Below are 115,343 nucleotides of genomic sequence, written 5' to 3'. Positions count from 1 at the left end.
CCATTAGATGATGGTTGTGGAGATTGTACGAAATGTTTGGATGCTTGTCCAACAGGAGCGCTTGTTGAACCAGGAAGATTGAATGCTCAACAATGTCTCGCATTTTTAACTCAAACCAAAGGATTTATGCCGGACGAACACCGAGATAAATTAGGGAATTTAATATACGGATTTGAAACATGCCAGGTTGTCTGTCCTTACAATAAGGGAGTTGACTTGCATTACCACAAGGAATTTGAACCAGATCCGGATTTAGTTAAACCGCGTCTTGTTGATTTATTGAAAATAACTAATCGCGAATTTAAAGAGAAATTTGGGAAGATGAGTGGTTCTTGGCGTGGGAAAAAACCACTTCAGAGAAATGCTATTTTAGCACTTGCTCATTATAAAGAAACAAGTGCACTTGGGGAACTGATTCGATTAATGGAAGAAGACCCTAGACCTGTAATTCGGGGAACAGCAGCATGGGCGATAGGGAAAATAGGGATAGAAGAAGGCTTCGAAAAAATAAAAGAAGCAATGGTTAAGGAAAATGATAAAGAAGTAATAGAAGAAATGAAAAAAGGATTAGCATTCCAAAAATAGGAGCTGAACAAAATGGACAAGCTTTATTATACGGAGATGGTTTCACCAATCGGTATGTTAACACTTGTTGGTGACCATGATACAATTCTTGCAATGGAGTTTGGAGAGTTTGAAAAGAATCAAGAGAAGTTGTTAAAATGGTGCAAAAAATACAACCTTCCTACATTGTTAGAGTATGATAGTAATATCTTAAAAGATGTTCAGCATCAACTAAGCGAGTATTTTCGAGGTGATCGCAGTCAGTTCTCTATAAAATATAAGTTGTTTGGCACAGAATTTCAAAAGAAAGTTTGGAATGCATTAATATCGGTACCTTATGGTGAAACATGGTCATATAAACAACTAGCAGAGAAAATAGATTCACCTAAAGCGCTGAGAGCAGTTGGTGGTGCAAATAATAAGAATCCTGTTTCTATTATTATTCCATGTCATCGGGTAATTGGTGCAAACGGCAGGCTTGTTGGTTACGGGGGCGGCATAGAGAAAAAAACATATTTATTAGAGTTAGAGAAAGGAAAGGGGTTAGGATTCAGGTAAATCCTAACCCTTTTATAATTAATTCATTATTCAGCAGATTCTTCAGTATTTGTCTCTGCTTGATCTTCAGTTTGATCTTCAGTTTGATTTTCTGCTTCCCCATCATCTCCTGAACAAGCTGTAAGTAAACTTGCTGAAAAGATTGCTGCGGCGAAAATGGATAACCATTTTTTCTTCATTGTCCACCCCTCCCTTCTATCAATCTATAATACCTTATAATAATAGAAAAAATTATCATTTTATCATTTTTTAACAAAATTAACCTTATATTTACAATTGAAAAGGGTAAGCAATAAATGCTTACCCTGCCATTCCTTATTGACTTTCTTCTGTTTCACTCATATCAGTGTCTTCTTCCAGTTCTGCTCCATCAGTATTTCCATCTTCCGGTGTACCTAAAGAGTTTTCTTCATCCGTAGCTGGATCCTCAGTAGCAGGAGTTTCCTCGCCAGTAGCCGGTTCTTCAGGAGTTTCATCTCCTATCGCTGGAGCATCAGTTGCTGGTGCTTCCTCTACTGGATCTTCCTCAGCGTCTCCGCAGGCAGCTAATATTCCTAGGGATAAAACAGATACACCAAGCATTGAAGTCATTTTTTTCGTTAATTTCATTTTAGAATTCCTCCTCATTTATTTTCCTCACAATACTTCTACCCAAAGAGAAGTAATCATAATCATAAAAATAACGTTTTTAATCATTCTATAATAAATTTTAAATACTAGTCTTCGTTTTGTAATATTATTGTAATCTTCCATTAGTTTATATCTAATTCTTTTCCTTGCTATTATTGAATAAGTATTAAAAAGGGGAGATGATTATGAACAAATTGGTAAGACTAAAAATGCTCTGGCAAGAAAGATTTAATGATAAAACTACAAACCATCCCATTTATCGAAAAAAGCAATTACATAATAGTAATAATAAAAAAATTGAATGGATAGTAGTGAAAGGAATAAAACGAAAAAACTGCACAGTGGGGAATGATGGAAATTATTATTACTCCTTACATATTAAATGTATGATAAAAGATGATTATTCTTTTTATCATGAAGAAGAGGTATTAGACAGGTATGCAATATTTATTGACAGTAAGCTGCTAGAGGAAGGTGCATATACTAAAGCAAGCGGGGATGAACGATATACGGAACAACCGATAGCAATGGAAGATATAGAGCAACGTTTTTCCTATGATAGAAGAGCGGCAGTTCAGTATGCTGAACGCTGGTGGAATGATGTAAATCCTGCTTATAACTATTTTGAAGATAATGACTGTACTAATTACATTTCACAATGCCTGCGAGCAGGAGGGGCTCCTATGACTGGAGCACCTGACCGATCGAAAGGTTGGTGGTATAGTGGAAGCAGTTGGAGTTATAGTTGGTCTGTTGCACACTCTTTCCGCTGGTACATGAGCAGCAGAGGAAATACGTTTCAAGCTAAATTGATTGACAGCCCAACTGAACTACTACCTGGTGACATAATATGTTACGATTTCCAGGGTGATGGCAGGTGGGATCATAACACAATCGTAGTCGCCAAGGATAGTGAAAATATGCCATTAGTTAATGCTCATACAAATAACAGTCGCCATCGCTATTGGACTTATCAAGATTCTGCTGCTTGGACACCACAATGTCAATATCGTTTCTTTCGAATTGGTGGAAATTGAAGTCTTTAGCGTAAAGTTAGAAATATCCAGAATGGATGAAGAATATGATATAATGGCTTAGGCAATTACTTAATAGAGGTGAATAAATTGGCAGTACATGTAGTTTTATTTCAACCAGAGATTCCTGCAAATACGGGAAACATCGCAAGAACTTGTCTTGCAACAAACGTTCAACTGCACCTGATTAGACCATTAGGTTTCTCGACAGATGACAAAATGTTACGACGTGCAGGACTTGATTATTGGCATGATGTAAGGATTCATTACTATGATTCGTTAGATGAATTATATACAGTGTATCCTAAAGCAGAATTTTATTATATTGAAAATTTCGGAAGCAAATATTATTCTGATTTTGATTTTAGTGATAAGGAGAAGGATTTGTTCTTTGTTTTTGGGAGAGAAACAAATGGAATCCCAAAAGAATTATTAGTTGGAAAAGAAGATCAGTGCTTACGTATCCATATGACAGATAAAGTTCGTTCATTAAACCTATCCAATACTGCTGCAATCATAATATATGATGTAATGAAGCAACAAGGATTTCCTGGACTGGTATAACCACAGCAGAATGCTGTGGTTAGTTTTATTTTCATCTACCTTACCTATCTGATCAAAGCACTCTCAGTCAATTAAACTCAAAAATACAACAATACTAGTTATTTTTTTATCTGCACGTTTACTATAGAATCAAATGTATAGAAGGTTTTTGAACTTGATTGGAGTGACACTTTTATTGTTTAGCAAACTAATTTATTGTTTTAGGAGAACAAATGAGTAAAGGAAAATGGATTTTACTGAAAGGTTTTTTATAGTAATCATTAAAGAAAACCCTTACAATAGAAAGTGTGAAATTGGAAAGGAGAGGTAGAATGAGCAATAAAGATGGAATGTATTATGCTCCAAAGGGAAAGCCAAACCCAGTGGTACAGCCGGGAGAATTTGTTTTTGCAGCGATCGCTCTAGATCATGGTCATATTTTTGGACAATGTAATGGACTAATAGAAGCTGGTGGAACATTGAAATGGGTTTATGATCCTGATCAGCAGAAGGTTAATAACTTCCTGAATAAATTTCCGCAAGCTAAACAAGCCGATTCAATTGAACAAATTTTAGCAGATGAAGATGTTAAATTAGTAGCTGCCGCCGCAATACCCTCCGAAAGAAGTGCACTGGGGAATCGTGTTATGAGAGCAGGTAAAGACTATTTTACTGATAAAACACCTTTTACAACATTAGCTCAATTAGAAGAAACAAAAAAAGTAGTTGCAGAAACCGGTAAAAAGTATATGGTTTACTATAGTGAAAGAATTCATGTAGAAAGTGCTGTTTATGCTGGACAACTTGTTCAAGAAGGTGCAATTGGGAAAGTAATTCAAGTAACAGGTTTCGGTCCCCATCGGTTAAACGCACCAAGCAGACCTGACTGGTTTTTTAAGAAAGATAAATACGGTGGTATTCTATGTGACATCGGCAGTCACCAAATAGAACAATTTCTATTTTACGCAGGGTGTAAGGATGCGGAGGTATTACATAGTAAAATTGGCAACTATGATCACCCTCAATATCCTGAATTGGATGACTATGGTGATGCAACATTAAAAGGAGATAATGGAGCAACACAATTTTTCCGGGTTGACTGGTTTACTTCTGATGGTCTAAGTACATGGGGAGATGGACGAACATTTATTGTCGGTACAGAAGGGACAATTGAAGTACGTAAATATGTAGAATTGGCAAGAGGAACTGGTGGCAATCATGTCTACTTAGTAAATAAGGTTGGAGAACAGCATTTTGATGTGAATGGGAAGGTTGGCTATCCGTTCTTTGGGGAACTGATTAAGGATTGTATTAACCGAACCGAAAATGCAATGACCCAAGAGCATGCATTTAAGGCAGCGGAACTCTGCATACTTGCACAAGAGAAAGCAATCGATGTAACAAAATAATGATTAAAGAATGTTTTTCACTAATTAATGATGAAAGTTACTTTATTGATACACAATTAAATGATTTACTAACTTTTATTACACTAGTATTCATAGCCTTTAACATTGATCTCTCTTTTTCAATCAGTGAAAAAGATTGTGAAGCTTAGAAGCATTCATTAAAAGTGGAGATTATATTGAGGAAAAAGCCTGAAGCTTCAAAATTAGCGACAGGCTGTTCCTCTATTCTATTTGTTGGACAGTTTATCCACAATACTCGCATTTCTGATAATAAGCCAAATTCCAATCGCTAGTATACTGTAAGGAATCAGAAAAGCCAATGCAGTATACTGCTCTTCCGTTATGATCAGATAACGTAATAAATCAATGATTTCCTCTGCATACGATCGGATAAAGAAAGGTATGCCAATGATCACAATAAAGATTGCGCTGATTTTATAGCCATATCTGAAAAATAAGCTGGAAATAATCAGCCAAAAAAGAAATATCAATATATACAACAGCCCTTCATACACAAAGATATCCGATTTACTAACAGTACCTTCAAAGCTTGTATCAAGTCCATAAAATTGAAAGTTGGTAATTTTAAAAAAATCTGAAAACCAATTGATAAACATTATTAAAATATTGCTAATAATAGTCATGACTGTCGCATACAAGACTATATAAACAATCATTGATACAAGATAGCTGAATCTGGTTGTGCCATATTTAATAATCGACGGAAAAGTTTCCTTAAAAAATAATGAGGCAAACACTGCGGTGAAAATCAGGCTTGGTAATGTATTAAAACCAATAATTTCAATGCTGGATGACTGAAAGGAGATAGCGAGTAAGAACATAAAAGCAATGAATCCAGTATAAATTCCCCAAAAGATCAATACAGTCGCCCATGAAGATTTTAACAAATAATAAAGATTAAATTTCATTTGTTCGAACATATTTATTCACCTCTTCTTTTGTTAAATAAACAAATAACTCCTGTAAACTAGCTTTGCTAACCTTTAGACTGCCTGCCTCCGTTATATTTTCATCGTACAACACAACAGTTTTTTGTCCCATCATGGTCGAATCATGAATAATATTTCTTCCGGAAGTAATTTGGTCAATCTCTTCTTTACTGCCTGTTAAAATAATGTGTTTTTGTTCTAAGTTGTCAGCAGTATCATGCAGCATCAATGTACCTTCATGCAAAATAACTACTTCTTCAAATAATTTGCTCACTTCATCAATTAAATGAGTGGACAAGATAATTAATCGCGGGTTATTTTGGTATGTTTCTAGTAACAGGTCATAGAATGTAGAACGAAAAGCTGCATCTAATCCGATATAAGGTTCGTCAAATATAGTTATGGGAGCATTACTCGCTAAACCGACAATGATACCGAGTGCAGAATACATCCCTTTGGACAGTGTTTTTGCTTTCTGGTTCTTATTTAAACGGAAAACATTTACTAAGTGATTTGCATATTCTCGATCCCAGTTAGGATAAAAATTAGCAGATATATTTAAAATATCTTTAACTCGAAATTTGTCATGAAAGTTGTTGCTCTCCATAATTAAACAAACGTTTTTCATGGCAGCATAATTATTAAAAGGTGCTTCATTATTTATTGTTAACTCTCCACCGGATTTTAAGAAGTGCCCTGCTAACAAGCGCATTAATGTTGTCTTGCCAGCTCCATTTTTACCAAGTAACCCAATGATTTTATTACCTTCCAATGTAAGGTTTAAATCATTTAATGCAACATTCTTATGATATTGTTTTCTTACATTTTTCGCTTTAATTATCATTATTTTTCCTCCTTAATCAAAGAAATTAATTGCTCCTTACTCATTTCTATTCGCTCTGCTTCTGCTAGCATTGGTTTTACATACTGGTCAAAAAAGTGTGATTTTCTTTTCTTTAAAACAATGTTCTTTGCATTTTCAGTTACAAACATTCCCACACCTCGCTTTTTATATATAATCTCCTGATCGACAAGTATGTTAATCCCTTTAGCAGCGGTGGCTGGATTAATTTGGTAGTGCTTGGCAAACTCATTGGTAGAAGGTATCTTATCATTGGCTTTTAACTCACCTTCAGCAATGTTTGTTTCAATTAGATCAGCAATCTGCTGGAATATCGGCCGATCTTCATTTAATCTTTCAGACAATTTTCTCTCACCACCTGTTCGGTTAGTTACTCATGTAACTAACTATATAACTATAAAAATGTTATTGCAAGCCTTTTTTGAAAAATAAAAAAAGCAACGTGGTAATTCGCTGCTTTTAGTTACTACCTGTTCGGATGATCTGTTGCATCATCTCTTTATTAGGATAGTTATTCGCTTCATATTGTTTACACACTTGTTCGATATCATAAGGTACTCTAATATGGCTTGTTATAAATGACTGGTCATTTATCTCCACAATAGCATAGGAGGCTTGATTAAGACCATCAAATGGTAAGCCGACACTCCCTGAATTAATAATTGTCTTACCATTAACGACTCTCATGTATGCTCTATGAATATGTCCATAGATATATAAATCTGCATCCCTATTTGCTGTAAGTTTCATTAAAAGCTCTTCGTTTGTCTGCTCAGGAAGAACGATATCAAATAAACTATGCGGAGTGGCATGGAAAGCGTGTATGGACATATTTCCGTAAGTTAATGACAACTCACTAGGCAATTGTTCTAAATATTGCACATCTGCATCACTCAGTTTTTGACGGATCCATGCTTGTTCCATTTTCATTAGTTCTAGTGCTTTATCAGGCACTTCTCCCTGATTTACACCTCTAATTACCCATTCATCTGCATTTCCTTTTATCACTTTTGCATTTAAGGCCCGAATCAAGTCCAGTGCTTGTTTTGGTTCTGGTCCTCTGTAGCAAAGGTCTCCTAAAACAATAATTTGATCCACGTTCCGTGTTTCTATATCTGCTAATACTGCTTCTAATGCCACACTGTTTCCATGTATATCAGATATCAAAGCTAGTTTCATGTTAGACACCTCCTTTATTTATGATAAGCTATTAATCTGTATTGATTCAAGGTAAAGCATAGATTTTGACTGGACCGAAGGGTTTACATTATAATAGTTATAAATAGAAATGTTTTCACATGTTATATAAGAGGGTATATCCTATATAAAAGGAGGGTATAAAGTGTTTTCCTTTATGACAACTGAAATACCGTTATTTATAAAAAAAGAGTTAGAGAACCTATTTGCAAAGATTGGACCCTTAATGAAGAAAAATACAAAATATATGATGTTCGCTACACCATTAATTGCTATATCGTTTTTTAATTTAATATTTTTCTTGTTTTTTGGAGGCTTTCAAAATGATATGCTTGCAGCCTTATTCATTTATGCTTTAATGGCATCTGTAGGTCTTGCTCTATTTAAAGAGAGTAAACGCATTAAGAAACAAATTAAAGAACTTGAAATGGAGCATATTGTTAATCGAATAGAAAAAAGTGACTTTATTAACGATTATAAGAAGAAAGACTACATTTCATTAATTAAAAATCAACCAAGAATGGGTATTCAGACATTTATGAATTTCTTAACTGAAGAGAACGAGCGGAAGCGTATGACTCAAGAGTAAACCACTAGGGAACTAGTGGTTTTTTTGTATGCATAAACAACGGAGTTCATCTCCAAGAACGTTTAATCGTTTTAATGAAAAAAGTTGACACTATATAGCATTCATGAGAGTATATTATTGTGTTCTTTATAAAGGATAACTTGTTCTTTATACTAAAAAGGAGGATTTATATGGAAAGTGCATTGAGAATATTACATATTGTAGATTGCATGAATCATAGCGGTGTTCCTACGTTATTAATGAATATGTATCGGAACATTAACCGGAAGAAAATACAATTTGATTTTTTGACAACGAAGGAAGGTGCTTTTGATGAGGAAATACAAAAAATGGGTGGCCATTTATACCAAATTCCTTCCATTAATGAAGCGGGATATTTAGTATATAAGCGTTCGTTAAAAAGTTTTTTTAAACGCCATGCTTCATATATTATTGTTCATAGTCATATTGATCAATTAAGTGCTATTGCACTTAGAGAAGCAAGAAGAGTACGTATCCCTGTTCGTATTGCGCATAGTTATAACACAGCAATAGAAGGGAGTTTTGTGACAAAATTATGGAAATCTGCAATAGGATTATTTGTACCCATTCATGCTACTGATTATTTTGCGTGTTCTACAGAATCAGCTGATTGGTTATTCAAATGGAAATCGAAACAGTCAGAGTTCTTTCAACATGCATTGGACCTTGAAAAATTTCTTTATTCTACATCTGTAAGAGAAGTATACCGACAGAAACTTCACTTAAACGAAGATAACTTTTTAATTGGTCATGTTGGCGGCTACACCACTCAGAAAAACCATCTATTTCTACTTGATATTTTTAGAGCATTAAGAAGGAAAATTCCCCAAGCAAAGCTTGTATTAATTGGGGATGGCCCACTTAAAAAGCAGATGGAAGAAACTGTTGTTCAATATAGGTTACAGGATCATGTGTTTATGCTGGGGGAAAAAGAAGATGTGGAAAAATGGATGCAATCATTTGATCTATTTGTTTTTCCATCACTTCATGAAGGTTTTCCTGTTAGTGTAATTGAGGCTCAATGTGCGGGATTACCAGCATTAGTATCTGATTCAATAACGAAAGAAATTGACCTAGGTTCAGGTAACGTTCAATTTTTATCACTCGATAAGAAAAATGAATGGGTTCGTGAAATGGAAGAATTATTTAAATCAAAACCTAGAGTGCCGATACAGAGAGACATTTTATTCGAGAAAGGGTTTGATGTAAATAAAATTACGAAATATACAGAAGAGAAATACTTGTATTTAAGAGATGAAGGGATTTAGTTACATTCTATCAGACGGTAAGATAAAAATTTTGATTAGAGGTTGTAATGAATGATAGGTACAAATATAAGTAAAATCAGAAAGCAAAAGGGATTGACATTATCAGAACTTGCTGTGAAGTCCAAAATATCGAAGTCCTATCTTAGTAATTTAGAAAGGAATTTGAATGATAATCCATCTATACAAGTTGTGGAAAAACTAGCAGAAGTTTTAAATGTTGATTTGGCTACACTGCTTCAGAATGAAGGAGATGTATTAGTTAGTGACAGAGAATGGTTGGACTTTGTTAACGAATTAAAATCATTAGGTTTAGAAAGATATAGTCTTGATGAATATAAAATAATATTTGAATTTATTCGTTGGAAAAATAATAGAGAAGAAAAGCCGCAAAAGGTGGAAGAAAATGAATAGGAAAACAATTTTATGGGTTATTGATCCTTTTGATCCAATCATTTCTCATAATCAAATAGTTAGTTTAAGTCAATCCCATTATAAAGAAAACAATCAGATTTATATACAATTATTAGAATATCACTCTCTCGTTTACAGGCAACTGAGTAATATAGGTAAAATGCTACCACCTTTCTCGTGGAACAATGAAGTTAAACAAGGACGGAAAAAGGGATTCTATCAATTTTTGTCATATTCTATTCCGAAAAATATTCGTCTAGCAACCTATAATTATCCTGCACTTGTCAAGATATATTGGCAGCATATGAAAAGCAGGATTATTAAAGATGATCGCTTTTATGATGAAGTGGTTATTTTTTCTCAAGGGCTGCCCCAGTATTATGTGAAAGAAAGGATTGCTGCAAAGAAAATAATCGTCTACCATCATTTATTTCAACCAGAAAGTGTAGAGTTTTTAAAACAGAAAGTCATCTTAATTTAACAAACTCTTCAACGGTTCACTTTCATTTTCATAAAAAAGGCTTACCAGTTAAGTATGTTAGAGACAACTTTTCAGAACCTAACCAAGAATTAGCCAGTAAAATTGGACAAGGTTTTATGGATAAATATCATGGAATCAGGGTTTTAATCCCTAATGCTTGGCAACACACTGAGCATATCGATAATTTTATTTCTGTTTGTAAATTAGCTAAAGAGAAGCATATATCGGTAAGATGGTACCTTTTTGGTGAAAGTAATTATAATAAATACTTAAGCGAATGGATTCTTCAGTACAGGATGTATAAAGATATAGAGATAATCGCTAATATAAATAATCTATATCGTTATGTAAAAGAGGCTGATATCTATATTGAATGGGATGATACTTGTTCTTTATTAAAGGAAGCGGTTCGCTTAAACAAGCCTGTTTATTCCTCTAAATACAGTGACCATTGTAATACTTATTTAGATCATAAGATATGGAGTAAAGACATATCCGAATTATTAAAATTAATAAGAGAAACAGAAAAGAAATAAATAAAATAGGGAAATTAAACTAAAATGTTCTTTTAAAAGAACGAAATATACGTTATAATAAAAAAAGAGTTGGAAAGATCGTCATTTAGACATCTCCATTATTTATAAAACATCATGTAAAAGATGAATATTTCCAAATAAATTATTACTATTGAATGACTGGTTATAAAAAAAGCGGGGGAATTAGTTATGACAAAACATACAGTTGTGGTAGCAGAGGCTCAGACATTATTTCGTGATATGATTACAAATTTTGTGGAAGATATGAGCGAATTTAGAGTTATTGGCAAGTTAAAAAATGGCCAGGAAGTAATTGATTTTATTAAACAGAAGGAAGTTCGTCCATTTCTATGTTTGTTGGATATCCATATGCCTATAATGGATGGAATGGAATGTGCCAGAAAACTAAAAGAAATTTATCCGAATATTAAAGTTGTTTTATTGTCGGCATATGATGATGAGAAATCTATTGAGAGAGTATTAACTGTATGTGCTGACGGGTATATTTTAAAAAGTTCAGGACTGGACGAATTCAAAGCAACGCTCAGATTTATTGTTGATGGTAAGTTTGTAGCACCCCAAAAGATGGTTCACTACTTTTCCAAAAGACTTAACCATCTATTGAAATTAGAACGTGAAAGCTCACTACATTATATAAAAGAGCACTTTAACCATCGTCAAGATTTCAATAAGCGGGAATGGCAGATTATCCAGCTAATGAAAAAAGGTTGGACGAACCGAATGATTGCTGACAACCTTGGGATAAGCGAGGGTACAGTGAAAAACTACCTATCCATTATATATAAGAAATTAAATATTAAAAACCGCGTAGAATTATTGCAAATGCTTTCGGAAATGACAGGCTAAGCATCATTACATTTTCTCACGATAATTGCCCGGTGAGATTTGATATTTTCTTTTAAAGACTCGGTGAAAATATGAATAAGAACCAAAGCCGCAATTCTGGGCAATATTCTCTAAAGTCATTGTTGTATATTTCATTTGATTGATCGCCGTTGATAACCTTATATTTTGTGCATATTCGATAATCGTAATTCCGACATGCTCTTTGAATAAATGTACACAACGAGATACACTTAGATTACATTGTTCAGCAACATCATGGACTTGAAACCCTTGTTTAGTAGCATTCTCTTCAATATACCGCATCATTCTGGTAACAATATAAGGCCTTTGAATTTCATTACTTTTTCGGTCTAATATCCTTTCTAAAGAAATGCACAGTGCGCTTAATAAGTAATGTGTAAGTTCACTGTTTCTTTCTTTTAAAGGTCTTCGTTCTTCAATAATTAAATGGTGCCATAAGTCTATTAATGTATCATCCACTTGTATTTTTGATAAGGTTGGTGCATGGTTAAATCGTTGACCAATCCAGTCTCCTTCACAATATAAATGAAAATCCCCACTATTCTGCTCTTCTGATACAAATAGTTCATAATTTTCATTTGGCTTGACTATTAATAAGTGTCCTTTCTCAATATCATGTGTTAAGTCATTAACTTTCACTTTTGCTACCCCATCTATTTGTAACCGAAAAAGGTAAGAACCGAAACGAGATTTGTGTGATGTATGGAATTTCTGTTCGTGATAAGAATACCCGCAAAACTCTATTTTCATTAATAACACCAGCTTTCTATAAATATACTGTTTATGCCGGACGATATGGCATTTATTATATAATGAAAAGTTTGCTTACTTATGTACTAAATTTGATAATGCTATAAATTTTTTTCACCCCTATGTAATTAATAGCAAAATAGTTCATGTTTTGATTATATCATTTATGTTCAGAAGAGAAAGGTTATATTAATATAAATTTATAAAGAGATGGGAGGGTATCTGGTGAAAGTACTTGTATGGAATGAAAATAGACATGAACAGAAAAATGAAGAGGTTGCAATGATTTATCCAGAAGGCATTCACGGTGCTATAAGGGGATTTTTAACAGAAGATAAAATCGAAGTAGATACAGCAACTTTAGATGAACCAAATCATGGAATAACAGATGAAAAGTTAGCAGAAACGGATGTGTTAATTTGGTGGGGTCACTTGGCGCACCATGAAGTAGAGGATGAAATAGTTAACAAAATTCATCAACGCATATTAGAAGGAATGGGGTTAATAGTGCTGCATTCCGGACATTTTTCAAAAATATTCAAGAAACTGATGGGAACAAGTTGTGATCTGAAATGGCGTGAAGCAGATGATAAAGAACGGCTTTGGGTAGTTGATCCATCCCACCCAATTGTAGATGGTATTGGAGAATATATTGAAATTGATAAAGAAGAGATGTATGGAGAACATTTTGATATTCCTGCCCCAGATGAATTAGTGTTAGTAAGCTGGTTCGAAGGTGGCGAAGTTTTCCGCTCGGGATGCACCTATAGAAGAGGGCATGGCCGCATTTTCTATTTCCGGCCAGGGCATGAAACTTATCCCACCTACTTTCATAAGGATGTTCAACGAGTGATCAAAAATGCAGTAAAATGGGCAAGTCCAGTTAAACGTAATTACTCTTCATATGGGAATGCTAAACCTTTGGAAACCATCCAATCTAAATAAAGAGGAGAGATTCATGTGAGTAAATTAAAAGTAGCCGTTATAGGCTGTGGCAGTATTGCCATTCATCGACATTTACCTGAGTATCATTACAATGGAAGCGTTGACATCGTTGCAGTATGCGATGTTGTTGAAGAAAGAGCTCAAAACTCAGCAGAGAAATATGGAGCAAAAGCATACACCGATTATAAGCAAGCAATTACAGAGAGCGATGCAGATGTTGTCAGCGTGTGTTTACCAAATTACTTACATGCACCTGTATCAATTTTTGCAGCAGAAAACGGTAAGCATGTACTCTGTGAAAAACCAATGGCAACATCAGATGAAGAAGCACAGCAAATGATTGCAGCTAGTGAAAAAGCTGGAAAAAAACTAATGATTGGGCATAATCAGCGTTTTGTCGCAAGCCATCAGATAGCACGCGAAATTATTGCAAGGGGAGAACTAGGGAAGATTTACAGCTTTCGAACAACATTCGGCCATGGCGGACCAGAAGGCTGGAGTATTGATGGTGCGGATAGCTGGTTCTTTCGTAAAAAAGAAGCTTTCATTGGTGCACTTGGTGATTTAGGTGTACATAAAGCGGACGTAATACGGTATGTACTAGGTACTGAGTTTGTTGAGGTTTCCTCAATGATTGAATCATCTGCAAAGGAAAATAGTAATGTAGATGATCAAGCAGTAACTATTTTACGTAGTGATGACGGTATTATTGGAACATTAACAGCAAGTTGGGCTTATAAAAGAGGAGAAGATAACTCTACAGTAATTTATGGAGAAAAAGGGAATCTCCGTTTAGAGGATGATCCTAAATATAGTCTTATTGCAACTTTCACAGATGGATCAGAAGTGAACTATGAGCTTGGCAAAATCCAAACAAATGATAATGATGGTCAAACATCTTCAGGTGTTATCGATCATTTTGTCGATTGTGTCTTAAATGATAAAAAGCCACTAATTGATGGAGAAGAAGGCTATAAATCTTTGAAAATAATTTTAGCTGCATTAGAATCGAATGAAACGAAAAAGAATGTTTCAATATAAGGAGGAGATAAAATGAAGTTAGGAGTGTTCACAGTACTTTTTGCTGATAAAAACTTTGAAGAAATGTTAGATCATGTCAAAGATAGTGGTTTAGATGCTGTGGAAATTGGTACTGGAGGCTATCCAGGTGACGCTCATTGTAAAATTGATGAACTGTTGAAGGATCAAAACAAGAGAGAAACATATGTAAATGCTGTTAAAGATCGCGGTTTGGTGATTAGTGCATTTAGTTGCCACGGAAATCCTCTGACACCTGATAAAGCATTTGCTGAAGAATGTGATACAGTTTTACGTAAATCCATCGAACTTGCAGGGTTAATGGATGTCCCTGTTGTAAATACATTTTCGGGAACTCCTGGAGACCATGAATACGCCAAGGCACCGAACTGGCCAGTTGCACCATGGCCACCTGAATTTGCTGATGTTTTGGATTGGCAATGGAAAGAAAAACTGATTCCTTACTGGAAAGAAATTGGTGCACTTGCAGAAAAGCATAATGTCAAAATTGGCCTGGAGTTACACGCAGGCTTCTTGGTCCATACTCCTTATACGATGCTGAAATTACGTGAAGAAACAAGTCCGGCAATCGGTGCGAATCTCGATCCAAGTCACTTATGGTGGCAAGGAATTGACCCAGTTGCAGCAATTAAGATACTGGGAAAGGAAAATGCAATCCACCATTTTCATGCAAAGGACACATATATTGATCAGGATAATGTGAACATGTACGGTTTAACTGATATGCAGCCATATGGAAATATTCAGACAAGAGCATGGAATTTCCGTTCTGTAGGATGTGGTCATAGTCTGCAGGATTGGTCTAATATGATCAGTGCATTAAGAATGTTTGGCTACGATTATGTAATAAGCATTGAACATGAAGATCCTATAATGTCCATTGATGAAGGTTTTCAAAGAGCTGTAGATAACCTGAAATCAGTTAATATTAAAGAAAGCCCGACAGATATGTGGTGGGCTTGAGGGAGGATTGAAGATATGGCAAAGTTACGTGTAGGTTTAATTGGGGCAGGTGGTATTGCGACAGCTGTTCACCTGCCTGCATATAAAAAACTTCAGGACCAAGCAGAAGTGGTCGCAGTGGCAGATGTAGCATATACACGAGCAAAGGAAGTAGCTAAAAAAGAAGATATCCCCCACGTTTTTGACCAATATGAAAAAATGCTAAAAGAGGTGGAATTAGATGCTGTAAGTGTTTGTGTTCCAAATAAGTTTCACCGGGATGCCGCAATTGCTGCGCTCGAATCAGGATGTCACGTTCTTTGTGAAAAACCACCAGCAATGAACTATCGTGAAGCAAAAGAAATGGAGGACGCTCAAGCAGCATCAGGAAAGCTATTAATGTATGGGTTCCATTATCGCTTTCAGGCAGAAGCGCAGACTGCTAAGAGATTCATAGACGCTGGTGAGTTTGGCGAAATCTATGCAGGGCGCGTTCAGGCAATCAGACGTCGTGGTATTCCAGGTTGGGGTGTTTTTACAAATAAAGAACTACAAGGTGGCGGACCGCTAATTGACATTGGTGTTCACATGTTAGATACTGCACTATATCTCATGGGATATCCGGAACCTGCAGTAGTCTTGGGACAAACCCACCAACACCTTGGTACAAAAAAAGGTGTAGGCCTGTTGGGTGCCTGGGATTACGAGAACTATACCGTCGAAGATATGGCTGTTGGAATGATAACATTCCAAAACGGCGCCTCAATCGTTTTAGAGTCAGCGTTTGCAGCAAATGTTGAAAAAAATGATTTCATGCAAGTATCATTAATGGGCAGCCAAGGGGGGGCAGATATTTTCCCATTAAAAATGTATCAGGAAAAGCATGATACTCTGCTCGATATCACGCCAGCCTATTTACCTAGTGTTAATGCTCATGAAACAGAGATCCATACATTTGTAGCGGACTGTATCGCGGGAAATGTCACAGACCTTTATGCTAAGCAAGGGACGAAAATTCAAAAAATTATTGATGCACTTTATCAATCAGCGGAAACAGGAAAAGCAATCAATCTATAAAAAGAAGTGAGGTTTTATAATGGGTAAAATTGCCATTCAATTATATTCAGTTCGTGAACATACGGCAAATGATTTTCTAGGTACATTAAGGAAACTAGGGGAAATGGGATATGAAGCAGTTCAGTTTGCAGGGTTTTTTGATGCACCAGCAAACGAATTAAAAAAAGTGATGGATGAAGCTGGCTTAGTTGCTGCGGGTAGTCATATGCCATTTGAAACATTAATTGGTGATCAACTAGAAGCATCACTAGAATATAACCGGACGATCGGTAATGATCTCATTATTTGTCCAATATTACCTGAAGAATATCGTACTGACGAAGGTGCGTATTATCGGGCAGCAGAAGAACTAAATGAAATTGGCCACAGGTGCAAGGAGGCAGGATTTACTTTCGCCTACCACAATCATAATATGGAATTTTTGGATATAGGTAATGGGAAACGGGGATTTGATATTATTTTTGAAGAAACAGACCAGGAGAATGTAAAAGTAGAGCTTGATTGCTATTGGGCTACACATGCTGAGAATGATCCACTCCAAGTTATCCAGGCATATAATAACCAAGTGATATCCCTTCATATAAAAGATATGACAATAGAAAATGGTGAAAAACGAAGTATTGAAATTGGAAAAGGTACACTTGATATTGGATCATTATGGGAGGCAGGAGAGAAAGCTGGAGTTGCCTGGTATGTGATTGAGCAGGAGAAATTCGATGGCGACCCATTAGATAGTGCAAGAGTAAATGTAGAAAATTTGAAAGAGGTTATTGAAAACACTCGATCTTAACAATCGAGTGTTTCTTTACGATTAATAGATGACAAACAAGGGTATAACAGGTGTAGTAATGTAAACGTATATGGAGGGATAAACATGTTTAAGAAACTATTCAAGAAGAAGGACAGCAGTGTGGACCTTATCTCCCCTTTAACAGGGAATGTAGTTCCACTTGAGGATGTCCCTGACCAAGTATTCTCGCAAAAGATGATGGGTGATGGTATTGCAGTACAACCGACAGCAAATTTAGTGGTATCTCCAATTGATGGGGAGGTTGTTGACGTGTTTAAAACAAAGCATGCCATAAGTCTAAGAGGAGATAATGGTGCTGAGATATTGATGCATATGGGACTGGAAACAGTTGAACTCAATGGAGAAGGTTTTGATATAAAAGTGAAAAATGGAGATAAAATTAAACAAGGTGATAGTTTAGCGGAAATAGACGTTGATGGTATCTCTAACAAAGGCTATAAAACAATAACACCGATAATATTAGTGAATGGTGACGATTATGAGTTAACAAATGTTAGCACTGAAAAAGAAGTAAAGGCAGGCAGTGATATCTTATTTCATTTGGAAGGAAAATAGAATGTTTTAGAATGGAAGAACATATAATTAGCATCACTGTAAAAGGTAAGAATAGAGTTAGAATCTATGCATCACCTGGGTTGATCTTTAAGGAATTAACTACTAGACTGGTCAAAGCAAACATTACAAATTAAATGAAGGATTACTAGATTGGTATTTATAGAAGGTTATATGTTTTCTACATATAACCTTTTTTTTTAATCAATTTTTGCCAAGTAAATGGTTTATAAAAGTCAATTTTAGTATGTAACAAGTAAAAAAAGTGATATAGATATCTGATGTAAACACTTAAAATAATAATATAGAGAGAGGAGGATAAAACAACATGCATTTTCAAACATCGAGTGGTTTATTTAAACTGTGTGAATGGATTTATCGCTTAGCTTATCTTCAGTTACTTGCAATAACTGGTGCATTAGCTGGTGGCTTTATGTTTGGAATATTCCCCTCAATATTAGCTATGTTTGCAATAAATAACAGGTGGCTAAATGGTGAGAGCGATTTCTCGGTAAGTAAACAATTCTGGAGAATGTATAAACAATATTTTATAAAAGCTAATAAATTAGGAGGTCTCATTTTACTTACATTAATAGCACTTTGGATAGATTATGCGTTGTTACAGAACTTCCAAGGAACGATATATTATTTAATATTAAGCAGTAGTACAACTGTATTAATCATCACCATTTCGGTATTATTTTATATTTTCTATTTAATGATTATCTCTGAGCAGACAATAACTCAATCTATTAAGACAGCCATACAAATAGCCACATTGTTCCCATTACAAACATTTTGGATGTTACTTTCTATTCTAAGCTTTTTATTTATTTGCTGGGTTATCCCAGGTATCACTATTTTCTATTTATGCAGTGGTGTAACTTATCTTGCAACATTCTTCTCGAGATATGCCTTAACACGCTTAGCAAAAAAGAATGAGGATAAACATTTTCTGATCGAAAGAGGTGTATTAAATGCCAAGAGAACAACAAGTTGAAACAGAGCTCATATCAACAACCAGACACAAGAAAAAGAATAAAATTGAGAAAAATGAAAATTTAGCGGGATTTTTATTTATTTCTCCAATGCTGTTAGGTGTTTCTATCATTGTCTTATTCCCTATAATTGCAACTTTCATTTTAGCATTCGCTGATTGGAAATTTGTCGTAAGTATTGACCAGTTAAAATGGATAGGTTTCGCTAATTTCTCCGCATTACTCCAAGATGAGAAATTTATCATGTCCATGATTAATAATGCTCTTTTCATTTTGACTGTTCCAATTACAATGATCTTATCATTAATCCTTGCAGTTATTATAAATAAAAATGTTTATTTAAAAAGCTATTTTAAAGTGGCTTTCTTCATGCCTTATATATCAAGTGTTGTAGCGATAGCAGTTGTATGGCAAGTATTATTTCATCCTTCAGCAGGTCCAATCAACCAAGTTTTAATGTCATTGGGTATGGTAAATCCCCCTACATGGATTTCAGACCCTGACTTCGCCTTAATATCTGTTGCTATTATTCATATTTGGATATCGATTGGTTTTAATCTAATCGTATATATTGCAGGGCTCCAATCCATTCCGAAAGAATTATATGAGGCTGCCGAGATTGATGGAGCGAATTCCTGGTATAAGTTCCGAAACATAACCTTTCCGTTAATTTCACCAACCTCATTTTTCTTATTGATTACTGGAATAATTGCAACATTTAAAGTATTTGATTTAATTGCTGTTTTAACACAAGGGGGGCCATTAAATCGAACGACAATGCTAGTGTGGCATTTGTACGAAATGGCATTTTTGAACTTAGAGATTGGTTATGCTTCTGCTATAGCTGTTGTATTATTCCTGTTTGTTTTCGTAATAACCATTCTGCAATGGTTTGGACAGAAGAAGTGGGTAAATTATTAAAAAGGAGGGAAATAGAATGAAGTTGGATTTTAAAAAAATTGCTAGCACAATTATATTATTGTTTTGCAGCATTGCTTTTTTATTGCCATTCATATGGATGCTCTCTACCTCCTTTAAGATAGAAGCAGATGTTTTTACATATCCGATTGAATGGATTCCATCAAGGTGGAATGCTCTAGAAAATTATAAAGAAGTTTGGTTTGGAGAGCAGCCATTTTATATGTATTATTGGAACTCTATTAAAGTGGCAGTCCTTACAACGCTATTATCTGTTGTTGTATCCTCATTTGCTGCATATGGTTTCTCAAAAGTACGGTTTTCAGCAGGTGGATGGTTATTTCTCATTGTTTTAGCAACATATATGGTACCACCACAAGCAAGTCTAGTTCCACAATTTATTTTATATCGTCAAATTGGTTTATTTGACAGTCATTTAGGTTTAATATTACTAGGCAGTTTCAGTGTGTTAGGCACATTTATGTTACGACAGTTTTTTATGGGGATCCATAATGATTTTATTGATGCAGCCAAAATTGACGGTGCGGGGCATTGGCGAATATTTTGGCGAATTGCTTTACCAATTGTTAAACCTGCTGTCGCCACATATGCAATTCTAAGGTTTATTTGGACATGGAATGATTATCAAAATCCCTTAATCTTTTTAAGAACTGACGCTTTATATACGATACAACTTGCCATGCAAAAGTTTACTACCATTAATGGCGAATTCTATTCATTAATCATGGCAGCAGCAGTTTCGGCAATTCTTCCATTGCTAATTGTTTTTATACTTGGACAAAAACATGTGATAGATGGTATCGCATTAGGTGGTGTAAAAGGATAAAGTCAAAATAGTGCTGATAAAAGTAAAGGAAACATCATTAGTTTAGATATTCATTTGGTAGTATTTATTTGTAATTGATTACATTTTACAATTTTATAGGAGGTTGTTTGGATGAAGAAAAGGTTATTATTTACTCTACTAAGCTTGTTTTTTCTCATTGGACTTCTTGCAGCATGTAATTCTGGTGGATCAGAGGAAACGAATACAGGTACGGAAAACTCTCCTGATTTAAATGAAAATTCAGAGGAGACAGCTGGAGAACCAACTGATTCAGAAGAGGAAGTAACAATAAAATTTCATACACATGGTAATGAAGCAAGTTACAATTGGTCCGAAACTCTTGCGGCTTTTGAAGAGGAATATCCAAATATTAAGGTAGATTTGGTCATTTTGAGTGAGAAAGGAGATACAAACGAAGCTTTACAGAAATTAGATTTAGCAGCATCCTCTGGTGAGCAATTAGATGTATTGATGTTCAGCGATCCTGCTTCCTATGCGGAGCGGGTTGATTTAGGAATGGTAGCACCTATTGATGAATTCATTGAAGCGGAAGGTTATGATGTAAGCGAAGAATATAAAGTAAATACAATATTAAATGATCAATATTATGCATTGCCAGGAAAATTTAATCCATGGTATGTATTAGTAAATAAAGATCATTTGGATGAAGCCGGATTAGAGATGCCGGCAGATTGGACTTGGGATGACTTTGCAGATTATGCAAAACAATTAACAACAGATGAACATTATGGTACATTTTTCCATGGTCCGCAAAATGGTGGCTGGATGGAATATATGAAGTTAGCACTTGCTAGTGAGGCTGAGGATACAGAGTTTATTAAAGAGGATGGTACTTCTAATTTTGAGCATGAATTATTCCAGAAAACACTTGAGTTACGCTGGCAAATGGAAAAAGAAGACCAATCAGCTACACCATATACGGATATTATGTCTCAAAAATTACATTATCGAAATCAATTTTTTAATCAGGATGCTAGTCTTGTATTAATAGGCAGCTGGATGAATACAGAACTTGGCGGGACGGAAGAATTCCCGTTAGAGTTTAATGTAGGCATCGCACCATATCCTAAAAATGATACAAATGACGAAGGCGGCTATACTCCGGTAACGACAGATTATATGGCAGTTGCTGCAAACTCACATAACAAAGATGCGGCATACACATTTATTCGTTGGTATACAACAGAAGGCCAAGTCGCCCAGGGGAAGAATATCCCTTCATGGAACGGAGTAGGTGAGGACGAATTAGAAAAAATTGTGGATACGATCCTTTCAGATACAGTTAGCCCAGATAAAGTGGATAAAGAAGCATTAATTACTGTTTTGAAGAATGCGAAGTCATCTAAACTAATTCCGCCAGTCTCTTATCAGACCGAGATTTATCAAGTAGTTAATGATGAATACGAAAAATTAATTTATGAAGAGCAAACAATTGATGAAACAATTGAAGCAATTCACACACAAACTGAAGAAATAATTGCAAATAATCAGTAATAATTTGATCTGGAATTCCAAAATGAAAAGGTTTACAATAATAGTAAGGGGCGTTATTTCCCGAAAAAATCCCATAACCCGTCTGTAAGCAGGAGGATAATGATATGTGGAATAATTATCGGAGATTATCGTCTCCTTCTTTTCGTACAAAAGTATTTTTATCATCATTTATTTGTATTGGAATTCCGGTTATCCTGTCACTGTCTTTATATACGTATTTAACCAGAGATGCTGTTGAAGAACAAGCATTGTTGAATGCTCAGAAAGAGTTAAGTCTTGTCGAGGAAAATGTCTCTAGAATTTTAGAAGACTTAATGAATGTGTCCAATTTTGTCCAAATAGATTCCGAATTAAATACCATTCTAAAAAGCAAATCTAAAGATGGGGCAAATGACTTTTCTAATCAAACCTATGAAGAGTATATGGAGGATAGTCTGGTTAGAAAAACGATTGAGAATATTACACTCCTTGGAGAAAAATCGTATGTGACGATATTATTGGAGAATGGGAAATATTACACCAATTATGCCATATCAGATTATGATCCGCAGCAAATCTTCCAAGAAGACTGGTTTAATCAATTGCAGCAATTGAGTGGATATCAATCACTTTGGATTGGTGTAGAGCCAACTAATTTCAGTTCCGATCTTCATAAACATCCGTATCAGTTATCTGTAGCGAGAACATTACGTGATACTAACCAACGTATCTACGGTTATGTTGTGGTAACACTTCTGGAAACAAAGATACGCCAAATATTAAAAAATCAAAATGAAACAGAAAAATTATATTTAATCGATCATGAGAATAAAATCTTATCAACGAAAACAAGTGAAGAAATCAACGAATTATTGCCATTTTCCTCACTTGTAATGAACCAGGATGAAGCAAAAATTATTAATTGGCAAGATCTAGATTACCTTATATCAACGAAAACCTTATCATTTAATGGATGGGGTTTAGTTTCAATCATTCCATATAAAAATGCTACTTCAAATATCACTTCCATTTTTTCATCAGTATTTTTACTGTTATCATTGTCATTTTTGCTTTTTTTTCTTATATTAGCCTATTTAATGAATAGAATTACTAAGCCATTAATCCATCTAGACAGAGTGGTTAAACAAGTACAAAAGGGTGATCTGACTGTTCGAGCGAATGTTACAAGTAATGATGAAATTGGGAAATTTTCAATTTCTCTTAATGAAATGATTGAACGTGTGAATCGGATGATTGATGCAGTGAAATATACTCAAGTGAGAAAACGCCAAGCTGAATTAGCTATGCTTCAAGCACAAATTAACCCTCATTTTTTATTTAATGTTTTAAATTCTATTCGGATGAAGATATTAAAGTTTGGTGATAAAGATAGTGCGAATATGATTCAATCATTATCGACATTATTAAGGTGGACTATTGATACGAGGAAAGATGTTATCCCCTTTCAGGAGGAATTAAACTTAGTAAAAGATTATGTGAACTTAATGAACATGCGCCAAAAGAATAAAGTGCAATTAATCATTGATACAAATGAATCAACTCATACTATACTTGTACCCAGATTTATTCTGCAACCACTTATTGAAAATTCTATTATTCATGGTCTAAGTCAAAATGAGGGGATAATTACATTAGAAGCTAAGATGAATAAAGATAAATTTTATATTAGTGTCAAAGACAATGGTAGTGGTATGAGTCCATCAGAACTAGCATTATTGAAACAATCACTTAATCAACCAACAAATCAAAAACGGGCAAAAAAAGGATTTTCGAGTATAGGTATCTCAAATGTTTTTGAAAGATTGCAATTATATTATCAAAACAGACTATCCTTACACATTGATAGTATTGAAGGAGAAGGAACGATAACTACAATAGAAGTGACTTTGGAGGGTGATGCTGATGTACAAAGTGATGCTAGTTGATGATGATTTTCCAATGATCGAATATTTGTCAGAGGCAATTGATTGGAAAACGCTTGGTTTAAAACTGATGAGTACACATGAGAATGGTTTAGCAGCATTTGAATCTGCAATGGAAGAACTTCCAGACATATTAATCACAGATATTGGGATGCCGAGAATGGATGGGATTGAATTAATTGAGAAGCTAAAGCAGCTAAATGATGATATCCAAATTGCGATCATTTCCTGTCATAATGAATTCTCCTATGCCCAGAAAGCGTTGAAGCTGAATGTACAAGACTATCTATTAAAAGAGTCCCTGGATATAAATGACGTAGAGGAAATTCTGATAAAATGCAAAGCACGGTTAGACACGGAGAATAAGCAGATAAAAGAAAGGGAACATTTGCAATACCAAATAAAACAATCCAATGATATGCAGTTACAGAAACTATTTAAACAATTTGTAAAAGGGGTTTCCAAGCAATTAATTAATAATAATCTAAACCAAAGCAAGTCATATATCCCCATTCTCTTTCTCATTAATCAATTTTATCAAGCACAAAATAAATATATAACTGAGGATACATTACACTATGCCATTCGTAATGTTACAGAGGAAATGATAAGTCAAATGAAAGAAGTATGTATTTATGTACATTATGAAGCGAATAAATGTTTTTTACTTTATGAAAATGACCATTCAATTAAAATTGATTATTACAAGGTTGTTCACCAATTATTGAAGAAAATACAAACAGAAATTAACCGATTACTTAATATCAACATCACCTTTATAATAGGTGATAATAGTAATGTAAATAAATTAAATAAGTCTGTTAATCAACTTTTATCAAGAGAAAAAGTATTCTATTTAAATAAAAACACGATTTCCACCATAAGTGGGAGGGAACTTCGTGGAGCAATGGTTCAAAGCAATATTGAGCAAGACTTAAGAAATATTATTAGTCAACTTAAACAGGCTGTCTTTCATAAAGATATAGAAACGATAGAGCGTGAATTACTCCAGTTTAGGACATATTGCGTACATCATCAAATAAATTCTGGTTATGTGAAAGAAACGATGATTCGAATACTTCTGGAAGTAAAAGAAGAAATGAAAGCGGCACCTATCGCGTCTGCCTATTATAAAGAATCGATTCAGAACGATATTTTATTTTTTGATTTGGTGGACGAAGTAATCGAATATGTAAAAAAATATATTTATAAGTTGCTGCAACAATCTAATTCGTTTTGCAGCAGAGCTAATCATAAGGATGTTTTGAATGCTTGTTATTATGTTTCTCGAAATATTGAATCAAAATTTTCACTCGAAGAAGTAGCTGATCATTTATTTTTAAATGCCAGTTACTTCAGTCGGTTGTTTAAGAAAGAAATGAATATTACTTTTATCGAATATGTGAAACAAGCAAAAGTAGAGCGAGCAAAGGAATTATTAAAGCTATCCAATGCGACAATTGGGGCAATAAGTGAAAGGCTTGGCTATGACAACCAAAGCTATTTTATAAAAATATTTAAAAAATATACAGGCTATACTCCATATGAGTTTCGGCAAAATTATTTAAAGGGAGTTATCTAGTAATGAGCAAACGCATTTCTTGGCCAAGACCCAACATGGATAGGGTGGATGTAGAAGTACTTGAGCAGTTAAAAGAGGATGCTGACAGGTATCGAAAAAATCCGTTTATAGAGATGACATTTGAAACTTATCGGCAATTTAATAAAACAGGTGAGAGAAAAGGATACGAAAAAGGTTATTTTGAAAGAAGAAAAAGATTAACGACATTTGGTTTACTTGCTTATATTTTTCCGGAAAATGCTGATTATCTATCTTTATTAGAAAATGAATTATGGCAAGTCTGCCAGGAGTTTACATGGTGTTTACCTGCACATATTGATCTGAGATTTGAAGAACAAAGTTATAAAGAATACCAAGATAATGGGAAACTAAGATACACGATAGACCTTTTTGCTGCAGAAACAGCATTTACTTTAGCAGAATTACTTTACATATTCTCAAATAAACTCGATCACTTTCTTGTTGAGCGAGTAAAGATAGAAGTAGACCGTCGTGTGTTGCAAAATTTTATTAATACTGAATCATTTCCTTGGGAACAAGCTACACATAATTGGGCAGCTGTATGTGCAGGGGCAATCGGGTCAGCGGCCATTTATTTACTGGAAGATGATACAAAGCTCCAGAAGGTCCTGGAACGTGTGAATCATACACTAAATTATTTTCTAAAAGGATATAATGCAGATGGTGCTTGTACAGAAGGATATCTTTATTGGCAATATGGGTTCGGTTATTTTGTATATTTCCTGGATTTATTGGAACAGTTAACAGGAAAGGCTAGCGATTTTTGGTATCAACAGAAAGTAAGAGAGATCGCATTGTTTCAGCAAAAGATATTTTTGTCAAAAAAATATGTGGTGAACTTTTCTGATGCTCCCCGGATTGCTAAACCAATGTTAGGATTTACTCATTACTTAAACACTAAAATTTCAGATGTGCATATACCTTCCAGAAGGATCGGGCAAAAAGCAATTATCGATCATTGTGGGAGATGGGCACCTGCTTTTCGAGAACTAGTATGGTTTAATCCTAACTTCGAAGGTATGGATTGGCCGGAAGGTGACTACCAATTAATGGATTCATCTATGACAATTTCACGTCAAAAATATAATAATAGAACTTATGCTTTCGCGGCAAAAGGTGGTCATAATGATGAACCGCACAATCATAATGATATTGGTCATTTTATTTTGTTCGCAAACGGTCAGTACTTTTTGAAAGATTTAGGATCAGGTCAATATAATAAGGCTTACTTTGGTAAGGGAAGGTATAATTTTATCTGTAACAGTTCCCAAGGACATTCCGTTCCCGTGATTAATGGTTATATACAGCTAGAAGGTTTAAACTATCAAGCTAAAATAAGAAATGCAATAGTGAATGAAGATGTAAATCAATTTTCCCTAAAGATGGAAAAAGCATATTCCGATCCGACATTAACCAGTTTTCATCGGACATTTATCTGGGAAAAACAGAAACCACGGTTAATATTAAATGACTATCTTTTGTTCAATGAAATGCCAAAATCTCTTGAAGAAGTATTTATAATGGAGGATATGGATTATCAGATATTTGATCACTGTGTGCTGCTTTGTACAGAGGAGCAATCATTGAGACTATCATTTAATAACAATGTAGAAAGACCTAGCATAAAAAGAAAAAGTTTTATGAACCACTATGGTGAGAAAGAATATTTTTTACAATTCTGTGTAGCTGTAAAGCATTTGCATTTAGATAATCAAATAAATTTTTCATTCGAATGGGAGAACAATATATGACCATCGATTCTAGATGGATCAACCAGTTTCTTAGAAATGGAAAGAATCCCGGAGTTAAACCTTCGGGATTGTGCGTAAAAATTTATTAGAGTGAGACATTTCTTCTCATGATTTCTTTTGTGTGGCTTCACCCGCAACCTTAGGATATACAGTTTATCAATGAGAAAGGCATCTAACTAGATTGATTGAAATATTTATTCTTCATATGTGCCAATAATCTCAATGGCTTCTTCCACTAAGGACATGTCAATAATCTGATCAAAATCAAGTTCTGTTTGGATTGCTCCATTTTCTTTGTAAAACTCATATTGCTTTTCAACATCTTCTTCAAATATATAACCATTTGGGTTAAGTCCTGTAACACCAACTTGTTTCCACAGTTCTTCATCTTTTAATGCTGTGTTTTTTGCCATGATTGCGATAATTTCTTCTTCCTCATCGTCATTACCTTTCACAAAAACATCATGATAATCTCTCACTGCTTCTAAATAGGCTGCCATGAATCTTACTGCAACATCTCTTCTTTCTGTAAGGAAATTGGGTGAACCTAACACCATTGCTATTTGTGCTTCAGGAGCAAAATCTGTAGTATCACCGAAACGTTGATGGATATTTTGGTTCTCCCCTTGTGTTATTAATGGTTCAATTTGTAATGCTAAGTCAATCTGTTGATTACCCATTGCTGACATCATATTGCCAAAATCACTCATTAAAACAAATTCTACATCCTCTGGAGATACACCAGCATGTTTCAGCATTTCGTTATAAATATAATCATCAACCGCATTTTGTGTTGAGACAGCAATTTTTTTCCCTTTTATATCACTATAATCTTTGATTTCATCTTGTAAATCTTCCCTAACGACGAAAGAGAAATAAGAACTTCCTTCATTGTTATGCCCCTTATCTGCAATAAAACGGACATCGATGCCTTGAGCGATGGAATTAAAGAATGAAGCAGAGGAGATTCCACCCGCAACATCTACCTCACCTGAAGCTACTGCTGGGAGCATCTCATCACTATTACCAAATGTAGCAAATTCCACTTCAATATTATATTTTTCATAATAACCTTTATCTTTAGCAATATAAAATCCTGCACCAGAAGCAGACCCGTCCTCTGCTATAACCACTTTAGCTGTCTCCTCTAATGGAGGCAACTCACCGTCATTAGACGGAGGGGGAGTGGAATGGTTGTCAGTATTTTGACATGATACCAAACCAATTAATCCAATAAGCAATACAATTAACCAAGCTAACTTTTTCATTATATTTCCTCCATTACAATTTAAATTAACCTAGTTTGTTTTACCTCTCGTTGCAAGTGCTCCCAAATTTCTAAAAATATTTCTGTAATTTCACTTACTGAACGAACCTGCTCAATTGAACGTGGCCGCGGGATATTAAGTTTGATATCTTTTACAATTTGCCCTGGTTGTGCGCTCATTAACAAAATACGGTCACTTAATAATAAGGCTTCGTCAATACTGTGGGTAATAAATAATACTGTTTTTTCTGTTTCTTGCCAAATTGTCAGGAGTTCTTCTTGAAGTATGAATTTATTCTGTTCATCTAATGCTGCAAATGGTTCATCCATTAATAATATTTCCGGATCATTTGCAAAAGCACGGGCTATACTTACTCTTTGTTTCATTCCGCCTGATAATTCTTTTGGATATAGCTTACGAAAATTAGATAAACCAACTTTGTTAATATAATAATCTGTTTGTTTTTGCGTAAATTCTTCCGGAGTATGGCGCATCTTTAACCCAAATGCAACATTCTCTTCCACAGTAAGCCATGGAATTACTCCATTCTCTTGAAATACCATGGACTGTGTTGGTGTTTGTTTCTTGTTTTGCGAATGAATTTTCACATAACCATTACTAGGTTTCTCCAGATTAGCGAGGATGCGTAGTAATGTAGTCTTTCCACAACCGCTGGGGCCTAATAAACAAACAAATTCACCTTCATTAATAACTAAATCGATGTTACTTAATGCATCAATATATTTATTTCCTTTACTGAATCTTTTATCTAATTTGCTTATTTCTATTTTTGTCATCAAACCACCCTTTTTTAATTAGTTTACTAAGAGCAGCTAAGCGGGGGATATCTTATTTCCAAGGCAATAATTTACGTTCAAGACCGCGAAGTAATAAGGAAAATAAATATCCAAAAAAGGAAATAAGTATTAGGCCAACATACATTTCTGGTAGTAGGAATGCTTTGTAATTCATCCAGATTAAGTAACCAATGCCGGATGTTGCACCTATCATTTCTGCAGCTACGATTGTTAGCAACGCGATTGCCTGCCCCATTTGGATCCCTTCTAACATAACCGGGAGAGATCCAGGTAAAGCAATTTTAAAGAAGAAATCTTTCGCATTAGCTTGATAATTTTTCGCCACATCCAAATATATCCGATCAATATTGGCAACACCTGCAGCTGTATTAATTACAACAGGGAAAAAAACACTGATAGCTATTGTAATCATTTTAGAAAATTCACCAATACCGAAAAGGATGAGAATAATTGGCAGCATAGCTAATGTAGGAATAGGCATAAATATCATAACAATTGGTGAGAAGAAATGCCGAAAATATTTATACATTCCCATTAATAGCCCAATGCAAATGGCAGGAATTAAACCTAGCAAGAAACCCAGTGATATTCTCGATAAACTTATGGATATATGTGAAAATAATTCTCCCGATTCCCCAAGTTTAAGCATTGTTTCGATAATAAGAGTTGGTGGCGGAAAGAAACGAGCATCTAATAGTCCAGTATTTGAACATATTTCCCATAATAGTAGTAAAATTATTGGGGAGGAGATTGTGATGAGTTGTTGGATTCTGACTTTTTTTATTAGTTGAAAAATTTGCATAATATCTCTTCCTCTCTTATAAGGCTATATTATGTTACAGCCTAAAAAATGTGCTCATTCACAATAAGGCAGGATGTATTTAATTGAATGGTAGTCTCTGGATGTGTAAGAAGAAGTGCACTTTTTTTCATAGGGCTATATGGTTTTATTTATACATAGAATTTGAAAAAAAATATATAAAAACACCAAATTCACAAAGAATTTGATGTTTTCCCCGACATTTTTGATTATTTGTATAATGAACTTACCGATTGGTGTTCATACAATCTTATGATTGCTTCTGCCACTATTGGTGCTACAGTAAGCTGAGTAATTTTATCCGAATGTTTGTTCTTTGGTAATAAGATTGTGTTGGTGACAATAAGCTCTATAACATTTGATTCATTAATCTTTTCTACTGCAAGACCTGACAACACCGGGTGGGTCGTACAAGCAAACACTTCCTTTGCACCATGTGCTTCTAAAGCATGAGAACTTGTTGAAATTCTTCGTCCTGTATCGATTATATCATCGATAATGATTGCTGTTCTACCTTCTACTTCACCAACAATATTGATCTCAGACGCATTCTCCCGCGGTCCTCTTCTGTCAACAATTGCAATAGGTGCCTTCAGTTGATCTGCAAGTTGTCTGGCACGAGAGACACTGCTGTGATCTGGTGCTACAACTACAATATCTTCTAATTGTTTATTTTGTATGTAACTACCGATGATTGGTACAGCTGTAATTGGATCAACTGGTAAATCAAAGAATCCTTGAGCCTGAGGTGCATGTAAATCAATTGATATTACTCGGTTAGCACCAGCTTTTTGGATGATGTCTGCAATTAGCTTTGCAGTGATTGGTTCACGTGCCCGGGACTTACGATCTTGGCGCGCATAACCATAGTATGGGATAACCAAGTTTATCGACCTTGCCGAAGCTCTTTTTAAGGCATCGGTCATGATTAATAGTTCCATAAGGTTATCTTCCACCGGATCACAAGTGGATTGGATTACATACACATCACACCCCCGGATACTTTCTTCAATGTTTATTTGAATTTCCCCATCACTAAATCTCTTAACAGATGATTGTCCTAGTTCAATGCCGATATGTTGAACGATTTCTTCTGCTAGTGGAGTATTGGAACTTAACGAAAATACTTTAAGCTTGGAATTGGAGTACGTGTCGTTCAAGAAAAAGCCCTCCTATAGTTTGTCCTCGATGACAATTTTTGTCATTTTCTGCGATAAGATTTCCTACATAATTATCGCAAATATAGGAGAAGGAAACAAGTTATCCCTATTGAAAATGTTGAATTAATGTACGGATTTGTTTTGTTTGTGCATATAATAGTTCTTTACTGTTATCCATACATTCTTGGAGTGATAATGGTTTATTAACAATAGAGAAGCAACCTGCAAATTTCTCCCGGAGTGGATCAATATTCTCCCCTAAACCTCCTGAAAGTAAAATGGTAGGAACCTGGTATTGTTTCGCTATATCTGCCACAAAGGAGGGAGCCTTTCCATACAATGTTTGTTCATCACTCTGACCTTCCCCTGTTATGACGAGATCTGCATCCTTTATCGCTTCATCTAGCTTGGTTGCTCTCGCAATTAATTTAGCACCAGATTCTAGTTGACCGCCTAATACTAAAAGAGCAAAGCCTAGTCCACCCGCAGCACCTGCACCTGGCATTTCTTTTAATTGCATATTAAGACACTTCTCGATTAAATCAGCATATTTTAGTAATGCTAAATCATATGTGTTGATTTGTATGTTTGTTGCCCCTTTTTGCGGTCCATAGACAAAAGACGCTCCATGTTGTCCACATAAGGGGTTATCAACATCACATGCAATACTGAAGTCAATCGATTTTAATTTAGGGAGTAGACCGGATAAATCAATTGTTTCAACCATTAATAAGTCTTTCCCGAATGGCCCCAATTCATTTTTATTTTTATCATATGCCTTCATCCCAAGGGCTTGGAGCATACCTAATCCGCCATCATTGGTTGCGCTTCCACCTAATCCGACAATAATCTTATTGCATCCCTTGTCAATTGCATCGTTAATTGCTTCACCAATTCCGTAAGTAGTTGTAATATCAGGATTACGGTCTTTTTCAGGTACTTGGGTAATACCAGCATGGAGTGCTGTTTCAATAATTGCAGTTTTTTGGTCGATAATCGCATAATATGTATCGATTTGTTTTCCTGCAGGTCCAGTTGTTTGGAGGCTAACTTTTTTTCCATAAGTTGAGGAGAGAATTGCTTCAATTGAGCCTTCACCACCATCTGCCATCGGCTTTATTGTTAATTGATCATTCGCAACTTCTTTAAGAGCTTCTTTAATTGTAATAGCTACTTCTGTAGCGGTCATACTACCTTTATATGAATCTGGGGCAATTACAATATTCATTTTGGTACCTCCTAACCTTTTGTCTTATGTATAAATTATACTTTAGCAAACGCGTACAAACAACAAGAGGGAGTAAATATGTTGAAGTGTGGAAAACTTCGTTGTTAGAATGTAAATCATTTACTAAAAAATGAAAAGGAAGATGATTAGTCACCTTCCTTTTCTCTACTATATGCAATTCACAGCTAACTATCTTAATAATTTTGCTGGACAAATCTTTGACGAAATTTCATGGATTTTCTTAATTCCATTAATATAATTGTAAATGCAATGTGTCCATATATTAAATTAGCAATAAACAAAATCCATAGATAACTTTCATTTGGCGCTATACCAACCATCATATGTTTAATAAAGGTAAACCAAGCACCGGCAACAAACGGAATTTGTAATAATGCTGTTTTTCTCCATTTATCACCCCATAAAAGGAATGGTGTAAAACTAAAAATAAGTAAGAAAATTAATAATATATCCATTATTATCACCTCTTAGTATCATTTTTGTAAGTGGTTACATTTATTATATCATATTGTTCAAAAATTTGTAACAATTAATTCAAAAAATAGACACATTATTAATTTAGGTTTTTGAAGAAAGAAAATAAAAAATCCTTTGGGTATATGTATACCCAAAGGATTGGAATATTAATCATCCAGTATTACGTAAACCTGCTGCTACTCCATTTATCGTTAGCAATGCTTCCATCAGCAGTTCTTCATATTTATCACTGCCTTCTTCTTCGTTTCGAAGTTGTGAAACGAGCAAGACTTGCAGTTGATTTAATGGATCCACTAGTGGGTTACGTAATCTTACGGATTCTTTAATATTTGGTTTATGATCAAGTAAATCATCTAATCCAGTAATTTGAAGAACAATTTCTTTCGTCAGGTTATATTCTTCTTCAAGTTGACTGAATATTCGCTGGCTAATTTCCTTATCCTGCATCATATTCGCATATTCACTCGCTGTTTTTAAATCAGCTTTTATTAATGCCATTTGCAAGTTGTTGATTGTTGCTTCAAAGAATGGCCAATGTTTGTACATGTTTTTAAAGATTTCTAAATTGTTTGTATCCTCTAAATATTTCTTAATACCTGTACCTGCAGCATACCATGCTGGTAATAACTGACGGGATTGAGTCCAGGCAAATACCCAAGGGATCGCACGTAAATCTTCGAAGCGATCACTTCCTTTACGTTTCATTGGGCGTGAACCTATGTTTAAATCACCAAGTTCATGTAAAGGTGTTGCTTGATTAAAGTATTTAATAAACCCTGGATCATCAAACACTAATGATTGGTACTTTTTCAATGCATACTCAGAAATAATGGACATTACTTCTTCTTCCTCTTTTGTTGGCTGAGGATCTAATGATGTTTGATCATTTATTCCAACAATTGAGGTCATTAAAGTAGAAGTAGCCTGTTCTAAACTTCGGTATGCTATCTCTTCTAATAAATAGCGTGATGAAAGAACTTCACCTTGTTCGGTAATTTTAACTCCATCACCCAAGGTAACTGGCGGCTGTGAAAGGATGCTTGAATAAAGTGCACCACCACCGCGACCTAATGAACCGCCGCGTCCGTGGAAATATTTCAGCTTAACTCCATAGCTTGATGCAATGTCATGAATTTCTTGTTGGGCTTTATATAACTCCCAATTTGCAGTAATATTTCCACCATCTTTACTGCTGTCGGAATATCCTAACATTACTTCCTGTAAATCACCGCGAGCTTCTAAGTGTTTCCTGTAAAGCGGAATATCAAATAATTGCTTAATCATACTAGGGCCATTTTTTAAATCATCGATAGTCTCAAGTAATGGCGCTACATGAATTCTGCTTACAACTTTACCATCAGGATAAACGCGGTATAACCCTGCTTCCTTGGCCAGTACAAGTACTTCCAGTAAGTCACTTACTGCACTTGTCATACTTATTAGATACACTTCAATTGCTCGAAGTCCAAAGGTATCTTGTGCACGTTTGATCATGCGGAATGTATCAATTACTTCTAAAGTTTCTGGCGTGAATTCATCATAAATAGAAATCATCGGACGAGGGTTTTCTAATACTTGAATCAGTGTTTTTACTTTATCCTCTTCATTTAGTGCTGAGTAATCATCAGTAATATTTACTTTACCTAATACTTCCTTCAGAGCTGATTCATGTTCGCCACTATGATTGCGAATATCCAGTGAAGCTAAATGAAATCCAAATAGATCAACTTGACGAATGACTTTTCTTAATAACTTGATTGGATTACTATTTGGATGGTGTAACATCATACTATTACGAATCATATTCAGATCAGCCAAAAGCTCTTCAGACTTTTGATATCCGCGTTCATCATCTTGAGCAGTGTATTCTAATTTCTTTAGCATTAAGGAAAGTTTTACACGGTATACCTCATCTTCCTTATGCCAGCCATTTTCATTAAGTGCTTTTCGATCTTCAGCGATAGATTTGTGGATTTCATCACTTACTTTCACAATCGAATCTGAATGACTTAAACGGTCTTTTAATGTATCGATAGCTTCATTATATTTTTTCAATACCAATTCCCGGTGGCACTTCAGTGTCTCAAATGTTGTGGTTGCTTTAACATTTGGGTTACCATCACGGTCTCCGCCAATCCATGAACCAAATCGTAAAAAGGAAGGAATATTCCATCTTTGGTTATATTTTTCGTATAGTAGATCTTCTAAATCGTCATGAATACGAGGTAAGACATCGAATAATACTCGATCAAAATAGTATAGACCATTGGATACTTCTTTCATTACAGAAGGTTTATTTTGTCTGATTTCTTGAGTTTGCCACAGGATTGTTATCTCATTTGCAATTCTTTCTTTAATCATTTTCTTGGAGTAGCGAGTTACTGCATAATCCCAAGAAGTGAGTAGATTTGCAATTCTTTTGTGAATTTGTAAAATTGTTCTTCTAGTCGCCTCAGTTGGATGGGCGGTCATGATTAATTCCAATGATAATTTTTCCAATAGTTCCGTAATTTGTTCAGGAGTTACATTGTTATCAACTAGTTTTTTTACTCCAAATTCCAAGGAACCTGGTTGAATTATATCAGCATCCTGAGCTTGATACTCACGACGTCGACGCGTACGATAGTTTTGCTCTGCAATATTTAGTAAATGCAAATGAATAGCAAAAGCGCGAATTACATTTTTTCTTAGATCAGGATCAAGCTCCTGTATTGTTTGTTTGATTTCCTTTTGTGTTGCATCATCTTCTGTTTCCCTTACCTTCTTAGAAAGATTACGAATTTTTTCGACAATTTCAAGTAAAGGTTCGCCACCTTCATGATATAAAACGTCATCTAGGATTTTTGTTAAGTAATTTACATCTTGCAGTAAGGAAACTTTTGATTTTTCGTCAGAAATTGCTCCCATTTATCCCACTTCCTTTCGAAAATATTAGTTCTTGTTGATATGGATTCATCCATAAATTAAGTATTGTCAAGCTAATAGAAGTCTTGCATATGATATTGGCTGGAGTTGGGTAGAGGATATGCCTGGAATGAAATCACATCATAGTCATAAAAATAGGCACATATAATATAATATCATGAAATTGTCGAAAAGAATAACATTTTTACTTGAGTTGTCCGAATTGTCAGAATTCCCGGTATGTGTGATAGAGTATACAGGTAAGGAAAAATAACCCCATAATATATTTTATGCGATTGCTATTAGATCTGCAAATATAAAAAAAGTTATAGGAATTAGGTGAATAAATGATGCAACTTTATGGAGTACTACCAGCTATCAGAAATATGAAAGATTTCGAGAGAGTACTAGAAAGTGAGATGCCAATTATCATTTTGTTGGAAACAAGAATTGCTCAATTAAACCAACTAGTAAAATTGATTAGGAAAAAGAATAAGAAGATTCTTGTGCATGGTGATTTGATCAATGGTTTAAAGGTTGACCAGTATGGAATGGAATTTTTAATTAGAGATGTAAAAATAGATGGAGTTATCTCTACAAGGGCAAATGTTATCTCTATGGCAAAGAAAAATAACATTGTTGCAATTCAGAGGTTGTTTGCAATTGATAGTTCAGCTATTGAAAAAAATCTGGAGTTAGTGATGAAAACACAACCAGATTATATTGAGGTCTTACCAGGTATAGTTCCATCTATTATTCAGGAAATTATAGATAAAACAGGGATTCCGGTTATTGCTGGTGGATTAATAAAAACAGAAGAAGATGTGGATCATGCTCTCAATAGTGGAGCAAAGGCGATTACAACTTCACGTGCTGAACTATGGAAGATTAAATAAATGCTGGGTGCTGCTTACACTAAGAGAGGTAATTTGTTTAGTGATCAAATTATATTCCTCAAACATATTGACAGCGTTTTAAAAATAATATATTGTGTATTTCATACAAGTTAATAAAAGCGAAATATGGAGATATGGAGATCCGGCTATTTTAAGGTTATGAGGTTATTAATAATGCCCTTTTACCTTTTAGTCTGGATTTTTTTCTTTTTTTGGGTATGCCCATTGTGGGAATTAATTAGTTTGTTGAGTAAATGATATTTTTGAAAGCGATGTTAAATTGATTCATTCGTAATCATTGGGGGGGAAATAAACATGAAAAAGCTGGTTATCGGTATTATATTACTATTGTTACTTACTGCATGTAGTAACGATGAAGCTGTTAATGCAGAATTTCAGAATGAGGGAAGAAAAGTGGTGAAATTAGCACACAATATGAGTGAAGATCATTCCATCCATCAAGCATTAACAACTTTTGCTGATGAAATTGAAGAACGGACAAATGGAAGCGTTACTTTTGAGATTTATCCTAATGGTATTTTAGGTAATGAGACTGAAATTCTAGAGCAAATTCAAAATGGTACTGTTCACATGACAAAGGTCAGCGCAGGAGCATTGGAATCATTTTCTAAAGAGTTTTCTATTTTTTCATTACCTTATATTTTTACTAGTAATGAGCACTATCGAAAGGTAATGGAATCAGATATTGCTGAGGAGATTTATCAATCAACGAGTGATATTGGATTTGTTGGGCTCTCTTACTTTGATTCAGGTGCCCGCAGTTTCTATACGACAAATAAACCAATTCACACGCCAGAAGATTTAAAAGGATTAAAGATTCGGGTAATGAATAGTAATACAGCAATTAACATGGTTAAACTATTAGGCGGTACAGCGACACCGCTATCCTATAGTGAAATATATACAGCTTTACAACAAGGGGTAATTGACGGAGCGGAAAGTAATCCAACCGCTTTAACAACGGGCCAACATGGTGAAGTAGCTAAATATTTCTCCTATTCAGAACATACGAACATTCCTGATATAGTTGTTGTAAGCGATGACATGTGGAATAGTCTTACAAATGAGGAAAAAGCAATCTTCAAAGAAGCTGCAAAAGAAACCAGGGAAAAGCATACCGAATTGTGGAATCAAGCAATAGAGGAAGCGGTTAAAAAAGCAAAAGAAATGGGTGTTACTTTTAACGAAGTTGATAAAGAGCCATTTATTGAAAAAGTACAACCATTACACGAAGAATTTAAGGAAGATGACTATCTAGAAAAATTAATAGATCGGATTAATGAGCTAGATCAGTAACTTGGAATATTACTAATATTGAGAGAAAGGAGAAATTACTCCATGGCAATTATAGATAAAATAAAAGTTATATTAGACCGCACTATTTTGTTTGTAGCTTCTATGTTGCTAGTTATCCTGGTTTTAGGTGCAATTTGGCAAGTGTTCTCACGTTATGTCTTACAAAGTCCGAGTACATTTACGAACGAATTACTAGGCTTTTTATTAATTTGGACATCTTTGTTAGGGGCTAGTTATGCTTTTGGTTCAAATCAACACCTAGCCTTAACGTTTGTGACAAACAAGTTAAATAAAAGAGGAGAATTGGCAACTACTATATTAGTAGATATTATTATTGTGTTATTTGCATTGCTCTTCCTGGTAAGCGGGGGAATGGATGCGGTTAATATAACAAAAGTTCAAACAACACCAATAATAGGAATTTCAAAAGGGCTGGTTTATTCTATAATTCCAATTAGCGGGCTTATTATCATCATTTATAAACTCTTAGGAATTAAAAAATATAAATATATTGTTCAGAAAGAAGGTGAATAATAATGGATGCAACAGTAGTAACAACTATTGTATTATTCGGTACGTTTTTTATTCTGTTGATATTAGGTGTTCCTATTTCAGTAGGTATCGGTGTATCCTCCATATTAGCTGGGCTAACTTTAGTTCCGATAGAAATGATAACATTTACAGCGGCCCAGAAATTATTTAGTGGTATTAATAGCTTTACATTACTTGCTATTATCTTCTTTATGTTGTCTGGCAGTATTATGAATAATGGTGGAATTGCCATACGGTTAATTAATCTAGCCAAGCTTGTTGTTGGTAGACTGCCTGGTTCGTTGGCACATACCAACGTAGTAGGGAATATGCTGTTCGGTTCGATTTCCGGATCAGCGGTTGCATCAGCTGCAGCGATAGGTACTGTAATGAATCCATTGCAAAAAAAGGAGAAGTATAATCCAGCATTTTCAGCAGCGGTAAACATTGCTTCATCACCGGCAGGCTTACTAATACCGCCTACTACAGCGTTTATCGTTTACTCATTAGTAAGTGGCGGGACATCGATCTCTGCATTGTTTATGGCTGGTTATTTGCCGGGAATTTTGATGGGGCTTTCCATTATGATTGTGGCTTATTTTATAGCGAAAAAAGAAAAGTATCCAATTGCGGATAAGGTTTCTTTAAAACAAGGCCTTAGTGTTGTAATAGATGCATTACCAAGTCTGTCATTAATCGTTGTTGTCATCGGCGGGATTGTAGCAGGTATTTTTACTGCGACTGAAGCAGCGGCAGTAGCTGTAGTATATTCTATTATTCTAGCAGCAATTTATCGGGAAATTAAACTGTCTCATATTCCGGAGATATTTAAAGAAACAATTGTGATGACAGGTATAGTACTGTTTCTTGTGGGGACATCCTCTATTATGTCTTGGGTTATGGCATATGCGGGGATACCGCAATTTCTTACAGATTTTTTGCTATCCATATCGGATAATCCAATTATTATCTTATTACTAATGAATGTTATTCTTTTAGTCATTGGTACATTTATGGATATTACGCCTGCAATCCTGATTTTCACACCAATATTTCTTCCAATAGTGACAACTATTGGGGTTGATCCAGTACATTTTGGTGTCATTTTAGTATTTAACTTATGTATCGGTATAACAACACCGCCAGTAGGAAGTGCACTATTTGTCGGAAGCAGTGTTGCAAATGTTTCATTGGAGAAAATAATTAAACCATTATTTATATTGTACATTCCATTAGTCATTACATTATTATTAGTAACTTATTTTGAATGGATAAGTCTGTTTGTTCCAAGATTATTAGGTTTATTATAAAAAAGTGAGGTCATATTATGATAAAAGACATCTATTTCAGACTCGATTCAGTAGAGAATAATAGAGTAACATTAAATGCAGATAATAACGTTGCTCATGTATATATACTTGAAGAAGATATTATTCGTGTATATATGCCGGAAGACCATCATCCATTATTAGAAAAAACATGGTCAATAACACCAGAAATGGAGGATATACCTAAAGAAGGACGGGATAAATCTGACTTGTCACCATTCAGTTTACCTGAATTTGAGCTAAACCAATCCGATGAGTCAATTGAAATACGTACAAATAAAATAAAAGTTAACATTGAATTAAACGGATTGAAATTTCATTGGTTTGCTAGAGTAAATGATGAGTGGATTAACATTGCAAATGATCGAAAAACACAAAGCTACAATTTTAATAAAAGCCTAGGGAATGGAGTATACCATTATCTTGAAAGAACAAGAGATGAATACTATTATGGATTAGGTGAAAAAGGAGGACCATTAAATAAGGCTGGGAAACGATATCGTATGCAAACAATTGATGCGATGGGCTATGATGCAGAAAATACCGATCCATTGTATAAGCATATCCCATACTATATCACTTACAACAGCAAAAAAGGAATCTCCTACGGATTGTATTATGATAATTATAGTGATTCTGTCTTTGATTTAGGCAACGAATTAGATAATTACCATGGGTGGTATAAATATTATCATGCAAATAAAGGGAACTTAGATTATTACTTTATTTTAGGACCGCACATTAGTAATATAGTTCAAACATTTTCACGGTTAACTGGTAAAACAATTATGCCACCGAAATGGAGCTTAGGTTATTCGGGCTCAACAATGACTTATACTGATGAACCAGATGCACAAGAACAATTGAAAAAGTTTGTTGAATCATGCAAAGCATTTGATATTCCATGTGATTCCTTCCAGCTATCATCAGGGTATACAAGTATTGGGGATAAGCGTTATGTATTTAACTGGGATTATACCAAGATACCTTCACCAGATGAAATGGTTGAGAATTTCCATAGTAACGGTATAAAACTTTGTGCAAATATAAAACCTGCACTATTGCAAGATCATCCACTGTATGAAGAGTTAGCTGAGAAGAATTATTTTATTCTTTCAAAAGATACGAGTGAACCAGAAATTTCCCAGTTTTGGGATGACACAGGATCATATTTAGACTTCACGAATGAGGGTACTTTTGAATGGTGGAAGAGTAAAGTTAAAGAACAACTATTGTCATACGGCATTGATTCTACATGGAATGATAATAATGAATATGAAATTTGGGACGAAGACGCAGTTGCAAACGGCTTTGGTGACCAAATACCTGTAAGTTACATTAAGCCGATCCAAACAATGCTTATGATGAAAGCTTCTTATGAAGCACAGCGAGAATATTTTCCTAATATCCGTCCATATTTAATCTCAAGATCTGGTGCTGCAGGTCTTCAAAAATATGTACAAACATGGTCAGGGGATAATTTTACGGAATGGAAAACCATCCGTTATAACATTAAAATGGGACTGAGTTTAAGCATGAGCGGTGTATATAATTTTGGTCACGATGTCGGGGGTTTCTCAGGTTTAGCACCAGAGCCGGAATTATTTGTTCGTTGGATTCAGAACGGAATTTTCCATCCGCGATTTACGATCCATTCTTGGAATGATGATAAAACTGTTAATGTACCTTGGATGTATCCTGAATATTTAGATGTAATCAGAGGGTTAATGAAGGAACGGGTAAAATGGATCCCATTTTTATATCAGGCATTATATAAAGCGCATGATCAGTATAAACCTATTTTAACACCAACATTGTATCAATTTGAACATGATCCAAATACTTTTGTGGAAAATGACGATTTTATCGTTGGTGATTACTTAATGATATGTAATGTTGTCGAAAAAGGTGCTCGCCATAGAGAAGTATACTTACCGGATAACATTCATGGCTGGTATGATGTTAATACAGAGGAGTACTATCAAGGCGGACTGGATATAACCGTTGATGCTCCACTAAATACAATACCAATGTTTGCACAAGCTGGATCTATTATTCCGATTAGGGATGGCGAAATTAGCTTCTCTAGTACAGAAGAAGAACGGGGAGTATTACTTTTCCCATATGCAGGAACAGGAGTTTCAGAAGAATGGATCTATGAAGATGATGGTAATACATTAAATTATAAAGAAGGTATCTATACCTTTATTAAAGTCAAAATGGAATGTAATGAGGATCTAATCGAAATACACACAGAAATTGAAGGAGAATACAAGCTTCCATTTCATCGCTTAACATTGTATCTTCCGGAAAATGAAGAACGTGGAATTAAAGTGAATGGTCAACTACATGCCAATAATCAGAATCTTATCGTAGAAATTTAATAAAACTATTATATTCATGGTTAAATAATGTAATTAAATTATAAAGGTTAATATTGTCTTGACGAAGGGGTGATGATTATGTCGGAATTTATGGCAGAACTAATTGGAACAATGATCCTGGTCATCTTAGGTGGAGGAGTTGTAGGCGGGGTTGTTTTAAAGAAAACGAAAGCGGAAGGTGCAGGCTGGGTAGTTATCACAATCGGTTGGGGTTTAGCAGTTGCGATGGCAGTTTATGCTATAGGAAATATATCTGATGCTCATGTGAATCCTGCAGTTACGTTAGGATTTGCATCCATTGGGGAATTCCCTTGGAGTAAAGTCCCGACATATATTATAGCCCAATTAATAGGTGGATTTATTGGAGGCGTAATCGTATTTCTTCAATATTTACCCCATTGGGCAGTGACGGAAGATAAAAGGGCCAAGTTGGCAGTCTTTTCTACAGATCCGGCCATAAAAAGTACACCTTCTAACTTATTGAGTGAAATAATCGGCACATTTGTTTTAGTTATGGGTTTATTATTTATTGGCGCCAATGAATTTACAGAAGGGTTAAATCCAACTATCGTCGGGCTATTAATTATAGCCATCGGGATGTCACTTGGTGGCACAACAGGCTATGCGATTAATCCAGCGAGAGATTTAGGACCACGAATCGCCCATACACTTTTACCGATTATCGGAAAAGGGGATTCAGATTGGGGTTATGCGGCTATACCTATTATAGGGCCAATTATTGGTGGAGTCTATGGAGCTGTTTTTTATAATATGTTTTTCATGGGTGAAGCTACTGTTTTATTTTGGATAATGTCAGTTATCGTAATAGTTATTGCCCTCACTGCCGTAATAAATGAATTAAATAGCCATTCAACAGCAACCAACAAGCAAGCAAATGAAAAGAGGAAGAGGAAGGATTAAGTGATTTAGGAGGAATTATTTATGGAAAAGTATATTTTATCAATTGATCAAGGTACGACAAGCTCTAGAGCAATCATTTTTAATCACGAAGGTACGATAGTCGAAGTAGCACAAAAAGAATTTGAACAGTTTTTCCCTAAGTCTGGCTGGGTAGAACAGGATGCTAATGAGATATGGACATCCGTTTTATCATGTATTGCCGAAGTGCTCCGTAAAGCAGATATTGCACCAACTCAAATTGCTGGTATTGGTATTACCAATCAAAGGGAAACAGCTGTTGTTTGGGATAAGTTAACAGGTAAGCCCATATATAAAGCAATTGTATGGCAGTCGAGACAAACAGAAGGAATATGTCGTGACTTAAGAGAAGCAGGGCATACGGATACTTTCCGAAATAAGACAGGACTATTAATTGATGCATACTTTTCTGGTACAAAAGTGAAATGGATATTGGACAATGTAGATGGGGCTAGAGAAAGAGCAGAGAGTGGGGATTTATTATTTGGCACTATTGATACATGGTTAATCTACAAATTAACTGGTGGAAAAGTTCATGTTACAGACTATTCCAATGCGTCCAGAACATTAATGTATAACATCTATGACTTAAAATGGGATGAGGAATTATTAGAGATTCTTGGTGTTCCTGACTCTATGTTACCAGAGGTTCGATCATCATCTGAAGTATATGGTGAAACAGTAGACTATCACTTCTTTGGACAAAACGTACCCATAGCAGGTGTTGCAGGTGACCAGCAAGCAGCATTGTTTGGTCAAGCATGTTTCGAGAAAGGAATGGTAAAAAACACGTATGGAACAGGTTGCTTTATGTTAATGCATACGGGTGAACAACCAGTTCGATCAGATCATGGCTTGCTAACAACGCTTGCTTGCGGTATTGATGGAAAAGTGGAATATGCGTTAGAAGGGAGTATCTTTGTAGCAGGTTCAGCAGTTCAATGGTTACGCGATGGACTTCGTATGTTTAAAGATGCAAAACAAACGGAAAGCTATGCAACGAGAGTAGAATCTGCTGATGGTGTTTATTTAGTGCCAGCATTTGTTGGACTTGGTACCCCGTACTGGGACAGTGATGCAAGAGGTGCCATGTTTGGATTAACAAGAGGAACAACAAAAGAGCATTTTATAAGAGCAACGTTAGAATCCATCGCATATCAAACGAAAGATGTATTAGGAGCAATGATTGAAGACTCAGCTATTGATGTGAAATCATTGCGTGTTGATGGTGGGGCAGTTGCCAACAATTTTTTAATGCAGTTCCAGTGTGATATTTTAGATGTGCCAGTGGAACGACCAGAGGTAATTGAGACAACAGCACTTGGTGCAGCTTATTTAGCAGGTCTTGCGGTTGGTTATTGGGACAGCCGCGATGAAATTACAAACCGATGGAAAGTTGATAAGCAATTCAATAGTGAAATGAGCAATGAAATAAGAGATGAGTTATATAGTGGCTGGAAAAAAGCAGTTGAAGCAACACGCGTGTTTAAGTAAATAGATAGATTATTATTGTAACCAAAAAAAGATTGAAGGGACGAAATCTATGTCATTCTCAAGTTTAACTCGACAAAAGACGTATCAACAAATGAAAAATACTACTCTCGATATAGTTATTATTGGTGGAGGAATTACTGGAGCTGGAATTGCCCTTGAGGCTGTACTAAGGGGGTTAAATGTTGGCCTTGTCGAAATGCAGGATTTCGCTGCAGGGACATCAAGTAGATCGACGAAGTTAGTTCACGGCGGCTTGCGTTATTTGAAGCAATTTGAGGTGAAAATGGTAGCAGAAGTTGGGAAGGAAAGAGAGATTGTTTATGAAAATGGCCCGCATGTGACTACACCCGAATGGATGATGTTACCTTTCTATAAAGGTGGGGCGTTTGGACCATTTTCCACAAATATTGGTTTGCGAGTGTATGATTTTCTTGCAGGTGTAAAGAGGTCAGAGCGCAGACAAATGTTTGGCAGTGATGAAGCATTGAAGCGGGAGCCCTTGCTAAAAAGAGATGGACTAAAAGGTGCTGGATATTATGTCGAGTATAAAACAGATGATGCACGTCTAACAATGGAAGTAATGAAAAAAGCGGTAGAAAAAGGGGCATTGGCCTTGAATTATGCTAAGGCAGATAACCTTTTATACGATGACGATAAAGTAATCGGTGTGAGAGTTGAAGATCAGTTAACTGGCGATTTCCATGATATCAAAGCAAAATATGTAATTAATGCTGCAGGACCTTGGGTCGATACCATTCGAGAAATAGATAACTCTAAAAAAGGTAAAACATTGCAATTAACAAAAGGGATTCACTTAGTATTTGATCAGTCAACATTCCCGCTTAAGCAAGCCATTTACTTTGATACACCTGACGGAAGAATGGTTTTTGCTATTCCAAGAGAGGGTAAGACATATGTAGGTACTACTGACACGGTATATAAAGGGAATATCGCACACCCAACAATGACAGTGGAAGATCGTGATTATGTGATTGATTCCATTCATTATATGTTTCCGGATTTGCATATAACGGCTGATGATGTAGAATCTAGCTGGGCAGGTTTACGTCCATTAATTCATGAGGAAGGGAAAGACCCTTCTGAAATTTCTCGTAAAGATGAGATATTCGAATCAAATTCTGGCTTAATTTCCATTGCTGGTGGTAAATTGACCGGTTATCGGAAAATGGCGGAAGATGTTGTCGATTTTCTTGCAGATAAAATGATTAAGACAGAGAGGAAAGTCTTCTACCCTAGTGATACGAAACATCTACCGATTTCCGGTGGAGATGTTGGTGGATCAAAAGGTTTTAAACAATTTATGAAGGAGCAAGTGACAAAGGGAATAGAGTTTGGGCTGACAGAGACAGAAGCAAAAAATCTGATTCAAAGGTATGGATCTAATGTAGAGAAAGTATTTGAATTATATAAGGAAGGCAAAAATTCTGGTAGCAGTTTGTCTGCCTTAACAAATGCGATGCTTCAATACAGCATTAATTACGAGTCTGCTTGTAAACCGGTAGATTTCTTTATAAGAAGAACCGGAGCATTATTTTTCAATATTGGTTGGGTAAGAAAAGAAAAAGATGCTGTGATTGAGGAGATGCAGAAAATATTTAATTGGACAGAAGATAAAAAACAAGCATATACGGATGAGCTTGAGCAACTATTATATGAGGCAGTTCATCCAACAGCAGAATGAAAAAAGAAATCGTGAAGTCTCCAGCTTCGCGATTTTTGATAGTCAAAAATAGACCTCCTTTTTGTTTCTAGGAGTTGATGCTGGTTTTCATTAATATTCCCTTGCTATTTAGTAAGTGTGTGAACATATAAAGTTTGAGAAGTGAAGATTGGTTATAAGTGGAAATTCAATTTGTTCTAGGTTATATTAGAACAAATAATAAATTGAGGTGAGCCAAAATGAAAAAAGTTGTTAATGATGTAAACCAAATCGTCGATGAAATGATTGATGGGTTGACGTCTGCACACTCGCATTATTTGAAACGGCTGCCAAACACAACAGTTATAACAAGAAAAGATGTCCCTGTCCAAGGGAAGGTTGGCATTGTAAGTGGTGGGGGAAGCGGCCATGAACCTGCCCACGCTGGATATGTAGGAAAAGGCATGCTCGATGCAGCAGTTGTTGGGGAAGTATTTACATCGCCAACACCAGACCAAGTGATAGAAGCAATAAAAGCAGTAGACAGTGGAGCTGGTGTTTTATTAATTATTAAAAACTATACTGGTGATGTAATGAATTTTGAAATGGCTAAGGAAATGGCTGAAATGGAAGGAATACAAGTAGATCAAGTGATTGTCAATGATGATGTGGCAGTTGAAGACAGTACCTTTACAACAGGAAGAAGGGGAATCGCGGGAACTGTTTTTGTTCATAAAATTGCTGGAGCAATGGCAGAGTCCGGTGCCTCACTTGCAGAAGTAAAAGAAGTTGCTGAAAAAACGATTGCGAATGTTCGTTCGATGGGTGTTGCATTATCCTCTTGTGCAGTACCAGCTGCTGGAAAACCAAGCTTCCATTTAGGTGATACCGAAATGGAAATAGGGATAGGTATCCACGGGGAACCAGGCATAAAACGTGTCCCATTGCAAGAAGCTGACCAAATTGCATCAGCCCTGTTAAATAACATCTTATTAGACAAGGATTACACTCATAGTGATATAGCAGTAATGGTCAATGGACTTGGAGCTACACCTGAAATGGAATTATACATTGTTAGTCGTAAAGTTACACAATTATTGAAAGAAAAACAGATGAATATACACCGAACATGGGTGGGAGAATATATGACATCATTGGAAATGGCAGGTTTTTCAATTACCTTACTAAAATTAGATGACCAGCTAAAAGATTTATTAGATAGAGATTGTAAAACGCTATCATTTTGTAACTAAAGGAGAATATAATGATTATTTTAACTGTGGAAAAAACAAAAAAGTGGATGAACGAAATTCAAAAACGAATGGAAGAAAACAAAGAGCAATTAACTGCCTTAGATCAAGCCATTGGTGATGGTGATCATGGTATCAATATGGAGCGAGGCTTCCGGGAAGTATTGGCAAAGATTTCAGATACACATTATGAATCTGTTGCTGATGTTTTAAAAAGTGTTGCAATGACATTAACTGCTAAAGTTGGCGGTGCATCAGGTCCATTGTATGGTACTGCTTTTCTGAAAATGTCGATGGCTATGCATGGAAAAGAAGTAGATGAAATAGTTTTTAAAGCTGCAATAAGAGAAGCTGTTGAAGGGATTAAAATGCGTGGAAAAGCTGGAATGGGTGAGAAAACTTTATATGATGTTTGGAATCAAGTAGCGAATTTTCTAGAAGAAGAACCTGTGGAGGACTGGAATGCACTATTAGAAGTATGTCAGGCAACAATTGAAGATACAAGAGAAATGGCTGCATCCAAAGGCCGCGCATCCTATTTAAAAGATCGTTCAAAAGGGCATGTAGATCCAGGTTCCATGTCCTCCTATTATATTTTTGAAGCATTAATGACAGTATTAGAAACGGGGGAATAACCTTGAATAGGAAAGTAGCAATCATTATTGTTTCCCATAGTGTTAATATAGGGCAGGGTATTAAGGACTTGATCAGTCAAGTAATCACCAATGTCCCAATACTAATGGCATGCGGGATAGATAATAATGAAATTGGTACAAGTATTGAAAAGATCCAAGCAGTATTTGAAACAATGGACTCTGAAGCAGAGGGCATCATTTTTTATGACTTAGGGAGTGCGAAAATGAATGCAGAGATGGCGATAGAAATGTTCGGGGTTAAGAATCTCCAAATAGCTGAGGATGTGCCAATTGTAGAAGGAGCTTATATTGCAGCAGTAGAATCAAATATGGGGAAATCTAAGGATGAAATATTAAACAGTTTAGCAAAATTAAAAGTGAAAGAGTTTTGAAAAACTCACACAAGTATGTGTGAGTTTTTCAAAACTAAAATTTTACAATAGATCCAGGTTTGCTCCACTCCGTTCCTAAGTCACTAGGTAAACAAAATTGTTTATAGCATTGGGTTAATGTTTCTTCTAATCCTTGTACGATCGTTAACTTTTTGTCCTCTATCACTGTTATCCAGTTTGTTGGAAATGCAGGGATATCTTTAACTGATTGATGCATCCCATAAATGGCGTCAACATGTCCGCTTGCTGCTTCTGGACCGCAAAAAATCTTATTATGGCCTTCAAGAATTGCACCTATCATTACCCCGAATTTTGCTAAATGATTTTTCTCTGGGTCTTTGTAGATTTTTTCTGTTCCATCTTTAAATTTTGCGATAATGTTAGAACTCTCGGCAGCAGGATTATATGTAATGGTTGCATTTTCGAATTCTAACGTATATTGTGGTCTATGTTCATTCGCTACTGCATGTGATGCGAGATAAACCATTTCCACATTATTTTTGGTTAATAGATGCACAGCGCAAGTATCAAATGTTTCAATTGGATTTGCCCGATACAATTCTGCTGACAATTGATCGATTTCCGCACATTGTTCCATTGAATCGCCTGTTAAATATAATAAATGGTGCAAAAAGTGTGCAGTTGCATTATTTGCAACACTGTCAAAAATCATCTCACCATCAGAACTGTATCTTTTCCCCGCCCAATTGGAACGGTTAAAATAGTCTGCATTACGTGGCCATAAGACAAGACTTTTCATTTGGATGGGCTGACCGAATAATCCAGAGAGAATGTCTTGTTTTAATTGCTGTACAGATTCAGTAAAGGACCAGTTAAAGCCTATTGCTAGTAATTTGTTTGTTCGATTTCTTGTATCAATCATTTCTTGTAAATGTTCCCGATTGGCTGTAGCAGGCTTCTCACATAAAACATGGCTTCCATTTTCCATTGCCAAGCATGCTTGATGTTTATGTAATTGAATTGGTGTAGAAATAATTGCTAAATCTGCTGCTTGTTCTTTGTAGAAATCTTCTAAGCTAGAATAAATCGGAATCTTGTAGTCAACAATTTCTTGATAAAATCTAGATTTTTCAGGATATGGATCAACAACACCTTTCAAGTATGCGTTTTCATTTCTGGTGGCAAAAAACTCTTTTGCATAGATGTTTCCATACCCTCCAATACCTACTAAAACTACTGATACCTTTTTCTCCATTGTCTTAAAACTCCTCACTATTTATAGTCTGTTCTTCACTATGTTTTTTCTTTTCTATTCTATACAGTATAATAGAAATATATCATAACTTCCTTATTTTCTCACTAATAGGATAGGAAAATCAAATAATTTTAGATCAAAGCTGATAATTGGAGGAAGTTCTTATGTTAAAAAAGATAAACCTTGAACCATTCGGAATTAAATTATATGAAAGTAAACATAGTAAGGGAGACAGGGTTGAAAATCATCATCATGAAATTTATCAATTATTATATGCACTGGAAGGTACTGGTGAGATTATTTTAGATGGAAAACATCATCTCTTTGAACAGGATTATATGACGTTTATCAAGCCGTTAACACAACATGCAATCATTTCAGAAAAAAAACTGACAGTACTGGTTTTAGCTTTTGACCAACGGGTAATGGAAAGAGCAATCTATGATAATCTTGCATTAAATGAAACGAAATTTATCGGCCTTAATCCGTTTGACAGTAGTGAAATACGGCAAATTTTACGTACATTATTGTATGAACAAGCGAATCAATCAAATGAACAAGAAATGGCATTGCAAATATTCTTGTCACAGTTACTTCTCCTAATGGTTAGAGGTGAAAAGAAATCATCTGCTGCTGATGCGAATGCTCTAAGGGCTAAGAGGTTGAAAGCATATATCGATACACACTATTATGAATGGATACATGCAGAGGATTTAGCAGCAAGACTTGGGATAAGTACAAGACATATGAATACAATCTTTAAAGCCAACTATCAATTGACACCGATCCAGTACTTAACAGAAGTAAGGATAGGTCTCGCAAAGAAAATGCTTGCAGAGACGGATAAAGATATTGCCTCTATTTGTTTTGAAGTAGGGTTTGAATCAATTTCAACCTTTTATCGTGCTTTTAAAAATATTGCTTCTACATCACCAAATAAATATCGGACTAATCAAAAAGGTTATTATCAGTAATTCATTTCCGAAATTAAGAAATTCGTTCTTAGAATAGTAAGACGGATTTTTTTTATTGCGTTACACTTAATTTATCAAAAGAAAAGGCAGGGATAACTATGGCAGAACACAAAATTGGTATAATTATGAATGGTGTTACAGGACGTATGGGCACGAATCAACATTTAATTCGTTCGATTAAAGCAATTAGAGAGCAAGGTGGCGTGAAATTAAAAAATGATGATACCTTAATGCCTGATCCAATTTTAATAGGGCGTAATGAGAAGAAATTGAAAGCGTTAGCAGAAGCGCATGGGATTGAACGTTATTCTACTGACCTTGAATCTGCACTTGCAGATGAGTATAACGAGATTTATTTTGATTCTCAAACAACAGTAAGACGGGCAGACAGTATTAAACAAGCGATAGCTGCGGGTAAACATATTTATTGTGAAAAACCAACTGCTACAAATTTAGAGGGATCGATTGAGCTGGCAAAATTAGCTAAAGAAGCTGGTGTGAAAAATGGTGTTGTTCAAGATAAATTATTTTTACCAGGCTTATTAAAGTTGAAGAGGTTAATAGATTCAGGATTTTTCGGTGAAATTCTTTCAGTGAGAATGGAATTTGGCTATTGGGTATTTGAAGGGGATTGGCAAGAAGCACAGCGCCCATCATGGAATTACCGCAAAGAAGATGGTGGGGGGATTATCGTCGATATGTTCGCACATTGGCGTTATGTAATTGATAATTTATTCGGTAATGTCAAAGCGGTTTCTTGTATAGGTGCAACACATATACCTGAACGTGTTGATGAGAATGGGGAAACATACAAAGCAACAGCGGATGACGCAGCTTACGGAACATTTGAATTAGAGAATGGTGTGATTGTACAGGCAAATTCTTCATGGGCTGTACGTGTAAACCGTGATGATTTATTAACAATCCAAGTCGACGGTAAAGAGGGTAGTGCAGTTGCCGGGCTAAGAGATTGTAAGGTTCAGCACCGTGTTAATACACCAAAACCGACATGGAATCCAGATATCGAAAATCCATTTGATTTCCAGGCACAGTGGCAGGAAGTACCGACAAATGATGTTTTTGATAATGGCTTTAAAGTACAGTGGGAGCTTTTCTTGAAACATGTTTTTGCAGATGAAGCATTTCCTTGGGACTTACTAGAAGGAGCAAAAGGTACACAACTATCAGATCTTGGCTTGAAATCATGGGAAGAAAGACGTTGGGTAGACGTGCCGGAAATCAAACTATAAGGAGGACTTCAGATGGCAAAGTTGTTATTACCGAGTAAAGATCGCAAACTCTACTCCTACGAACCAAAAAAATATCAAGCATTTGATATACCTGAGAACAAACCATTTGAAAAAAGAATTGCCTTTTCAGCAGCACATGTTGTGGCAGATCCATTATCTAACGCTGATCCGACATTAGACGCTCAAATTGACTGGGACAAAACAATGGAATATCGCCATTATCTATGGTCTCTCGGACTGTCGGTTGCTGAAGCGATGGATACTGCTCAACGCGGAATGGGTCTTAGTTGGGACAGAGCAAAAGAGTTAATATCACGTTCGGTGAAAGAAGCAAAAACAGTTGGTGGAAAAGTCGCAAGTGGGGTAGGAACAGATCATTTAGAACCAACACCAAATGTCAAGTTAGAAGATGTAGAGAGAGCATATGAAGAGCAGGTGTCATTTGTTGAGGGGGAAGGCGGAAAGATTATCCTAATGGCAAGCCGAGCATTAGCAGCATGTGCTAAAGGACCGGAGGATTATCAACGTGTTTACAACAAAATATTGCAAAATGTCAAAGAACCCGTTATCTTGCATTGGCTTGGTGATATGTTCGATCCGGCGCTAAAAGGCTATTGGGGTTTTGAAGACATTGATCAGGCAATGGAAGTATGTTTGCAGATTATTAGGGATAATGAAGCGAAAGTGGATGGGATTAAAATTTCACTTCTTGATGCTCAAAAAGAAATAGATATGCGTCGCCTTTTACCAGAAAGTGTTCGTATGTATACAGGGGATGACTTTAATTATCCTGAATTAATTAAAGGAGATAATCAAGGATATAGTCATGCACTATTAGGAATCTTTGATGCAATCGCTCCAGCGGCAGCGGCAGCTATGCATGCAGTAGATGCAGGGGACTGGACTTCGTATGACGCATTACTCGAGAAAACGGTCCCGCTTTCTAGACATATCTTTGAGGCACCGACTTTTTCCTATAAAACTGGGGTTGTATTCATGGCTTATTTAAACGGTCATCAGGATCATTTTCGAATGATCGGCGGAAAAGAGGGTGCTCGTTCGATTGCACATTTGTCTGACTTGTTTGTCATGGCAGATGAGGCTGGATTGTTACGTGACCCGGAATTAGCTGCAAAAAGAATGAAGTTAGCGTTAGAGTTAGCTGGTATAGAGCAGGAGGGGCGCTAATGGCTGATGAGAAATTAATGAGCCGGTTAAGTCTGAATCAAATCACCATTGATCAATGGAGTCTAAAAGAGGCTGTAGATGGCTGTCTGCGAAATGAGGTACCATGGATTTCTGTATGGAGGCATAAGATAGAAGAGATTGGACTGAAGCAGAGTAAAAAATTGATCCGAGATTCCGGACTCAGAGTTTCCAGTATATGTCGTGGAGGCATGTTTCCCGCATCTACTGCTAAAGAAAGAACTGATCGTATTGATGATAATAAGCATGCGATTGAAGAGGCGGCAGAGCTTGGAACAGATACATTAGTTTTAGTTTGCGGGCCAAGCGCTGATCGGGACATTGATACCGCTAGAGAACAAGTTGCAGAAGGAATTGATAAGTTAGTACCCTTTGCGAAAGATTATGGAGTGAAGCTTGCTATTGAGCCGCTTCATCCGATGTTTGCTGCAGATCGGTCAGTTATTAATACAATGGATCAAGCAACAACGATCGCGGAAAAATACGAACCTGAGGAAGTTGGGGTAATCGTTGATGTCTATCATGTATGGTGGGATCCGAATTTATCCCATGAAATTGAACGGGCAAAAGGAAGGATATTAGGTTTCCATGTTTCCGATTGGAAAGTTCCCATGCCTGATATGTTTGCAGGTCGGGCAATGATGGGGGAAGGCGTGATCGAAATCAATCGCATGAGAAAAGCTGTCGAAGAAGCTGGATATCATGGTCCGATTGAGGTTGAAATCATTAATAAATTATTGTGGGATCGTAATGGGGATGAAGTGTTAGCGGAAGTTAAACAAAGTTTTGTGAAGCATGTATAATTGATCAAAGGCTCCAGGGAAATAGCTATTCAAAAAGTTACTTTGTAACTGTTGGATAGCTATTTTTTTAATTATGAGCTGCTTAACACCCAATAAAAGGGGGAACCGATGAAGGTTGAAGAATAAAGGCTGTTTGAATACCAACCAGCAGAAAAAAGGGTGCAAATAGAAGAATAAAAACCGTGCCTTCAACCAAAGGAATAGCCGATGGGGATAGGAAATCAAGAACGAAAACCCTTAAATTAGATATTTAGATGAACCTATCTACTCATTTTCCTCCGGAATATCACTTAATTGTAATGGTGTGATAGTACCTTGATGGAAATACAATTGCCACCTGCCATCAATTAATTTCCAAATAGAACTTCGAAGTGTATTTCGTTTTCTAGTCTTATCAACAATATAATAAGTTGATAGAACTACTTCTGGGGATAATGGATGTATTTCAAAATTATGTAACGTCATCTCTGATAATACAACACCACCTTCTAGGCAATCTTTTTTGTTATGTATACCACCAGATGAACCGATTTCAAAAAAGTCGTCTGCAAGAAGCTTGTTTAGTTTATCAGGACTTAATCGAACATCTATATTAATATGGGTTTCCTCTAGTTTCCTTAAGTGGTCTTTTAAATCTTCAATCATTATCTCATCTACCTCCATCTAATATGATACGCAAAGTAGTTCAGCCTTAAGTAGAGAGTATATCGCTACTATATGACTGAACTATTTCAAAATAATTAATGCATGTCTGCATGTTGGGGGTGCTTCAAAGATACCATATCCAATTCAGCTGCTTTTGCGTTAGAGATTACCTGTTGTTCATTCTTACAGCCTGGGATAACGGTAGTTACCGCATCGTGTTTTAAACACCATGCTAATGCCCAACTTGCCATATCGTATCCTTCGGGAACTTCGTGATAGGCAATTTCCTCAACTAACTTTAGTTTACGTTCTGTCTCTTTTTGATCATGTCGTGAACGAACATCATTACTAGCGAAGTTAGCTCCTGGTTTATATTTTCCACTTAAATAACCACTGGCAAGAGGCACGCGTGCAAGTACACCGAGATCTTGTTTAATCGCAGAAGGGTAAATTTCTTCTTCAGGTGAGCGGTCCAAACGGTTATAGACAACTTGAATAGCTTCTGCTCCAACCTCAGTCGCTTTGTCTGTTTGGTAGCTTTCCACGTTCCCTGCAAGTGAAATGGCAAGGTGACGGATTTTCCCTGCTTCCTTTTGTTTATCAAGCATTGTCCATAAGTCATCATTTTCAAATTCTTGATCTGTACATGAATGTGCTTGATACAAATCAATATAGTCTGTCTTCAGTGATTGAAGCGAATTGTCTAATTGTTTTAATACTTCGTCTGCAGACCAATGTCTTGTTCGTTCAAAGTTACTGTGAAAATGGTGGCCGAATTTTGTTGCAACAATCCAATTTTCCCTGTTATTACGACTTAAGTAATCACCAATAAATTGCTCAGATAAATGATCACCATAACACTCCGCAGTATCAATAAGGTTAATACCTTGATGTTTAGCTTGATGAAGAATGGCATCAACTTCTTTCTGGTTGAAATCCTTTCCCCATTCCCCTCCAAACTGCCATGTGCCAATCCCAACAACAGAAACATTTATATTTGTTTTCCCAAGACGACGATATTTCATTATATCCACCTCATTTAATTGAATTTATTTTAGTATACTTTTTAGCATTAACTTACAAGAGATGAAAACTTTATATATAGAATAAACAATTTTTATTCTTTTGTCACAAGATTGACAATATATTTTGAAAAACATGTGAAATTATGAACAAAGTTTATTCATAAAAGTTTATATATGTTATTATAAATGTGTAATAAATAAGTCAATTGTCATACCAAATTGTGAAATTATGAACAAAATAAAGGAGATGGATAAAATGTTTGTGGAACTTTTAAGAAGCAATAAAACTTTAGCTTGTGTCCTTGCAATTATTCGAATTTATTTAGGCTATGAATGGATGACAGCAGGTTGGGGGAAAATTACCGGGGGATTTGATGCGGAAGGCTTTATTCAAGGAGCTATTGATAAAGCTGCTGGTGATCAACCGGCAGTTCAAAGCTGGTGGGCAGCATTTTTAGAAAGTATCGCACTTCCTGGGGCCAATGTATTTACCTATCTTGTAATGTGGGGCGAATTTTTAGTAGGCGTTGCACTAATATTAGGAGTTTTAACCAATTTCGCTGCATTAATGGGAATTATCATGAATTTTGCATTTCTGTTTAGCGGAACAGTAAGCACAAATGGTCTGATGATTTTACTCACATTATTCTTATTAGTAGCTGGATATAATGCAGGCAGGTTTGGATTGGATCGTTATGTCATCCCATTCATTAGAAAAATATATACGAATAATACACATTTAAAAGAAGCTCATTAAAAATTATATAAAAAACAAACACGGACCATGATCAAAGAAATAGGAATCATGGTTCTTTTGATTGAAAAAAAAATACACCCATACTCTCGTACGGATGCAAAGGGGGACAATCTATTTTGAATCAAAATACTGTACATGCATTCAATCATCTCAAAGAGAAGAATGAACAGTATATGTACACAACAACCAATTTTGTAACCGTTTACAGTATATAAAATTTAGAAAGGGTTTTCAATAGGTATTTAGGCTCATTTTTTTGTTGTAGAATGCAAATAATAAATTGGATAAGCATTGAATATGCTTAACTATAGGAGTTTTAATCCTTTTTATATAAACTTGGGGTGAGAAAATGCGTTATTATTATAAAAAAAATTCATTATTTCATTTGAAAAATGTTCTGTTCATCTTAATTTTAGTTGGTGTACTTGTCTTAATATATTTGTTTATCAGCAGTTTATTCAATCCGGAAAGAAAAGCAGAACAAGCACTGGAGCTATTTTATAGTTATGAACAAACTGGGGATTTTTCGAATTCCTGGGAATTATTTCATTCCTTTATGAAAGAAAAGTTTGAAAAAAACAACTATATACAAGAACGTGATAATATGTTTAGGGAGAACTTCGGAGTGAATTCATTTGATTATAGCTATACAAAAATAGATAAGTTACCTAAATGGAGAATGAGTGAGGAGCTACCAGAGATTGTAGATGTTTACCATTATACAGTTACACAATCATTCACTAGTAAATATGGGAGATTAGAAATTCGTCAGCCTGTTTATGTAACATTGGAAGGGGATCAGTGGGTTATTCTGTGGTATTATGATTAATGGTTTATAAAAAAATACTTCTTTAGTTGAATTTATAACATTATAATATAAACTACCATACTAGTATAAAATATGAGCATTGTTAACAAATGAGGATGGGTCTCCATCCCTCGAATGCAGAAGATAATTGACCATACCCCAATGCGAAAACTGGGTGCCCCTGAAGATCTTTTAGGTACATTATTATGGTTAGTTGATGAAGTAGCGAGCGGGTTTGTTACTGGGACTTGTATTCCAGTCGATAGTGGATTTATGGCTTATAGTGGGGTGTGATTGGTATAGAAGGGGATAGGGGAAGTAGTGATTGATGAAGGTGTATTGAGGTTAACATTACGGAAAAAAACCGAAAAAGACGTGATATAATGGTATCACGTCTTTCTTTTATTAAAATAACTTCCATTTCAATTTTCTTGCTTCGTTAAAACGTTGGTTCACATTATCCCAATTTACGACATTCCACCAATTATCAATGTAGGCAGCCTTATCATTTTTATGCTGCAAGTAGTATGCATGCTCCCATACATCAAGTACTAGTAACGGGATGGTATCAGGTACCTGGAACAGCTGGTGTTTCTCAAATGACTGAATAGCTAACTTGCCATTTCGCGGTGACCAGTATAAAACAGCCCATCCATCTCCTTCAACAGAGTTTGCAACAGATGTAAAAAGCTTTTTAAACGAATTCCATGAACCAAAATCTTCCTCGAGTTGTTTTAGTATTTCACCAGAAGGTTTCTTCAGACTATTTGGTGTCATATTGTACCAGAAAATTGTATGCAAATAATGCCCAGATCCATGGAAAGCTTGCTCCCTTAGCCAATGTTTTAAGGGTTCTTTTTTCTCCAAGTATAGCGCTCTCTCGGCTTTATTTAGTCCATCTACATAAGATTGATGGTGCTTCGTATGATGCAGACGCATAATTTGCTCACTAATATAAGGCTCTAATGCGTTATATCCATATGGTAATGGTGGCAATTTGTGCTTTCCATAAGGAATACTCTCATTATTTGATTTTCGAAAGTCACTGATTAATTGTTCTCCTTCATTTCGCAAATCAACAAATCTTTGGTGGTTAGATTCATTTTGGTCATCCATTAATAGTGCCTGAATTTTTTCTTGCCATTGTTCCACTTGTAAAATCGCTTGCCACTTTTCGTCATCTTTTAAAGTAGATGTTTGAATCGTGTTTTTCAATTTTTCTCCCCAATGTAATAAGCTATCAAGATAATCCTTATATTCTTTATCCATGTAATCACCCCATGTAGCATATGTGACATATACCTAAGAGGTGATAGTGAGTTCAAGTTAAAAAAGAAGTAATATCGTTCGGGTAATTACTTCTAGATAGCTAATTATTTGAGGTAGCCTCTTTATCAGATGATTGAAAAAAACTTTCAATGTTAAATGCCGCTATTCCCATTACTGTAGAATGGTGTTTCAGTTCAGCTACATTTAATTGAACATCATTTTTATTAAAGCCGATCGCATTTTTTTCAATTCGATTTTCCATAGCTGGCATAATAAATTTTTCTGCTTGTTGAATAGTGTTGCCTACAACCACTTGTTCAGGATTGAAAATATGGATAATATTTGTTATTCCAATCCCTAAATAATCGCCAAGATTTTCTAACAATTTAATTGCTTTTGTTTCTCCATTCTCTGCATCATTCACGAGTTTCTCGACACTTGGATTCACGTAGCCGTTTTTATTTGCCTCTTCTAACAACGCTTTTTCTGAAGCGTAAAGCTCCCAACAACCTTTATTCCCGCAACGGCATTCAGGTCCATTTTTCTCAATTGTCATATGCCCAAGTTCCCCGGAAAACCCCCGCAAGCCTTTATATAACTTCCCGTTAAGTATTAGACCAACACCAATTCCAACACTAATACTCGTAAATATTAACTCACTGGACATTTGGCCAACACCATATACTTTTTCACCGTATGCTCCAGCATTTGCCTCATTCTCTACAATGATGGGTACACGGTAGCGTTCAAATAGAATATTTTTAAGCGGGACTTTTTTCCACCCTAAGTTTGGGGCCAATAGAATTTCACCATCAGATGTAACAACACCTGGTACCCCTACCCCAATTCCGACAATTCCGTATTCCGCTTTTGGTACATCATTTTTTAAAACATCAATTAAGTGATATAAGTGTGTTAACACCTCTTCTAAATTTACATTGTTGAAGTGCACCGTTCTCTCGTTGACAATATTTCCTTCAAGGTCTGTTACAACACCTAGAATATGATTGACACCGAGATCAATTGAAATAGTATACCCGGCCTTTTCATTTAACAGTAACATTACTGGTCTTCTGCCACCACTCGATTCTCCGGTACCGGATTCATTGATTAGTTTTTCATCAAGCAGCTCACTTACTAATGAGGAAACTGTTCCTTTATTTAAGCCAGTAACTTGTGCAATACTGGCTCGAGATATTGGTGCATTTATTTTTATCGTATGAAGTACCAGTGCTTTGTTTTCTTTTTTTACTACGTGTTGATTCCAAGTTTGACTCAATTTATTCACTCACTCTCTCTATCTATCTGCATACTCGAATAAGACTAATTTTATCATACTAATAAAAAAAATACTATAATCTTAGTTTATTCACTGTACAAACTTAGTGAACATTGCTATAATGACAATGAAAAAATAAATCAATCTTATCTTTTGGAGGTATAAATAAATGACATGGTTTGAAAGCGTTAACAAGATTCGGTATGAAGGACCTAAATCTAAGAATCCCCTTGCTTTTAAATTTTACAATCCGGAAGAAAAAATTAATGGCAAATCAATGGAGGAGTTCTTACGATTTGGAATCGCTTATTGGCACACATTTACAGAGGATTTATCTGATCCATTTGGTACTGGAACTGCGATTCGCAATTGGGATAGATATGAGGGAATGGATCGTGCAAAAGCGCGTGTAGAAGCAGCTTTTGAATTTTTTGAGAAAATGGGAGTAAAATATTTTTGTTTTCATGATGTAGACATCGCACCAGAAGGTGGCAGTTTAAAAGAAACATATAAAAATCAAGATACAATTGTTGCTCTTATTAAAGCACATATGAAAGATAGTGACGTGAAATTACTTTGGAATACAGCAAATAACTTCACTAATCCTCGTTTTGTACATGGTGCAGCCTCCTCAAGTAATGCTGATGTATTTGCATATTCTGCTGCAAAAGTGAAGAAGCAATTAGAAATCGGTAAGGAGTTAGGCGGAGAAAATTATGTATTCTGGGGCGGCCGTGAAGGATATGAAACATTGTTAAATACAGATTTAGGTTTAGAACAAGATAATTTAGCACGCTTCTTCCAGATGGCTGTTGATTATGCAAAAGAGATTAACTTCGATGCACAGTTCTTAATTGAGCCCAAACCAAAAGAGCCAACAACACACCAATATGACTTTGATTCGCAATCGACTCATGCATTTTTGTTAAAATATGGCTTGCAGGATCACTTTAAGCTAAACATTGAAGCTAATCACGCAACACTTGCTGGACATACATTTGAACATGAGCTCCGTTATGCTCGTGTTAATGGATTGCTCGGTTCTGTCGATGCAAATCAAGGTGACCCGTTATTAGGCTGGGATACGGATGAATTCCCGGCAGATATTTATTCTACAACATTAGCAATGTATGAAATTATTAAAAATGGTGGACTAGGTTCTGGTGGCTTGAACTTTGATGCTAAAGTTCGACGAGGTTCATTTGAACAGAAAGACTTATTCCATGCACATATTGCTGGAATGGATCATTTTGCTGTTGGATATAAAGTTGCAAGTCAATTAGTGGAAGACAGAGTATTTGAAAACATTATTGATGATCGTTATGCAAGTTATAAAGAGGGTATCGGGAAAGACATTGTAGAAGGTAAAGCAGACTTTAAATCATTAGAAGAATACGCACTAAACTTAAAGGAAATCAAAAATAAATCAGGGCGCTTAGAGGTGATTAAAGCGACTATTAATCAATATTTATTAAATGCATATGCAGGTAATAAATAATTCAATAGAAGACTTAGTTTCTAACTAAGTCTTCTATCATGCTATAGAGAGGTGATCGAATGAGCTATGTAATTGGAGTGGATTTAGGAACGAGTGCTGTAAAATTATTATTAGTGAATAAAAGTGGTGAAGTAGTACAAGAAGTATCTAAAGACTATCCGTTAATCCAGGAGAAAACAGGCTATTCTGAACAAAATCCAGAAGATTGGGTAAAGCAGACAATTGCTGGGTTAAAGCAATTACTGGAAGAATTCAGTGGAGATGCTTCTGAAATAGATGGTTTAAGTTTTTCGGGACAGATGCATGGTCTGGTGTTACTAGATGAGAACAATCAAGTGTTACGTAATGCCATTCTGTGGAACGACACACGAACAACGGCACAATGCCGGGAAATTTATGAAAAAGTAGGGAAAGAACGCTTTATTAAAATAACAAAAAATTTGGCACTAGAAGGATTTACATTACCTAAAATACTTTGGGTAAAGGAGCATGAACCAGACTTATATGCAAAAATCAGTTCGTTTGTATTACCAAAAGATTATGTTCGTTATCGGCTCACAAAAACTCTGCATATGGATTATTCAGACGCCGCAGGAACGAGTTTATTAGATGTTGCCAAAAAAGAGTGGAGTAAAGAGATTTGTGATGCTGTAGGTTTAGAAATATCCATTTGCCCCCAATTAGTTCAGTCTCATAAGAAAGTTGGCAAAATAACAAAAGATGTTGCCAAAGAGACAGGATTGTCAGAGGAAATGGATGTATATGCTGGAGGTGCAGATAACGCCTGTGGAGCGATCGGGTCTGGGATTTTGTCTGAAGGGAAAACTTTTGCAAGTATTGGTACATCTGGGGTAGTGTTGTCTTATGAACCCACAGGGGAGAAAGACTACGGTGGAAAAGTTCACTACTTTAATCATGGTGAAGAAGGTGCGTACTATGCAATGGGCGTAACATTAGCTGCAGGTCATAGTCTTAATTGGTTTAAATCCGTATTTGCAAATGATCGATCATTTGACGAATTACTTGAAGGTGTAGGGGACGTACCAGTGGGGTCAAACGGAATATTATTTACTCCATATTTAGTTGGTGAACGTACACCATATGCCGATTCACAAATTCGAGGAAGTTTTATTGGGATGGACAGTTCTCATACAATTAAAGATTTTACACGTGCTGTTTTAGAAGGTATCACTTTCTCATTAAATGAATCGATTACTATTTTCAGGGAAAATGGGAAAGAGATAGATACTATTTACTCGATTGGTGGTGGATCTAAAAACAAAGATTGGCTCCAAATGCAGGCAGATATTTTTAATTCGAAAGTTGTACGGTTAAAAACTGAGCAGGGTCCTGGCATGGGAGCGGCAATGATAGCTGCATACGGTTCAGGTTGGTTTAATTCATTAAAAGAATGTGCAAATGCATTTTTGGAAAATGCGGAAACGTATACTCCAATTAAAGAAAATGTAGTAAAATATAAGCAGCTATTTCGTCTATACCAAGGTATTTATAGAAAAACCAAAACACTAAATGAACAGCTCAATGTTTTTAGAAAATAATAACTAATGGTTGAAAAAGAAGGGAACCTACTTCCGTTTCTGTATTGTCTTCCAATTTATACTTAATGAAACATCTAAATTGTAATAGTTATAACCAGATAAGGATCACTTTTTATCTGGTTTTTTTCAATAATTGTAAAAAACTAACTCAACAAACAGTCATTGCTTTTTTAAATAAAATTATTTATAATGGTACTTAATCCATCCGATAAACATAGTTACATACCTTAAATTTAAAGCGTTTACAATACCTCCTGCTTTATTCCCTGTAAACGGAAACCGGTTTCTTTAAAATCTCCAGCTTTATTGCGATATAAAGGAATATTATTAAAGGAGTTATTGATATTACATGCAACTGACTAAGGAGGAAAGAATTTTGGCAGATAAAATTCCAAAGAGAGGAATTTGGTCATATGAACCCGCGATAAGATGGGAAGATGCATTAGTCGCGGGTAATGGCAGTCATGGAGTGATGGTACTGGGAGATCCCATTAGAGACACTATAATTGGAAATCATTGCAGACTTTATTTACCACAGGGTAATTCACATAAGATCCCTAATTTAGCACCATATTTGAAAGAAACTAGAAAAATAATTAAACAGGAGGGTTATGATAAGGCGATTCAATTCCAATATGAAAAAGCGAAAGAGCTAGGGTATCAGGGATTAACAATGAGTGACCCTTTTCATCCGGGATTTCATTTATGTGTAGAAACAGAGCATGAAAACTACCAGGACTATCAGCGAAGTATTAATTATCAAACAGGTGAATTACACGTTAGTTATAAGGCGGGGGGGCAAACATTCAATAGAAGAACATTTGTATCTCAAGCAAATAATCGTATATATCACCTGTTAAGTCCAGGAAATTATAAGATATATTTACAGGATTATCAACATGATAAGCTAAAGCAAACGAGTTTTCAAGATCAGAATACTTTACACACTCATTTTGATTATGTCTATAGTAGTGGTGGATATGATGTAATGATCAGAATAGAAAGTGAGCAATGGACACAATTGATGAACAAAACGGGATATCAAATCATGTCCACATCGGACATTTTAATTGAAATGCAAATTACACCATATCATTCCCTCCATTCCAGACAAATTACTAAGAAGCCATTTCATACTATCAATTTTTCCGAACAATTTGAGAAACACCAGTTAATCCATCAGGAAAAGTTCCAAAGAGTTGAATTGAAATTAACAAGTGATGAAGAAAGGCTGCAATCGATAGACGATATCGTTATTCAAGCCAAGAAGCGTCATACTATTTCGCCGGTGCTCTTAGAAAAAATGTATGATGCAGGCAGGTACATGTATATTTGCAGTTCTGGTGAACTTACACCTAATTTGCAAGGTATATGGACAGGAACATTTGAACCGGCATGGAGTGGGGACTTTACATTTGATACCAATGTACAACTGTCCATCGCAGCAGCTTTATCTAGTAATTTATTAGAAGGTTTAGAAGGTTATTTTGGATTAATTAAAGAATTACTTCCTGAGTTTAGGGAAAATGCACAAAAATATTATGGTTGCAGAGGTATCATGGCAGCAATCCATGCAAGTAATACAGGAAAGCACTTTCATTGGAATGAAGAGTGGCCACTTCACTTCTGGACATGTGGAGCGGGTTGGCTTGCACACTGGTTCTATGAATATTACCGTTTTACTGGTGATAAGTTATTTCTAAAACAGGAAGTTATTCCATTGTTAAAAGAAATCGTACTATTCTATGAAGATTTCCTTGTGGAAGATCCAGACGGAATGTATCGGTTTACTCCATCCTATTCTGCTGAAAATGGATGTGCCGATAATGCAACACAAGATATAGCTGTAGCAAAACAAGTATTAACCAATCTAATTCAAGCCTGTCACATTTTAAATATTTCAAGTGATGAGATAAGTCGATGGCAAGACATGCTTAATAGGCTGCCGCCTTACCAAATAAACGAAGATGGTGCACTAAAGGAATGGTTAGATAATAAAGAGGAGAATTATAACCATCGGCACTTTTCGCATCTTTATCCTGTTTTCCAAAGCAGAGAGTTTAATGAAAGGTCTCAACCTGAATGGTGGCAAGCATCACATGTAGCCTTTAAGAAGAGACTAGAAGCATGGCTATTGAATGAAAATGGTGACACTACTTCTACACATGGCAGAATGCATACCGCTTTATGTGCAACACAATTTCATATGCCTGAATTAGTTGAAGAAGTATTTCAGTTACTTGTGAAAAATAATTGCTTTTATACTTCTTTAATGATGTCCCATTATGACCATCAGGAAGTCTTTAATGTTGATGGGAATGGGGCGTTACCACAAGTAATTCATGAAATGTTAGTTGACTGTAGTGATGGACGTTTAATATTACTAGGCGCGCTGCCTGCTTCACTAACCAGTGGAGAGATTAGAGGTGTACGTCTACCGGGGCAAATAATGGTTAATTATCTTCACTGGGATTTAGTGGATGAAGCGATAGAGTTAGAAATTACTAGTGATATAGCGCAAGAGTTAGAAATTTACTTACCATTATTTAAAGAGGCCATGTTACCTAACACATATGTAAAGCTGGAACATAGGAAAAGGGAAAAAATAAAAATTAATTTGCAAGGAAGAGTGAATTAGGAAAGATGTATTTAAAGAGGATCATATTAAAAAATCCCTAAGACAGCTAATTTTCAGTACATGAAAGTTAGTGGAATAAGTAAACAACGGATGTAAATAGAGCGGTTACAGTAATTAAGGAAGGGGGATTGCTGTGGGAAGGTTACCTTTAAAAGTAAGTCATAAGCTGCTTGGTATTTACTTGATTGTTACAGCAATCCCTATTTTACTTGTTGGAGCTTATTTAAACTATAGTACTAGAGAAATTGTATTAACAAATGTACTAAATGAAGTGGAGACAAATGCAGATAAAATGGAAATGCGGTTAAATACAATTTTCAACCGTGTGACAAATACATCTGATTTACTTTATATAAACGATAATTTAAAAACTTTATTATCAAATAAATATGAAACATTATTAGATGTGTACAACGCTTATAATCAATATCCTGTTTTTGATGAATTTATTAAATATTATGATGAGATCGAAAACATCCAATTCTTTATGAATAAGAAAATGATAACAGATTCTTATTTCATTTATGCAGATCGTTCGATCAGAAGTAAAAGCTGGTATAAAGAAGCAGTTAAAAACCGAGGCAAAATATCATGGGAATATATGAAAGAGCATTGGACAAATAAAGATTATTTAACATTAACTCGTTCCGTATTCGGAAATTCAAATGAACAGTTGGGTGTTCTGGTAATCTATATCTCTCCAGATATTTTAGCAACAGTTATTGAAGGGGAACCCTATAACACATTTATTACACTGGATAAAGAGTTGGTTGTTTATCATAAGGATTCATTCTACTTAGGGAAAAAGCCTCTTTTTTTAAAAAGGAACCTGGGACAAAGTGGCAATTATCTAATTGACACTTGGTATCAAGAGCAAGATGTAAAGTTAAGTGTCCATGAAATCATACCAGAGAAGGCGTTAGAAAATACTATTCAAATTTCCACAATTATTCCAATTGAAGAGATTATGGAAGAACCTAATCATATCTTTACCCGTGGTTTTTTAATAACAGCTGGAGCATTACTTGTTTCCATTATCTTAATAGGAATTTTTATCCGGAGTTTTTATCAAAGAATTGAGCAATTGAGAAAAACAATGTTTCAGGTTGCGAAAGGGAATTTTCAAATAACGAAGCCGATGAAAGGCAGTGATGAAATAAGTCAGGTATACAGAGATTTGGTAACAACTACAAAAGGTGTCCGAAAAATTATCGATGAAGTGTATATTCATAAAATTAGAGAAGAAACTTGGAAGCGCAAACAGAAGGAAATGGATTTTAAAATGTTAGCCTCTCAAATTAATCCACACTTTCTATATAACACATTAGACACGATCCGTATGAAAGCACTAATGAATAATGACCCAGAAGTAGCTGGCATTATTAAAATGCTAAGTAAAATGATGCGGTCAGCTCTAGAAAGAACAGACAGACCTGTCCCGATCATGGAAGAGATTCAATTGATTGACCATTATTTGGAGATTCAACAGTTAAGGTTTGGTGACAGATTTACTTACCAAATAAATGTGGAACAGGGTATTTTACCTTATAAAATTTTCCCGTTATTAATACAGCCAATTGTTGAGAACGCTGTTATTCATGGACTTGAAAATAAAGAAGATGCTGGTTTCATCCATGTTTCGATCATGAATGAAGCTCATTATATTAAAATAGAAGTGAAAGATAATGGGGTAGGCATTCGAAAAAATCATTTATATCAGATAAGAGAATTTATGGAGAATGGGGAGTATCAATCTGATGGAAACAGAATTGGTTTACACAATGTGCAACAGAGAATAAAACTTTATTACGGAGAAGCATTTGGCATAGAAATAGAAAGTATTTTCGGACTTGGGACAACAATGGCAATTAAATTACCGAAACGAATAGAGTAAATTAAGGGAGGTTATCATTATGTTAAAAGTTTTGATAATTGATGATGAACCGCTTATTCGAGAAGGGCTTTGTTCGATAATAGATTGGGAGAATTTTGGATACGAAATTGTCGGTACAGCTAAAAATGGTAAGGAGGGCTTAAAGTACATGGAGCTCCTTAAACCTGATGTTGTCTTTGTTGATATCAAAATGCCAGGGTTAAGTGGTATTGAAATGGTAAAGAAAGCGAAAGAAAAAAGGATGATAGCAAAATATATTGTATTATCAGGTTATTCGAACTTTACTTATGCACAAGAATCGATTCAGTTAGGAATGGAAAGTTATCTGTTAAAGCCTGTAGATGAAGAAGAATTAATTCCCTTAATTCAGCAAGTAAAAGCGAAATGTTTTTATGAGAAAAACGTTGTCTCACAGTTAGATCAATATAAAAAAATACAAGAACAGCACGAGTGGAGAGAATGGTTACATGGGAATAGAACGGGTAAACTTTTATCTGCCTATGAGGCAGACTCATTTATAATTGCAAGTCTAGTTTCTCAACAGTTTATTGATTGGGAAACCATAGAAACTAAAGTAGAGAAAGTAATATTGCCAACAACGAAATTAATCTGGATAGATAATCAACTTATCGTTTTATTTCTCAATAATTCAATTGAGAGTGCGTTAGCATCACTTAGAAATTTAAAAGAATTTATTAAGGTAAATTCATCAGCAAAGATCAAAATTCAAGTGATTGATCAGTTAATTAGCTTAAAAGGCTTACCAAAAGCTTATGACCAACTACTTTCCCTTCAAAATTTCAGTTATAATTTTTCTGATAGTGTTATTTTATGTAGTTCAATGATCAATACCAATAGGGGAACATTCCCATTAACAGAACATTTGGCCAATTCAATTTATCGGGCGATGGAATTTGAAAATATTAATCAATTGGAAATCTATTTTGATGAGATAAAAAGCTGCTTCCAAAACAATCTGTATCAGAGAGAAAGAATTCGTGCAGAATGGTTAGAATTCACTAAACTCATCTATCGAAAGATTAAATTTAATGATGCCCACGTAAGTTTAGAGAGTAATGAAAGATTAGTAGAAGGAATCTATCAAGCAGAAGACTTAGAGACATTACTGAAGCAAACGAAGGAAATGTTCATCATGATATCCGGTCATTTAAATGGATTTGGAAGCAGTTCCGAAGATACAATTGAAAAAATTATTCAGTATGTTGAACAATACCATTATAAAGATTTAACATTGAAAGTTATAGCGGAACTATTCAAATATAATCGTTCCTATTTAGGTAAGAAATTCAAAAATTGTACAGGTGACTATTTTCATGTCTATTTAGACAAAGTTAGGTTAGGAAAGGCAAAGCAATTACTTCGGCAGCCTGATATTAAAGTGTATCAAGTTTCTGAGCAGGTTGGATATTCCAATATTGATTATTTCTATCGTAAATTTAAAAAATATATGGGAATTAGCCCGAAGGAATATCAAAAGCAACAATTAAACAAAGAAATTACGCTACATTAATAGGGGGAATTCGAATGTCTCAACCTTGGACAGAACGACCATTATATATTGCGATTCAGTATGTTTATTACTTCTTAATGACAAATATTCATTTTATGATAGCCAATTTAATTTTTATAATTGCATTTATCGTATTTGAACTAACTCTGGCAAATATGATTATCTTTTATATAGCACTCTTACCAGCAGGTCCTGCAATTGCAGCTTTGTGCGCAACAATGGGGAAATTAACACGAGAAAAAGAAATAAATCCTGCGAAGGACTTTTGGAATTATTATAAGAAAAACTTTCTTGTTTCTGTCAAGTACTGGTTGTTAAAATGGTCAATTCTAGCAATGTTACTGATTGATTTACAGTATACAAATGCGCAATTAAAGTGGTTAACACCAATCATCATCACCCTTATCGTGATTTTTTCACTTATCATGTTATATGCTTTCCCTATTCTGATCAGGTTTGAGGTGAAGATTAAGAATTTATGGCTTGTTTCTATTTATTCTAATTTCAAATTTTTCAAAAAGACGTTAATCAATCTCTCAACATTTGTTTCGTTATTTATTATTTACATGTTTGCCCCAGGTATTACTCTCTGGTTTTTTATGAGTATTGCTGCTTTCTTTATTATGCTTAATATGAAGAAACCACTTCAAATAATGGAGAAAGAATTAACCAAATCTTTTCAAACAGATGAGGTGTCACAATGAAACAGAAGAGACTTATATTTCCTTTAATTATCGCTGTTGCCGGCCTGATGGTATTGTTGGTCATTGTTTCTGCTATAGGAGATGATACTGATGCAATAGAAAAGCCAGTGGATTCAGTTACGCTAATAAAGGATTTTGACCAAGTTACATCAATACAAATTAGGGCAGGTCAGAAAATAGAATTAGCTAAGACGGAAGGATCTTGGCTTGTTCAGAATGCAGATAGAGAACAAAATAATAAAAAAGTAAGTGATTTTATTAATACAATGAAAGAATTAAGAGGCGAAGAAGTGGAAGGTGGGAAAAAAGCAACCAACTTTCGTGCTCAAGAGGCAGCTGTAGTTTTTGAGGATACAGATGGAACGGAACAGCAACTTTCTATAGGGAAAATAAATTCAAATGGTGATAAGTATTTTGTTCACCATATAGAGAATGACAAAATATATTTAGTAGAGCGGAAAGATATTGAAATGATCCCAATACAATCAACTATGTTATTAAATAACACCATTTTAACTGCTGTACCCGCAGAAGTTAATGAAATATTCATAGATAACGGGACGGAAAAAATTCATTTAACGAAGGAGTCACCATATAGTAAGCAAGAAGCTTTAGCACATATAAGTGGCTGGTATGTAAAGGAACCCTATCATAGTGTCTATAGTGTAGCATTCTCAAAAATGGAGTCAATATTAGCAGGGATGGAGCAGTTGCAGAAGAATGAAATAATAAATGATGAATCACTTTTAGGTGAAGTGGATTTTCGTATTACTTTTCAAACAGATGGTCATTCAGAGACTCTTCTAATCGGTGATCCTGCTCCAAACCAGCATTATTATGCACAATTGGCTGGGTCAGAAGAAGTATTTACGATACCTGCAAGAGCTTTGGATCCGTATAGCTATCCTTCCTTTGCAATTATAGATCAATTTGTTCATATTGTACCATTAGAAGTTGTTCAATTATTAGAAGTGGACTCTGCTGAATACAAGTGGACAATAACTCGCTTCTCAGATAGTGGAGAAAATGGTGTAAAGAACACATTGTTTTCTGTTAACCAAAAGAAGATAGCAATGGAATCCTTGCAAGAAGCCTACAAAGGATTAGCAGGATTATCGATTAACAAAATGATTGAAGCTGAAAATAACCTGTCAAAGAATAAGGAGCTATCGATTACTTATTACACTGGAACAAAACATGTTATTGATTTTTATTCAGTAGATGAAAACTATTTTGCTTATGAGAAAAATGGAGAGGGATTTGATTTTACGATTGAAAAAGAAAAAGTATATGATGCATTAGAAAAAATGAAAAGTATTTTACCGGAGTAATTTTTTTAAAAAAACAAGCACTTGGGGAGTGCTTGTTTTTCCATATGCATTCTTTACAGGAAGTCATCTTTCTTAATTTTATCAAATACTTCTTCTAATGAGCGATGAAACGATATTGCTTCATCTACCTTGTTTTCTATAGATGCTTTTTGATTGTGATTGGAATTATCTAATTGAACCTTTATATCTGTTAGGTTATTTATTTGTCGATTTAATGATTCCAGCCTACGATTTACATAGGTTTTCATAAATTTTTTGTACAAATCCTCACGTACTTCATACAAATCTTTTCTTATGCCTTTTTGCCATACTCGTTTAACTAGATTTAATTCTAGCAACCTGCGTATAGCATAGCTCATGGCCGTTTTACTCTTTCCTAAACCTTCCTTCATCTCATCAAGTGTCATCGGACCTTCATTTAAGTATAAAGTGATAAGTAATTGTGCTTCCGTCTTATTTAAGGAAAACATTTCTAATGTTTTGGAAAATTCAGAAATGATTTGATTATTTACTTTCTCGAATGGATCATTTGCATTTTGGTCGGTCATTTATTACTGACACCCTCCTTAAATTCTCTTCATTCTACTTTATACACAAAAAAATTTAAAAAGCAAATAATGAGTATATTTCATTTTCTAGATAATACAATGATGGGGGTAAGAAATGATACATTGTGTAAAGTTTAAACTGAATATTAATAATAAACTGTGTATTTCGCTTGAATTTTATGTTGAAAAAGAGTAAAGTGGAAAAGTGGATCTAAATAAATGATGCAAAATGCCCAAAAAAATGAGGTGGTAGTTATTCATGTCAATTATTAAAGTCAGGAATTTATCTAAAATATTTGGTAAAAGAGTGAAAGAAGCAACCTCGTTACTAGATCAAGGATATTCGAAAGAAGAAATATTAGGAAAAACAGGTTGTACGGTCGGGGTAAATCGGGCTAGTTTTGAAGTGGAACAAGGAGAGGTTTTCGTTATAATGGGTCTTTCTGGAAGTGGTAAGTCAACATTAGTCCGTTTATTAAATCGATTAATTGACCCAACAGAAGGCGATGTTGAAGTAAGTGGCGAGAATTTAGCGAAAGTTGGGAAGGAAAAACTACGAAATGTAAGACGAGAGAAATTAAGTATGGTCTTCCAAAAATTCGGCCTCTTTCCATTTCGAACAGTTCTTGAGAATACAGAGTTCGGATTAGAAATTCAAGGTGTTAAGAAAGAGGAACGGTCACAAAAGGCAAAAGAAGCACTAGAGTTAGTTGGATTAGGAAGCTTTATACATCAATATCCTGATCAACTTTCTGGCGGGATGCAGCAACGTGTAGGATTAGCCCGTGCATTAGCAAATGACCCAGAAGTGTTACTAATGGATGAAGCTTTTTCAGCATTGGATCCACTTATCCGGAAAGATATGCAGGATGAATTATTAGATCTTCAGCAGAAAATGCAGAAAACAATCATTTTTATTACACATGATTTAGATGAAGCACTACGAATTGGTGATCGAATTGCATTGATGAAGGATGGATCCATTGTCCAGATCGGAACACCTGAAGAAATATTAGTCAATCCGGCAAACGACTATGTAGAACGATTTGTAGAAGATGTTGATCGATCTAAAGTTTTAACAGCTAACCATATTATGAAGCGTCCTGAAACTGTAGATATTGACAAACACGGTCCAAGGGTAGCCTTAGAGCGAATGCGAGAACAAGGCTTATCAAGTATTTATGTTGTTGATCGCACTAGACAATTAAAAGGCTATGTCACTGCAGATGATGTATCGGAAGCAAGGAAAAAAGAGCAAAAAGACTTGCATGATATTATCCGTACAGATATGCCGACAGCTGAACCGGAAACTTCGATTCATGATATTTTCGAGATCATACATAATGCACCTGTACCGGTTGCTGTAGTTGATAAGGGAAAATTAAAAGGAATAATTGTACGTGGTGCTGTTATTGCGGCATTGGCTAATGGGAATGGGGTGACAGATACTCATGCTTGATTTCTTACCTAAATTACCAGTGGCAGATTGGGTTGATATTTTAGTTGAATGGGTGCAATCAACTTTTAGATTTTTATTCGATCCGATAAAAAATGAATTTGGTGACTTTATTGAAAGTACGGCTGACTGGTTAGCTGAAATACCGCCATTTATTGTCATTATCATTGTCGCATTATTAGCGTTTTTTATATCAGGTAAAAGAATTGGATTATCAATCTTCTCTATAATAGGTTTATTGTTTATCTTGAACCAGGATATATGGGAAGAATTAATGTTCACCTTTACGTTAATTTTATTTGCCAGTCTAATATCTGTTTTAATTGGTGTACCGCTCGGTATTTTAATGTCAAAAAGTAAATGGGCGCAGGTAATTATTACACCAATATTGGATTTTATGCAAACAATGCCAGCGTTTGTTTATTTAATTCCTGCTGTTGTATTTTTCGGTATTGGAATGGTTCCAGGTGTGTTCGCATCAGTCGTATTTGCGACACCTCCTGTCGTTCGATTTACGAATCTGGGAATTCGACAGGTTTCCAATGAGCTGGTAGAAGCTGCAGACGCATTTGGTTCTACCGGACCACAAAAACTGTTTAAAGTGGAACTCCCAATGGCAAGAAAGACAATTATGGCAGGTGTTAACCAAACAGTTATGTTGTCATTATCAATGGTAGTTATTGCATCAATGATTGGTGCACCAGGTTTAGGTGACTTAGTGTTATCTGCCTTGCAAAGATCACAAGGTGGCCAAGGATTTGTTGCAGGTTTAGGGATTGTTATTTTGGCTATCATCATCGATCGTTTGACACAAAACTTGAATAGGGATAAGAATAAATAATTATTGCTGGAACCTCCTTGGTAATGGGAGTGTCTATAGAATAAAATTAAAAGGAGAGAGTATCTATTATGGTAAAGAACAAATGGAGAATCTTAGGTTTTGCAAGTATGTTAGCACTTGTATTAATTTTAGCAGCTTGTGGCGGTTCAGATGATTCAGAGAATTCCAATTCTTCTGATGGTTCGGAGAACGAAGAAACAGCTACAGTTGGCGATGGGAAAGAAATCGAATTAGTTTACGTTAATTGGGATTCTGAAATTGCTTCAACACATGTTGTTGGAAAAGTGTTAGAAGACCTTGGGTATGATGTGAAGCTTACTTCCCTAGATAATGCTGCAATGTGGGAGGCTATTGCAAATGAGGAAGCGGATGGTATGGTAGCAGCATGGTTACCTGTAACACATGGTGATCTTTATGAAGCGAATAAAGATTCATTAGTAGATTTAGGTGAAAACTTAAGTGGTGCAAAAACAGGTTTAGTTGTTCCGTCATATATGGAGGATATTAATACTATCGGTGATCTTCAAGATTACGCAGATGAACTAGGTCAAAAGATTACTGGTATTGATGCAGGTTCAGGTGTGGTCCAATCTGCTGAACAAGCCTTAGAAGATTATAATTTAGAAGGCTGGGAAGTTCAGACATCAACAGGTGGTGCAATGACTACAGCACTTGGTGAAGCAATTAATTCAGAAGAGCCAATCGTTGTAACTGGTTGGACGCCACACTGGAAATTTGCTGATTATGACTTGAAATACTTAGAAGATCCCGAAGAGACTTTTGGTGGGGAAGAATATATCGCTACAATGGTACGTCAGGGACTGGAGGAAGATTTACCTAATGCTTATAAAGTGTTAGACCAGTTTAACTGGACTACTGAAGAAATGGAAACTGTTATGTTAGAGATCAGTAATGGTGCTGATCCAGAAGAAGCAGCTGCTGCTTGGGTTGAAGAAAACCAAGAGTTGGTATCTGAATGGACAGAAGGAATTGAATAATACGAAATTAAAAAACGCTCTAACAGATGATTATATTTGTTAGAGCGTTTTTTAATTATTTTACATTAAATAATCTAGCATGGACATTGATGTTTTAATTCTCGTGCATCCTGATAAATGTGAACCTCTCCATTTTACATGATTTTATGTCTAGATTATACGGTATTTTAAGAAAGCGTTTTCTTATATAATATTTAGTAGGAGAACCGCTTAGATAAAAAGGTTCCCAGGTTAGGAGAGTGGGAAAATGAATCGAGATAATAATGCAGGAAGCACACAAACGAATTTACCTGAAACATCCTCACCTGTTGGAAGACAGATAAGAATCGGAACAGGAATTAATAAAGGTCCACATAGTAAGAGTTTCTGGAAGAGAGCTGGTAACCAAAAAGCTCTATTGTTAATGTCCATTCCTTTTGTTATTTGGTTACTTATCTTTAAATATATTCCTATTGCTGGATGGATAATGGCTTTTCAAGATTACAAACCGCAATTTGGGCTGTTTGATCAAGAGTGGGTTGGTTTGAAACATTTTAAAGATTTGTTTAGTGAGCCAATGTTTTACACTGCTCTGGAAAACACATTAGGTATGGGAGTTTTAGGGCTAGTATTTGGAACTGCTTCAGCAATCATTTTTGCATTGTTACTAAATGAATTAAGATTTCTAACATTAAAAAAATGGACTCAAACGATATCATATTTACCGCACTTTGTATCATGGGTCATTGCAGCAAATATAGTTATTACAATGCTCTCACAGGAAGGTGTAATAAATAATCTATTGGTAGATTTAGGGCTTGTCGACAGTCCTGTTAATTTTATGGCAGAACCGGGTATGTTCTGGGGTATTGTGACAATCGCTGACGTTTGGAAAGAAACAGGGTGGAACGCCATTATTTATTTGGCTGCGATGGCTGGGGTGGATCCGCAGTTATATGAGGCAGCAAAAGTGGATGGTGCTAGTCGAATTAGACAAATGTGGCACATTACATTGCCAAGTATCCGTGCAGTTATCATCGTCCTATTAATATTGAATATTGGGAACTTAATTAATATCGGTTTTGAGAAACAAATGCTCTTAGGAAACAATATTGTTGCAGATAAAGCACTTGTAATCGATTTATATGCTCTCGATTACGGTATAGGAATGTTCCGTTATTCGTTTGGTACGGCAATAGGGATTTTTAAGTCTGTTATCAGTGTCCTTCTTATCTTAATTTGTAATGGAATTGCGAAACGTATCGGAGAAGGGCGAGTATTTTAAATTAAAACCAGATAGAGAGGATGACCCGTAATGAAGAAAAAGTGGACAGTATTTGATGTGGTTTTGACACTTTTTATGGTTTTTGTTGTTGGAATTACACTTTATCCATTTTTAAATATTCTTGCCATATCGTTGAATGATGCTGTAGACACGGCAAGGGGCGGAATCCATATATGGCCGCGGGAGTTTACTTTAGCAAACTATCAAGAAATTTTCGGCAGTAATGATCGTTTACTGCAAGCATTTTCTATGTCCATCTTACGTACCATTGTTGGAACGATCACAGGGATAATTGCTAGTACAATGCTCGCATATACCTTAAGCAGAAAAGATTTTGTCTTACGTGGTTTAGTTGGTCTATTACTAGTACTAACAATGTTCATTAGTGGAGGACTTATCCCAGACTATATGTTAATACGTAATCTTGGCTTGATAAATGAATTTTCTGTTTATATACTGCCAATGCTTTTAACAGCATTTAATGTGATTGTTATTCGTTCATTTATGGATAGTTTACCAATAGCATTAGAGGAGTCAGCAAAAATTGATGGAGCAAATGATTTTGTTATATTTAGTAAAATAATTATCCCGCTCTGTATGCCTGTGATTGCCACAATTGCTTTGTTCCTAGCAGTCGCACAATGGAATAGCTGGTTTGATACCTACTTATATGCAAGAGGAAATGAAGCTTTAACAACATTGCAGTTTGAACTAATGAAGATTCTTGATAATGCGAATCTGTCCAGTACGGATATAAATTCACAGAATGCCGATGTTATTGCAGCACAGACAAACCCGCAATCAATAAAGATGGCAATAACGATTATAGCAACTGTACCTATTTTACTTGTATATCCTTTTTTGCAAAAATATTTCGTTACAGGGCTGACTTTAGGTGCAGTAAAAAGTTAAGGTATTAATTTCTATTAATATAAATATTTTTGAAAAATGGAGGGGTTATTTAATGAAAAGAAAGCTGTCAAATTGGGCAATACTTTTATGTTTATTGTTTAGTGTGTTAATTCTGGCTGCATGCAGTGATGGGGAAACAAGCCAAAATGAGACCGACTCAGAAACTGGAGAAGAGCCTTCAGCAGATAATCCATTAACACTATCTTTCTTCAGTGCAGATGGAACTGAGAAAGAATTTGATGACCCTATAGCTAAAAAGATTACAGAAAAAACAGGGATCAAATTAGAATTAGACTATCCTGTTGGCGGAAATGATGAAGCAATTCCTCTTATGATTGCCAGTGGTGATTATCCAGATTTAATATTTGCTAAGGGGGATATTGGTAAGTTAATTGAAGCAGGCGGCGTTATTAAACTTGATGATTTGATAGAAGAAAAAGGTGAAAACTTAAAGGCAATGTATGGTGATCAGTTGGATCGGTTACGAAATTCAAATGAAGATCCAAGTATTTATACTGTAGGAACATACGGGGTACAAAATGCTTATTGGGAAACAAGTGGAACTTTTCAAATTCAACTAGATGTATTACGAGAATTAGGTTATCCAGAAATTAATACATTAGAAGACTTTGAAGCCGCTTTAACGGAATATTATGAAAAATATCCGGAAATTGATGGACAAAAAACCATTCCATTATCGTTACTCGGTAGTGATTGGCGTTGGTTGATAACAGTGGGTAACCCTGCAGGATTTGCAGCAGGTTTACCGGATGATGGCCAGTGGGCAGTCAATGATGATACTGGTGAAGCAACCTATAAATTTCTTTTACCAGAATTTAAGGAATACTTTAAATGGTTAAATGGAATGAATGCCAAGGGATTACTAGATCCGGAATCATTTACCCAAACATATGATACCTACATTTCTAAACTTTCATCAGGCCGAGTTTTATCAGTAGCTGATCAAAATTGGAATTTTGCTGATGCTGACAAGGCACTGGTTGCTGAAGGAAAGGATTGGAAGACCTACGCACCACTTCCTGTTACACTGGGAGAAGAATATAAGTCACAAGGACTGAAAGATTATGGTTTCGCTGGAGGTTGGGGAATTGCTATTTCTTCAACTAGTGAGCATCAAGAAAAAGCTTTCGAATTTTTAGATTGGATGGCATCGGAAGAAGCACAGATTCTTATCAATTGGGGAATTGAAGGAGAGAATTATGATATTATTGACGGAAAACGAGTAATGCACGAAGATGATCGCGAAAGAATGAATAATGATGCAGATTATGGGAAGGAGACTGGTGTTGGTTATTACATTCACCCATTCCCTCGTTGGGGTAATGGTGCTGTAGATTCTACCGGCCAATCAATAACACCAAATACGGAACAAGATATTATTGATAATTTCAATAGCGCAGAAAAAGAAGTATTAGCTGAATATGGAATAGATAATTGGGTTGATTGGTTCCCGTCAACTGAAGAATTGGGAATTTCCAAACACGGATCAGTATCTAATTATACAATTCCAGCGGGTAGCGATATACAAATAATTCAACAAAAAGCAGATGACCTGACAGAACAACGAATTACCCAAGCTGTGCTTGGTGATCCTGCAGATTTCGATCAAGTATGGGAGGATATGATTGCAGAACTTGAAGCAATGAATATTGAAAAAGCCAACGAAGAAATGTCACAAATGGTAAAAAACACAATGGAACTTTGGGGTACGAACGAATAAGTATTGGGGCCTGAACTCATTCAATTGGATTCAGGCTTCTCTCATATATAGGGTCCTTGAAAAATGACATTATGATACTGTCAAACTAGCCATATTATAGAAATAATTAAAGGAGGTATAAACTTGATCAATGAAAAATTAGCAAAAATTTGGTATGGCGGTGATTACAACCCTGAACAATGGGATGAATCAACATGGTCAGAGGATCAACGAATGTTTAAGCTAGCCGGAATTGATGTAGCTACTATCAATGTGTTTTCATGGGCTCTTAATCAACCTGATGAGACTACGTATGATTTCACATGGCTTGATAATACAATCGAGCGATTATATAAAGATGAGATATTTGTTTGTTTAGCTACAAGTACAGGTGCCCATCCAGCCTGGATGGCAAAACGTTATCCTGATGTGCGCAGAGTAGATTTTGAAGGCAGAAAAAAAGAATTTGGCGGAAGGCATAATTCTTGTCCTAACAGTCCTGCCTATCAAAAGTATGCAGAAAGAATGGCAGATAAACTGGGCGAACGTTATAAGCACCACCCAGCTGTCTTAGTCTGGCATGTTTCCAATGAATATGGGGGCTATTGCTATTGTGAAAATTGCCAAAAAGCGTTCCTGGTATGGTTAAAAAATAAATACCGCACATTAAATGCTGTGAATGCTGCATGGAATACGAGTTTTTGGGGACATACCTTTTATGAGTGGGATGAGATTGTTGTACCAAGCGGTTTGAGTGAGGAATGGCAAGGAGGAACCAATACAAATTTCCAAGGGTTATCATTGGATTATCGCCGATTTCAATCAGATAGTTTACTAGAGGTATTTAAATTGGAACGCAATGCCTTAAAGAAGCACACGCCAGATATTCCTGTAACTACAAATCTAATGGGATTATATCCTGAATTAGATTATTTCAAATGGGGAAAAGAAATGGATGTTATTTCATGGGACAATTATCCATCAATTGATACACCAGTTAGTATGACTGCAATGACCCATGATTTAATGCGGGGACTTCGCAGTGGTCAACCATTTATGTTAATGGAACAAACACCTAGCCAGCAAAATTGGCAAGCATATAATGCCTTAAAACGTCCTGGTGTAATGAGATTATGGAGTTATCAAGCTATTGCCCATGGTGCAGATACCGTTCTTTTTTTTCAATTGCGCAGATCAAGAGGTGCAACGGAAAAGTATCATGGAGCTGTGATTGAACATGTTGGTAACGAACATACAAGGGTGTTCCGGGAATCTGCGCAACTAGGGCAGGAATTGCATCATTTGGGAGATAAAATCATTGGTAGTCGAGTGATTGCAAAAGTAGCCATCATTTTTGACTGGGAGAATCGGTGGGCAATCCAGCTTTCAAGTGGACCGTCTATTGCGCTTGATTATGTAAAGGAAGTGCACAAATATTATGATGCTTTCTATCAAAATAACATACCTGTTGATATGATTTCTGTTGAAGAAGACTTAAACCAATATGATTTAGTAATTGCCCCTGTCTTATATATGGTAAAAACGGGTCATGCCGACCGGTTGAAAGCGTTTGTGAGAAATGGCGGTACATTTGTAACAACTTATTTCAGCGGGATTGTTAATGAAAATGATCTGGTGACATTGGGTGGTTATCCTGGAGAATTAAGAGATTTAGTCGGTATATGGGCAGAAGAAATTGATGCACTTGATCCTGCGCATTATAACCAAATCGTTTTTGAAAATCCATATGGAAGCCTGAATGGTCAATATCAATGCAATATATTATTTGATTTAATCCATGCAGAAGGTGCAGAAGTTCTAGCAACCTACGGGTCAGATTTTTATAAAGGGATGCCAGTACTTACGAAAAATCGTTACGGAAGTGGAGAAGCATATTATATTGCTTCAAGTCCTGATGAATCTTTTGTACAAGATCTTATATCAACAATCTGCAATGAAAAAGGAATGAAAGGAGAAGCTTCTTCTACAGGTGGTGTGGAAGTTACAGCACGTAAAAAAAGTGATAAACAAATTTTATTCGTGTTGAATCACAATGAAGAGAAAGCTACTTTCGATTTGGGTAATAAAACATTCATGGATCAATTGTCTGGAGAAACATATTCCGGGACTTCAGAGATAAATGGACGTGATGTATTGATACTGAAGGAGGAAAATAATAATGAAATTCACTGACGGAAATTGGCTAGTTAGAGAGGGTTTTCAGATATACTTTCCAAAATTGATTCATGAGGTAGTTGAAACAGATGGAAAAGTTACCTTATATGCACCATGCAAATATATAAATCATCGTGGTGATACATTAGATGGCCCATTATTAACGATTAAAATTTCTGCACCGATTAATGATGTGATTCGTGTGCAGACATGGCATTTTAAAGGGGGGAAAGCAAAATATCCCAAATTTGATGTGTTAGATCAAGCAAACGATATTATGTTAGAAGAAACTGATAATTCCATCTCATTTACGAGTGGTGAATTACTCCTGACGATTGATAAAATCAATTTTTCTCTATCATTTAAAAATGATAATGGCACGTTAACAGATGCGGATGGAAAAGGTCTTGCATGGATAAAGGGGCCTGGAAATACCACCTACATGAGAGGGCAGTTACGTTTAGGAGTTGGTGAGCATGTTTACGGTCTTGGTGAACGATTCACCCCATTTGTGAAGAATGGCCAGAGTGTTGATATCTGGAACAGAGATGGTGGAACCAGTTCGGAGCAATCTTATAAGAATATTCCTTTTTACTTAAGCAGTAAAGGATATGGTGTCTTTGTCAATCATCCTGAAGAAGTCAGTTTTGAGTTAGGCTCTGAAACTGTTTCGCGCTCGCAATTTAGTGTGGAAGGGGAGTATTTAGATTATTACTTTATAAATGGTCCGACACCAAAAGAGGTAGTTAGTCGTTACACCGAGCTGACAGGTAAGCCAGCACTGCCTCCGGCATGGTCATTTGGTCTATGGTTATCGACTTCCTTTACAACAGATTATAACGAGAAAACAGTTAATCATTTTGTTGATGGTATGGAAGAACGAGGCATTCCATTGAGTGTTTTCCATTTCGACTGTTTCTGGATGAAGGAATTCGAGTGGAGCAACTTTATCTGGGACCGTCGTAACTTCCCAGATCCAGAAGGCATGTTAAAACGACTGAAAGACAAAGGTTTGAAAATTTGTGTATGGATTAATCCATATATTGCACAGAAATCAATTCTTTTTAATGAAGGAATGGAAAAAGGATATTTACTTAAAAAGCCTAATGGAGACATATGGCAATGGGATCTCTGGCAAGCAGGAATGGGAATTGTCGATTTCACAAATCCAGATGCATGTCGATGGTACCAAGGGAAATTGAAAGCGCTATTGGATATGGGTGTTGACTCATTTAAAACAGACTTTGGCGAACGTATTCCGACAGATGTAATGTATTACGATGGATCAGACCCGCAGAAAATGCATAATTACTATTCTTTCTTGTTCAATAAAGTCGTATTCGGTTTGTTAAAAGAAGAAAAGGGGAAAGACGAAGCGATCGTATTTGCCCGCTCTGCGACAACTGGCGGTCAGCAGTTCCCGGTACACTGGGGTGGTGACTGTGATTCGACCTATGATGCGATGGCAGAAAGTTTACGTGGTGGGTTATCTTTAACGACTTCGGGCTTTGGTTATTGGAGTCATGATATCGGTGGCTTCGAAAACACGGCATCTCCAGATGTATTTAAGCGTTGGACAGCGTTTGGTTTACTATCCAGTCACAGTCGTTTTCACGGCAGTTCCTCATACAGAGTACCTTGGAACTTTGATAACGAAGCGGTTGATGTGGCCCGTCATTTTACAAAATTAAAAAATAGCTTAATGCCATATTTATACGGGCAAGCGGTTGAGAATAGTGAAACAGGGGTTCCTGTAATGCGATCAATGGTATTGGAATTTCCAGAAGATCCGTTATGTGAGACATTGGATCGGCAATATATGTTGGGTGACTCTATTCTAGTTGCTCCAATTTTCAATGAAGAAGGACTTGGCTCCTTTTACTTACCAAAAGGAAGATGGACACATTTATTAACAGGAGAAGTTATGGATGGCGAAAGGTGGATAAAAGAAAAGTATGATTATTTTAGCCTGCCGGTATTTGTACGTTCAAATACTATTATGCCAATAGGAACAAGTGAGGAAACACCAGTCTACGATTATACTGCCAATGTTACATTTAAAATTTTTCAAATAGAAGAAGGAGCATCAGTTAAGAGAAAGTTAGTCGATTACCGCGGGCAACAAGCTGGATTTGTGACAGTTAGTCGAGTTAATGATGAAATAGAAGTGAATGTAGAAGGGATTACCAAGCCATATCATATTGAATACATTGGGAAAGAAAAAATAAGTCCCAAATTAGGAGAAACTAAAACTAAGCTGATACTATAAATTGTTTTGGGATTTTTATGAAGTTATTAAATAGAGGACTATTTTAATCCCTTGAAAATAATACAAGGGATTTTCAAATATTTAATCCATTCTGCCTCTATTTTGAAAGATTATTTATAACAAACTATTTAAAGTAATACTGGTCCGGCATTTATAGATTATAATTTTGTGAATTCATTTCTTCCTTTATGATAAGCATAATATTATAATTACTGTAAGTATTACGAAATCATATAATTGAGTGGAGAGTGGAAGTATGTTATTAAAACAAGGTAGAAAACTACTATTTATTGGGGATTCAGTAACAGACTGTGACCGTGCCAAGCCACATGGTGAAGGATTATTTCAAGCATTGGGAAATGGATACGTTTCCATTATTGATGCTTTTTTACAATCAACTTATCCGGAGTTAGGGATAAGAGTGGTTAATAAAGGAATATCCGGTAACACGGTTCGTGATTTAAAGGAAAGATGGGAAGAAGACGTTATTACACAAAATCCTGATTGGTTAAGTATTATGATCGGTATAAATGATGTATGGCGACAGTTTGACTCACCATTAATGAAGGAGAAACATGTATATATTGAGGAATACAACGAGACATTAACAGAATTAGTCAAGAAAACAAAACCGATAACAGACAAAATTGTCCTCATGACCCCTTTTTACATAGAACCAAATATAGAGGATGCGATGCGTCATACAATGGATCAGTATGGGGCTGTAGTGAAAAATGTTGCAAATGACCATGATTGTATTTTCGTTAATACTCAAGATGCTTTTAATAAAATATTGGAGAGTCTGTATCCAGCTAGTATCGCATGGGATCGGGTACACCCTAACAAGACAGGTCATACAGTTCTAGCAAAATCATTTTTAGACGCAATAAACTTTGATTGGCAAAAATAAGTAATGTGAAAATAACTATATCATAGAAAGATAATCCGAAACAGTGATGAAATCTACCTGCTTAACAGATTAAAATAAATCTGTTAAGCAGGTTTTTTCAATTATTAAAATCTTTCAAACTGACAACAATATAACTAATCGATTAATCATTGTCTGCTAAATAGAAACTCCCCTTGCATAAGAGCGATTTAAGGATAAGCCCAATCACTCAAAATATATCTTATTTTGTTCTCATTGCTATGATGATGGCCACAATGAAAGGAAGGATGGAGGTCTGCATCTCTTAACTAAAAGGAAATTAGGTTGAAAAGATTCAGCTTTAGCCAAATAAAGGGTATAATAATTACAGGTTATGAATGGAGGATATAGATGATTAAAAAAAGACTGAATCCGAATATGGATCATTATGAAGTGGAAGCGGAAAGTGAGTTACTTCCATTTCTGTTACGTGTGTTAGATAACAAGAGTAGAAATTCGGTTAAATCAATATTAACAAGAGGTCAAGTGTTTGTTAATAACAATAATACTACTAAGCATAACTTTCTTTTGAAAGAGGGAGATATTGTTGCCATTCAAAAGAATAAAGCGGCAAAAGCAGCATCATTTATAAATATGGGTATTTTATATGAAGATGAAGAAATTATCGTGATAGAAAAGGGAACGGGACTGTTATCAATAGCTTCTGAAAAAGAGAAGTCACTTACTGCTTATAATCAGTTAATGGATTATGTGAAAAAGATAAATCCAAAGAATCGTGTATTTATTGTTCACAGGTTAGATCAAGATACTTCAGGTGTTATGCTGTTTGCTAAAACGGAAAAAGCTAAATACCAATTACAGAATAATTGGAAAAGCATTGTAAAGGAACGGACATATATTGCTTTAGTTGAAGGGGTATTAAGCCAGCCTAAGGGAATAATCAAAAGTTGGTTGAAAGAAAATAAAGCATTTAAGATGTATTCCAGTTCAAAACAGGATGATGGTAAGTTAGCAATAACACATTATGAAGTAATTAAAAATAATAATGAATTTTCTTTATTGTCTGTTGAGTTAGAAACAGGCAGGAAAAACCAGATTCGTGCACATATGGAAGATATAGGCCACCCGATTGTTGGTGATAAAAGATATGGCTCGCAAGTAAATCCTATTGGAAGACTAGGCTTGCATGCAAATGTATTAGCATTTAGACATCCTGTCACGAAAGAATTCCTAAGGTTTGAATCAAAAGTTCCGAAAGTTTTTTATAAAAAAATCCAAACTTAGTAACTTTAATAAAGATAATCCCCTTTCTTCATTTTAAAAATTGTATATAATAGAAGTACAGAATAAAAACGTTTTCAAAAGACGGAATATGAATGAGGGAGAGTTGAGCAAATGAATAAATTAGATCAATTGTTCGAGCAGTTTTATAACCAGGCACTGGAAGACTCGATTAAGGCGGTAGGGCCAGTAGAAAGGAAATTAACGCTCAAAATGACTCTGCTCAACTTACTAGGGGATTTTTCTAATTTGGAAGAAAATATGGTTTTATCCGAACCTCACATTATCGAGAAAAAAGATTTTGGTGACTACACTAGAGAGCTGCTCATCTTACCAATTACTGATATATTAGAAATTAAGATGTATATTCTGACACCAAATAAGGAAGCACAATCCTATCCATCTGTTCTTGCTTTGCATGGACATGGTTATGGAGTAAAAGAAATAGTTGGATTGAAAGAAAATGGTGAAGAAGATGAAGGGTCGGAAGGTATCCACCAACATTTTGCTGTTAAATTAGTAAAACGCGGATTAAAAGTTTTTGCACCTGAAGTAATCGGTTTTGGTGAAAGAATGTTAACGAGAGATCTTGAAATAGGAAAGCAAAACTCATGTGAGGCAATGGCTACAAATCTATTAATGGAAGGAAAAACTTTAGCTGGTTTGCGAGTATGGGAAGCACGCCAATTATTGAATTATATGGAGAGCAGAACAGATGTAAAAAATATTGGGATGATGGGTTTCTCGGGTGGTGCTTTAGTAACTGCCTATACAGCAGCATTAGATACGCGAGTAAATGCAACCGTTTTAACAGGATTCACCAATACTTTTAAAGGAAGTATTATGTCAATGCGTCATTGCATTGATAACTATGTACCTGGAATCTTGAATTATGCGGAACTGCCTGAATGGATTTCCCTTATCTCACCAAGAGCTTTATTTATTGAAGCAGGTATTAATGATCCGCTTTTTCCAAACCAATATGTGAAAGAGGCAGTAACAGGAATAGAAGAGGCATATGCCAGCCGTCCAGAAAAATTTAGTTATGATATGTTCGAGGGTACTCATGAAATCAGTGGACGAAAAGCTTATGATTGGTTAATCGACCAATTATCATAGGAGGAGGGAACTACTCTTAAAAAAATAAGGAGATTCGTCCGATCCATTTATCAGCACTTAGAACAACCAAGGTAAGAGTGAACAGGAAGTGTAGAGAGATATACCGATGCTCCTAATTAACCAGGAGCCAATCGCTAATATGTAAAGGATATGTTAGGAACCAGGCAGGATTGTCTTGAACAGGAATCATGGTAAGTTTATGAAAAATGAATGCAACTGATTTCGATTTCCCCCATTTATGGTATACTTCTAAATAGAGATAGCTTGAGAACCAGGGGGGAGCTTATTGAGATGAAAAAGTTGTGGGAAACATTGAAAACGATGTCTTTTAAAGAGGCAGTTGACTACATTTGGGAATACTACAAACTGCATATTATCGGTATTATTGCTGGTTTATTTATAATTATCTCCATTGTTTCTAGTATAATAAAAGGTGATGAAGCGCTATATAATGCAATGGTAGTAAGTTCCATACCTTATGAAGAAGTAGGCTCATTCGGTGAACAAATGAATGAAAAACATTTTAATGACTTTCGATTCGCTGTGGATAATATTACTCACAATGGCGGAGAGTTATCCGAACAATCATACGAACAAGTACAGAAGTTAATCGTTCGAATTGCTGCTGGTGAGGTAGATCTGATTATTACAGATGACACCTTTGCAAAAGAGTTAATTGATCAAGAAGGTCTGAAACCGATTGACCAAATAATAGAGCTGGAGATGCTTGAACAAAAAGGGATTGAATTACTGGACTTTGGGACAGGAACAATTTATGGGATAAAATCAACTCAGTTGGATGTATTTAATGATCGTGATATGTTTGAAGATCGCATTCTGATTATTCCAGCTACATCCGAAAAAGATGAAGTTTCAAAAGAAGTGATCGAAACATTAATTAAATCTTAATTGGGTAATCGACAAGTAACTTACTTGTCGATTATTTTACTTTTAGACTAGTATGGGCAATGTGGAAAGCTTTAGGTTGTTTGTCGTTCAATTAACGTTGTATCAATAAAAACTTTCTTCGCAATCGATCTCTCATCACGTAATCTTTCCACCAATAACCCAACAGCTGTTCTTCCCATAAGCTCCTTCTCAATTCGTACGGTAGTAAGTGCAGGGTAAATATATTTTGATACACTAATATCATTAATACCAACAATACTAACTTTACTAGGTATATCAATCTGAGCTTCATTTAATGCCTTTACCGCCCCAATGGCAATTGGGTCGTTTGCTGTAACGAAGCCTACTTTCCCGGATGGATGTTTCGTTAAAAATTGCTTCATCATTTTATAACCACTGTCTACGTGGTAATTTTCTAATAAGATTAATGATTCATCAAGAATACCTTTCGATGTTACATATTCTCTGAAGTAGGTTTCTCGAACATCTGGGAAGGAAGAGTCTATACCTAAACCACCCAGGAAACCTATCTTATCTATTTTTTTGTCTATTAGTAGATTTACAGCTTGTTTTATCACTGAATTGAAGTCTGTAAGGACTGCATCACAACCACGATGTTCTGTGTCTGAATCAATTAGAACAACATGCTCTGTTTTTGCCTGAAATTGTTTGATTGACTTTTGGGTAAATCTCCCGACAGCAATCAATCCGTCAATATCATTCGGTATTTTATCAATTTCAGTTGTTATGAATTTTTGCAGATTAAAGTGATGTTTATCAGCTTCTTCTTCAATCCCATGTCTAACTGCCATGTAATAAAGATCAGACAGCTCTTCTGTTTCTGTCACCCAATGAACAAAAGCAATCCGCCGATAAACCTTTTTCCTTGTAGCATTTTTCCGGTAGGATACTGCTTCTGCAATCTCAAATATTCTTTTTTTAGTGTTCTCACTGACAGATAAAGTCGGATCGTAATTCAGAACCCGTGAAACTGTTGCGATCGATACGCCCGCCTTTTCAGCGATTTCTTTAATTGTTGCCATTTTTCTTTACATCCTTTCATTAGAGCTTTTCATACGGTTATATAAATATGGACAATCATAATCATTACTAGTGGTTAAATGATAAGGTAAATATAAGTAAAATTTAACTTGACTATTTTTACTTGTTATTTTAATCTAGAAACTAACAAATGTCTATCTAAAATTGAATACGATTTCAAATATAAAAGGAGGTATCTGTTTAATGATAATAAATAAAGAGAAATTCAGCTACATTGCGCCTGCAAATGGTTATCCTGAATGGAATAACAACCCCGAAATTTTTCAACTGAACAGAATGCCGCAGCATGCGGAGGCAATTCCATATGAAACAGAGAAAAAAGCACTTGCAAATGATAAGTTCCAATCAACTCGTGTAATGAACTTAAACGGGAAATGGAAATTCCATTTCGTGAAGAATCCTGGATCGAAAATAACAGATTTTTATCAAACAGAGTATGATGTATCAGGATGGGATTCAATAACAGTTCCTGCACATTGGCAATTAGAAGGATATGATTATCCACAGTATTCGAACACTCGCTATCCATGGGTGGATCATGATAAAATTGAACCGCCATTTGCACCAATAAATTACAATCCCGTGGGGCAATATGTAACCGCATTCGAAATTCCCGACAGTTGGGGGGAGCAACCAGTAATCATCAACTTCCAAGGGGTAGAATCTGCATTTTATGTTTGGCTGAATGGCGAGTTAGTTGGATATAGTGAAGATACTTTTACACCAGCGGAATTTAACTTAACACCATATTTAAAAGGTGGGGAAAATAAGTTAGCGGTTGAAGTTTACAGATGGTCTGATGCAAGTTGGCTCGAAGACCAGGATTTCTGGCGTATGAGCGGTATTTTCCGGGATGTCTACTTATATACCTTACCAGCACTTCATTTATATGATCACCGGATTCGTACAACTTTCGATTCGAACTATGAAGATGCAGTTCTAGAAGTGAAAGCTGATGTTATTAACTATTTTACTAAAAAATACTCGAATCCAACATTAGAAATAGAACTTTATGATGAAAATATGCAAGCAATAGTCTGCCAACAAAGCTCCTTAGCAATAAATGAAGTGGAACATACATCTATACAAACAGAGTTAGCTATTCAAAAACCAAAAAAATGGAGTGCAGAGTCTCCTAATCTCTATACATTGGTTTTCCGCTTAAATGATGGTGATGGTGAACGAATAGAAACATATGCAGCTAAAATCGGTTTTCGTCAGTTTGAAATGATAAATAATATTATGCATATAAATGGAGAAAGAATTGTTTTTAAAGGTGTCAATCGGCATGAGTTTACTGCAGACCGTGGTCGTGCAGTAACTACTCAAGATATGGTTGATGATATTATATTAATGAAAAAATATAATATCAATGCAGTCAGAACATCTCATTATCCAAATCATCCGAAATGGTATGAACTTTGTGACGAGTATGGTCTTTATGTAATTGACGAAACAAATTTAGAAACACATGGTTCTTGGTATTATGGACAACAAACATTAGAAAATACTGTTCCGGGAAGCAGACCGGAATGGACGGAGAACGTACTGGATCGTTGTAAATCAATGTATGAACGTGACAAAAATCATCCTTCTATTATTATTTGGTCACTTGGGAATGAATCTTTTGGTGGAGATAACTTTTTGAAAATGCATGATTATCTCAAAAAAATGGATCCAACTAGACTTGTACATTATGAGGGGATTTTCCATTACCGGCCATCTGACAGAGCTTCTGATATGGAAAGTACTATGTATAGAAGCCCTGCACAAATTGAAGAATATGCGAATATACCTGGTGAAAAGAAACCATATATCCTCTGTGAATATAGTCACTCGATGGGTAATTCTACAGGTAACCTGCACAAATATACCGAGTTATTCGATAAATATGAAGTCTTGCAAGGTGGTTTTATTTGGGATTGGAAAGACCAGGCATTACGCCATCAAACAGAGGATGGTACAAGTTTCTTAGCGTATGGCGGGGACTTTGGTGAATCACCACATGATGGTAACTTTGCCGGTGATGGTTTAATTTTTGCAGATGGCAAGATCTCACCAAAACTGGAGGAAGTGAAAGCTTGCTATCAAAATATTGAGATAAGCGCTGTTAATGTACAGGAAGGTTTATTTAAAGTTCTGAATAAATATCTTTTTACTAACTTATCCGTTTTTAAACTTCTCTGGAAGATTGAAGAGGAAGGACAAGAAGTAGCATCAGGTACTGTAACATTAGATGGACAACCAGGTAGAGAATTAGAGGTTAAAATTAATTATGATAAAGATCTTTTCAAAAAAGAGAAAGAACAAGTAGTTACACTTTCCATTATATATAAACAAGCACCTAAATGGGCTGAGGCAGACCAAGAAGTGGCATTTGCACAATTTGTTCAGCCTAAAATGAGTGAGAATACGGGTATTGAAGGAACAATTAGTGTAAATGAAGCAAGTGAAGCATACGAAATTAAGGGTGATAATGTGGTAGTTTCGTTTGCTAAATCTACCGGTCTGCTACAATCATATAGATTTAATGATGTGGAATTTATTCAGAAATCACCAATTCCACATTTCTGGCGGGCAATGACTGATAATGATCGTGGTTGTAAATTGGATGAACGTAGTAACACTTGGCGTCAAGCTAGTTATGATCGACTTCTGACAAATTTATATGTTACCAAGTTGACTAATTCTGTACAAGTTAAAACAGTTTATGAATTGCCAACGGAAACTGTGAGCATAGTGGAGGTTACCTATTCAGTTTATCCTGATGGAACTGTTGAAGTGGAACAATTGTTGCAGCCCGGGGAGGAACTTCCTGAAATACCTGCAGTTGGAATGCAATGGGAAATGGATAAGAACTTTGACCAACTGACATGGTATGGAAAAGGACCGCACGAAACATATTGGGATCGCCAAAAAAGCGGGAAAATTGCTATCCATAAGGGTATTGTTAGTGAACAAATGAAGCCATATTTAAAACCACAAGAAAGTGGAAATAAGTATGGTGTACGATGGATCAAGGTACAAGATGAATCAGGTAAAGGGATAAAAGTTAAAGGGGTTCCAACAATCGAGGCAAATGTACTGTATTACAATGCAAAAGAGTTGGAAGAAGCAAGTCACCATTATAAATTATCAGCACCAGAAAAAGTATCAGTAACGATTAATGGATGGCAAATGGGTGTGGGTGGTGATGATAGTTGGGGTCAGCATACACATCCTGAATACAAGTTATTCGCCAATACAAACTATCGATACCGCTTTTCATTCAAAGGAATTTCTGCACGTTAATGGAAAGTTTAGTTAGAACAATAGATTAAATAGAAGGTCCTCTATTTGACATCAGACAAAAATAGGGGGTCTTTTTTTAAAGTGCCGTATAGTTAACAATTATGTGTGTTACAAAATGGAGAGCTGTATGAGGTAGCTATCATGCAGTAAGATAAAGGACTTATCTCAGAAATAGTAGCCATATTAGAATATATTTCGTATATAAAATTCTCACTGACTCTAGTCTAATAGCATGTATACCTCTTGACTTAATAAATGTATCCGTTTACAATTGTGTTTATATTGATTAACTTAAGTCTGTCGCTTGGATGGAATCTCTAACGCAAAAGATAACAACGTTGTTATCCGTGAAAAGCTAGGCTATTTTATATGGGAGGAGGATTTGTTCTACTCACTTAATTAAATAAAGGAGCATTCCTGTAATGAAGAAAATAGAGGGCTGAACAAAAAAGAGCCATCTTGGTATAGTACAGGGTATCAATGCGCGTTGACAACGAATTAAAAAAACATACCAATGGCGGAGTCAATAGTGAATTATACACAAAATCAAAAAAACTCTCCAATCACAACTTCTACTCCTAATATTGGCATAGACATTGCCAAAGACAAACATGTCCCACGTGCCCAAGATAATCGAGGCAAAGAGTTTGGAAAACTTCTTATCTTTTAATATAAGATGCATAGCTTTGAAAAGTATGCATATGAAGAAAAGTAAGAGCTCGATGATAATTCTCCTGCCAAAAATGATACGAAGGATTCCCATGTTATCAGTCAGTTAGTAAAAGATAGGTGATACTCTGTACCAAATTTCTTAGATGGTGTTTATGCCGAACTGAGCATTCCAAACTTTACCACATAGATACGCAGGACAAAAGAAAGTATGGACACGATCCGGAGACATGGGAGGTTCAAGATTGTGATTTGTGTGGAGATTCCTAAGCGCGGTTATACCTTCATTTTCCAAAACTAATCCAGTTTGAAAGATAGGAAGGTTCCCCCATCTGTAAATATTAAGAAAGATACAATTTATATCCATTGATCTAGGTAGGTTCACTATATGGTGATGATGAATTGTGAGAATAAATGAGTGTTTGGAAGAAAAATAAACTTTATTGAGGGAGGATTTAATTGTGAGAAAACATAAGCGGAATTTCGCAATTTTTGCGATAGCTATTCTATTAATATCTAATTTCCAATTATTAAGTTTAGCAGCAGAGTCTAGTGAAAACCTACCTGATTTCTCAAGAAACTTTACAATTGGAGAAAGGGAAATGGAATTTAATGTATTTGGATCTAATACTTCTATTGAAACTAATCCAGACATTTTAGTCCAATCAGACAATGCAGTTACAATAGAAGCCAATGGCGGAAAAGTATCAAGTAGCGTTGATGGTATTTCATTTTTACATGACTCTATTTCTGCTGATGCAAATTTTGAAATAACTGCAACAGCTAAGGTGGAGTATATAGGTGCGAATAATCAAGTATCTTTTGGTCTAATGCTACGTGATTCAATTGGTGAGCATCAAAATTCTGAAGGTCATGAATCAAACTATGTAGCTGCAGGTGCACTAGATCAAAAAATCAAAGGTTTTTATAAAGAAGGTTCTTTGACAAAATTGGATTCATTTCCAACAAATAAAATACCTATGAAAGATGAAAAATATCACTTATCTATTCGGAAATCTGGTGATACTTATATTGTAACATCTAACGGAGATTCAGAATATTTTACTGTTAAAGAATTATTCTCCGATGAAATACATGTCGGTGTTTATGCTGCAAGAGATGCAAGGGTCACATTCAGCGAGATATCGATTACTGAATCCCGAAATGTAAGCGCTATTAAGGTTAATTCGAACAAATTACAAAAACGTGAATACTTAGTTGGAGAAGAATTGGATCTGAAAGGGCTTGAGGTTTTAGCAGTATATGAAGATGGTGGAACTGAAACACTCACATCAGATGATTACTTTGTTACAGATTTTAATAGTAATGAGATCGGTACAAACACTTTAACAGTACACTATAATGGGCTCTCAAAAACTATCGATGTTGAAATTCTCCCTCTAACAGTGACAAAATTAGAGGTGAAATATTATCCTGCAAAAGTAAGATATTATGTAAATGATATCTTTAAACCAGAAGGATTGTTAGTCGAAGCAACTTATAATGATGGCTATAGTATAAAGGAAGTGTCAGATGATTTCTATAATATAACTATTAATGGAAAGAAAGTTGAGAAAGGCGCTATACTTAATAAGCAAGGAACACAAGAAATTGTCATAACTTCTAAAGAAAAGCCGAAAGTAAAAACAACCTTTGATGTTGAAGTAAGTGATGCAGAAATTAAAGAATTAGAAATACGACAAAAACCAAAGAAACAAACCTATTTCTTAGAGGATGAACTTGACCTTTCCGGTATGACGATCTACGCTGTTTATACAGACGGTGAAGCTGTTAGATTAATGCCAAATGACTTCGATGTTCGAGGATTTGATTCTAAAAAAATTGGTGAAAAGGAGCTGACAGTGCAATATAAAAAGGCAGAAGCCTCTTTACCAATTAAAGTGAAAGAAAGGGAACTACAAAGTATTGAGATAGACAACTACCCTCAAACGACTTTTTTGGTTGGTGAATCCTTTGAAAATGAAGGAATCTCAATAACAAAAGTGTATGATAATGGGGATAGATCGCTTCTTGATGAAGAGGAATTTACGATTGATTCGTCCGGATTTGACAGTGAAGCGCCTGGTGTATATGAAATTATAGTAAAACCTGAAAATAATAAACTATTACCAATATCATACGAGGTAACTGTTCGTGAACATCAAGAACATGAATGGAAGTCAATAAATTTCGGTCAGTCAACATCTCCTGAAAAGAATACTATAGAGGTATCAGATGATGGGGCCATAAAACTAGCTGCTAAAGAAGCAGGTAAAATTACTGGGGACCATGATGGGATTTCTTATTACTATACAGAATTAGATGCGAATGAAGACAACTTTGTCCTATCTGCAGATATCAAAGTATTAGATTATGCCAAAAACCCTCATGACGGTCAAGAATCTTTTGGGATTATGGCAAGAGACGCAATAGGAACTGAAGGTGATTCTGCTGTGTTCGCCTCTAACATAGCGGCTATAGGCGGATTTAGCGGTAGTACAAAAGAACCCAATGGAACACAGCTTTTTGTAAGGACTGGCGTAGAGGCACCTGATGGGACAGGCAGCCAAGGTTTGCAACATACCATGATCGAAGAACAGAAACCAACAGCCGAAACAACAGAGACCAATTATCACCTGACTTTAACAAAAACAAATAGTGGTTTTATTGGGCAACTAAATGATGGCGAAGAGCATATAATTTTTGAACCAGAAATACTGAATGTTCAGAATGACAAAATGTATGTAGGATTCTATACAGCGCGTGTTGCAACAATCGAAGTTAGGGATATAGAATTGGAAGTGAGTTCTACTAAAACAGATGCTCCAAAATTGGAACAGCCAAAAGCCCCTCTGGCAAGTAGTCTTGATATTGAGTCATTAGAAAAAACAGGAGATGAATCTTATTCATTTAAATTTAAGTCGAATGTTAATGGTGTAGCATCCGTTCGAAAAGGATTGGAAGTGGTTGCAGAAGAGGTGGATGTTATTGGAGGCAAGTTAGTTGAGTTAGAAACAACACTAGCAACTAATCAAGATACTAACTTTAGTGTAGTATTTCTGCCAGATGATACACAAAATTTAGAAGATTACAGTCCAATTATACGTAATTTTACCGTATCGATGAAGGTTTTTAATGGTGGGAAGATCTATGTTGCACCAGATGGCTCAGCTAATGGAGATGGTTCTAGAGAACAACCATTAGACTTAGACACTGCCATTGATTATGTACACAAGGGTCAGCAAATCATTGTACAAGAAGGTCATTATATACGTAACCAACCGCTTCTTATAGCAAAATATAATGACGGTACAGAAGACGAGATGAAAGTATTAATGGCAGACCCTGATGCGGGTAACCGACCTGTAATTGACTTTGATAAAAGAACACAGGGTGTAATCCATAGTGGGGATTATTGGCATGTAAAAGGAATTGATTTTAAAAGATCTGCGCCGAACATGAAAGGATACAATATTGGTGGCAGTCACAATATTATTGAGAATGTTGCTATCTATGAAAATGGTGATACCGGCTTGCAGATTAGTAGAACCGACCAATCGAACACGATAGAGGACTGGCCAGCCTATAACCTAGTGCTTAACAGTATTTCATTTGATAACCGAGACCCTTCCGAAAACAATGCAGATGGCTTTGCAGCAAAATTAACAGTAGGAGAAGGCAATGTTTTCCGTGGTTCCGTTTCACATAATAATATTGATGATGGCTGGGATCTTTATACAAAAGTTGGAACAGGAGCAATTGGTGCTGTTACAATAGAAAACAGCATTGCGTATAATAATGGTTATATAACTGGAAGTTCTCAAGGTAAAGGCAGCCAAAATGGGTTTAAACTTGGTGGAGAAGGTGTGCATGTACCCCATGTTATCCGAAACAGTGTAGCATTTGGTAACGGAGCTTCTGGATTCTCAAGTAACAGTAATCCAGGCGTGATTGCAGAGAATAATTATGCTTTTGACAATGCGGGCGGAAATATCACTTTTATTACCTACTCTGGAATTGAAGAAGATTTCTTGATTGATGGATTTGTCTCATTCCATACTAAAGAGGGTAATGCTGCAGATGAATATCCATCAAGACTTCTTAGTGAGAAGAATTTTATGTATGATGGGAAGAAAACTGCTAATCTAGCTGATAATAATGTACCAGAAGATGTTTTATCTGTACTTAAAGAGATAATAGAAATTGAAAGAGATGCAAATGGTCAAATTAATTGGGGAGATACTTGGGATATTTTAAACCAATTTATGGCGCATTACTAAAAAAGTTAGTTGTTGAAGACGAGAGGAGATTATTTCGCAGCACACAAATTGCCTAAAAATACAATAATCTTTTTAATGAAGGTGCTTAACAGTAATTCTCGGAAAACTTTGTATTTATTAAGAAATAAGCGTATAATAGAAGTAGTACCCATGAAAGGGAGTGCCGAATGGCTTATTTCAATAATCAAAAAGAACCGGTGAAAAACGTTGAGACTAATGTCTGGTCATGTGTCAGTGAAGATTGCCAAGGATGGATGCGAGAGAATTATTCTTTTGACAAAAAACCAGTCTGCCCCATATGCCAATCAGAAATGGAAAAAGAAGTTAGAGTGGTACCAGAAATGAAATAACATTTACAGAACTGCTTTCTTTTCAATAGAGAGCAGTTCTTCTTAATTTTATAAAACAACAAATAGAGAACAGGAATACAAAAATAAGTCTTAAGCGAATATATTATGTAAAATGAGTTTATAATGAATCAAACCAGCTTTACTGGTGAACCTTCTCAAGATACTGCCTTGTTTGAACGCTACTTTGCTCTTCCCTAAAAACACCCGAACTTATGGTATAAAAATAAGCAAATTTGCTATCCATTTATTCATCTATTTTCAAAGTTATCGTGTATAATAGTGATACTTAGATTCGTTTTATGGGCGGAGTACATACAGATAATTAGTATAGTAACAGGGAGTTCGATCATTTTTTCATTACTATACGTTCGTTAAGATTTCAGAAAGATCTGGCTTTTTTATTAGAATAAATTATACACCGTTATTGCAGAGGGATATATAAAATGAAGTTAACCATACGAGAAATCGCAAAAATGGCAGGGGTTTCACCAGGCACGGTATCAAAAGTTATTAATCAAACTGGCAGCATTAGCCCTAATACCATCAGAAAAGTAAAAGGAATTATCGAAAAAACTGGTTATCAGCCAAGTTTTTCAGCAAAAGCATTAGCGACAAAAAAATCTAATATGATTGGTTTAATATATGCAGGGGAAGTAAATGTTGAATTTAATCATCCTTTTTTTAATCAAGTAATTAATTCTTTTAAAAATGCTGTTGGCCAGTTAGGCTATGATATTTTAATCTTTTCCAATCAATCGTTTAATATAGGAAAGGAAGATTATGTTGCCAGAGCCAAGCACTACCAGTTGGACGGATGTTTAGTTATTGCCGGGGAACAGATTGAAGATGCTGTTTACCGACTTGACCAAAGTGATATTCCGACAGTAGCAGTCGACTTAGAACTGACTGGGGAGAGATCCAGCTATATAATGACAGATAATCAGAAGATTTCACGTCAAGTTGTTGAATATTTCTATTTGAATGGGCTTCGTAAGCCTGCTTTTATTGGCGGTCCTGGGGATTCTGTCATATCCAATCAACGAAAAGAAGCATTTCTTGAAGGAATGAAAGAATATGGAATGGAATATAGAGATGAATGGATAAAGCATGGGGATTATTTAGAAGAAAGCGGCTATTTCAAAATGAAAGAGATATTACAATCGGGTATAGTGCCAGACGCCGTTTTTGCAGTTTCTGATCTGATGGCACTGGGTGTATTAAGAGCACTGAAAGAAGCTGGGAAATCTGTACCTGATGATATAAAAGTAATTGGATGTGATGATATAGAAGCATGTCGTTATAGCAGCCCATCACTTGCCACAGTCAGGCAAGATCAAGTGAAAATCGGTAAGTTAGCTGCAAATGTATTGTATGATTTAATTAATGATCGGAGGGTGCAGAAATCTGTTTACGTTGATCCTGAATTAATTATAAGAGAGTCTGGTGAAATCAAAAAAATCTTATAAAAAAGGTTTATTTTTTGGGGAAGTGGTTATAATCTTTAAAGATAAATAAAACTAAATGTTGTGGAGTAGGTGATTGGATGTTTACAAGTGATTCCGTGCTATTTCGAACTGTTCATATTGCAGCATGCTTTATCACATTGCAACTATTTTGGTTTTTCTTTTCTTTAGGCATTATTACTGTTATTCCAGCTACTATGTCAATGTATGCGGTTGTGTTAGAGTGGTCTAAGAATGGATTTGAACTAGGAATATGGAAAAGTTTCTTTCATTCATTTAAATACTATTTTCGCAAAACGTTGTATCTTGGATTAAATGCTGGATTTGTTTTAATTTTACTTGCTTATTATGATGCATTCATTTTTTCATTCGTTAGCAGTGATTTCTTTGTAATTAAAGCGATATGGTTGTTTGTGATTGGAATAATTTTTTTCATTGTTCTTTCCATAGTGCCTTTAATTGTAACATCACACCTTAAAGGGATTAATCTTTGGAAGAACGCATCGGTTGCTTCAGTAGCTTTAATGCCGCATATTCTTTTAATTGCAGGGGTTGGTATAGGATTTGGTCTAATATCGGCCTATTTACCCTTAACCATTCCGCTATTTATTAGCTTGTTTTCCTTTATCCACATGCAGGTCTGGCAACATGCTGTAAAGAAACTCCCGACAGACTTTTTAGATCAATGTTTGTTAAAGTATCGGTACAGATAACCATCTCAAAGAATGAGATGGTTTTTTATTTTGTTGGCAGATGGGGAACTGGTTGCTGTTAAGGACCGAATTTTTCCAATACTTGCTGATTACCAAATTATATGAAGAGTTCATTGCTTTACAAGTTTTCGTAATGTCTGAACATACTCCAAAGCTTCAGGTGTATCACCGTGAACACAAATTGTATCAGCTCTTAAGTTTATCTTCGTTCCATTCGTTGCAATAACAGTCTGTTCGTTTAAAATTAACTCGACTTGTTTGAGGGTATCTTCCATACTATGAATAACTGCATTTTTCTCATCACGAGGGGTCAGTGTTCCGTCAGGCTGATATGTTCTGTCAGCAAATACTTCATGTGCTACTTGTAAACCAAGCTCTTCTCCTGCTTCTGTTAAGCAGCTGTTGGCAAGGCCATATAATATTAAGTTACAGTCAAAATCATATACTGCTTGAGCTACAGCTTTAGCTATTGTTTTGTTTTGAGAAGCCATGTTATAAAGTGCTCCATGAGGTTTTACATGATGAATTTGTGTGTCCTGTACTTTAGTAAAAGCAGCTAGTGCTCCAATTTGATATAACACAATTCCATATATTTCTGAGCCATTAAACTCCATTTTCCGCCGACCAAATCCTTGTAAATCTGGAAAGCTAGGGTGTGCACCAATCCGAACTTGATGATCCTTAGCAAGTTGAACGGTAGATTGTATTGTTTGCACATCTCCTGCGTGAAAACCACAAGCGATATTAGCTGCATCGATGAATGGGATGATCGCTAAGTCATTCCCAATTCGGTAACGTCCAAAGCTCTCCCCTAAGTCGCAATTTAATTCCATTTCAGTATTTCCCTCCATTTATATAACAATGTTTGTTTAAGCTGATTTAGAAACTTTTCGTGCAAAGTTAATTGTGCAATTGCTGAATTCATTGAACATTTCTCGAATGTAAATCTTCTCGTTGGTGTCATTTGACTTAAGGCAGGTAAATCTACTTGAATCACTTGGCCAATTTTTGGATAACCACCGGTAGGTTGACCATCAGCCATTAATACAATTGGCTCTCCGCCAGGTGGAACTTGTATTGCACCAAACTGGACTGGTTCCGTTAAAAGCTGGTCATTACGTAATGTTTCTACTTTATTCCCGATTAAACGATATCCCATTCTGTTCGACTTAGGTGAAACTTGCCAAAACGTTTCTGTCAAATGATTTTTATTAAACCAGCTATATTGAGGTCCCTCTAGAAAACGAATAACTGAACGATCTTTATGGATATATTCAAAAATTTTTTTATCTAACTTCCATTTAATTTTATGTTTTAAGGAGAAAGGCCTTATCGGTAATTGGTCATTTGTTTTTAACTTTCTCGAAAGAAAATCCTGATTACCCAAGCGTGCAATCATACTTCTGCTATCTAGTTTTTTATTAATACGAATACCGCCTTTGATCGATAGATAGGCATAAATTCCTTGTTTACATGCGCGACATTGCAATATATCTCCTTTTCTTATAAGAACTGGGCGATGCAATGGGAAGCTGTATCCATTTAAGTTGGCGGTTATTTCAGCTCCTGTTATTGCAATAACTGTGTCACACGTGAATTCTATTGTTGGTCCCATGAAACACATCTCTAGTACAGCTTCGCTATCCTCGTTCCCTACCAGGTAATTAGCAAGTCTCATCGCAGTATTATCCATAGGTCCACCTGGAGAAAAACCAAATGAACGATAATTCAATCTACCTAAGTCCTGAATTGTTGTATGTATGCCTTCTTCTATTATTATCATTTACCTGGCTCCTTACAAGCAGCAATTTCTGCGAATTCTCTTGAATCAATTTGGTAAAATTTAATTTGATCCCCTGATTGGAATCGTGTTGGTATTTTGTTATCTACAGTTACTAATTGTTTTGGAGTTCTCCCGATAACCTGCCAACCGCCAGGTGACTCACTTGGATAGATTCCTGTTTGCTTGCCGGCAATCCCAACAGAACCGCCATGGATAGATTGGCGGGGTGTTGCCTTTCTAGGTGTTGCTATCTCTTCACACATCCCGCCAAGAAATGGGAAACCAGGTGAGAAACCAATAAAGTATACTGTATAGATTGGTGATAAATGCAGATTGATAACCTCTTCTATAGTTAAATGATTATATTTAGCAACATAATGGATATCAGGACTAAACTCCTCTTCATAGCAAACAGGAATATGATGTAATGTTGGAGAGGTGGAATTTTCATAGGAATGGTTACATAGTTCATTGATTATTTCTGCTACCTTATTGTGAGAAGTTTGTAATGGATTAAAATATATTACTAAAGTTGTGTAGCCGATAACTGCTTCAACTAGTTCAGATTTATTACTGGTGTTTATCGCTTTCTGTAATGCAATTAACTGCTGATGAGCACGTGGATGAAGTGTGTCACCTAATTTTATCATTAGTGCATTTTCTGCAATATTTATCATTTGCATGATTGACACCCCCGAATATATTTTAGCGAAATCTGCTATAAAAGAAAATAGATTCTCGACTTTTCCTCAACAAGCAAGCAGCTCAATCTCAATGGAAGAGTATCATCCAGGTCGGATGAATTAGCAAGACTAGCCGAAGAATTAAACAGCTTGATAAGAAATTTTAAATATAATTATGTTTAATTGGCAAGTATTTATTAAGAAGAAAGAACCAGGCATCCAATTAAATTTAACCTGGTTCTTTTTATTTAGCTATATCCGGACTATTTTTTATGATTTCCTCTGTTAGATTATAAATTGACAATAATTCATATAAAATAATCAATTCAGATGAAAACAAGTTCTCATATTCTTTATCATTTGGGATATTATTCTTCCAAAAATGTTCCATTAACTTCTTAACTTGCTGTTTATATGCGTTCGCTTTATAGTGATCTGGAAACTTCATAAAATCGACAAGGGTATTGACCATATTTATTATATCTTCACATTCTTGTTTGGACCAGCAAACACTCTTGACAGGAGTGTTTATTAAGTTCCCAATATGATAGTGAACAAGTCTCAATTTTGCAACGTTTATCTGCTCTAATTCAAATAATTTTTTTGTATCTTCCTTTAGGCGGTGGTACTTCGTCTCATCTGCCTGATATTGCAAAAGTTCATCTGTTTTATCAAGAGCAACTTTCAATTGCTGAAACCTGTGATCCACATCTTCACGATGGAACGTATTATTATTATTATTTTGTATTAATATTTTTGTGACCATCCCAAGCGCCTCACCAGTTTGCTTTAGCAAGACCTCAAAATTAGATGAGATCTTTTTCGTATAATTCGGAGGTAAGACAAACATATTTACTAATGTGGAAACAAGTAAACCAATAGTAGTTGTTCCAAGACGAATGAGGAATGATATCAAGAGATTAGAGTGAATAACCTCAATCATTGCTACAGAGGTTAATGTTGCAACAAGTAACCCCGCATTCAGCCCTAAACGGAAACAGGTAATAATGGTAAACAGTGCTGCAAGTGTATAAGTAATCGGGGAATTACCGAAAAAGTAAATAAATATAACAGCATAGAATGAACCGATTGCTGAGGCTGGAAATCGAATAATTCCTTTTTTAATAGACGAAGCAACAGTTGGTTCGATCGTAACAATAGCCGTAATCACGGCAAAAACTGCAGGCCATCCTATCCATTGACAGATAAGGGAGGTAAGAAATACAGCTAATGCGGTTTTGATCACTCGTCTGCCGAAAATTCTTATCCGTAATTTCTTCATCATAATTAATTGAACTCCTTACAAAATACTAGTTGTTAGTATATCGCAAACAAAAAATTAATACTACGATTATGGGGTAGATAAAAAATATAAAAACATAAGTGTAAACGCTTTCTTATTTACTGCATATAATGTAAAATAAGAATAATCATTATTTTATAATCCAAGCGGGAATTTGAGGAGGTGTTCAAATTGCTTTCTATAAAAATGTTTAAACCGTATTATGTGAAAGAAGAAGGCAAGTACATTCGGGTGGTGTTGGCATATCAATATTTCTCACTTTTAATGGATGAAAAAGTATATCACTTTGTACCGCTTGAATCTCGTGAAATCCGAATCAATCGTGAAACGAAAGAAATAGAAAATAAAGATGCTGTCTTTGTTTTTCAAAAAGGGAAAAAATATAATCGAATATCATTAGTAGATTTATTGAAAGTAAAGGATTTTCAACAACATTTATCACAAATATTAACCCCGTATATATCACTGCAGAAACCGATGGAGAAAACGGATCATATAGATTATATCATAATGGAATTAGAACGGAACAATTTGTTAAGGTTGATCGATAAATCACTAGATGAAAAAGATATTGATAAATTCCGTTTCTATACAACTAAATTAATTGAAATGTAAACATCTGTAGCAGGTAGTTATTTTCCTGCTACTTTTCTATTGCAGTATACTATTATATAATTATCTTGTTGTGATAAAAGGAAACCATTAGGAGGGGAATCTGTTTATGTCTACTTTAAAATTCGGAATACTGAGTACAGCACAAATTGGTCGTACACAAGTGATTCCAGCTATTCAACGTTCTAAAAATGCAGAGGTAATTGCGATTGCAAGTCGAAATGATCAAACTGCTAAAGTAGCAGCGGAAAAATTATCAATAGATAAAACGTATAATACATATGAAGCTTTACTTAAAGATCCAGATATTGATGCAATCTACATTCCATTACCAAACTCGTTACATAAAGAATGGGTAATAAAAGCATGTCAACATAAAAAACATGTATTATGTGAAAAACCGATTGCTTTAAATAATACTGAATTAGAAGAAATTTTATTAGCTGCAAAACAAAATAAAGTAGTGGTTATGGAAGCGTTTATGTATCAATTCCATCCACAGCATGACAAAGTGAAAGAAATTATTGCCAATGGCGAAATTGGCGAAATATCTCTAATGCGTGCAAGTTTTTCCTTTTATCTAGAGGACCGTTCGAACATTCGTTTAAGTAATGACCTCGGTGGTGGATCGATGTTTGATGTAGGCTGCTATACGTTACATTCCATAAGAACTATATTTGATGATGAACCAAGTTCTGTTTTTGCAAATTCAACAAGTCGAGCTGATCTTCAAGTAGATACAACAATGAGTGGTCTGCTGTCATTTGCCGATGGGAAAATGGCGCTGTTTGACTCAAGCTTTGATTCATTCCAACGTCAGAATTATGAGGTTGTTGGGTCTAAAGGAATAATAAATGTTACTTCCGCTTATCGTCCAGATACGAACGAGAACATGGAAGGTGAAATTACTGTTAAGACTGTTAATGGAAAAACATATGTTCACAGAATCGCCGGAGACCAGTATAAATTAATGGTTGAGGATTTTGCTGAGGCGATTATAGAAGACCGGCCGCTAACTTATTCTATAGAAAATATGATAAATCAAATGAAGGTATTAGATGCTGCCTATCAAAGCAGTAAAGAAAATAGACCCATCTTGTTGTAAAATAAAAAAGCGAGCTAAGCAGCTCGCTTTATCGGTTTAAGTTGGAGATGGCATTGGCAACTTTTTCCGCAACGAAGCCACTTCCGTTTGGTTTATCTTCAATATGCTCAACCATCATGGAAACAATCATACTATCATCTATCGGATAACCAACAAACCAACCGTTTTCTTGGCCGCCTTCTTGATTTTGTGACTGTTTCAGCTCGGCAGTACCTGTTTTGCCAGCAATCTCTACTGAAGAAATATTAGCTTCTTGTCCCGTTCCATCAGTAACAACACGTCGCAGTGATTTCTTCAACAATGCAGCATTTTCATTAGAGAGAATTCCTTCTTTCCATACTTGGCTATCTTCTTCATCCATTAATAAAGTAGGATTCATTATTGTCCCATTATTAAGAATAGCAGAAAATGAACTTGCTAAGTGAAGTGCACTCATTTGTACTTCACCTTGCCCATAACTCGTATCAGCAAGTAAAATTTCATTTCCTAATGTACCATCAGACGATATTGTACTTGCTTGAATAGGGTAAGTAAATGGAAAGTCTTCTCCAATACCGAACTTCTTCATACCCGATACTAAAGCATCCTCTCCCATTTTTAATGCCTGCATTGCAAAGTAAATATTATCAGAACGAACCAATGCATTATCAAGGTTAACTAATCCTGTTGATTCAGATACTCTTTTAATGCGGTAATTTCCCCAGCTTTCCTTTTGCCAAGTTAAACCATTAATCTCCACACCTTCATTTGGATCTATGGAGCCATTTGCTAATCCTACAGCACTTGTAATAGGTTTAAATACAGAGCCTGGTGCAAAGGTTGAAGCAAATCTATTCAAAAGTGGTGTGTTCGGGTCATTGTTCCATTTATCCCAAGTATTTGAACTTAGTCCATATAAAAATGCACTTGGATCGAATGATGGGCTGCTTACTAGTGCCAATACTTCTCCAGTACCGGGATTTATTGCAGATGCGGTACCAGCCTCGCCATTAAGAGAGTAATACAATTCATTTTGAACATTTACATCGATCGTTAGATTAAAACTTTTGCCATTTTTCACTTCTTCTTCAACAATGATGGTAGGCTCTTGCCCTTCTTTTTCTGCATAAATTACTATACCTTCTTCACCGCGTAATTCTTCTTCAAACAATTCTTCCAATCCACGATAACCGATAAGGTCATTCTCATTGTATATATTTTCATCAACTTCCTCTAGCTTTTCGGCTGTAATAGGGGCAATGTATCCAACTAGGTGAGCAGTTGCTTCGCCGAAAGGATAAATTCTCCCGACAGTAGTCTGGTAGGTGAGTGGTTTAATTTCATTAACCGCTCCTGCTAGATCCTTTTCAGCTAAACTAGGTACTACCTTTAATGGAACAAACAGATTTGGTTGTACCCAATTTTGATTTAATTTTGCTTCAATTTCTTCTACTGTAATATCTAATAATTCGGCAATTTGTTGTTTCTCGGAATCACTATTTTCAGTGAAAGCTTCCGGTACAACACCCATCTCATAAATACTTTCATTGATAGCTAATCCTTGCCGGTTTCGGTCGTAGATTTGTCCCCTTACAGGTGCAACAGTCCTTAATCCAATGGTTCCGCCATCTTCTATTTCTGGAAATATAAGGCCGGCGTTCCAATTGACTAGCCAATTTGTTTTTTCTTCTTCCTCCACAACTTCTGTTGTTTTTACCATTTCAATTTCGCTATCGAATGAAATCGTACCTGCTACAGAATCCATACTTACATGTATCGGAAAAACGGCAGATTCGGTTTCCTCGTCATTGTTGTCCTCTGATTCTGATTGTTCAGGAAAATCAAAATTAACTTGCAAATTTTCTATACCAATATCGGAATATATCTTCTCATATCTTTCTATAAAATCCTCTTTTTCAATTGCGGCTACCATATCATACATGGCATTAAAATCATATGATTCCCAATGGTCCACGTATTCCTGTAATCGTTCTTCTGGTTTCACCTCATCTTCTTGTTGGCATCCCGTTATAATAATCAAGAAGAGTACGAATGAAAACAGTAACATTTTTTTCAATTGGAAAACCCCTTTTATATTGTTGGAAAATGTTTACTTTTAAAAAACGTATTGTCCAAGTCAATACGTTTTTATCTGAATGAAATATTATATTCTATACTATATTATACTAATTTTTTGGAATTAATGCACGTGTTTAACAGAATCTCTATATTGTGGTAAAATAAAGTAAGCGAATACATGGGAGTGGTTATGATGAGGGAAACAAGATTGGACGAGCTTTTACATCATTTTGTTGAAAATGGACCAAGTGGAGCAGCATTATCTGTTATGAAAAGTTCTCAAACTGTTTATGAAAATTACGTTGGCTATGCAAACAAAGAAGAGGGGATCCTAATTGATTCAAATACTATCTATCGTATTTTCTCGATGACTAAAATTGTCACATGTGTTGCGGCATTGCAATTATTAGAGCAAGGTAAGCTTTTACTTACAGACCCGATAGCAGAGTATCTCCCAGAATTTAAAGAAATGGAAGTTTATCATTCCGGGAGTGGTATTAATCTTAAAACATCAACGGCGAAGAAGCCGATATTAGTAAAGGATTTATTTAAAATGACATCAGGACTTACCTATGGAGGAAACGGAACAGAGGTAGAACGACTAACATCAATGGTGATGAGAGAAGTGAGTCAATTAGAAGAAAAGGCGGGAGAATCTCTTTTACAACAATTTTCGAGAAGGTTAGCGGGATTACCTTTAGAGTTTGAACCTGGAACCCACTGGAAATATGGATTGAGTCATGATGTTTTAGGTGCATTAATCGAAGTGGTGACTGGTATGTCTTTCGGGCAATATTTGTCTACATATATTTTTAATCCATTGCAAATGGAAGATACTTTTTTCCAAGTACCTGATAGTAAAAAACATCGATTAGCTAGATTATATGACCGAAATGAGGATGGAACTCTAACTCATAATACTATGTTGGCTAAACATGCGGAGCCGATTGCTATCATAGAAAGTGGTGGTGCTGGTCTGTTTTCAACATTAGCGGATTACCAGAAGTTTGCACACTGTCTTGCGATGGGAGGGGAACTTGGTGACTGTCGCTTGTTAAGTAAATATTCGATACAGTTACTGGCTCAAAATCATTTAAACGAAAAGTTGCTGCCAGAATTGGGTTGGAGTTATGAGAATGGTTACGGCTATGGTTTAGGAGTAAGGGTTATGTTAGATCAAACGTTAGGTGGAAGTAATAGTGAAATTGGTGAATTCGGTTGGTCAGGCCTCGCAGGCACTTATGTATTAATTGATCCAAAAAATCAGTTATCTGCAGTATATATGCAACAGATGTTACCGAATTTAGAGACATATCACCAACCGAGAATCCGTAACGTTGTCTATGGATTGATTGAATAGATCAAGTAAAAAAGGTGACTCATCGCAGAAGTTGTAAGGCAATCATGGTTCACCTTTTATGATCTATGTTATAGAAATGGCTTATTTCAAAGATAATTTACATTACAATGTCAGCAATTGTCTGATAGGAATATAGGCGATCATCATGATTATAAATCTGTCCATTTATAATAACTTCATCAGCTTTTGTTTCCTCAATGAATAATTGCAGTTTTTCTTGTACTGTCTTTTTATCCCCGACGATTGTGGTTTTACTATTTATATTTTTTTCTACTGAAGCTTTTTCATAAACGTTCCACACTCTGTCTATATCATCAATTGGGGGCATTAATTCAGACGGTGCACCACGAATCAGGTTAAGAAATTGCTGTTGTGTGGAAGTGGCTAACCATTTTGCTCGATCAGTTGTTTCAGCCGCAATTATGTTAACACCTACCATTACATATGGTTTATCTAACTGGGTAGAGGGTTGAAAGTGCTCCCGGTACATGCGTAAAGCTGGTAATGTGTAATCAGGTGAAAAATGACTAGCAAAAGCAAATGGCATACCTTTTTTAGCAGCAAGTTTTGCACTGAAATCACTCGAACCTAATAACCATATTGGAATGTTGGATCCTTTTCCAGGAATCGCTTTTACTCTTTCTGTTCCGGCAAAATATCCTTCTAATTCATCCACTTGAAGCGGGAAATCTTCAGGACTGCTATTTAAGGTCCGTCTTAAAGCATAAGCTGTTGCTTGATCACTTCCTGGGGCACGTCCTAATCCTAAATCGATACGGTTTGGATAGAGTGAATCTAGTGTACCAAATTGTTCGGCAATTACTAATGGTGCATGATTTGGTAACATGATGCCCCCAGCACCTACACGAATTTTCTTAGTATTACTTGCAACATGACTAATGACAAGAGATGTAGCAGAACTTGCAATGCCAGGCATGTTATGGTGTTCTGCTAACCAGTATCTATGATACCCCCATTCCTCAGCATGCCTGGCTAAATCTGCACTGTTTGTGAAGGAATGTGATGGAGTATGCCCCTCCAATACAGGTGCCAGATCTAAGACCGAAAATTTTATATTTGAAAAAACTTGGCTCATTTTATTCACTCCTATGTTTTACTTGCTATCGAAGAAGATGATACGCTGAATAGCAAAGTTCGTCTAATAATCTGCTTAAAGAGGGAAATTTGAAATGCAATTAAGAAAAGCTGAAAAAAGCTCCTTTTAGAACTTTTGTTGTTCTAATTTTGCCATATGAGAAAGCACGAATGGCTGATTCGTTGAAAGAAATTGGGCTGATCAACGGATTTGAGAAAAAATTATTTGTTTTGAAAAACTAATAGTATATTATGAGAAAAAATGAAGGTAACATTAGTCCTTGCTGTAAAGTTTTTTTTAAAAAAAAACTACAAAAAAACACTAGTTGTCGAAACAACTAGTGTTTTTTATTAAGTGCTAATTAGTTTTTTGTAACGTTAGCAGCTTGTGGTCCACGGTTACCTTCTTCGATTTCGAAAGATACGCTTTGACCTTCTTCAAGTGTTTTAAAGCCCTCGCCTTGGATAGCAGAGAAGTGTACGAATACATCATCTTGTCCTTCAACTTCGATAAATCCAAAACCTTTGTCTGCGTTAAACCATTTTACTGTACCTTGTACCATATTTCTTTTCCTCCTAGTGTGAACCGTTCACACAAATGTATTACTATTCTTGCTCTTGCCTCAAAACGAAAACTTAACGTTACGATACTTGAAGGTGTCATCGAACAAAATAGCTAAATTCATTATAACAAGCGGAACTATAAATTGCAAGCGTCTCCCCGAAAAAATTAAATATTTTTGACTTCCCATTGTAATGGATCTGTTATTATATCAGCCATGAGGCAACGTAAGACTTCTTCAATTTCGTTATATCATGATCAGACTGAGATTTATCATGAATAGAAAGGAAACGAGAAAATATTTTAATAGAGATGATTTTGTATTAAACTCTGAACTAGGTATATTTTAAGAGGGGAAGAAGATTGAAGGTATTAATGAGGCTTTAAAACATTCGTATGATTTTGTTATTTACAAATACAGCATTCTTCATTATTTTAACCATTCTAATTGTTATAAGAGTTATCGTTTAACATTTCAGTTAAGTGATGCTTTAGAGATTCCATTTTTAGAAAGTATTTCTCAGGCTTTTATTTTTCCTCCCATTATTACATGGGTGCTAGGAGTATTATTAATTATACATCTGGTTAACGAAGTATTTATTAAAAAGGAGAATAATGTCTAAGATAATAATACCTTCTATTGCAAAAACAGCTGCTACAGTTTAAGATAATATGATGGATTATTTGGTTTAAAATGAAATGAGGTATCGTTAATGGATAAAAGGTCAATCTATTCATTCACACTAAATGAATTGGCAGATTGGTTAGTGGAACATGGACAAAAAAAATTCCGAGCAAAGCAGATATGGGATTGGCTATATAAAAAGAGAGTAGATCATTTTCAAGAAATGTATAACCTTAATCAGGAGTGCCTGTTATTATTAGAAGAAAACTTTGTTATTGGTACACTAAAGGAAGAGATTAAACAAGAGTCAAAAGATGGAACGATTAAGTTTCTTTTCAAAATGACTGATGGAAACTTAATAGAAACAGTATTAATGAAGTTTAATTACGGTTATTCTGTTTGTGTGACTACCCAAGTCGGTTGTAACATTGGCTGTTCATTCTGTGCCAGCGGTTTGTTAACAAAGGACAGGGACTTAAATGCTGGTGAAATTGTCGAACAAATTATGAAAGTACAAAAAGATTTAGATAAAAAAGGTAAAGAAGAAAGAGTAAGTCATATTGTTGTTATGGGTATCGGTGAGCCTTTCGACAACTATGATAATACGATGAATTTTTTGCGCATTGTTAACGAGCAAAAAGGACTTTCAATCGGCGCCCGCCATATTACGGTTTCAACAAGTGGTTTAGCGAAGCGGATTTATGACTTTGCTGATGAAAATATCCAGGTGAATCTTGCTTTGTCATTACATGCCCCGAACAACGAGTTACGGACAAAAATAATGAAAATAAACAAGGCATTCCCACTCGAAAAATTAATGCCGGCAATTGACTATTATTTAGAAAAGACCAACCGAAGAATCACTTTTGAATATATCTTGTTGAAAGATGTAAATGATCATAAAGAAGAAGCGAGACAATTAGTACAGCTACTAAAAAACAAACGTCATTTATCATATGTTAACTTGATTCCATACAATCCGGTTGATGAGCATAATCAATATAGTCGAAGTGAAAAACAAGCAATTCTCGACTTTTATCAAATATTATTAGAGAATGGCATTAATAGTGGTGTCCGTGTAGAACATGGTACAGACATTGATGCTGCCTGTGGACAATTAAGAAGTAAGCAAATGCAGAAAGAAAAACAAAAAGCATAATATAGGAATTTGTACTACTAAATAAAGGGAGCATTAATGCTGTTTTTCAGAACTTGACAAAATTCAGACATTTCTTTAAACTATCAGAAAGTAAACGAATGTATCTAATTTCATGACTTTATTGATGTATATAAATAAACGATGAAGAGGATTATTAGTAAAGTAATCAGGATATAGAGAGGTGGCGGTATGGTGCAAGCCACTCCTGATCTTTATGAACTCACCTCTGATGTTACAAAAGTGAAAATGGAAGTAGCTTTTGTCGTGATCCGCGTTAAGGAAATGAAGTGAGTGTATTAGTAATAACACACTAATTTTGGGTGGTACCGCGGGAATCTCTCTCGTCCCATTTTTTTGGGATGAGGGGGATTTTTTTGTATTATAGAACGTATGTTTTTTGAGTGATTAAAGTGTATAAAAGGAGGAAATTAAGATGGCTTATGATCATAATGCTATTGAGAAAAAATGGCGAGATTATTGGATAAATAATAAAACATTTGCGACAAATACAGCTTCAAACAAAGAAAAATTCTATGCACTAGATATGTTTCCATACCCCTCTGGGGCTGGTTTACATGTTGGGCATCCCGAAGGTTACACAGCAACAGATATCTTATCAAGAATGAAAAGAATGCAAGGCTATGAAGTACTTCATCCAATTGGCTGGGATGCTTTTGGTTTACCGGCAGAACAGTATGCTCTGGATACAGGTAATGACCCTGCAGAATTCACAGAGAAAAATATCAATACATTCAGACGCCAAATACAAGAATTAGGCTTCTCTTATGATTGGGATCGTGAAGTAAATACAACTGATCCAGATTATTATAAATGGACTCAATGGATCTTTTTGAAATTATATGAGAAGGGACTCGCATATATTGATGAAGTTCCTGTTAACTGGTGTCCAGCACTAGGAACTGTTCTGGCTAATGAAGAAGTTATTGATGGTAAAAGTGAACGTGGCGGTCATCCAGTTGAACGAAAACCTATGAAGCAATGGATGTTAAAAATAACAGCCTATGCTGATCGGCTGCTGGAAGATTTAGAAGAGTTAGATTGGCCTGAAAGTATTAAAGATATGCAAAGAAATTGGATTGGTCGTTCAGAAGGTGCGGAAGTTGTGTTTGGCATTGACGGTTATGAAGATTCATTTACTGTCTTTACAACAAGGCCAGATACACTATTTGGTGCAACATATGCCGTGTTAGCACCTGAACATCCTTTAGTCGATAAAATCGTAACAACTGAACAAAAAAATTCAGTAGATGATTACATTAATAAAGTCAAAACGAAAAGTGATTTAGAAAGAACAGATTTAGCTAAAGATAAAACAGGGGTTTTTACAGGGGCTTATGCAGTTAATCCAATAAATGGAGCTAAGCTGCCTATCTGGGTAGCTGATTATGTTCTAATGTCTTATGGTTCAGGGGCAATCATGGCAGTACCTGCCCATGATGAGCGTGACTATGAATTTGCAAAAACCTTTGACCTTGAGATTATCCCGGTTCTAGATGGTGGAGATGTGGAGAAGGAAGCTTTTACTGGTGATGGCCCGCATATTAATTCTGACTTTTTAAATGGATTGAATAAAGAGGATGGAATTAAGGCTGCGATCAAGTGGTTGGAATCTAACGGTAAAGGAGAAAAGAAAGTTACCTATCGACTAAGAGATTGGTTGTTTAGCCGACAACGCTATTGGGGGGAGCCAATTCCAATTATCCATTGGGAGGATGGAACAATGACTGCAGTGTCCGAAGAAGATTTACCACTTGTGTTACCGAAAACTAGTGAAATTAAACCTTCTGGCACAGGAGAATCCCCATTAGCTAACATTGATAATTGGGTAAACGTAGTTGATCCTAAGACAGGTATGAAAGGTCGCCGTGAAACAAACACAATGCCGCAGTGGGCAGGAAGTTGTTGGTATTTCCTTCGATACGTTGATCCGAAGAATTCAGAAAAATTAGCGGATCCTTCATTATTAAAAGAGTGGTTACCAATCGATGTGTATATTGGTGGTGCTGAACATGCTGTACTTCACCTTTTATATGCAAGATTCTGGCATAAATTCTTGTATGACATTGGAGTAGTGCCAACAAAAGAACCATTTAAAAAGCTATATAATCAAGGTATGATACTTGGTGAAAATAATGAGAAGATGAGTAAGTCAAAAGGGAATGTAGTAAATCCAGATGAAATAGTTGAAACACATGGTGCTGATACTTTACGACTTTATGAAATGTTTATGGGACCGCTTGATGCATCAATCGCATGGTCAACTAATGGCTTGGACGGTGCGAGAAGATTTTTAGATAGAGTCTGGAGACTTTTTGTAACAGATGAAGGAAAACTTACAGAAAAAGTTTCTGCTGCTGAAAGTACAGAAGAGTTAGAAAGAACATACCATGAAACAGTAAAAGTAGTAACACAAAATTTCGAAGATTTGCGTTTCAATACAGGAATCTCACAGATGATGGTGTTCGTAAATGAAGCATATAAAGCGGAGAATATATCGAAGAATTTTGCTGAAGGATTTATCAAATTACTGTCGCCTGTTGCACCACACTTAGCGGAAGAAATTTGGACTTTACTTGGGCATGAAGAGACAATAGCTTATGAGCAATGGCCGAGTTTTGATGAATCTAAATTGGTTCAAAATGAGGTGGAAATTGTTGTGCAAATTATGGGCAAAGTTAGAGCAAAGTTAATGGTTAATAAAAATGCAACTAAAGAAGAAATTGAAGAAATTGCTTTAAAAGAGTCATCTATCCAGGAAAGGCTTGAAGGAAAAACAATTCGTAAAGTAATTACTGTACCAGGTAAATTAGTTAACATTGTGGCAAATTAAATGGCTAAAACGCACTTGTGTTATTTCACCAAGTGCGTTTTATTTACATATTTTATAATGATAAACTAAAAATCTAATTTAACTGTTGACTTTTAAAATCAAAATGTGTAATATAGTTAGAGTTCTCGACGAAATAAAATAAACTTTATTGACAAATATAAGTTAATTCTGTTATAATTTATTTGTCGCTCAGACATTGATCATTGAAAACTGAACAAAACAACCAGTATGATTAAAAAGTAAGAACAAGCTAGCTTATAGAAGCGAGCAGATCAAATGGACGTCGATAAGTTCGCGACATCCGTGTTGCAACATCGACATCAGCACTTTCATGTGCAAGTCTTTATTGAGAGTTTGATCTTGGCTCAGGACGAACGCTGGCGGCGTGCCTAATACAT

98 protein-coding genes, 2 pseudogenes and 1 other annotated feature (1 of these 101 running past the window's edge) are annotated in these 115,343 nt (G+C 35.6%); of the genes and pseudogenes, 72 read left to right on the top strand and 28 right to left on the bottom strand.

Annotation, left to right across the window (positions count from 1 at the left end; genetic code table 11):
* Together queG and ACFOY7_RS02095 are read left to right on the top strand one after the other, a co-directional pair.
* A protein-coding gene (gene queG, locus ACFOY7_RS02100) for a tRNA epoxyqueuosine(34) reductase QueG (RefSeq protein ID WP_390248917.1) crosses the window boundary here: on the top strand, window positions 1-585 show its 3' portion. Its footprint begins 546 nt before the window's first position; the window shows 585 of its 1,131 coding nt (coding positions 547-1,131); the start codon falls outside the window, past its left edge; its stop codon occupies window positions 583-585.
* 12 nt (window positions 586-597) lie between these two features.
* A complete protein-coding gene (locus tag ACFOY7_RS02095; RefSeq protein ID WP_390248915.1) occupies window positions 598-1,122 on the top strand; it encodes a methylated-DNA--[protein]-cysteine S-methyltransferase in 525 nt (174 codons plus the stop codon).
* 26 nt (window positions 1,123-1,148) lie between these two features.
* On the opposite strand, the gene ACFOY7_RS02090 is transcribed toward ACFOY7_RS02095, so the two are convergent.
* Window positions 1,149-1,301, bottom strand: a complete 153-nt coding sequence (locus ACFOY7_RS02090; protein WP_390248913.1) for a hypothetical protein — start codon at window positions 1,299-1,301, stop codon at window positions 1,149-1,151.
* Window positions 1,302-1,437: 136 nt separating this feature from the next.
* On the bottom strand, window positions 1,438-1,731 hold the full coding sequence (locus tag ACFOY7_RS02085) for a hypothetical protein (RefSeq protein ID WP_390248911.1): 294 nt from the start codon (window positions 1,729-1,731) through the stop codon (window positions 1,438-1,440).
* 206 nt (window positions 1,732-1,937) lie between these two features.
* On the opposite strand from ACFOY7_RS02085, the gene ACFOY7_RS02080 reads away from it, so the two are divergent.
* The 3 genes from ACFOY7_RS02080 to ACFOY7_RS02070 all read left to right on the top strand — a co-directional run bounded on the left by ACFOY7_RS02080 (window position 1,938) and on the right by ACFOY7_RS02070 (window position 4,738).
* The gene (locus ACFOY7_RS02080) at window positions 1,938-2,789 is read left to right on the top strand and encodes an amidase domain-containing protein (RefSeq protein WP_390248909.1); all 852 of its coding nucleotides are present in this window, start codon (window positions 1,938-1,940) and stop codon (window positions 2,787-2,789) included.
* A gap of 87 nt (window positions 2,790-2,876) precedes the next feature.
* The gene (gene trmL, locus ACFOY7_RS02075) at window positions 2,877-3,350 is read left to right on the top strand and encodes a tRNA (uridine(34)/cytosine(34)/5-carboxymethylaminomethyluridine(34)-2'-O)-methyltransferase TrmL (protein WP_390248907.1); all 474 of its coding nucleotides are present in this window, start codon (window positions 2,877-2,879) and stop codon (window positions 3,348-3,350) included.
* A gap of 311 nt (window positions 3,351-3,661) precedes the next feature.
* A complete protein-coding gene (locus tag ACFOY7_RS02070; RefSeq protein ID WP_390248905.1) occupies window positions 3,662-4,738 on the top strand; it encodes a Gfo/Idh/MocA family protein in 1,077 nt (358 codons plus the stop codon).
* A gap of 227 nt (window positions 4,739-4,965) precedes the next feature.
* Here ACFOY7_RS02070 and ACFOY7_RS02065 read toward each other — a convergent pair whose 3' ends face one another.
* The 4 genes from ACFOY7_RS02065 to ACFOY7_RS02050 form a co-directional block, all read right to left on the bottom strand.
* A complete protein-coding gene (locus tag ACFOY7_RS02065) occupies window positions 4,966-5,667 on the bottom strand; it encodes a hypothetical protein (RefSeq protein WP_390248903.1) in 702 nt (233 codons plus the stop codon).
* The gene (locus ACFOY7_RS02060) at window positions 5,657-6,532 is read right to left on the bottom strand and encodes an ABC transporter ATP-binding protein (RefSeq protein WP_390248901.1); all 876 of its coding nucleotides are present in this window, start codon (window positions 6,530-6,532) and stop codon (window positions 5,657-5,659) included. Before ACFOY7_RS02060 ends, ACFOY7_RS02065 begins: the two co-directional genes overlap by 11 nt.
* On the bottom strand, window positions 6,532-6,894 hold the full coding sequence (locus tag ACFOY7_RS02055) for a GntR family transcriptional regulator (protein WP_390248899.1): 363 nt from the start codon (window positions 6,892-6,894) through the stop codon (window positions 6,532-6,534). Before ACFOY7_RS02055 ends, ACFOY7_RS02060 begins: the two co-directional genes overlap by 1 nt.
* Window positions 6,895-7,009: 115 nt before the next feature.
* The gene (locus tag ACFOY7_RS02050) at window positions 7,010-7,729 is read right to left on the bottom strand and encodes a metallophosphoesterase family protein (protein WP_390248897.1); all 720 of its coding nucleotides are present in this window, start codon (window positions 7,727-7,729) and stop codon (window positions 7,010-7,012) included.
* Window positions 7,730-7,904: 175 nt separating this feature from the next.
* Here ACFOY7_RS02050 and ACFOY7_RS02045 point away from each other — a divergent pair, with 175 nt between their 5' ends.
* The 6 genes from ACFOY7_RS02045 (at window position 7,905) to ACFOY7_RS02020 (ending at window position 11,920) form a co-directional block, all read left to right on the top strand.
* A complete protein-coding gene (locus tag ACFOY7_RS02045; protein ID WP_390248895.1) occupies window positions 7,905-8,336 on the top strand; it encodes a DUF5392 family protein in 432 nt (143 codons plus the stop codon).
* A 170-nt stretch (window positions 8,337-8,506) separates the two neighbouring features.
* Entirely contained in the window at window positions 8,507-9,625 is a 1,119-nt protein-coding gene (locus tag ACFOY7_RS02040) for a glycosyltransferase (protein WP_390248893.1), read from the top strand.
* 51 nt (window positions 9,626-9,676) lie between these two features.
* The gene (locus tag ACFOY7_RS02035; RefSeq protein WP_390248891.1) at window positions 9,677-10,036 is read left to right on the top strand and encodes a helix-turn-helix domain-containing protein; all 360 of its coding nucleotides are present in this window, start codon (window positions 9,677-9,679) and stop codon (window positions 10,034-10,036) included.
* Window positions 10,029-10,517, top strand: coding sequence for a hypothetical protein (locus ACFOY7_RS02030; protein WP_390248889.1), 489 nt, complete (start codon window positions 10,029-10,031; stop codon window positions 10,515-10,517). The genes ACFOY7_RS02035 and ACFOY7_RS02030 overlap by 8 nt, the downstream gene beginning before the upstream one ends.
* A 116-nt stretch (window positions 10,518-10,633) precedes the next feature.
* Complete coding sequence (locus tag ACFOY7_RS02025; protein WP_390248887.1) at window positions 10,634-11,053, top strand: glycosyltransferase; 420 nt, start codon at window positions 10,634-10,636, stop codon at window positions 11,051-11,053.
* Between the two features lie 189 nt (window positions 11,054-11,242).
* Entirely contained in the window at window positions 11,243-11,920 is a 678-nt protein-coding gene (locus tag ACFOY7_RS02020) for a response regulator (RefSeq protein WP_390248885.1), read from the top strand.
* A 6-nt stretch (window positions 11,921-11,926) separates the two neighbouring features.
* On the opposite strand, the gene ACFOY7_RS02015 is transcribed toward ACFOY7_RS02020, so the two are convergent.
* Window positions 11,927-12,691 (bottom strand): helix-turn-helix transcriptional regulator, encoded by a 765-nt coding sequence (locus tag ACFOY7_RS02015; protein ID WP_390248883.1) that lies wholly within the window; start codon window positions 12,689-12,691, stop codon window positions 11,927-11,929.
* Between the two features lie 222 nt (window positions 12,692-12,913).
* Here ACFOY7_RS02015 and ACFOY7_RS02010 point away from each other — a divergent pair, with 222 nt between their 5' ends.
* The 13 genes from ACFOY7_RS02010 (at window position 12,914) to ACFOY7_RS01950 (ending at window position 27,631) form a co-directional block, all read left to right on the top strand.
* Window positions 12,914-13,636: a ThuA domain-containing protein gene (locus ACFOY7_RS02010; RefSeq protein ID WP_390249218.1), complete on the top strand. Its 723-nt coding sequence runs from the start codon at window positions 12,914-12,916 to the stop codon at window positions 13,634-13,636.
* 15 nt (window positions 13,637-13,651) lie between these two features.
* A complete protein-coding gene (locus tag ACFOY7_RS02005; RefSeq protein WP_390248881.1) occupies window positions 13,652-14,677 on the top strand; it encodes a Gfo/Idh/MocA family protein in 1,026 nt (341 codons plus the stop codon).
* Window positions 14,678-14,689: 12 nt separating this feature from the next.
* Window positions 14,690-15,658, top strand: a complete 969-nt coding sequence (locus ACFOY7_RS02000) for a sugar phosphate isomerase/epimerase family protein (protein WP_390248879.1) — start codon at window positions 14,690-14,692, stop codon at window positions 15,656-15,658.
* 15 nt (window positions 15,659-15,673) lie between these two features.
* A complete protein-coding gene (locus ACFOY7_RS01995) occupies window positions 15,674-16,714 on the top strand; it encodes a Gfo/Idh/MocA family protein (protein WP_390248877.1) in 1,041 nt (346 codons plus the stop codon).
* 19 nt (window positions 16,715-16,733) lie between these two features.
* A complete protein-coding gene (locus ACFOY7_RS01990; protein WP_390248875.1) occupies window positions 16,734-17,504 on the top strand; it encodes a sugar phosphate isomerase/epimerase family protein in 771 nt (256 codons plus the stop codon).
* Between the two features lie 84 nt (window positions 17,505-17,588).
* Window positions 17,589-18,080 (top strand): PTS sugar transporter subunit IIA, encoded by a 492-nt coding sequence (locus ACFOY7_RS01985; protein WP_390248873.1) that lies wholly within the window; start codon window positions 17,589-17,591, stop codon window positions 18,078-18,080.
* A gap of 325 nt (window positions 18,081-18,405) precedes the next feature.
* Window positions 18,406-19,077 (top strand): YesL family protein, encoded by a 672-nt coding sequence (locus tag ACFOY7_RS01980; protein WP_390248871.1) that lies wholly within the window; start codon window positions 18,406-18,408, stop codon window positions 19,075-19,077.
* The gene (locus ACFOY7_RS01975; protein WP_390248869.1) at window positions 19,055-19,996 is read left to right on the top strand and encodes a carbohydrate ABC transporter permease; all 942 of its coding nucleotides are present in this window, start codon (window positions 19,055-19,057) and stop codon (window positions 19,994-19,996) included. The genes ACFOY7_RS01980 and ACFOY7_RS01975 overlap by 23 nt, the downstream gene beginning before the upstream one ends.
* Window positions 19,997-20,012: 16 nt before the next feature.
* Window positions 20,013-20,840 carry a carbohydrate ABC transporter permease gene (locus ACFOY7_RS01970; protein ID WP_390248867.1) on the top strand — a complete coding sequence of 276 codons (828 nt, stop codon included), beginning with the start codon at window positions 20,013-20,015 and terminating at the stop codon, window positions 20,838-20,840.
* Between the two features lie 111 nt (window positions 20,841-20,951).
* Window positions 20,952-22,355: an ABC transporter substrate-binding protein gene (locus ACFOY7_RS01965; protein ID WP_390248865.1), complete on the top strand. Its 1,404-nt coding sequence runs from the start codon at window positions 20,952-20,954 to the stop codon at window positions 22,353-22,355.
* A gap of 104 nt (window positions 22,356-22,459) precedes the next feature.
* Window positions 22,460-24,280 carry a sensor histidine kinase gene (locus ACFOY7_RS01960; protein ID WP_390248863.1) on the top strand — a complete coding sequence of 607 codons (1,821 nt, stop codon included), beginning with the start codon at window positions 22,460-22,462 and terminating at the stop codon, window positions 24,278-24,280.
* Window positions 24,258-25,859 carry a response regulator transcription factor gene (locus ACFOY7_RS01955; protein ID WP_390248861.1) on the top strand — a complete coding sequence of 534 codons (1,602 nt, stop codon included), beginning with the start codon at window positions 24,258-24,260 and terminating at the stop codon, window positions 25,857-25,859. Before ACFOY7_RS01960 ends, ACFOY7_RS01955 begins: the two co-directional genes overlap by 23 nt.
* Window positions 25,860-25,861: 2 nt before the next feature.
* On the top strand, window positions 25,862-27,631 hold the full coding sequence (locus ACFOY7_RS01950; RefSeq protein ID WP_390248859.1) for a heparinase II/III domain-containing protein: 1,770 nt from the start codon (window positions 25,862-25,864) through the stop codon (window positions 27,629-27,631).
* A 194-nt stretch (window positions 27,632-27,825) separates the two neighbouring features.
* Here ACFOY7_RS01950 and ACFOY7_RS01945 read toward each other — a convergent pair whose 3' ends face one another.
* The 7 genes from ACFOY7_RS01945 to ppc all read right to left on the bottom strand — a co-directional run bounded on the left by ACFOY7_RS01945 (window position 27,826) and on the right by ppc (window position 36,330).
* Window positions 27,826-28,899: an ABC transporter substrate-binding protein gene (locus tag ACFOY7_RS01945; protein WP_390248857.1), complete on the bottom strand. Its 1,074-nt coding sequence runs from the start codon at window positions 28,897-28,899 to the stop codon at window positions 27,826-27,828.
* Window positions 28,900-28,919: 20 nt separating this feature from the next.
* On the bottom strand, window positions 28,920-29,696 hold the full coding sequence (locus tag ACFOY7_RS01940; protein ID WP_390248855.1) for an ABC transporter ATP-binding protein: 777 nt from the start codon (window positions 29,694-29,696) through the stop codon (window positions 28,920-28,922).
* A 52-nt stretch (window positions 29,697-29,748) separates the two neighbouring features.
* Entirely contained in the window at window positions 29,749-30,519 is a 771-nt protein-coding gene (locus ACFOY7_RS01935; RefSeq protein WP_390248853.1) for an ABC transporter permease, read from the bottom strand.
* Window positions 30,520-30,746: 227 nt separating this feature from the next.
* Window positions 30,747-31,697 carry a ribose-phosphate diphosphokinase gene (locus ACFOY7_RS01930; RefSeq protein ID WP_390248851.1) on the bottom strand — a complete coding sequence of 317 codons (951 nt, stop codon included), beginning with the start codon at window positions 31,695-31,697 and terminating at the stop codon, window positions 30,747-30,749.
* Window positions 31,698-31,803: 106 nt separating this feature from the next.
* Window positions 31,804-32,925, bottom strand: coding sequence for a glycerate kinase (locus ACFOY7_RS01925; protein WP_390248849.1), 1,122 nt, complete (start codon window positions 32,923-32,925; stop codon window positions 31,804-31,806).
* Between the two features lie 194 nt (window positions 32,926-33,119).
* Window positions 33,120-33,401, bottom strand: coding sequence for a spore morphogenesis/germination protein YwcE (locus tag ACFOY7_RS01920; protein WP_390248847.1), 282 nt, complete (start codon window positions 33,399-33,401; stop codon window positions 33,120-33,122).
* A gap of 172 nt (window positions 33,402-33,573) precedes the next feature.
* Complete coding sequence (gene ppc / locus ACFOY7_RS01915; protein ID WP_390248845.1) at window positions 33,574-36,330, bottom strand: phosphoenolpyruvate carboxylase; 2,757 nt, start codon at window positions 36,328-36,330, stop codon at window positions 33,574-33,576.
* A gap of 344 nt (window positions 36,331-36,674) precedes the next feature.
* Between ppc and ACFOY7_RS01910 the strand changes: the two genes are divergently transcribed.
* The 11 genes from ACFOY7_RS01910 (at window position 36,675) to dhaM (ending at window position 49,153) form a co-directional block, all read left to right on the top strand.
* Window positions 36,675-37,223: a glycerol-3-phosphate responsive antiterminator gene (locus tag ACFOY7_RS01910; RefSeq protein WP_390248843.1), complete on the top strand. Its 549-nt coding sequence runs from the start codon at window positions 36,675-36,677 to the stop codon at window positions 37,221-37,223.
* Window positions 37,224-37,538: 315 nt separating this feature from the next.
* Window positions 37,539-38,540 (top strand): TRAP transporter substrate-binding protein, encoded by a 1,002-nt coding sequence (locus ACFOY7_RS01905; RefSeq protein WP_390248841.1) that lies wholly within the window; start codon window positions 37,539-37,541, stop codon window positions 38,538-38,540.
* A 42-nt stretch (window positions 38,541-38,582) separates the two neighbouring features.
* A complete protein-coding gene (locus tag ACFOY7_RS01900) occupies window positions 38,583-39,074 on the top strand; it encodes a TRAP transporter small permease (RefSeq protein ID WP_390248839.1) in 492 nt (163 codons plus the stop codon).
* A gap of 2 nt (window positions 39,075-39,076) precedes the next feature.
* Window positions 39,077-40,381: a TRAP transporter large permease gene (locus tag ACFOY7_RS01895; protein ID WP_390248837.1), complete on the top strand. Its 1,305-nt coding sequence runs from the start codon at window positions 39,077-39,079 to the stop codon at window positions 40,379-40,381.
* Window positions 40,382-40,395: 14 nt separating this feature from the next.
* Window positions 40,396-42,783 (top strand): glycoside hydrolase family 31 protein, encoded by a 2,388-nt coding sequence (locus tag ACFOY7_RS01890; RefSeq protein ID WP_390249216.1) that lies wholly within the window; start codon window positions 40,396-40,398, stop codon window positions 42,781-42,783.
* 78 nt (window positions 42,784-42,861) lie between these two features.
* Window positions 42,862-43,704: an MIP/aquaporin family protein gene (locus ACFOY7_RS01885; protein WP_390248835.1), complete on the top strand. Its 843-nt coding sequence runs from the start codon at window positions 42,862-42,864 to the stop codon at window positions 43,702-43,704.
* 21 nt (window positions 43,705-43,725) lie between these two features.
* Complete coding sequence (glpK, locus tag ACFOY7_RS01880; RefSeq protein ID WP_390248833.1) at window positions 43,726-45,216, top strand: glycerol kinase GlpK; 1,491 nt, start codon at window positions 43,726-43,728, stop codon at window positions 45,214-45,216.
* Between the two features lie 49 nt (window positions 45,217-45,265).
* Entirely contained in the window at window positions 45,266-46,918 is a 1,653-nt protein-coding gene (locus ACFOY7_RS01875) for a glycerol-3-phosphate dehydrogenase/oxidase (protein ID WP_390248831.1), read from the top strand.
* A gap of 218 nt (window positions 46,919-47,136) precedes the next feature.
* A complete protein-coding gene (gene dhaK / locus ACFOY7_RS01870) occupies window positions 47,137-48,129 on the top strand; it encodes a dihydroxyacetone kinase subunit DhaK (protein WP_390248829.1) in 993 nt (330 codons plus the stop codon).
* Window positions 48,130-48,140: 11 nt separating this feature from the next.
* Window positions 48,141-48,761 carry a dihydroxyacetone kinase subunit DhaL gene (gene dhaL / locus ACFOY7_RS01865; protein WP_390248827.1) on the top strand — a complete coding sequence of 207 codons (621 nt, stop codon included), beginning with the start codon at window positions 48,141-48,143 and terminating at the stop codon, window positions 48,759-48,761.
* A 2-nt stretch (window positions 48,762-48,763) separates the two neighbouring features.
* The gene (gene dhaM / locus ACFOY7_RS01860; RefSeq protein ID WP_390248825.1) at window positions 48,764-49,153 is read left to right on the top strand and encodes a dihydroxyacetone kinase phosphoryl donor subunit DhaM; all 390 of its coding nucleotides are present in this window, start codon (window positions 48,764-48,766) and stop codon (window positions 49,151-49,153) included.
* A 34-nt stretch (window positions 49,154-49,187) separates the two neighbouring features.
* On the opposite strand, the gene ACFOY7_RS01855 is transcribed toward dhaM, so the two are convergent.
* The gene (locus ACFOY7_RS01855) at window positions 49,188-50,369 is read right to left on the bottom strand and encodes a Gfo/Idh/MocA family protein (RefSeq protein WP_390248823.1); all 1,182 of its coding nucleotides are present in this window, start codon (window positions 50,367-50,369) and stop codon (window positions 49,188-49,190) included.
* 164 nt (window positions 50,370-50,533) lie between these two features.
* On the opposite strand from ACFOY7_RS01855, the gene ACFOY7_RS01850 reads away from it, so the two are divergent.
* From ACFOY7_RS01850 to ACFOY7_RS01835, 4 genes are all read left to right on the top strand, one after another.
* Window positions 50,534-51,343, top strand: coding sequence for a helix-turn-helix domain-containing protein (locus tag ACFOY7_RS01850; protein ID WP_390248821.1), 810 nt, complete (start codon window positions 50,534-50,536; stop codon window positions 51,341-51,343).
* 98 nt (window positions 51,344-51,441) lie between these two features.
* The gene (locus ACFOY7_RS01845) at window positions 51,442-52,593 is read left to right on the top strand and encodes a Gfo/Idh/MocA family protein (protein WP_390248819.1); all 1,152 of its coding nucleotides are present in this window, start codon (window positions 51,442-51,444) and stop codon (window positions 52,591-52,593) included.
* A 12-nt stretch (window positions 52,594-52,605) separates the two neighbouring features.
* Window positions 52,606-53,781: a dihydrodipicolinate synthase family protein gene (locus ACFOY7_RS01840; RefSeq protein WP_390248817.1), complete on the top strand. Its 1,176-nt coding sequence runs from the start codon at window positions 52,606-52,608 to the stop codon at window positions 53,779-53,781.
* A complete protein-coding gene (locus ACFOY7_RS01835) occupies window positions 53,781-54,602 on the top strand; it encodes a sugar phosphate isomerase/epimerase family protein (RefSeq protein ID WP_390248815.1) in 822 nt (273 codons plus the stop codon). Before ACFOY7_RS01840 ends, ACFOY7_RS01835 begins: the two co-directional genes overlap by 1 nt.
* Window positions 54,603-54,866: 264 nt before the next feature.
* On the opposite strand, the gene ACFOY7_RS01830 is transcribed toward ACFOY7_RS01835, so the two are convergent.
* Both ACFOY7_RS01830 and ACFOY7_RS01825 read right to left on the bottom strand, forming a co-directional pair.
* Window positions 54,867-55,247, bottom strand: coding sequence for a nuclear transport factor 2 family protein (locus ACFOY7_RS01830; protein ID WP_390248813.1), 381 nt, complete (start codon window positions 55,245-55,247; stop codon window positions 54,867-54,869).
* 95 nt (window positions 55,248-55,342) lie between these two features.
* Window positions 55,343-56,272, bottom strand: a complete 930-nt coding sequence (locus ACFOY7_RS01825; protein ID WP_390248811.1) for an aldo/keto reductase — start codon at window positions 56,270-56,272, stop codon at window positions 55,343-55,345.
* Between the two features lie 256 nt (window positions 56,273-56,528).
* On the opposite strand from ACFOY7_RS01825, the gene ACFOY7_RS01820 reads away from it, so the two are divergent.
* The 3 genes and pseudogenes from ACFOY7_RS01820 to ACFOY7_RS01810 all read left to right on the top strand — a co-directional run.
* Window positions 56,529-57,029, top strand: a complete 501-nt coding sequence (locus ACFOY7_RS01820) for a DoxX family protein (protein ID WP_390248809.1) — start codon at window positions 56,529-56,531, stop codon at window positions 57,027-57,029.
* 349 nt (window positions 57,030-57,378) lie between these two features.
* Window positions 57,379-57,858, top strand: a complete 480-nt coding sequence (locus ACFOY7_RS01815) for a hypothetical protein (protein WP_390248807.1) — start codon at window positions 57,379-57,381, stop codon at window positions 57,856-57,858.
* Between the two features lie 79 nt (window positions 57,859-57,937).
* Window positions 57,938-58,131: pseudogene (locus ACFOY7_RS01810) on the top strand (D-mannonate oxidoreductase); the annotation flags it as partial.
* 111 nt (window positions 58,132-58,242) lie between these two features.
* On the opposite strand, the gene ACFOY7_RS01805 reads toward ACFOY7_RS01810, so the two are convergent.
* Window positions 58,243-59,106: a superoxide dismutase gene (locus ACFOY7_RS01805; RefSeq protein WP_390248805.1), complete on the bottom strand. Its 864-nt coding sequence runs from the start codon at window positions 59,104-59,106 to the stop codon at window positions 58,243-58,245.
* Between the two features lie 100 nt (window positions 59,107-59,206).
* Window positions 59,207-60,385, bottom strand: coding sequence for an ROK family protein (locus ACFOY7_RS01800; RefSeq protein ID WP_390248804.1), 1,179 nt, complete (start codon window positions 60,383-60,385; stop codon window positions 59,207-59,209).
* Between the two features lie 169 nt (window positions 60,386-60,554).
* On the opposite strand from ACFOY7_RS01800, the gene xylA reads away from it, so the two are divergent.
* The 7 genes from xylA to ACFOY7_RS01765 all read left to right on the top strand — a co-directional run bounded on the left by xylA (window position 60,555) and on the right by ACFOY7_RS01765 (window position 71,540).
* The gene (gene xylA, locus ACFOY7_RS01795; RefSeq protein WP_390248802.1) at window positions 60,555-61,883 is read left to right on the top strand and encodes a xylose isomerase; all 1,329 of its coding nucleotides are present in this window, start codon (window positions 60,555-60,557) and stop codon (window positions 61,881-61,883) included.
* 59 nt (window positions 61,884-61,942) lie between these two features.
* Complete coding sequence (gene xylB, locus ACFOY7_RS01790; protein WP_390248800.1) at window positions 61,943-63,442, top strand: xylulokinase; 1,500 nt, start codon at window positions 61,943-61,945, stop codon at window positions 63,440-63,442.
* 376 nt (window positions 63,443-63,818) lie between these two features.
* Window positions 63,819-66,080, top strand: coding sequence for a glycosyl hydrolase family 95 catalytic domain-containing protein (locus ACFOY7_RS01785; protein WP_390248798.1), 2,262 nt, complete (start codon window positions 63,819-63,821; stop codon window positions 66,078-66,080).
* A gap of 133 nt (window positions 66,081-66,213) precedes the next feature.
* Window positions 66,214-67,974 carry a cache domain-containing sensor histidine kinase gene (locus ACFOY7_RS01780; RefSeq protein WP_390248796.1) on the top strand — a complete coding sequence of 587 codons (1,761 nt, stop codon included), beginning with the start codon at window positions 66,214-66,216 and terminating at the stop codon, window positions 67,972-67,974.
* Window positions 67,975-67,993: 19 nt separating this feature from the next.
* A complete protein-coding gene (locus tag ACFOY7_RS01775; protein ID WP_390248794.1) occupies window positions 67,994-69,505 on the top strand; it encodes a response regulator transcription factor in 1,512 nt (503 codons plus the stop codon).
* Between the two features lie 14 nt (window positions 69,506-69,519).
* Window positions 69,520-70,209, top strand: coding sequence for a YesL family protein (locus ACFOY7_RS01770; RefSeq protein ID WP_390248792.1), 690 nt, complete (start codon window positions 69,520-69,522; stop codon window positions 70,207-70,209).
* Window positions 70,206-71,540, top strand: a complete 1,335-nt coding sequence (locus tag ACFOY7_RS01765) for a DUF4340 domain-containing protein (protein WP_390248790.1) — start codon at window positions 70,206-70,208, stop codon at window positions 71,538-71,540. The genes ACFOY7_RS01770 and ACFOY7_RS01765 overlap by 4 nt, the downstream gene beginning before the upstream one ends.
* 53 nt (window positions 71,541-71,593) lie before the next feature.
* Here ACFOY7_RS01765 and ACFOY7_RS01760 read toward each other — a convergent pair whose 3' ends face one another.
* Window positions 71,594-72,088, bottom strand: coding sequence for a GbsR/MarR family transcriptional regulator (locus tag ACFOY7_RS01760; RefSeq protein ID WP_390248788.1), 495 nt, complete (start codon window positions 72,086-72,088; stop codon window positions 71,594-71,596).
* A 259-nt stretch (window positions 72,089-72,347) separates the two neighbouring features.
* On the opposite strand from ACFOY7_RS01760, the gene ACFOY7_RS01755 reads away from it, so the two are divergent.
* From ACFOY7_RS01755 to ACFOY7_RS01700, 12 genes are all read left to right on the top strand, one after another.
* On the top strand, window positions 72,348-73,547 hold the full coding sequence (locus ACFOY7_RS01755; RefSeq protein ID WP_390248786.1) for a quaternary amine ABC transporter ATP-binding protein: 1,200 nt from the start codon (window positions 72,348-72,350) through the stop codon (window positions 73,545-73,547).
* Entirely contained in the window at window positions 73,540-74,385 is an 846-nt protein-coding gene (locus tag ACFOY7_RS01750; RefSeq protein ID WP_390248784.1) for an ABC transporter permease, read from the top strand. Before ACFOY7_RS01755 ends, ACFOY7_RS01750 begins: the two co-directional genes overlap by 8 nt.
* A gap of 68 nt (window positions 74,386-74,453) precedes the next feature.
* Window positions 74,454-75,383, top strand: coding sequence for a glycine betaine ABC transporter substrate-binding protein (locus tag ACFOY7_RS01745; RefSeq protein ID WP_390248782.1), 930 nt, complete (start codon window positions 74,454-74,456; stop codon window positions 75,381-75,383).
* A gap of 403 nt (window positions 75,384-75,786) precedes the next feature.
* Complete coding sequence (locus ACFOY7_RS01740) at window positions 75,787-76,647, top strand: ABC transporter permease (protein WP_390249214.1); 861 nt, start codon at window positions 75,787-75,789, stop codon at window positions 76,645-76,647.
* 30 nt (window positions 76,648-76,677) lie between these two features.
* Window positions 76,678-77,559 carry a carbohydrate ABC transporter permease gene (locus ACFOY7_RS01735; protein WP_390248780.1) on the top strand — a complete coding sequence of 294 codons (882 nt, stop codon included), beginning with the start codon at window positions 76,678-76,680 and terminating at the stop codon, window positions 77,557-77,559.
* Window positions 77,560-77,611: 52 nt separating this feature from the next.
* Window positions 77,612-79,300, top strand: coding sequence for an ABC transporter substrate-binding protein (locus ACFOY7_RS01730; RefSeq protein WP_390248778.1), 1,689 nt, complete (start codon window positions 77,612-77,614; stop codon window positions 79,298-79,300).
* Window positions 79,301-79,423: 123 nt separating this feature from the next.
* Window positions 79,424-81,472 (top strand): beta-galactosidase, encoded by a 2,049-nt coding sequence (locus ACFOY7_RS01725; protein ID WP_390248776.1) that lies wholly within the window; start codon window positions 79,424-79,426, stop codon window positions 81,470-81,472.
* A complete protein-coding gene (yicI, locus tag ACFOY7_RS01720; RefSeq protein ID WP_390248774.1) occupies window positions 81,459-83,723 on the top strand; it encodes an alpha-xylosidase in 2,265 nt (754 codons plus the stop codon). Before ACFOY7_RS01725 ends, yicI begins: the two co-directional genes overlap by 14 nt.
* 256 nt (window positions 83,724-83,979) lie before the next feature.
* Window positions 83,980-84,633: an SGNH/GDSL hydrolase family protein gene (locus ACFOY7_RS01715; RefSeq protein ID WP_390248772.1), complete on the top strand. Its 654-nt coding sequence runs from the start codon at window positions 83,980-83,982 to the stop codon at window positions 84,631-84,633.
* 369 nt (window positions 84,634-85,002) lie between these two features.
* The gene (locus ACFOY7_RS01710) at window positions 85,003-85,896 is read left to right on the top strand and encodes an RluA family pseudouridine synthase (protein ID WP_390248770.1); all 894 of its coding nucleotides are present in this window, start codon (window positions 85,003-85,005) and stop codon (window positions 85,894-85,896) included.
* A gap of 111 nt (window positions 85,897-86,007) precedes the next feature.
* Window positions 86,008-87,012, top strand: a complete 1,005-nt coding sequence (locus ACFOY7_RS01705; protein WP_390248768.1) for a dienelactone hydrolase family protein — start codon at window positions 86,008-86,010, stop codon at window positions 87,010-87,012.
* A gap of 291 nt (window positions 87,013-87,303) precedes the next feature.
* Window positions 87,304-87,921 (top strand): hypothetical protein, encoded by a 618-nt coding sequence (locus ACFOY7_RS01700; protein WP_390248766.1) that lies wholly within the window; start codon window positions 87,304-87,306, stop codon window positions 87,919-87,921.
* Between the two features lie 71 nt (window positions 87,922-87,992).
* Here ACFOY7_RS01700 and ACFOY7_RS01695 read toward each other — a convergent pair whose 3' ends face one another.
* Window positions 87,993-88,964, bottom strand: coding sequence for a LacI family DNA-binding transcriptional regulator (locus ACFOY7_RS01695; protein WP_390248764.1), 972 nt, complete (start codon window positions 88,962-88,964; stop codon window positions 87,993-87,995).
* A gap of 202 nt (window positions 88,965-89,166) precedes the next feature.
* Between ACFOY7_RS01695 and lacZ the strand changes: the two genes are divergently transcribed.
* The 6 genes and pseudogenes from lacZ to ACFOY7_RS01665 all read left to right on the top strand — a co-directional run bounded on the left by lacZ (window position 89,167) and on the right by ACFOY7_RS01665 (window position 99,749).
* Entirely contained in the window at window positions 89,167-92,274 is a 3,108-nt protein-coding gene (lacZ, locus tag ACFOY7_RS01690) for a beta-galactosidase, LacZ type (RefSeq protein WP_390248762.1), read from the top strand.
* A 529-nt stretch (window positions 92,275-92,803) separates the two neighbouring features.
* Window positions 92,804-93,064: pseudogene (locus ACFOY7_RS01685) on the top strand (IS110 family transposase); the annotation flags it as partial.
* Window positions 93,065-93,404: 340 nt separating this feature from the next.
* Window positions 93,405-97,223, top strand: a complete 3,819-nt coding sequence (locus ACFOY7_RS01680) for a bacterial Ig-like domain-containing protein (RefSeq protein ID WP_390248760.1) — start codon at window positions 93,405-93,407, stop codon at window positions 97,221-97,223.
* A 167-nt stretch (window positions 97,224-97,390) separates the two neighbouring features.
* A complete protein-coding gene (locus tag ACFOY7_RS01675) occupies window positions 97,391-97,573 on the top strand; it encodes a cold-shock protein (RefSeq protein ID WP_390248758.1) in 183 nt (60 codons plus the stop codon).
* A gap of 443 nt (window positions 97,574-98,016) precedes the next feature.
* Window positions 98,017-99,039: a LacI family DNA-binding transcriptional regulator gene (locus ACFOY7_RS01670; protein WP_390248756.1), complete on the top strand. Its 1,023-nt coding sequence runs from the start codon at window positions 98,017-98,019 to the stop codon at window positions 99,037-99,039.
* A gap of 77 nt (window positions 99,040-99,116) precedes the next feature.
* Window positions 99,117-99,749 (top strand): DUF624 domain-containing protein, encoded by a 633-nt coding sequence (locus ACFOY7_RS01665; RefSeq protein ID WP_390248755.1) that lies wholly within the window; start codon window positions 99,117-99,119, stop codon window positions 99,747-99,749.
* A 110-nt stretch (window positions 99,750-99,859) separates the two neighbouring features.
* On the opposite strand, the gene ACFOY7_RS01660 is transcribed toward ACFOY7_RS01665, so the two are convergent.
* The 4 genes from ACFOY7_RS01660 to ACFOY7_RS01645 form a co-directional block, all read right to left on the bottom strand.
* The gene (locus ACFOY7_RS01660) at window positions 99,860-100,582 is read right to left on the bottom strand and encodes a 5-oxoprolinase subunit PxpA (RefSeq protein ID WP_390248753.1); all 723 of its coding nucleotides are present in this window, start codon (window positions 100,580-100,582) and stop codon (window positions 99,860-99,862) included.
* On the bottom strand, window positions 100,573-101,532 hold the full coding sequence (locus tag ACFOY7_RS01655; protein ID WP_390248751.1) for a 5-oxoprolinase subunit C family protein: 960 nt from the start codon (window positions 101,530-101,532) through the stop codon (window positions 100,573-100,575). The genes ACFOY7_RS01660 and ACFOY7_RS01655 overlap by 10 nt, the downstream gene beginning before the upstream one ends.
* On the bottom strand, window positions 101,529-102,215 hold the full coding sequence (gene pxpB / locus ACFOY7_RS01650) for a 5-oxoprolinase subunit PxpB (RefSeq protein ID WP_390248749.1): 687 nt from the start codon (window positions 102,213-102,215) through the stop codon (window positions 101,529-101,531). The genes ACFOY7_RS01655 and pxpB overlap by 4 nt, the downstream gene beginning before the upstream one ends.
* Window positions 102,216-102,459: 244 nt before the next feature.
* Window positions 102,460-103,500 (bottom strand): FUSC family protein, encoded by a 1,041-nt coding sequence (locus ACFOY7_RS01645; protein ID WP_390248747.1) that lies wholly within the window; start codon window positions 103,498-103,500, stop codon window positions 102,460-102,462.
* A 189-nt stretch (window positions 103,501-103,689) separates the two neighbouring features.
* On the opposite strand from ACFOY7_RS01645, the gene ACFOY7_RS01640 reads away from it, so the two are divergent.
* On the top strand, window positions 103,690-104,133 hold the full coding sequence (locus ACFOY7_RS01640) for an IDEAL domain-containing protein (RefSeq protein ID WP_390248745.1): 444 nt from the start codon (window positions 103,690-103,692) through the stop codon (window positions 104,131-104,133).
* Window positions 104,134-104,239: 106 nt separating this feature from the next.
* Window positions 104,240-105,235, top strand: coding sequence for a Gfo/Idh/MocA family protein (locus ACFOY7_RS01635; RefSeq protein ID WP_390248743.1), 996 nt, complete (start codon window positions 104,240-104,242; stop codon window positions 105,233-105,235).
* A 28-nt stretch (window positions 105,236-105,263) separates the two neighbouring features.
* On the opposite strand, the gene ACFOY7_RS01630 is transcribed toward ACFOY7_RS01635, so the two are convergent.
* Window positions 105,264-107,282 (bottom strand): penicillin-binding transpeptidase domain-containing protein, encoded by a 2,019-nt coding sequence (locus ACFOY7_RS01630; RefSeq protein WP_390249212.1) that lies wholly within the window; start codon window positions 107,280-107,282, stop codon window positions 105,264-105,266.
* 204 nt (window positions 107,283-107,486) lie between these two features.
* On the opposite strand from ACFOY7_RS01630, the gene ACFOY7_RS01625 reads away from it, so the two are divergent.
* Complete coding sequence (locus tag ACFOY7_RS01625; protein ID WP_390248741.1) at window positions 107,487-108,653, top strand: serine hydrolase domain-containing protein; 1,167 nt, start codon at window positions 107,487-107,489, stop codon at window positions 108,651-108,653.
* A 97-nt stretch (window positions 108,654-108,750) separates the two neighbouring features.
* Here ACFOY7_RS01625 and ACFOY7_RS01620 read toward each other — a convergent pair whose 3' ends face one another.
* Window positions 108,751-109,749: an LLM class flavin-dependent oxidoreductase gene (locus tag ACFOY7_RS01620; protein ID WP_390248739.1), complete on the bottom strand. Its 999-nt coding sequence runs from the start codon at window positions 109,747-109,749 to the stop codon at window positions 108,751-108,753.
* A 361-nt stretch (window positions 109,750-110,110) separates the two neighbouring features.
* Window positions 110,111-110,311, bottom strand: a complete 201-nt coding sequence (locus ACFOY7_RS01615) for a cold-shock protein (RefSeq protein WP_089740234.1) — start codon at window positions 110,309-110,311, stop codon at window positions 110,111-110,113.
* A gap of 712 nt (window positions 110,312-111,023) precedes the next feature.
* Here ACFOY7_RS01615 and rlmN point away from each other — a divergent pair.
* Entirely contained in the window at window positions 111,024-112,094 is a 1,071-nt protein-coding gene (gene rlmN / locus ACFOY7_RS01610) for a dual-specificity RNA methyltransferase RlmN (protein ID WP_390248736.1), read from the top strand.
* Window positions 112,095-112,226: 132 nt separating this feature from the next.
* Window positions 112,227-112,446 (top strand) — a binding site (T-box leader).
* 81 nt (window positions 112,447-112,527) lie between these two features.
* Complete coding sequence (gene leuS, locus ACFOY7_RS01605) at window positions 112,528-114,945, top strand: leucine--tRNA ligase (RefSeq protein WP_390248734.1); 2,418 nt, start codon at window positions 112,528-112,530, stop codon at window positions 114,943-114,945.
* Window positions 114,946-115,343 lie beyond the last annotated feature (398 nt).

This window comes from Gracilibacillus xinjiangensis, from assembly GCF_042651765.1.
Lineage (GTDB): Bacteria > Bacillota > Bacilli > Bacillales > Amphibacillaceae > Gracilibacillus > Gracilibacillus xinjiangensis.
The sequence above is the reverse complement of the archived record's forward strand: the minus strand, read 5'-3'. Positions and strand labels throughout refer to the sequence as shown.

Coding starts and splice junctions, on each gene's coding strand:
- ACFOY7_RS01755 (WP_390248786.1), top strand. CDS start 72,348: ATGTCAATTATTAAAGTCAGGAATTTATCTAAAATATTTGGTAAAAGA.
- ACFOY7_RS01820 (WP_390248809.1), top strand. CDS start 56,529: ATGTTTGTGGAACTTTTAAGAAGCAATAAAACTTTAGCTTGTGTCCTT.
- ACFOY7_RS01665 (WP_390248755.1), top strand. CDS start 99,117: ATGTTTACAAGTGATTCCGTGCTATTTCGAACTGTTCATATTGCAGCA.
- ACFOY7_RS01995 (WP_390248877.1), top strand. CDS start 15,674: ATGGCAAAGTTACGTGTAGGTTTAATTGGGGCAGGTGGTATTGCGACA.
- ACFOY7_RS01710 (WP_390248770.1), top strand. CDS start 85,003: ATGATTAAAAAAAGACTGAATCCGAATATGGATCATTATGAAGTGGAA.
- ACFOY7_RS01975 (WP_390248869.1), top strand. CDS start 19,055: ATGCCAAGAGAACAACAAGTTGAAACAGAGCTCATATCAACAACCAGA.
- ACFOY7_RS01940 (WP_390248855.1), bottom strand. CDS start 29,696: ATGACAAAAATAGAAATAAGCAAATTAGATAAAAGATTCAGTAAAGGA.
- ACFOY7_RS01830 (WP_390248813.1), bottom strand. CDS start 55,247: ATGATTGAAGATTTAAAAGACCACTTAAGGAAACTAGAGGAAACCCAT.
- ACFOY7_RS01985 (WP_390248873.1), top strand. CDS start 17,589: ATGTTTAAGAAACTATTCAAGAAGAAGGACAGCAGTGTGGACCTTATC.
- ACFOY7_RS01730 (WP_390248778.1), top strand. CDS start 77,612: ATGAAAAGAAAGCTGTCAAATTGGGCAATACTTTTATGTTTATTGTTT.
- ACFOY7_RS01895 (WP_390248837.1), top strand. CDS start 39,077: ATGGATGCAACAGTAGTAACAACTATTGTATTATTCGGTACGTTTTTT.
- ACFOY7_RS02020 (WP_390248885.1), top strand. CDS start 11,243: ATGACAAAACATACAGTTGTGGTAGCAGAGGCTCAGACATTATTTCGT.
- ACFOY7_RS01835 (WP_390248815.1), top strand. CDS start 53,781: ATGGCTGATGAGAAATTAATGAGCCGGTTAAGTCTGAATCAAATCACC.
- ACFOY7_RS01620 (WP_390248739.1), bottom strand. CDS start 109,749: ATGAGCCAAGTTTTTTCAAATATAAAATTTTCGGTCTTAGATCTGGCA.
- glpK (WP_390248833.1), top strand. CDS start 43,726: ATGGAAAAGTATATTTTATCAATTGATCAAGGTACGACAAGCTCTAGA.
- ACFOY7_RS01625 (WP_390248741.1), top strand. CDS start 107,487: ATGAGGGAAACAAGATTGGACGAGCTTTTACATCATTTTGTTGAAAAT.
- ACFOY7_RS01630 (WP_390249212.1), bottom strand. CDS start 107,282: ATGTTACTGTTTTCATTCGTACTCTTCTTGATTATTATAACGGGATGC.
- ACFOY7_RS02050 (WP_390248897.1), bottom strand. CDS start 7,729: ATGAAACTAGCTTTGATATCTGATATACATGGAAACAGTGTGGCATTA.
- ACFOY7_RS01840 (WP_390248817.1), top strand. CDS start 52,606: ATGGCAAAGTTGTTATTACCGAGTAAAGATCGCAAACTCTACTCCTAC.
- ACFOY7_RS01615 (WP_089740234.1), bottom strand. CDS start 110,311: ATGGTACAAGGTACAGTAAAATGGTTTAACGCAGACAAAGGTTTTGGA.
- ACFOY7_RS01635 (WP_390248743.1), top strand. CDS start 104,240: ATGTCTACTTTAAAATTCGGAATACTGAGTACAGCACAAATTGGTCGT.
- leuS (WP_390248734.1), top strand. CDS start 112,528: ATGGCTTATGATCATAATGCTATTGAGAAAAAATGGCGAGATTATTGG.
- ppc (WP_390248845.1), bottom strand. CDS start 36,330: ATGGGAGCAATTTCTGACGAAAAATCAAAAGTTTCCTTACTGCAAGAT.
- ACFOY7_RS01875 (WP_390248831.1), top strand. CDS start 45,266: ATGTCATTCTCAAGTTTAACTCGACAAAAGACGTATCAACAAATGAAA.
- ACFOY7_RS01855 (WP_390248823.1), bottom strand. CDS start 50,369: ATGGAGAAAAAGGTATCAGTAGTTTTAGTAGGTATTGGAGGGTATGGA.
- ACFOY7_RS01950 (WP_390248859.1), top strand. CDS start 25,862: ATGAGCAAACGCATTTCTTGGCCAAGACCCAACATGGATAGGGTGGAT.
- ACFOY7_RS01990 (WP_390248875.1), top strand. CDS start 16,734: ATGGGTAAAATTGCCATTCAATTATATTCAGTTCGTGAACATACGGCA.
- ACFOY7_RS01850 (WP_390248821.1), top strand. CDS start 50,534: ATGTTAAAAAAGATAAACCTTGAACCATTCGGAATTAAATTATATGAA.
- ACFOY7_RS01700 (WP_390248766.1), top strand. CDS start 87,304: ATGAAAAAGTTGTGGGAAACATTGAAAACGATGTCTTTTAAAGAGGCA.
- dhaK (WP_390248829.1), top strand. CDS start 47,137: ATGAAAAAAGTTGTTAATGATGTAAACCAAATCGTCGATGAAATGATT.
- ACFOY7_RS02070 (WP_390248905.1), top strand. CDS start 3,662: ATGAGCAATAAAGATGGAATGTATTATGCTCCAAAGGGAAAGCCAAAC.
- ACFOY7_RS01760 (WP_390248788.1), bottom strand. CDS start 72,088: ATGACCGACCAAAATGCAAATGATCCATTCGAGAAAGTAAATAATCAA.
- ACFOY7_RS01715 (WP_390248772.1), top strand. CDS start 83,980: ATGTTATTAAAACAAGGTAGAAAACTACTATTTATTGGGGATTCAGTA.
- ACFOY7_RS02000 (WP_390248879.1), top strand. CDS start 14,690: ATGAAGTTAGGAGTGTTCACAGTACTTTTTGCTGATAAAAACTTTGAA.
- yicI (WP_390248774.1), top strand. CDS start 81,459: ATGAAATTCACTGACGGAAATTGGCTAGTTAGAGAGGGTTTTCAGATA.
- ACFOY7_RS01825 (WP_390248811.1), bottom strand. CDS start 56,272: ATGAAATATCGTCGTCTTGGGAAAACAAATATAAATGTTTCTGTTGTT.
- ACFOY7_RS01695 (WP_390248764.1), bottom strand. CDS start 88,964: ATGGCAACAATTAAAGAAATCGCTGAAAAGGCGGGCGTATCGATCGCA.
- ACFOY7_RS01885 (WP_390248835.1), top strand. CDS start 42,862: ATGTCGGAATTTATGGCAGAACTAATTGGAACAATGATCCTGGTCATC.
- ACFOY7_RS01745 (WP_390248782.1), top strand. CDS start 74,454: ATGGTAAAGAACAAATGGAGAATCTTAGGTTTTGCAAGTATGTTAGCA.
- xylA (WP_390248802.1), top strand. CDS start 60,555: ATGACATGGTTTGAAAGCGTTAACAAGATTCGGTATGAAGGACCTAAA.
- ACFOY7_RS02015 (WP_390248883.1), bottom strand. CDS start 12,691: ATGAAAATAGAGTTTTGCGGGTATTCTTATCACGAACAGAAATTCCAT.
- ACFOY7_RS02025 (WP_390248887.1), top strand. CDS start 10,634: ATGGATAAATATCATGGAATCAGGGTTTTAATCCCTAATGCTTGGCAA.
- ACFOY7_RS02095 (WP_390248915.1), top strand. CDS start 598: ATGGACAAGCTTTATTATACGGAGATGGTTTCACCAATCGGTATGTTA.
- pxpB (WP_390248749.1), bottom strand. CDS start 102,215: ATGCAAATGATAAATATTGCAGAAAATGCACTAATGATAAAATTAGGT.
- ACFOY7_RS02035 (WP_390248891.1), top strand. CDS start 9,677: ATGATAGGTACAAATATAAGTAAAATCAGAAAGCAAAAGGGATTGACA.
- ACFOY7_RS01645 (WP_390248747.1), bottom strand. CDS start 103,500: ATGATGAAGAAATTACGGATAAGAATTTTCGGCAGACGAGTGATCAAA.
- ACFOY7_RS01775 (WP_390248794.1), top strand. CDS start 67,994: ATGTTAAAAGTTTTGATAATTGATGATGAACCGCTTATTCGAGAAGGG.
- ACFOY7_RS01970 (WP_390248867.1), top strand. CDS start 20,013: ATGAAGTTGGATTTTAAAAAAATTGCTAGCACAATTATATTATTGTTT.
- ACFOY7_RS01805 (WP_390248805.1), bottom strand. CDS start 59,106: ATGGATAAAGAATATAAGGATTATCTTGATAGCTTATTACATTGGGGA.
- ACFOY7_RS01670 (WP_390248756.1), top strand. CDS start 98,017: ATGAAGTTAACCATACGAGAAATCGCAAAAATGGCAGGGGTTTCACCA.
- ACFOY7_RS01925 (WP_390248849.1), bottom strand. CDS start 32,925: ATGAATATTGTAATTGCCCCAGATTCATATAAAGGTAGTATGACCGCT.
- ACFOY7_RS01765 (WP_390248790.1), top strand. CDS start 70,206: ATGAAACAGAAGAGACTTATATTTCCTTTAATTATCGCTGTTGCCGGC.
- ACFOY7_RS01770 (WP_390248792.1), top strand. CDS start 69,520: ATGTCTCAACCTTGGACAGAACGACCATTATATATTGCGATTCAGTAT.
- ACFOY7_RS01845 (WP_390248819.1), top strand. CDS start 51,442: ATGGCAGAACACAAAATTGGTATAATTATGAATGGTGTTACAGGACGT.
- ACFOY7_RS02060 (WP_390248901.1), bottom strand. CDS start 6,532: ATGATAATTAAAGCGAAAAATGTAAGAAAACAATATCATAAGAATGTT.
- ACFOY7_RS01740 (WP_390249214.1), top strand. CDS start 75,787: ATGTCCATTCCTTTTGTTATTTGGTTACTTATCTTTAAATATATTCCT.
- ACFOY7_RS01910 (WP_390248843.1), top strand. CDS start 36,675: ATGATGCAACTTTATGGAGTACTACCAGCTATCAGAAATATGAAAGAT.
- ACFOY7_RS01675 (WP_390248758.1), top strand. CDS start 97,391: ATGGCTTATTTCAATAATCAAAAAGAACCGGTGAAAAACGTTGAGACT.
- ACFOY7_RS01735 (WP_390248780.1), top strand. CDS start 76,678: ATGAAGAAAAAGTGGACAGTATTTGATGTGGTTTTGACACTTTTTATG.
- xylB (WP_390248800.1), top strand. CDS start 61,943: ATGAGCTATGTAATTGGAGTGGATTTAGGAACGAGTGCTGTAAAATTA.
- ACFOY7_RS01935 (WP_390248853.1), bottom strand. CDS start 30,519: ATGCAAATTTTTCAACTAATAAAAAAAGTCAGAATCCAACAACTCATC.
- ACFOY7_RS01920 (WP_390248847.1), bottom strand. CDS start 33,401: ATGGATATATTATTAATTTTCTTACTTATTTTTAGTTTTACACCATTC.
- ACFOY7_RS01965 (WP_390248865.1), top strand. CDS start 20,952: ATGAAGAAAAGGTTATTATTTACTCTACTAAGCTTGTTTTTTCTCATT.
- ACFOY7_RS02030 (WP_390248889.1), top strand. CDS start 10,029: ATGAATAGGAAAACAATTTTATGGGTTATTGATCCTTTTGATCCAATC.
- lacZ (WP_390248762.1), top strand. CDS start 89,167: ATGATAATAAATAAAGAGAAATTCAGCTACATTGCGCCTGCAAATGGT.
- ACFOY7_RS01960 (WP_390248863.1), top strand. CDS start 22,460: ATGTGGAATAATTATCGGAGATTATCGTCTCCTTCTTTTCGTACAAAA.
- ACFOY7_RS01900 (WP_390248839.1), top strand. CDS start 38,583: ATGGCAATTATAGATAAAATAAAAGTTATATTAGACCGCACTATTTTG.
- ACFOY7_RS01955 (WP_390248861.1), top strand. CDS start 24,258: ATGTACAAAGTGATGCTAGTTGATGATGATTTTCCAATGATCGAATAT.
- ACFOY7_RS01705 (WP_390248768.1), top strand. CDS start 86,008: ATGAATAAATTAGATCAATTGTTCGAGCAGTTTTATAACCAGGCACTG.
- ACFOY7_RS02040 (WP_390248893.1), top strand. CDS start 8,507: ATGGAAAGTGCATTGAGAATATTACATATTGTAGATTGCATGAATCAT.
- dhaL (WP_390248827.1), top strand. CDS start 48,141: ATGATTATTTTAACTGTGGAAAAAACAAAAAAGTGGATGAACGAAATT.
- ACFOY7_RS01815 (WP_390248807.1), top strand. CDS start 57,379: ATGCGTTATTATTATAAAAAAAATTCATTATTTCATTTGAAAAATGTT.
- ACFOY7_RS02065 (WP_390248903.1), bottom strand. CDS start 5,667: ATGAAATTTAATCTTTATTATTTGTTAAAATCTTCATGGGCGACTGTA.
- ACFOY7_RS02045 (WP_390248895.1), top strand. CDS start 7,905: ATGACAACTGAAATACCGTTATTTATAAAAAAAGAGTTAGAGAACCTA.
- ACFOY7_RS01750 (WP_390248784.1), top strand. CDS start 73,540: ATGCTTGATTTCTTACCTAAATTACCAGTGGCAGATTGGGTTGATATT.
- ACFOY7_RS01945 (WP_390248857.1), bottom strand. CDS start 28,899: ATGAAAAAGTTAGCTTGGTTAATTGTATTGCTTATTGGATTAATTGGT.
- ACFOY7_RS02080 (WP_390248909.1), top strand. CDS start 1,938: ATGAACAAATTGGTAAGACTAAAAATGCTCTGGCAAGAAAGATTTAAT.
- rlmN (WP_390248736.1), top strand. CDS start 111,024: ATGGATAAAAGGTCAATCTATTCATTCACACTAAATGAATTGGCAGAT.
- ACFOY7_RS02090 (WP_390248913.1), bottom strand. CDS start 1,301: ATGAAGAAAAAATGGTTATCCATTTTCGCCGCAGCAATCTTTTCAGCA.
- ACFOY7_RS01980 (WP_390248871.1), top strand. CDS start 18,406: ATGCATTTTCAAACATCGAGTGGTTTATTTAAACTGTGTGAATGGATT.
- ACFOY7_RS01655 (WP_390248751.1), bottom strand. CDS start 101,532: ATGATAATAATAGAAGAAGGCATACATACAACAATTCAGGACTTAGGT.
- ACFOY7_RS02085 (WP_390248911.1), bottom strand. CDS start 1,731: ATGAAATTAACGAAAAAAATGACTTCAATGCTTGGTGTATCTGTTTTA.
- ACFOY7_RS01905 (WP_390248841.1), top strand. CDS start 37,539: ATGAAAAAGCTGGTTATCGGTATTATATTACTATTGTTACTTACTGCA.
- ACFOY7_RS01660 (WP_390248753.1), bottom strand. CDS start 100,582: ATGGAATTAAATTGCGACTTAGGGGAGAGCTTTGGACGTTACCGAATT.